At 68.5% G+C, this 113,308-nt stretch carries 105 protein-coding genes (1 of these 105 only partly in view); 55 read left to right on the top strand and 50 right to left on the bottom strand.

Annotation, left to right across the window (positions count from 1 at the left end; translation table 11 throughout):
• Positions 1–225 precede the first annotated feature (225 nt).
• From ACFV2O_RS01680 to ACFV2O_RS01645, 8 genes are all read left to right on the top strand, one after another.
• Positions 226–588, top strand: a complete 363-nt coding sequence (locus tag ACFV2O_RS01680) for a hypothetical protein (RefSeq protein WP_356963064.1) — start codon at positions 226–228, stop codon at positions 586–588.
• Between the two features lie 120 nt (positions 589–708).
• Positions 709–1,314, top strand: coding sequence for a hypothetical protein (locus ACFV2O_RS01675; RefSeq protein WP_379249421.1), 606 nt, complete (start codon positions 709–711; stop codon positions 1,312–1,314).
• A 181-nt stretch (positions 1,315–1,495) separates the two neighbouring features.
• On the top strand, positions 1,496–2,068 hold the full coding sequence (locus ACFV2O_RS01670) for a TetR/AcrR family transcriptional regulator (RefSeq protein WP_379249420.1): 573 nt from the start codon (positions 1,496–1,498) through the stop codon (positions 2,066–2,068).
• Between the two features lie 663 nt (positions 2,069–2,731).
• Entirely contained in the window at positions 2,732–3,208 is a 477-nt protein-coding gene (locus tag ACFV2O_RS01665; RefSeq protein WP_355071238.1) for a DUF1772 domain-containing protein, read from the top strand.
• A 105-nt stretch (positions 3,209–3,313) separates the two neighbouring features.
• Positions 3,314–3,712, top strand: a complete 399-nt coding sequence (locus tag ACFV2O_RS01660; RefSeq protein WP_379249418.1) for a PPOX class F420-dependent oxidoreductase — start codon at positions 3,314–3,316, stop codon at positions 3,710–3,712.
• 243 nt (positions 3,713–3,955) lie between these two features.
• Positions 3,956–4,171 (top strand): hypothetical protein, encoded by a 216-nt coding sequence (locus ACFV2O_RS01655; RefSeq protein WP_379249416.1) that lies wholly within the window; start codon positions 3,956–3,958, stop codon positions 4,169–4,171.
• A 78-nt stretch (positions 4,172–4,249) separates the two neighbouring features.
• A complete protein-coding gene (locus ACFV2O_RS01650; RefSeq protein WP_379249414.1) occupies positions 4,250–4,492 on the top strand; it encodes a hypothetical protein in 243 nt (80 codons plus the stop codon).
• Positions 4,485–5,288, top strand: a complete 804-nt coding sequence (locus ACFV2O_RS01645; RefSeq protein WP_379249412.1) for a MerR family transcriptional regulator — start codon at positions 4,485–4,487, stop codon at positions 5,286–5,288. The genes ACFV2O_RS01650 and ACFV2O_RS01645 overlap by 8 nt, the downstream gene beginning before the upstream one ends.
• Positions 5,289–5,333: 45 nt before the next feature.
• Here the strand turns inward: ACFV2O_RS01645 and ACFV2O_RS01640 are convergent, their stop codons facing one another.
• The gene (locus ACFV2O_RS01640) at positions 5,334–5,993 is read right to left on the bottom strand and encodes a GAP family protein (RefSeq protein WP_379249410.1); all 660 of its coding nucleotides are present in this window, start codon (positions 5,991–5,993) and stop codon (positions 5,334–5,336) included.
• Positions 5,994–6,264: 271 nt separating this feature from the next.
• Between ACFV2O_RS01640 and ACFV2O_RS01635 the strand changes: the two genes are divergently transcribed.
• Positions 6,265–6,672, top strand: a complete 408-nt coding sequence (locus tag ACFV2O_RS01635; RefSeq protein WP_379249408.1) for a hypothetical protein — start codon at positions 6,265–6,267, stop codon at positions 6,670–6,672.
• Positions 6,673–6,798: 126 nt separating this feature from the next.
• On the opposite strand, the gene ACFV2O_RS01630 is transcribed toward ACFV2O_RS01635, so the two are convergent.
• The 3 genes from ACFV2O_RS01630 to ACFV2O_RS01620 all read right to left on the bottom strand — a co-directional run bounded on the left by ACFV2O_RS01630 (position 6,799) and on the right by ACFV2O_RS01620 (position 8,162).
• Positions 6,799–7,344: a hypothetical protein gene (locus ACFV2O_RS01630; protein ID WP_379249406.1), complete on the bottom strand. Its 546-nt coding sequence runs from the start codon at positions 7,342–7,344 to the stop codon at positions 6,799–6,801.
• 100 nt (positions 7,345–7,444) lie between these two features.
• On the bottom strand, positions 7,445–7,681 hold the full coding sequence (locus ACFV2O_RS01625; RefSeq protein WP_379249404.1) for a hypothetical protein: 237 nt from the start codon (positions 7,679–7,681) through the stop codon (positions 7,445–7,447).
• Complete coding sequence (locus ACFV2O_RS01620; RefSeq protein ID WP_379249402.1) at positions 7,671–8,162, bottom strand: DNA-directed RNA polymerase subunit beta; 492 nt, start codon at positions 8,160–8,162, stop codon at positions 7,671–7,673. The genes ACFV2O_RS01625 and ACFV2O_RS01620 overlap by 11 nt, the downstream gene beginning before the upstream one ends.
• Before the next feature lie 300 nt (positions 8,163–8,462).
• Here ACFV2O_RS01620 and ACFV2O_RS01615 point away from each other — a divergent pair, with 300 nt between their 5' ends.
• On the top strand, positions 8,463–9,302 hold the full coding sequence (locus tag ACFV2O_RS01615) for a helix-turn-helix domain-containing protein (RefSeq protein ID WP_379249400.1): 840 nt from the start codon (positions 8,463–8,465) through the stop codon (positions 9,300–9,302).
• Entirely contained in the window at positions 9,302–9,508 is a 207-nt protein-coding gene (locus tag ACFV2O_RS01610; RefSeq protein ID WP_355071257.1) for a DUF397 domain-containing protein, read from the top strand. Before ACFV2O_RS01615 ends, ACFV2O_RS01610 begins: the two co-directional genes overlap by 1 nt.
• Positions 9,509–9,682: 174 nt before the next feature.
• On the opposite strand, the gene ACFV2O_RS01605 is transcribed toward ACFV2O_RS01610, so the two are convergent.
• On the bottom strand, positions 9,683–10,732 hold the full coding sequence (locus ACFV2O_RS01605) for a fused (3R)-hydroxyacyl-ACP dehydratase subunits HadA/HadB (protein ID WP_379249398.1): 1,050 nt from the start codon (positions 10,730–10,732) through the stop codon (positions 9,683–9,685).
• A gap of 332 nt (positions 10,733–11,064) precedes the next feature.
• On the opposite strand from ACFV2O_RS01605, the gene ACFV2O_RS01600 reads away from it, so the two are divergent.
• The 3 genes from ACFV2O_RS01600 to ACFV2O_RS01590 all read left to right on the top strand — a co-directional run bounded on the left by ACFV2O_RS01600 (position 11,065) and on the right by ACFV2O_RS01590 (position 14,754).
• Entirely contained in the window at positions 11,065–11,589 is a 525-nt protein-coding gene (locus ACFV2O_RS01600; protein ID WP_379249396.1) for a lipoprotein LpqH, read from the top strand.
• A 94-nt stretch (positions 11,590–11,683) separates the two neighbouring features.
• Entirely contained in the window at positions 11,684–12,484 is an 801-nt protein-coding gene (locus tag ACFV2O_RS01595; RefSeq protein ID WP_379249394.1) for a hypothetical protein, read from the top strand.
• A gap of 203 nt (positions 12,485–12,687) precedes the next feature.
• On the top strand, positions 12,688–14,754 hold the full coding sequence (locus ACFV2O_RS01590; RefSeq protein WP_379249392.1) for a PhoX family protein: 2,067 nt from the start codon (positions 12,688–12,690) through the stop codon (positions 14,752–14,754).
• 103 nt (positions 14,755–14,857) lie between these two features.
• Here the strand turns inward: ACFV2O_RS01590 and ACFV2O_RS01585 are convergent, their stop codons facing one another.
• Both ACFV2O_RS01585 and ACFV2O_RS01580 read right to left on the bottom strand, forming a co-directional pair.
• Positions 14,858–15,595, bottom strand: a complete 738-nt coding sequence (locus ACFV2O_RS01585) for a glycoside hydrolase family 25 protein (RefSeq protein WP_379249390.1) — start codon at positions 15,593–15,595, stop codon at positions 14,858–14,860.
• 73 nt (positions 15,596–15,668) lie between these two features.
• Complete coding sequence (locus tag ACFV2O_RS01580) at positions 15,669–17,006, bottom strand: glycogen debranching protein (protein WP_355071273.1); 1,338 nt, start codon at positions 17,004–17,006, stop codon at positions 15,669–15,671.
• A gap of 228 nt (positions 17,007–17,234) precedes the next feature.
• On the opposite strand from ACFV2O_RS01580, the gene ACFV2O_RS01575 reads away from it, so the two are divergent.
• Positions 17,235–17,924, top strand: a complete 690-nt coding sequence (locus ACFV2O_RS01575; RefSeq protein ID WP_379249388.1) for an SDR family oxidoreductase — start codon at positions 17,235–17,237, stop codon at positions 17,922–17,924.
• A 393-nt stretch (positions 17,925–18,317) separates the two neighbouring features.
• Positions 18,318–19,091: a polysaccharide deacetylase family protein gene (locus ACFV2O_RS01570; RefSeq protein WP_379250102.1), complete on the top strand. Its 774-nt coding sequence runs from the start codon at positions 18,318–18,320 to the stop codon at positions 19,089–19,091.
• Positions 19,092–19,098: 7 nt separating this feature from the next.
• On the opposite strand, the gene leuS is transcribed toward ACFV2O_RS01570, so the two are convergent.
• Positions 19,099–21,945 carry a leucine--tRNA ligase gene (gene leuS, locus ACFV2O_RS01565; RefSeq protein WP_379249386.1) on the bottom strand — a complete coding sequence of 949 codons (2,847 nt, stop codon included), beginning with the start codon at positions 21,943–21,945 and terminating at the stop codon, positions 19,099–19,101.
• Between the two features lie 164 nt (positions 21,946–22,109).
• On the opposite strand from leuS, the gene ACFV2O_RS01560 reads away from it, so the two are divergent.
• Positions 22,110–22,517 (top strand): SdpI family protein, encoded by a 408-nt coding sequence (locus ACFV2O_RS01560; RefSeq protein ID WP_379249384.1) that lies wholly within the window; start codon positions 22,110–22,112, stop codon positions 22,515–22,517.
• Between the two features lie 113 nt (positions 22,518–22,630).
• On the opposite strand, the gene ACFV2O_RS01555 is transcribed toward ACFV2O_RS01560, so the two are convergent.
• The 5 genes from ACFV2O_RS01555 to ACFV2O_RS01535 all read right to left on the bottom strand — a co-directional run bounded on the left by ACFV2O_RS01555 (position 22,631) and on the right by ACFV2O_RS01535 (position 27,620).
• Positions 22,631–23,011, bottom strand: a complete 381-nt coding sequence (locus ACFV2O_RS01555) for a hypothetical protein (RefSeq protein ID WP_355071280.1) — start codon at positions 23,009–23,011, stop codon at positions 22,631–22,633.
• A 119-nt stretch (positions 23,012–23,130) separates the two neighbouring features.
• Positions 23,131–24,186: an aminotransferase class I/II-fold pyridoxal phosphate-dependent enzyme gene (locus ACFV2O_RS01550; protein WP_379249382.1), complete on the bottom strand. Its 1,056-nt coding sequence runs from the start codon at positions 24,184–24,186 to the stop codon at positions 23,131–23,133.
• Positions 24,183–25,217: a 3-oxoacyl-[acyl-carrier-protein] synthase III C-terminal domain-containing protein gene (locus ACFV2O_RS01545; protein WP_355071284.1), complete on the bottom strand. Its 1,035-nt coding sequence runs from the start codon at positions 25,215–25,217 to the stop codon at positions 24,183–24,185. The genes ACFV2O_RS01550 and ACFV2O_RS01545 overlap by 4 nt, the downstream gene beginning before the upstream one ends.
• A 7-nt stretch (positions 25,218–25,224) precedes the next feature.
• Positions 25,225–25,884: an SRPBCC family protein gene (locus ACFV2O_RS01540; RefSeq protein WP_355071286.1), complete on the bottom strand. Its 660-nt coding sequence runs from the start codon at positions 25,882–25,884 to the stop codon at positions 25,225–25,227.
• Positions 25,885–25,931: 47 nt separating this feature from the next.
• Positions 25,932–27,620, bottom strand: a complete 1,689-nt coding sequence (locus tag ACFV2O_RS01535) for a thiamine pyrophosphate-binding protein (protein WP_379249380.1) — start codon at positions 27,618–27,620, stop codon at positions 25,932–25,934.
• A gap of 137 nt (positions 27,621–27,757) precedes the next feature.
• Between ACFV2O_RS01535 and ACFV2O_RS01530 the strand changes: the two genes are divergently transcribed.
• The 3 genes from ACFV2O_RS01530 (at position 27,758) to ACFV2O_RS01520 (ending at position 30,127) form a co-directional block, all read left to right on the top strand.
• Positions 27,758–28,288 (top strand): EXLDI protein, encoded by a 531-nt coding sequence (locus ACFV2O_RS01530; protein ID WP_379249378.1) that lies wholly within the window; start codon positions 27,758–27,760, stop codon positions 28,286–28,288.
• A 103-nt stretch (positions 28,289–28,391) separates the two neighbouring features.
• Complete coding sequence (locus ACFV2O_RS01525; protein ID WP_355071291.1) at positions 28,392–29,363, top strand: ATP-binding cassette domain-containing protein; 972 nt, start codon at positions 28,392–28,394, stop codon at positions 29,361–29,363.
• Positions 29,360–30,127, top strand: coding sequence for an ABC transporter permease (locus ACFV2O_RS01520; RefSeq protein WP_355071293.1), 768 nt, complete (start codon positions 29,360–29,362; stop codon positions 30,125–30,127). Before ACFV2O_RS01525 ends, ACFV2O_RS01520 begins: the two co-directional genes overlap by 4 nt.
• Positions 30,128–30,188: 61 nt before the next feature.
• Here ACFV2O_RS01520 and ACFV2O_RS01515 read toward each other — a convergent pair whose 3' ends face one another.
• The 3 genes from ACFV2O_RS01515 to ACFV2O_RS01505 form a co-directional block, all read right to left on the bottom strand.
• On the bottom strand, positions 30,189–30,923 hold the full coding sequence (locus ACFV2O_RS01515; protein ID WP_379249375.1) for an anti-sigma factor family protein: 735 nt from the start codon (positions 30,921–30,923) through the stop codon (positions 30,189–30,191).
• On the bottom strand, positions 30,920–31,456 hold the full coding sequence (locus ACFV2O_RS01510) for a sigma-70 family RNA polymerase sigma factor (protein WP_355071297.1): 537 nt from the start codon (positions 31,454–31,456) through the stop codon (positions 30,920–30,922). Before ACFV2O_RS01510 ends, ACFV2O_RS01515 begins: the two co-directional genes overlap by 4 nt.
• 132 nt (positions 31,457–31,588) lie before the next feature.
• On the bottom strand, positions 31,589–32,233 hold the full coding sequence (locus tag ACFV2O_RS01505; RefSeq protein ID WP_039803016.1) for a YqgE/AlgH family protein: 645 nt from the start codon (positions 32,231–32,233) through the stop codon (positions 31,589–31,591).
• Between the two features lie 137 nt (positions 32,234–32,370).
• Between ACFV2O_RS01505 and ACFV2O_RS01500 the strand changes: the two genes are divergently transcribed.
• Positions 32,371–33,132 (top strand): 1-acyl-sn-glycerol-3-phosphate acyltransferase, encoded by a 762-nt coding sequence (locus ACFV2O_RS01500; RefSeq protein ID WP_355071299.1) that lies wholly within the window; start codon positions 32,371–32,373, stop codon positions 33,130–33,132.
• On the opposite strand, the gene ACFV2O_RS01495 is transcribed toward ACFV2O_RS01500, so the two are convergent.
• Positions 33,126–33,437 carry a GNAT family N-acetyltransferase gene (locus ACFV2O_RS01495; RefSeq protein ID WP_355071301.1) on the bottom strand — a complete coding sequence of 104 codons (312 nt, stop codon included), beginning with the start codon at positions 33,435–33,437 and terminating at the stop codon, positions 33,126–33,128. The two genes, ACFV2O_RS01500 and ACFV2O_RS01495, sit on opposite strands and share 7 nt — an antisense overlap.
• 159 nt (positions 33,438–33,596) lie before the next feature.
• Between ACFV2O_RS01495 and ACFV2O_RS01490 the strand changes: the two genes are divergently transcribed.
• Together ACFV2O_RS01490 and ACFV2O_RS01485 are read left to right on the top strand one after the other, a co-directional pair.
• Positions 33,597–35,186, top strand: coding sequence for an alpha/beta hydrolase (locus ACFV2O_RS01490; protein WP_379249372.1), 1,590 nt, complete (start codon positions 33,597–33,599; stop codon positions 35,184–35,186).
• Positions 35,187–35,541: 355 nt separating this feature from the next.
• Positions 35,542–36,660 (top strand): glycerate kinase, encoded by a 1,119-nt coding sequence (locus tag ACFV2O_RS01485; RefSeq protein WP_379249370.1) that lies wholly within the window; start codon positions 35,542–35,544, stop codon positions 36,658–36,660.
• On the opposite strand, the gene ACFV2O_RS01480 is transcribed toward ACFV2O_RS01485, so the two are convergent.
• Positions 36,657–37,007, bottom strand: coding sequence for a winged helix-turn-helix transcriptional regulator (locus ACFV2O_RS01480; RefSeq protein ID WP_379249368.1), 351 nt, complete (start codon positions 37,005–37,007; stop codon positions 36,657–36,659). The two genes, ACFV2O_RS01485 and ACFV2O_RS01480, sit on opposite strands and share 4 nt — an antisense overlap.
• Positions 37,008–37,151: 144 nt before the next feature.
• Here ACFV2O_RS01480 and ACFV2O_RS01475 point away from each other — a divergent pair, with 144 nt between their 5' ends.
• From ACFV2O_RS01475 to ACFV2O_RS01465, 3 genes are all read left to right on the top strand, one after another.
• Positions 37,152–38,030, top strand: a complete 879-nt coding sequence (locus ACFV2O_RS01475; protein WP_379249366.1) for an NAD(P)-dependent oxidoreductase — start codon at positions 37,152–37,154, stop codon at positions 38,028–38,030.
• A gap of 115 nt (positions 38,031–38,145) precedes the next feature.
• Positions 38,146–38,340: an SRPBCC domain-containing protein gene (locus ACFV2O_RS01470; RefSeq protein ID WP_379250100.1), complete on the top strand. Its 195-nt coding sequence runs from the start codon at positions 38,146–38,148 to the stop codon at positions 38,338–38,340.
• Positions 38,341–38,405: 65 nt separating this feature from the next.
• The gene (locus ACFV2O_RS01465) at positions 38,406–38,852 is read left to right on the top strand and encodes a nitroreductase family deazaflavin-dependent oxidoreductase (RefSeq protein ID WP_379249364.1); all 447 of its coding nucleotides are present in this window, start codon (positions 38,406–38,408) and stop codon (positions 38,850–38,852) included.
• 2 nt (positions 38,853–38,854) lie between these two features.
• On the opposite strand, the gene aroQ is transcribed toward ACFV2O_RS01465, so the two are convergent.
• Together aroQ and ACFV2O_RS01455 are read right to left on the bottom strand one after the other, a co-directional pair.
• Positions 38,855–39,310 carry a type II 3-dehydroquinate dehydratase gene (aroQ, locus tag ACFV2O_RS01460; protein WP_379249362.1) on the bottom strand — a complete coding sequence of 152 codons (456 nt, stop codon included), beginning with the start codon at positions 39,308–39,310 and terminating at the stop codon, positions 38,855–38,857.
• Between the two features lie 50 nt (positions 39,311–39,360).
• Positions 39,361–39,960, bottom strand: coding sequence for a hypothetical protein (locus ACFV2O_RS01455; protein ID WP_379249360.1), 600 nt, complete (start codon positions 39,958–39,960; stop codon positions 39,361–39,363).
• A 419-nt stretch (positions 39,961–40,379) separates the two neighbouring features.
• Between ACFV2O_RS01455 and ACFV2O_RS01450 the strand changes: the two genes are divergently transcribed.
• Positions 40,380–42,017, top strand: coding sequence for an NTF2-like N-terminal transpeptidase domain-containing protein (locus ACFV2O_RS01450; protein ID WP_379249358.1), 1,638 nt, complete (start codon positions 40,380–40,382; stop codon positions 42,015–42,017).
• On the opposite strand, the gene ACFV2O_RS01445 is transcribed toward ACFV2O_RS01450, so the two are convergent.
• From ACFV2O_RS01445 to ACFV2O_RS01435, 3 genes are read right to left on the bottom strand one after another with little or no spacing between them, the layout of a single operon-like run.
• Positions 42,018–42,386, bottom strand: a complete 369-nt coding sequence (locus ACFV2O_RS01445; RefSeq protein WP_379249356.1) for a DUF3054 domain-containing protein — start codon at positions 42,384–42,386, stop codon at positions 42,018–42,020.
• A 37-nt stretch (positions 42,387–42,423) separates the two neighbouring features.
• Positions 42,424–43,512, bottom strand: a complete 1,089-nt coding sequence (locus tag ACFV2O_RS01440) for a YbhN family protein (protein WP_379249354.1) — start codon at positions 43,510–43,512, stop codon at positions 42,424–42,426.
• Between the two features lie 4 nt (positions 43,513–43,516).
• Entirely contained in the window at positions 43,517–45,037 is a 1,521-nt protein-coding gene (locus ACFV2O_RS01435; RefSeq protein ID WP_379250098.1) for an adenylate/guanylate cyclase domain-containing protein, read from the bottom strand.
• Positions 45,038–45,236: 199 nt separating this feature from the next.
• Between ACFV2O_RS01435 and ACFV2O_RS01430 the strand changes: the two genes are divergently transcribed.
• The 4 genes from ACFV2O_RS01430 (at position 45,237) to ACFV2O_RS01415 (ending at position 49,145) form a co-directional block, all read left to right on the top strand.
• Positions 45,237–46,526, top strand: coding sequence for an AI-2E family transporter (locus ACFV2O_RS01430; RefSeq protein ID WP_379249352.1), 1,290 nt, complete (start codon positions 45,237–45,239; stop codon positions 46,524–46,526).
• On the top strand, positions 46,486–47,679 hold the full coding sequence (macS, locus tag ACFV2O_RS01425; RefSeq protein ID WP_379249350.1) for a MacS family sensor histidine kinase: 1,194 nt from the start codon (positions 46,486–46,488) through the stop codon (positions 47,677–47,679). Before ACFV2O_RS01430 ends, macS begins: the two co-directional genes overlap by 41 nt.
• Positions 47,680–47,724: 45 nt before the next feature.
• A complete protein-coding gene (locus ACFV2O_RS01420) occupies positions 47,725–48,390 on the top strand; it encodes a response regulator (protein ID WP_379249348.1) in 666 nt (221 codons plus the stop codon).
• 119 nt (positions 48,391–48,509) lie between these two features.
• Positions 48,510–49,145 (top strand): DUF1707 domain-containing protein, encoded by a 636-nt coding sequence (locus tag ACFV2O_RS01415; protein WP_356963483.1) that lies wholly within the window; start codon positions 48,510–48,512, stop codon positions 49,143–49,145.
• Between the two features lie 8 nt (positions 49,146–49,153).
• Here the strand turns inward: ACFV2O_RS01415 and ACFV2O_RS01410 are convergent, their stop codons facing one another.
• Positions 49,154–50,266, bottom strand: a complete 1,113-nt coding sequence (locus ACFV2O_RS01410; RefSeq protein ID WP_379249346.1) for an alkene reductase — start codon at positions 50,264–50,266, stop codon at positions 49,154–49,156.
• A gap of 65 nt (positions 50,267–50,331) precedes the next feature.
• On the opposite strand from ACFV2O_RS01410, the gene ACFV2O_RS01405 reads away from it, so the two are divergent.
• Positions 50,332–50,700, top strand: a complete 369-nt coding sequence (locus ACFV2O_RS01405) for a MerR family transcriptional regulator (protein ID WP_355072089.1) — start codon at positions 50,332–50,334, stop codon at positions 50,698–50,700.
• Here ACFV2O_RS01405 and ACFV2O_RS01400 read toward each other — a convergent pair.
• Positions 50,697–51,887, bottom strand: a complete 1,191-nt coding sequence (locus tag ACFV2O_RS01400; protein WP_355071325.1) for a helix-turn-helix transcriptional regulator — start codon at positions 51,885–51,887, stop codon at positions 50,697–50,699. The genes ACFV2O_RS01405 and ACFV2O_RS01400 overlap by 4 nt on opposite strands.
• A gap of 357 nt (positions 51,888–52,244) precedes the next feature.
• Between ACFV2O_RS01400 and ACFV2O_RS01395 the strand changes: the two genes are divergently transcribed.
• Both ACFV2O_RS01395 and ACFV2O_RS01390 read left to right on the top strand, forming a co-directional pair.
• Complete coding sequence (locus ACFV2O_RS01395; RefSeq protein ID WP_355071326.1) at positions 52,245–52,712, top strand: hypothetical protein; 468 nt, start codon at positions 52,245–52,247, stop codon at positions 52,710–52,712.
• Positions 52,713–53,545: 833 nt separating this feature from the next.
• Complete coding sequence (locus ACFV2O_RS01390; protein ID WP_379249343.1) at positions 53,546–55,096, top strand: DUF2339 domain-containing protein; 1,551 nt, start codon at positions 53,546–53,548, stop codon at positions 55,094–55,096.
• Positions 55,097–55,733: 637 nt separating this feature from the next.
• Here the strand turns inward: ACFV2O_RS01390 and ACFV2O_RS01385 are convergent.
• The 4 genes from ACFV2O_RS01385 to ACFV2O_RS01370 are packed head-to-tail and all read right to left on the bottom strand — an operon-like array spanning position 55,734 to position 61,691.
• Positions 55,734–58,748, bottom strand: coding sequence for an MMPL family transporter (locus tag ACFV2O_RS01385; RefSeq protein WP_379249341.1), 3,015 nt, complete (start codon positions 58,746–58,748; stop codon positions 55,734–55,736).
• A complete protein-coding gene (locus ACFV2O_RS01380; RefSeq protein WP_195044044.1) occupies positions 58,748–59,476 on the bottom strand; it encodes an NYN domain-containing protein in 729 nt (242 codons plus the stop codon). The genes ACFV2O_RS01385 and ACFV2O_RS01380 overlap by 1 nt, the downstream gene beginning before the upstream one ends.
• On the bottom strand, positions 59,473–60,285 hold the full coding sequence (gene trmB / locus ACFV2O_RS01375) for a tRNA (guanosine(46)-N7)-methyltransferase TrmB (protein WP_379249339.1): 813 nt from the start codon (positions 60,283–60,285) through the stop codon (positions 59,473–59,475). The genes ACFV2O_RS01380 and trmB overlap by 4 nt, the downstream gene beginning before the upstream one ends.
• A gap of 59 nt (positions 60,286–60,344) precedes the next feature.
• Positions 60,345–61,691 (bottom strand): lipase family protein, encoded by a 1,347-nt coding sequence (locus tag ACFV2O_RS01370; RefSeq protein ID WP_355071331.1) that lies wholly within the window; start codon positions 61,689–61,691, stop codon positions 60,345–60,347.
• A 151-nt stretch (positions 61,692–61,842) separates the two neighbouring features.
• Here ACFV2O_RS01370 and ACFV2O_RS01365 point away from each other — a divergent pair, with 151 nt between their 5' ends.
• The 4 genes from ACFV2O_RS01365 to ACFV2O_RS01350 all read left to right on the top strand — a co-directional run bounded on the left by ACFV2O_RS01365 (position 61,843) and on the right by ACFV2O_RS01350 (position 67,446).
• Positions 61,843–62,625, top strand: coding sequence for an SDR family oxidoreductase (locus ACFV2O_RS01365; protein ID WP_355071333.1), 783 nt, complete (start codon positions 61,843–61,845; stop codon positions 62,623–62,625).
• Between the two features lie 69 nt (positions 62,626–62,694).
• Complete coding sequence (locus ACFV2O_RS01360; protein WP_379249337.1) at positions 62,695–63,828, top strand: hypothetical protein; 1,134 nt, start codon at positions 62,695–62,697, stop codon at positions 63,826–63,828.
• A 37-nt stretch (positions 63,829–63,865) separates the two neighbouring features.
• Positions 63,866–65,395 carry a hypothetical protein gene (locus ACFV2O_RS01355; RefSeq protein ID WP_379249335.1) on the top strand — a complete coding sequence of 510 codons (1,530 nt, stop codon included), beginning with the start codon at positions 63,866–63,868 and terminating at the stop codon, positions 65,393–65,395.
• Positions 65,396–65,613: 218 nt separating this feature from the next.
• Positions 65,614–67,446 carry a phosphoenolpyruvate carboxykinase (GTP) gene (locus ACFV2O_RS01350; protein ID WP_379249333.1) on the top strand — a complete coding sequence of 611 codons (1,833 nt, stop codon included), beginning with the start codon at positions 65,614–65,616 and terminating at the stop codon, positions 67,444–67,446.
• A 252-nt stretch (positions 67,447–67,698) separates the two neighbouring features.
• Here ACFV2O_RS01350 and ACFV2O_RS01345 read toward each other — a convergent pair whose 3' ends face one another.
• Together ACFV2O_RS01345 and ACFV2O_RS01340 are read right to left on the bottom strand one after the other, a co-directional pair.
• Positions 67,699–68,463 carry a hypothetical protein gene (locus ACFV2O_RS01345; protein WP_379249331.1) on the bottom strand — a complete coding sequence of 255 codons (765 nt, stop codon included), beginning with the start codon at positions 68,461–68,463 and terminating at the stop codon, positions 67,699–67,701.
• A gap of 39 nt (positions 68,464–68,502) precedes the next feature.
• Positions 68,503–69,255 carry a phosphohydrolase gene (locus ACFV2O_RS01340; RefSeq protein WP_356962981.1) on the bottom strand — a complete coding sequence of 251 codons (753 nt, stop codon included), beginning with the start codon at positions 69,253–69,255 and terminating at the stop codon, positions 68,503–68,505.
• Positions 69,256–69,358: 103 nt separating this feature from the next.
• Here ACFV2O_RS01340 and ACFV2O_RS01335 point away from each other — a divergent pair, with 103 nt between their 5' ends.
• Together ACFV2O_RS01335 and ACFV2O_RS01330 are read left to right on the top strand one after the other, a co-directional pair.
• Positions 69,359–70,315, top strand: coding sequence for a GlxA family transcriptional regulator (locus ACFV2O_RS01335; RefSeq protein ID WP_379250096.1), 957 nt, complete (start codon positions 69,359–69,361; stop codon positions 70,313–70,315).
• A gap of 343 nt (positions 70,316–70,658) precedes the next feature.
• Complete coding sequence (locus tag ACFV2O_RS01330; RefSeq protein WP_356962979.1) at positions 70,659–70,862, top strand: hypothetical protein; 204 nt, start codon at positions 70,659–70,661, stop codon at positions 70,860–70,862.
• Here ACFV2O_RS01330 and ACFV2O_RS01325 read toward each other — a convergent pair whose 3' ends face one another.
• Positions 70,863–72,308: an aldehyde dehydrogenase gene (locus ACFV2O_RS01325; RefSeq protein ID WP_379249328.1), complete on the bottom strand. Its 1,446-nt coding sequence runs from the start codon at positions 72,306–72,308 to the stop codon at positions 70,863–70,865.
• 209 nt (positions 72,309–72,517) lie between these two features.
• Between ACFV2O_RS01325 and ACFV2O_RS01320 the strand changes: the two genes are divergently transcribed.
• Positions 72,518–72,829 carry a hypothetical protein gene (locus tag ACFV2O_RS01320; RefSeq protein ID WP_355071348.1) on the top strand — a complete coding sequence of 104 codons (312 nt, stop codon included), beginning with the start codon at positions 72,518–72,520 and terminating at the stop codon, positions 72,827–72,829.
• Here the strand turns inward: ACFV2O_RS01320 and ACFV2O_RS01315 are convergent.
• Positions 72,826–73,611 carry a class I SAM-dependent methyltransferase gene (locus tag ACFV2O_RS01315; RefSeq protein ID WP_379249326.1) on the bottom strand — a complete coding sequence of 262 codons (786 nt, stop codon included), beginning with the start codon at positions 73,609–73,611 and terminating at the stop codon, positions 72,826–72,828. The genes ACFV2O_RS01320 and ACFV2O_RS01315 overlap by 4 nt on opposite strands.
• Before the next feature lie 115 nt (positions 73,612–73,726).
• Between ACFV2O_RS01315 and ACFV2O_RS01310 the strand changes: the two genes are divergently transcribed.
• The 4 genes from ACFV2O_RS01310 (at position 73,727) to ACFV2O_RS01295 (ending at position 78,329) form a co-directional block, all read left to right on the top strand.
• Positions 73,727–74,899, top strand: a complete 1,173-nt coding sequence (locus ACFV2O_RS01310) for a glycosyltransferase family 4 protein (RefSeq protein ID WP_379249324.1) — start codon at positions 73,727–73,729, stop codon at positions 74,897–74,899.
• A gap of 419 nt (positions 74,900–75,318) precedes the next feature.
• The gene (locus ACFV2O_RS01305) at positions 75,319–76,629 is read left to right on the top strand and encodes an extracellular solute-binding protein (protein ID WP_379249322.1); all 1,311 of its coding nucleotides are present in this window, start codon (positions 75,319–75,321) and stop codon (positions 76,627–76,629) included.
• Positions 76,630–76,733: 104 nt separating this feature from the next.
• Positions 76,734–77,510, top strand: a complete 777-nt coding sequence (locus ACFV2O_RS01300) for a carbohydrate ABC transporter permease (protein WP_379249320.1) — start codon at positions 76,734–76,736, stop codon at positions 77,508–77,510.
• A 48-nt stretch (positions 77,511–77,558) separates the two neighbouring features.
• Complete coding sequence (locus ACFV2O_RS01295) at positions 77,559–78,329, top strand: carbohydrate ABC transporter permease (RefSeq protein ID WP_379249318.1); 771 nt, start codon at positions 77,559–77,561, stop codon at positions 78,327–78,329.
• Positions 78,330–78,424: 95 nt separating this feature from the next.
• On the opposite strand, the gene ACFV2O_RS01290 is transcribed toward ACFV2O_RS01295, so the two are convergent.
• Entirely contained in the window at positions 78,425–80,668 is a 2,244-nt protein-coding gene (locus tag ACFV2O_RS01290) for a hypothetical protein (RefSeq protein ID WP_379249316.1), read from the bottom strand.
• A gap of 314 nt (positions 80,669–80,982) precedes the next feature.
• Between ACFV2O_RS01290 and ACFV2O_RS01285 the strand changes: the two genes are divergently transcribed.
• Complete coding sequence (locus ACFV2O_RS01285) at positions 80,983–82,218, top strand: polysaccharide biosynthesis protein (RefSeq protein WP_379249314.1); 1,236 nt, start codon at positions 80,983–80,985, stop codon at positions 82,216–82,218.
• A gap of 63 nt (positions 82,219–82,281) precedes the next feature.
• On the opposite strand, the gene ACFV2O_RS01280 is transcribed toward ACFV2O_RS01285, so the two are convergent.
• Positions 82,282–83,442, bottom strand: a complete 1,161-nt coding sequence (locus ACFV2O_RS01280; RefSeq protein WP_379249312.1) for a DUF3068 domain-containing protein — start codon at positions 83,440–83,442, stop codon at positions 82,282–82,284.
• A gap of 204 nt (positions 83,443–83,646) precedes the next feature.
• Between ACFV2O_RS01280 and ACFV2O_RS01275 the strand changes: the two genes are divergently transcribed.
• The gene (locus tag ACFV2O_RS01275; protein WP_379249310.1) at positions 83,647–84,831 is read left to right on the top strand and encodes an acyltransferase family protein; all 1,185 of its coding nucleotides are present in this window, start codon (positions 83,647–83,649) and stop codon (positions 84,829–84,831) included.
• Between the two features lie 19 nt (positions 84,832–84,850).
• On the opposite strand, the gene ACFV2O_RS01270 is transcribed toward ACFV2O_RS01275, so the two are convergent.
• The 5 genes from ACFV2O_RS01270 to ACFV2O_RS01250 form a co-directional block, all read right to left on the bottom strand.
• Positions 84,851–85,270, bottom strand: a complete 420-nt coding sequence (locus ACFV2O_RS01270) for a DinB family protein (protein WP_379250094.1) — start codon at positions 85,268–85,270, stop codon at positions 84,851–84,853.
• A gap of 198 nt (positions 85,271–85,468) precedes the next feature.
• Complete coding sequence (locus tag ACFV2O_RS01265) at positions 85,469–89,851, bottom strand: alpha-(1->3)-arabinofuranosyltransferase (protein WP_379249308.1); 4,383 nt, start codon at positions 89,849–89,851, stop codon at positions 85,469–85,471.
• Entirely contained in the window at positions 89,832–90,002 is a 171-nt protein-coding gene (locus ACFV2O_RS01260) for a DUF2613 domain-containing protein (RefSeq protein ID WP_083880942.1), read from the bottom strand. Before ACFV2O_RS01260 ends, ACFV2O_RS01265 begins: the two co-directional genes overlap by 20 nt.
• A 148-nt stretch (positions 90,003–90,150) precedes the next feature.
• The gene (locus tag ACFV2O_RS01255) at positions 90,151–91,245 is read right to left on the bottom strand and encodes an isochorismate synthase MenF (protein ID WP_379249306.1); all 1,095 of its coding nucleotides are present in this window, start codon (positions 91,243–91,245) and stop codon (positions 90,151–90,153) included.
• A 67-nt stretch (positions 91,246–91,312) separates the two neighbouring features.
• Positions 91,313–91,786, bottom strand: a complete 474-nt coding sequence (locus ACFV2O_RS01250) for a universal stress protein (RefSeq protein ID WP_364424870.1) — start codon at positions 91,784–91,786, stop codon at positions 91,313–91,315.
• A gap of 174 nt (positions 91,787–91,960) precedes the next feature.
• Between ACFV2O_RS01250 and ACFV2O_RS01245 the strand changes: the two genes are divergently transcribed.
• From ACFV2O_RS01245 to ACFV2O_RS01235, 3 genes are all read left to right on the top strand, one after another.
• Complete coding sequence (locus tag ACFV2O_RS01245) at positions 91,961–93,124, top strand: glycoside hydrolase family 3 N-terminal domain-containing protein (protein WP_355071361.1); 1,164 nt, start codon at positions 91,961–91,963, stop codon at positions 93,122–93,124.
• A 99-nt stretch (positions 93,125–93,223) separates the two neighbouring features.
• Complete coding sequence (locus ACFV2O_RS01240) at positions 93,224–93,823, top strand: TetR/AcrR family transcriptional regulator (RefSeq protein WP_040870930.1); 600 nt, start codon at positions 93,224–93,226, stop codon at positions 93,821–93,823.
• Between the two features lie 206 nt (positions 93,824–94,029).
• Entirely contained in the window at positions 94,030–95,175 is a 1,146-nt protein-coding gene (locus ACFV2O_RS01235; protein ID WP_379249303.1) for a regulator, read from the top strand.
• A gap of 116 nt (positions 95,176–95,291) precedes the next feature.
• On the opposite strand, the gene ACFV2O_RS01230 is transcribed toward ACFV2O_RS01235, so the two are convergent.
• Together ACFV2O_RS01230 and ACFV2O_RS01225 are read right to left on the bottom strand one after the other, a co-directional pair.
• On the bottom strand, positions 95,292–96,182 hold the full coding sequence (locus ACFV2O_RS01230) for a MaoC/PaaZ C-terminal domain-containing protein (RefSeq protein ID WP_355071364.1): 891 nt from the start codon (positions 96,180–96,182) through the stop codon (positions 95,292–95,294).
• Positions 96,179–97,537: a 3-oxoacyl-ACP reductase gene (locus tag ACFV2O_RS01225; RefSeq protein WP_379249301.1), complete on the bottom strand. Its 1,359-nt coding sequence runs from the start codon at positions 97,535–97,537 to the stop codon at positions 96,179–96,181. Before ACFV2O_RS01225 ends, ACFV2O_RS01230 begins: the two co-directional genes overlap by 4 nt.
• 212 nt (positions 97,538–97,749) lie before the next feature.
• Between ACFV2O_RS01225 and ACFV2O_RS01220 the strand changes: the two genes are divergently transcribed.
• Entirely contained in the window at positions 97,750–99,072 is a 1,323-nt protein-coding gene (locus ACFV2O_RS01220; RefSeq protein WP_355071367.1) for an acetyl-CoA C-acetyltransferase, read from the top strand.
• Positions 99,073–99,127: 55 nt separating this feature from the next.
• Here ACFV2O_RS01220 and gnd read toward each other — a convergent pair whose 3' ends face one another.
• A complete protein-coding gene (gnd, locus tag ACFV2O_RS01215) occupies positions 99,128–100,156 on the bottom strand; it encodes a phosphogluconate dehydrogenase (NAD(+)-dependent, decarboxylating) (protein ID WP_356962959.1) in 1,029 nt (342 codons plus the stop codon).
• Positions 100,157–100,377: 221 nt separating this feature from the next.
• Here gnd and ACFV2O_RS01210 point away from each other — a divergent pair, with 221 nt between their 5' ends.
• On the top strand, positions 100,378–102,366 hold the full coding sequence (locus tag ACFV2O_RS01210; RefSeq protein ID WP_379249299.1) for a VanW family protein: 1,989 nt from the start codon (positions 100,378–100,380) through the stop codon (positions 102,364–102,366).
• Positions 102,367–102,435: 69 nt separating this feature from the next.
• Here ACFV2O_RS01210 and ACFV2O_RS01205 read toward each other — a convergent pair whose 3' ends face one another.
• From ACFV2O_RS01205 to ACFV2O_RS01195, 3 genes are all read right to left on the bottom strand, one after another.
• On the bottom strand, positions 102,436–103,521 hold the full coding sequence (locus ACFV2O_RS01205; protein WP_379249297.1) for a DUF4185 domain-containing protein: 1,086 nt from the start codon (positions 103,519–103,521) through the stop codon (positions 102,436–102,438).
• Between the two features lie 86 nt (positions 103,522–103,607).
• Positions 103,608–104,342, bottom strand: coding sequence for a helix-turn-helix domain-containing protein (locus ACFV2O_RS01200; RefSeq protein ID WP_379249295.1), 735 nt, complete (start codon positions 104,340–104,342; stop codon positions 103,608–103,610).
• A 193-nt stretch (positions 104,343–104,535) separates the two neighbouring features.
• A complete protein-coding gene (locus tag ACFV2O_RS01195) occupies positions 104,536–106,371 on the bottom strand; it encodes an acyl-CoA dehydrogenase (protein WP_355071375.1) in 1,836 nt (611 codons plus the stop codon).
• A gap of 376 nt (positions 106,372–106,747) precedes the next feature.
• Here ACFV2O_RS01195 and ACFV2O_RS01190 point away from each other — a divergent pair, with 376 nt between their 5' ends.
• Positions 106,748–107,338, top strand: coding sequence for an alpha/beta family hydrolase (locus ACFV2O_RS01190; protein WP_355071377.1), 591 nt, complete (start codon positions 106,748–106,750; stop codon positions 107,336–107,338).
• A 3-nt stretch (positions 107,339–107,341) separates the two neighbouring features.
• On the opposite strand, the gene ACFV2O_RS01185 is transcribed toward ACFV2O_RS01190, so the two are convergent.
• From ACFV2O_RS01185 to ACFV2O_RS01170, 4 genes are all read right to left on the bottom strand, one after another.
• A complete protein-coding gene (locus ACFV2O_RS01185) occupies positions 107,342–108,016 on the bottom strand; it encodes a class I SAM-dependent methyltransferase (protein ID WP_355071379.1) in 675 nt (224 codons plus the stop codon).
• A gap of 49 nt (positions 108,017–108,065) precedes the next feature.
• On the bottom strand, positions 108,066–109,274 hold the full coding sequence (locus tag ACFV2O_RS01180; RefSeq protein ID WP_379249292.1) for an erythromycin esterase family protein: 1,209 nt from the start codon (positions 109,272–109,274) through the stop codon (positions 108,066–108,068).
• Between the two features lie 96 nt (positions 109,275–109,370).
• On the bottom strand, positions 109,371–110,477 hold the full coding sequence (locus ACFV2O_RS01175) for a DUF4185 domain-containing protein (protein WP_379249290.1): 1,107 nt from the start codon (positions 110,475–110,477) through the stop codon (positions 109,371–109,373).
• A 176-nt stretch (positions 110,478–110,653) separates the two neighbouring features.
• Positions 110,654–111,409: a crotonase/enoyl-CoA hydratase family protein gene (locus ACFV2O_RS01170; protein WP_379249288.1), complete on the bottom strand. Its 756-nt coding sequence runs from the start codon at positions 111,407–111,409 to the stop codon at positions 110,654–110,656.
• Between the two features lie 117 nt (positions 111,410–111,526).
• On the opposite strand from ACFV2O_RS01170, the gene ACFV2O_RS01165 reads away from it, so the two are divergent.
• Entirely contained in the window at positions 111,527–113,056 is a 1,530-nt protein-coding gene (locus ACFV2O_RS01165) for an acetyl-CoA acetyltransferase (protein WP_379249286.1), read from the top strand.
• On the top strand, positions 113,053–113,308 hold the beginning of the coding sequence (locus ACFV2O_RS01160; RefSeq protein WP_356962945.1) for a crotonase/enoyl-CoA hydratase family protein. The gene runs 509 nt beyond the window's last position; only the first 256 of its 765 coding nucleotides appear in the window; its start codon is at positions 113,053–113,055; the stop codon falls past the right edge of the window. The genes ACFV2O_RS01165 and ACFV2O_RS01160 overlap by 4 nt, the downstream gene beginning before the upstream one ends.

Raw genomic sequence — 113,308 nt, 5'->3', positions numbered from 1 at the left:
GATTCCTCGGCGTCGGTCGAACACGAACCGGCGCCGCAAGCAGTCGCGCTGCTACCTGTGCGGAGTACTTATCTATTCAAGGGCTCCGAGGTAAGCCGTCACCACCAGGAACGGACGTTTCGTATCGGAAGCCGAATTGTCCGCACTCACTGTCGGTTTCAGATCTGCCAGTCGTAACATTCAGCCGCTGACGGCCGAAGAGAACCCTGAACAGGAGGAGATTCTATGAAGAAAGTGTTGACTACCGCTGTACGCGTCGCGGCGGCCGGTGTTTCGGGTTTGGCATTCGTCGCAATTGTCGGTTCCGGGACCGCCCAAGCGGCGCCGCAGGATTGCGTCGTCGAGCGAGACCTTTTCGGTGCGTCGGCGACTTGCCAACCCGACGGAGGAAGCAACTACGTCTTGCACGTCGACTGCTTCGGCCTCTACGCCAGCGGGCCGTTCCCGCAGTATGGTGTCGGCTCCTACCAAGCGCTCAGCTACCCCTTCACGCCGAGCGGTCAGCGCGTCACCACGGGATGCACGGGAATGGGTCCCGGTGTGGTGGCGGTGGCGACCAACGCTTACGTCGAGATTTATCGCGGTTAGGTTCTGTCTCGAAGTGGTGTGACTTCGAACTGGGTGTGGCTTACCACACACCATGGAATCCGGGGCCTAAGGTCTGACTCGGTCCGCCCATCGGGGGCAGCTGAGTGGAGGGATTCGAAGATGAAGTTCGAGAAGATCACCGCTGCCGTTTTCCTGGCCGTCTCGGCCGTGGGTATCACCGCGGCGACCGCCCATGCGGAACCGGCCATAACGGAGCAGCCGACTGCGGGGTACACAACTTCCGGTGTGGATCAGGGAATCCCCTACCGGATAACTGTTTCGCCAGTCGACGGCGTCGTTACCACTACCGTCGAGAACGGCAGGTTCGAGATCGCGCAGAACGGTGCGGTGGTGCTCGAGTCCGGCGACGGAGCGGCCCTGACCGAGGTGCCGCAACAGTACGCCGTCGACGGGCATTCGATCGCGATCGCGCAGCGCATCGGCGCGGACGGCCGCACCCTGACCTCGACACCGACCGCAGAAGATACCGCGCAGCTGAAGGACATCAGCTCCTACGACCGGCTCAAGGAGCAGATCAACAAGAACCTGCCCGGCGTCGTCGCCGGTGCCATCGTGGGCGGGCTCCTCGGGGCGTGCGTGATCCTGGTATGGGGAGTCAGCATCCCCATCGGTGCGCTGATCGGTGGAACCATCGGCGGATACGCCATGGGCGGCCCGGAGTTCCTCGATGCCGTACAGGGGTTCGTCGCCAACCAGGGCAGGTGAGAGAGCGGCCGACTCGACACAGCCGGTCGCCCGCGGACCCGGCCGCACGGTACGAGCCCTCCCGCTGTGCACGACCGCGACGAGGACATCACTGGAAGGTTCGCAGTCTGCGACGCCCATGTTGTGCCGATGACACCAGATCTAGTGACACTAGATTGTCAAGCGATGCTATAGTCGCGCTATGGGGATCCAGACGCGACGAGAGCGTGAGCGCGCCGAGCGGCACCGGCTGATCATCGACACCGCTCGGGAGTTGGCCGAGTCGCAGGGGTGGGACGCGGTGACTGTGCGCAGGTTGGCGGAACGGATCGAATACAGCCAGCCTGTGCTGTATTCGCATTTCGCGGGTAAGGACGAGATCGTGTCGGCGGTCGCCGAGGAGGGTATCGCGGAGATGGCCGCGTGGAGCCGCGCGGCGTTGGAGTCCGCGGGCGGTGAGCCGCGCGCGGCGTTGGCGGCGGTGGCGCGGTCCTACCTCGAGTTCGCGACCGCGCGGCCCGCGCTCTACGACGCGATGTTCCTGATGAAGGTGAACCTCGCGTTCGGCGAGAATGCCTCGCAGCCGCTGCGGGACGCGTTCGCCGTCATGTTCGCCGCTTTCTCACCGTTCGCGGGCGAGCACGATCCGGAGACTTTCACCGAGGTCGGTTGGAGCGCCCTGCACGGCCTGGCGACCCTGGACCGCGGCGGACGTCTGCGACCGGCTCAGCGGGACGCCCGTGTGGCGGTGTTGATCGACCAGTGGACCCGGTAGAGCTCTGCCGTGGTGAGCGGGCCGATCCGGGAGTCGTCGTTCCTGGCCCGGCCCGCGCGTATTCGAACCGAGTCATGCCCAGAACTATTGTCCCTCGAAGACTCTGACATCCCTGATTTCGTCGCGTAGTTCCGCACACGGGTGATGACCCGATTCGCGGTTTCGGCGAGCCGCGGTTTCCGTCTCCGGTGCGCCGAATTCAGGTCGGGCCGGAAACGACCATTTTTGCTCCATCGCATCGCGCGGTATGCGGCATAGGAGTGCTCTCTGCGGGTGGCCTCGGTGTGCGGCCGTGATGCCGCCGCCTGAGCTGCGGCGGCGTCGCCGGGCAGCAGGTCGGCTCACCGGCGTCGGGGTGGGGGCGCGTCGGGTGCCGTCGATCGCCGACCCCGACGCGGTCGGGCTGGCCGCAACCCGGTCGACGAGGAGCGGGACCGTCAGGAGCCCCCAGTGGATCCCGCAGGCCGAAGACCTACCGACGTTCGGTGACCGGCTTGCCGGGCGACGGTGTCCGCTCGGTCGCAACGCGCATGTGCGGCTTGCTGATCCGAGCGGGACCCTGCGGTAGCGATCTGAAATCTAGCAAAGCTAGACAAGATAGCGAGCGAATGTTACCGTTGCTCCAGTTCCTAACAATGCTAGAATTTGGAAAGGGAGCCGAGAATGCTCATCGTCACCGGCCAGATCATCGCCGCCGCCGCCGTTGTCTCCAATGCCATCGTCTATGGCACCGATGTCTCCGTGGCCATGATCACCCGATCGGTCTACCGCAAGCTCGACGACGCGACCGTGACCATGAGCGCGGGATGGGGTCACTACTACGGCGACAGACGCATGCCGGTCGTCGGCGTGGTCGGTGTGGTCAGCGCGGTACTCACGCTGCTGATCGCGCTGTGGGCCGGGCAGATCGGCGCCGCTGTCGCGGCGGGGATCACGGTGGCGGCACTGCTCACCTGGCTGGCCTTCTACGTCCGCATCGCCAAGCCGATCAATTCCCAGCAGACCGCCGCCGCGCGAAGCGGCATCATCCCGGCCAATGCCCGTGCCCTGCAGGACAAGTGGGACAGCATTCTGAAATACCGGGTCACCCTGCAGTTCGTCGCCATTGCCGGACTGTGCGCCGCGCTGATCCTGTTCTGACCTCAGAGCACGCGGCAGGCAACAGCTTGCGCTTCCCGCGCCCGACAACTCACAGCTGATCGCCGGGCGCACATCTGATATCGAATCCACCAAGGAGTAACCGACATGACCTTCACCATCAACGAACAGCAATTCCTCGCCGAGGCCGGGATCGGTCGGCTGGCCACGGTGTCGCCCGACGGCGTCGTGCAGAACAACCCGACCAGCTATCGGGTGAATGCCGACGGCACGATCGACATCGGCGGCATGCGGATGCGCGCCAGTCGAAAGTACCGCAATGTCGAGGCGGGCAGCCGGGTCTCGTTCGTCGTCGACCAACAGGTTTCCTTGGAGCCATATGTGATTCGCGGCATCGAGGTACGCGGCACCGCCGAGGCGCTCGATGACGAGGAGCCACCGTTCCCTCCCCAGGAACGCGCGATCATCCGAATTCACCCCGAACAGGTCATCTCCTGGGGCATCGACGGCGGACCCTTCGACTTCACCAGTCGCCGCGCCGAGTAGCCAGGAGTGCCGATCGGCGTAGCGGGTGTGCGAGTGGGGCGATCGTCGCAACCTCCCGAATCGGGAGTGTTGCGACGATCGCGTGGGTCCGCCATATCCGGGCCGTAGAGCCTCGTTCCCCACTGGTCGGGCGCGCCCTCGCCGTCGGCGGCGCACCAACCGAGTGTTGTCCGAGGCAATCGCGGTGGCGGCGCCGCCTGACGGCTTGACCCTCACGCAGCGTGAGGCCGGAGGGTGGGGTGCATGAGTGATTACTACAACGCGTTCGAGATCAGTCCAGTGCCCGCTCCCGGCCCGGACGCGGTCCCGCCGGGGCCGTTTCGTGGCATTTATGGAATGCCCGCGTTCGTGACTATCCCCACGAGCGATTTGGCGGCGTCGGTGGATTTCTGGATTCGTGGGCTCGGGTTCTTCGAGCTGTTCAGCATTCCCGGCAGAGTTGTGCATCTGCGCCGGTAGGCCTTTCAGGACGTACTCCTCGTCCCGGCGGGGAGCGTTCCGGGGCAGGCGCCGGTGGTGAGCTTCAGTTTCGCGTGCGTGCTCAGCCAGATCGATTCCCTTGTTGAGAACTGTCGTGCGTTGCGCCCGAACTCGGTCGAAGGTCCACGGGATACCCCGTGGAACACCCGGGACGTGGAGGTGATCACCCCCGAGAACGCGCGGATCGTTTTCACCGCGGCGAAGCCATTCGATCCGGCCAGTCAGGAGGCGCGGAATCTCGAGGCCGTCGGGATCACCCCACCGGGTGTCGGTCGCGGCGACAATGTTGAGCATGCCTGATGCCACTGACGCCGATGGCTTGACTGTCGGTCAGGTCTCGACGCGTCTGGGCGTGACGGTCCGCGCGCTACACCACTGGGATGAGATCGGTCTGGCGCGCCCGTCGCTGCGCACCGTTGCCGGATATCGGCTCTACACCGCAGGTGATCTGGAACGCCTGCACCGCATCGTCGTCTACCGTGAGCTCGGTCTCGGCCTGGACAGGATTCGGGCCATCTTGGACGATTCGGCCGCAGACGTGCCCGGCGCATTGCGCGCGCAGCGCACCCAGATCGCCGAACGGATCGACCGCCTCCAGCAACTCGGCGCCGGACTGGATCGGATGATCGGCGCCCACGAGCGCGGCCTGCTGCTGACCGTGGAGCAGCAGGTCGCGATCTTCGGCCCCCAGTGGCAGCCGGACTGGCCCGCCCAAGCCCGTCAGCGCTACGGAGACACGACGCAATGGCAGCAGTACGCCGAACGCGCAGCCTCTCGCGGTCCGGAGGAATGGCAGGCCATCGCCGACGCCATGGCCGATATCGAGCGCGCCCTCGGGGATGCGATGGACGCCGGTGTCACGCCTGGGAGCCCGGAAGCGAATCAACTCGTCGAGCGGCACCGCCAAGTGTTCGCTTCGTACTTTCCCCTCACCAGGCAGATGCAAGTCTGTCTCGGCCGCAGGTACGAGGCCGAACCGGGATTCGCCGCCCACTACGACGGCATCCGCGCGGGCCTTGCCACCTGGTTCCGTCGAATCATCGACGCCAGCGCGCGCGCCCACAACATTGATCCCGACACCGCGACTTGGGAGTAGAGCGGGGCGGAGTCCTCCGAAACGGATGAACGATCGCACGGGTTGTCAGAGGCCGCGCAGACCCTTGCCGAGGACGACGGTGCCCATGATGAGCAGCACGATGGCCAACATGAGGTGGCTGTTGGCCTGGAGCCGATTGCGGAGGCGTTCGAGTGGGGTGCGTAGCCGGTCGGCGGCGAGGATGTAGCCGAGAATCACGGCCAGCACGCTGGAGGCGGCGAGCAGAGTGAAGACGGCGACGGCGACGATCTGGCCGCCGACGCTGGTGTTGCTGGAGCCGATGATCACGCCTGCCGACAGGCACAGCAGCAGATTCTTCGGGTTCACGGCCGACAACAAGATCCCCAGCCCGGTGGCCCTGGCGACGGTGAGTCGGTCGACCGCGCGCATCCACCCGGGTACCTCGTTATCGGTGCGCGACCGCCACTGTGCCACGGCCAGCGCGAGGAGCAGTATCCCGAGCACGATCTTGACCCATGCGCCCGCCGTCGAGGGTTGCCGATCAGCCGAACCACCCAGCGACCCGGACAGCAACGCCACAAGCGTTGTCGCCGCGAGGATGCCCACGACCCAGCCGAGCGCGAACCCGCGACCGGCTCCGCCTGCGTGGGCCGACAGGATCATCAAGATCGCCGCGATGATAGGGATCGGTGAGATCGCGACCCCTACCGCGAGAGGCAACAGATCACCCAGGACAGCGCCCATCTTCGGAACCCTAGAGCAGCCACCGCGCCGTTCAGGGGATGCGGACCTTTGTCGGCGGCCTTCGTAACCACCCTGTGCCCCTGGGCGAGGCTCCGCCGTGGCGATATCACCCCGGAGGGAGGAGGACAGATGACCCGCCTATTTCGACCGCCAGAAGGTCGGTGCCGGTGCTCCCGCCACGCAGTCGGCCCGGCAGTTCCAAGGTCGGGCCGCAAGACCGAGGGTGACCTTTCGGCCAGCTTCTGTCGAGTACCCGTTCTCGTCTGAACTCGTGCAGTCCTCGTCCGACACCGGCGATGCCGAGGCAGCATTTGTTCGGTACCAAGCGGCGGCGCCGAACCGGCACGGCCGCTATCCGGGCGTTTTCGCCCTGGTCAACGGTTTGGCGTGGTCAGGATGCCGCACCGTCGAGCAGGAGGCGTTCCGGCGACGCGAAAATGGTTGGTATCAGGAACATCTCATCGATCCCGGGCAACTCGATCTCTCGCCCTACGACCGAACCCGCCACCCTCGGGCAGAAGCATGGTTCAAGTCCTCATCCACTCGGTTCATCGCCCGTGTGGGCGGCTACCTCGCGATACTGGATACCCACGGCGTCGCATGGACTCGTCTGGAATCGGATGACCCAGGCCATGTTCTCTACGACGATCCCTACCAGGTCATCGTCACCCCTCGCTGATTCCGCCTCGGACGTATGTGGTTCGCATGGTGGGAAGACAACGAGTGGCACATGGTTGCGGCAAAGCCCGAGAAGCCCCTCCAGCATGTGCCACTCGCGGGACCTCTTCCTGTTGGCGTTGAGCGTTCATGGTCCGTCGTAGAGGCGCTCGTTCGGCAGCCGACGTAGGCCGGTCGTGTCGCCGGGGAGCACCTCGACGGAGTCGACGAACTGTCGTCGGTGCTGCTCCTGGAGGAACCATAGTGCTGATGTGAGGCAGGCGGCGAAGTCCAGGCGGTGACCGTCGATCACCACCGCCAAGCGCACGTCCGGCTGCTCCGGGTGCGGCGATACCTGCTCTCGGGTGTGGTCGAGGGCGGGTTGGCGTTTGCGCCGTACGGCAGATTCCGTGCGGGCGGCTTGCATGAACACTCCCTGACGGTGGACTTCGGGAGGAGCGACGGGCGTACCGTCACCCTCCGATTTCCTGATTCTGTACAGCGCCGCTATGTAGGTGGCGCAGGTCATGGGCGGGCAATCTTGGTGATGGTGGTAGGCCGTGCGCGCGGCCTCGTAGCTTTGCATCGGCCAGTGCGGGTTGTTGTGGTCCAACCACGAAAGCGTCCGCGCGAGGACGTTGGTGTCGTAGCACGGTCCGCTCGGGTCGGCCTCGGCATCGCCGTTGGCTGCCATCCTGTTTCGAACACCTCCCGCGAAACGGCGGCACGGAGCCGCCACGGAATTTCGGAGTTAAGTGCGTATGGCCGCCGCCCTTTAGATGGACGGGCAGCGGTTACGCCGGAATCAGCTCCGCGTGCACCCACGGCTCGCGGCGCGGCTCGGTGAGGTCACACATGTGCTGGACATCGGCGTCGGATGGGAGTGTTCGGCTCGCGGCCAGGTCCAGATAGAGCTTTTCGGCGCAGGTGACGCGGTACTCCAGGATGGCGGCGCTCACGAAGAAACAGATCGCGAGCCACGAGACGACGCCGAAGGCGATGAGCGCGGGCATCATCGCGTTACCGGCCATAGCGCGGAGCCGTAGCAGTCTGCGACCCCACGTCGGACCATGCCCGCACGGCATCGACGACAGCAAGGCCGGACGGTAGGAAGGCGTTCCGAGCCGGGACAATCCATTGCCGGATGGAGCCGTTCGGGCTAGGGGAGGGGAGTGCGATAACGGCTCCCTCTCGCGCGATGCTCACGTCCCTGCGGAACATCTCGGCGAACAGTTTGACGTCGTCGTCTTCGATGTCGGGACTGATGAGGAACGTCCAGCGACCCGAACGCGGGTGTCCGACAATAGGTCCGAGCGCGACGCCTCTGCTCTGCATGTGCGCTTTCACCGCTCGCCCCAACCTGCTGGGCATCGTCACCGCCCACACCGATCCGGCGCGCATCACGATCCGGCCGAGTTCCGGTGGGTCGATCACGGCGTTGAAACCGCAACTCCTGCGGTAAAACATGCAGCGGGACAGCGGCGTGTCCCCGAACGCATCCTGTTGGTCCATCAAAGACCTCTGCTCACATCGAATGACGGTTAGGTGTGCGCCCAGCCCCGTGCCCCTACCGATTCCGAGTGCGGAGGACTCCTCCACCCCTACTGGGCGCACTGTCCAGGACATCATGAGCAGGCCAAGATGGCATTGCCATTTCGGATTTTACGAAAAACTCTGCTAAACATGCAGGACAACAGCCATACTGGCAAAGTTGGATGTCCAAATTGGCAATGACAGAGCGCCAAACTGAACACATCTAGGGGGAACAGAATGGTAGGAAGCACGGCCCGAAAAGCTCTACCCCGTCGGGCATTGGGCCGGTACCTCCGCGAGCAACGCAACGGCCAGGGCCTCAAGCTGGCGGACGTCGCCGGGCTCATGGAGTGGAGCATCAGCAAGCTCGGCCGCATCGAGCGCGGCGAAGAAGGCAAACTGCGGAAGGCCGATGTCCAGCAGCTATGCGAGATTCTGGGCTTCAGCGAAGACCGAACCGCCGTCATGGTCGGACTCGCGCAGCAAGCGGATGTGAAGAACTGGTGGCACGCTTTTGGTGATCTCATCCCCGATGGCTTCGTGATGTACGTTGACATGGAGTCGTCTGCCCATGAGATGACGATCTACCGTCCGGACCTGGTTCCAGGCTTGTTGCAGACGGCCGGCTACGCCCGCGCACTGGATCGGATCTACTTCCCGCACGACTCCGAAGACGAGCAGGAACGGCGAATCCGACTCCGAATGGAGCGGCAGTCCATTCTTACCCGGAAGACGAAGCCGACCCGCATCGACGTAGTGCTCCACGAGTCGGTGCTGCATACGATTGTCGGCGATCCGGCGACCATGGCCGCGCTGCTGCGTCACCTGGCGGACATGAGTACTCGACCCAACGTGAGCATCCGGATCTTGCCGTACACCGCTGGCATTCCGATCGGCGTACCTATCGGACCGTTCGTGATCCTCGACTTTGCGCCAGATGTGGAGGGCGTTACCGAACCGACCGTGATCTACGTCGAGAACTTCACTGGAGACTTGTACCTTGAGCGTGAAGAAGACGTGAACAGTTACCGTGAAGCGTCTGCAACGATCCAACGTGCTGCGTTGGACGCCGTGACTAGCCGGGACATGCTCCGGCGGGTAGCAAGGGAGTTTTCGTAGTGACCGTTGATTTGTCCGGGGCGCGTTGGTTCAAGAGCAGCCGCAGCTCGGGAGGCAAGGAATGCGTCGAGGTGGCGTTTCTTGACGGTGGTCACGTCGGCGTCCGCGACTCGAAGAATCCGACCGGCCCCGCACTGGTGTTCGCACCGGGCGAGTGGGACGCGTTCACCGCTGGCGTGAACGACAGCGAGTTCGATCGGCCGTAGCAGTAGCAACAACTGCGGCCCGGTCCGCTGTCCTGGAACGGACAGGGACCGGGCCGTTTTCGTTCAGATTCACGGCGCTATGTGGCGGTGTTTCCCGCTATCAGGTGGCTGGCAATCTGGAAGGGCATGCGGCCGGTTCAGCCGTGTATGGCCAAGCGGTCGAAACTTGCGCGACTATGCGAGGCGGACATCCGCAGTGGCGAGGCCGAAGATCTTGCGCCCTGCGGATTTGGCGACGATGACGATGACGGCGGTCCTGGTGTCGGGGTCGACCGACTTCACGCGCCCGGTGAACTCGACACTTCCGGCGGAGGCGGCTTCCACGATCGTGTAGTTCGAGAGCCGGACCGCGTACCTGGTCATCGCGCCCGGGTCACCCAGCCACTCGGTGACGAAGCCTGCTCCCAGGCCCATCGTGAGCATGCCGTGCGCGATCACGTCCGGAAGGCCCGCGAGCGCCGCGATGTCGTCGTGCCAGTGGATCGGGTTGGCGTCTCCAGCGACGCCGGCGTAGTTCACCAAATCGCCCCGCGTCAGCCGCGCGACCCGTGCGGGAAGCTCGTCACCGACCGAGATGTCCTCGAAGCGGATGCCGGTGCGCGGGACTCGCGTCCGGGCGGTCGTGGACTGGTGCGGGCGGGGCTCCGAAGCCGGATGTGTCACCGTCTGCCTGTCCGCCGCCGCTGCCTGGCCTGCGTTGGCGGTTCGGGAGGGCACTTCGATACCGTGCATGACCACGCGCTCGATCGCGCCGCTGATGCCCGCGTCGACGTCCTCGCCGGTGATGCCGACGACGGTCGTGTGCATGACCTGCACAACCCGGCCTGTCTGGTCGGTGAAGGTGTTCTTGACGGTGAGCAGATCCTTGCCCGCTATACGGCGAACCGAAGCGAGCTCGACATCGCTGATCAGCCGGTCACCGGCCACCACCGGGTGGTGCATCTCGAAGACCTGATCGGTTTGCACGAACACGTCGTAGCCGGTGATGACACTCACGAAAAGCTTGCGGTTGGCGAGCATCGCGGCGATCGAGATGAATGTGGTCGGCGCGACCAGGCCCGCGTACCCGAGCTCGTCGGCAGCGTCCTCGCTCCAGTGCGCGGGGTGGAAGTCCTGCACGGCTCGCGCGTACTCGCGGATCTTCTCCCGACCCACCTCGTAATAGTCATCGACGCGATAGTGGTGCCCCACCTGCCCGGCCACATCGAATGTCGCTTCCACCAAGCCGCTCCTCGCTTCAGATTCCTACCAGCCGCCCAATCGGGTAATCGCAGAACCCGACTGCATCGAATGGACACCACTCTTTCACGACGCACGGCTAGGTCCGACAGGGCAAGTCGAGGATGCCGACCGTCGGTACTCCGAAGTGTTTCGTGCGTGACTCCACGTCGCTTCGTGATCAGCAGCGGGTAGTCGCACGTCCTCTACCTGCGTAAACGCCGAAAACCTGGGATCGGTAGGGCGCGAATCGTTCCTACCTTTTTCTCAACGGCCCGACAGGAGGCCGGAGGAACACAACCAGGGGCGCCGCCCCTCGAACGACAAGGACACAGACCATGAACACCACTTCGCTCCGCATCGCCGCCGCCGCCATCGCCGCTGCCGCCGCAGTCGGCGTGCTCACCGGATGCGGTGACAGCAAGGGCAGCTCGCCCGCCGCGCCCTCCTCGGCGCAGCCTGCGGCCCCGGCGGGCAAGTCGGTCGCTTCGGTCGACGGCAAGGCCTTCGACGCGAAGTTCGACACCACCTGCGCCAAGCAGGGCGGCACCCTGGCGCTCGCGCTGACCGACACCGCGAACTCCGCCTACGGCAACCTCTCGGTGAGCGCGACCATCACCGACGCGAACACCGTGCAGGCGGTCGCGATCGCGGGCAGCAAGGGCGGCGACAACGGCCTGCCCTACGCGGTCGGCTTCGGCAACGGCATGCCGGGCGGCTCCGCCAAGGTCGTCAAGGACGGCAACACGTTCAAGGTCACCGGCGAGGGCGTGGGCGCCCCCGACCTGACCAACCCGCTGGCCGGGCCGAAGACGTCGAAGTTCGACATCACCTTCGCCTGCTCGTCCATCGTCGGCGCCTGATCGCCGCATGCCCTCCGATCCGCCCCCGTCATCCCGGCCGACCCACCGGGATGACGGGGCGCGGTGAAATCTCGACTCTCACAAAGGAAGTGCCATGAAGAAGATCCGTTCGACCGCCCTCGCCCTCGGCGCCGCCGCGATCGGCTACTACGTCTACCACGCCGTCACCTACGTCCCCACCAGCGAATGGGAGCCCGCCGGAATGGGTTGGTTGGGCGTCGAAATGGCGCTGCCGATCATCGCGCTCACCCTGATCCCCATCGTGTTCGCGTTCACCGGCGAAGGCATCCTGAGCGCGCTGACCGGCCGTAACAGCGCGGAGTTCCGCGACGGGCTCACCGGCCTCGGCACCGTCCGATCGGTGCGGCAGACCGGCGTCACCGTCAACGACCAGCCGCAGGTCCACGTCGAATTCAGCGTGGAAGGCTCGGACGGCAAGATCTTCCATTCCTCCGCGAAGATGATCGTGCCGCTCACCGAACTGGCCCTGCTGCGCGCCGGGGTGGTGCTGCCCGTGCGTTACCTGCCCGGCCGGACCGACAAGGTCGAGGTCGACCTGTCCGGCGACGCGGCTGCCGCGCAGCACGCGATGAACGAGTCCCTGATCCGCAAGGGCATCACCACGCGGCACAAGCTCGACATCGCCGAGCGCGGCATCGCCACCCAGGCGGTGGTGCAGTCGCTGTCGGTCACCGGCAATATCCGCGATGGTCACTCCGAGGTCGAACTCGGACTGGTCGTCACCCGGCCCGATGGCTCGAGCTTCGCGACCCGGGTGACGAAGTTCCTCGCACCGGCCAGTGTCGGCCACGTGCAGGTGGGCCGGGTACTGCGGGCGCACTACCTTCCCGAGAACGAAAGCGAGGTCGTCATCGCCCTTCCGGTGAACGCCTGATGGGTGAGCCGGACGAAGCCGTCTTTCGACACCGATGCCGCGTCGATTCGAGATCATCGAATCGGCGCGGCACTCGTTTGTTCCCAGCTCTGGCGGCCCGGCAATTTGAGGGTTACCTAATTGGGCGGTTGTTCACTTTGCCGTCCCTTCCGGATTGTCCGGATGGTTTACCGTGCGGCCATCGGCCAAACCCAGGAGTCACCGTGAGTCTTCAGCCACTCGCCCTTTTCGTGAAGCACGACGGACAGTCGTCGCGCGCTGCCGTGACATGTGAGTACAAGTGCGCGAATGCGTGCTTCCACGAGGCGCCGAACACCTCCTCGGGCGCCTACTTCGGTGACATCGTCAGCTCCCTGAACCGGCGCGGACTGATCAAGGGCGGTGCGGCCGCCGTGCTCGCGGTGGGTGCGGGCAGCGTCCTCGCGGCCTGCGGCGACGACAGCGAGCCGACCACAGTGGGCTCGACCTCGCCCGCGGGCCCGCCCGGAACCGGCACCGACTTCGCCGCCGTCGCGCCGAACAAGGAAGACGCCGTGGTGATCCCGGACGGCTACGAGCAGTCCGTCGTGATCCGCTGGGGCGACCCGCTGTTCCCGGACGCGCCCGCCTTCGACTTCGACAAGCAGACCGCCGCCGCGCAGGCCGAGCAGTTCGGCTACAACAACGACTTCGCCGCCCTGCTGCCGATCGAGGGCCAGGCCAACGGCTACCTGCTGGTCGTCAATCACGAGTACACCACCAGCCCGCACATGTTCCGCGGCTACAACAAGGACGCGCCGACCGACGAGCAGATCGCGGTCACCATGGCCGCGCACGGCTTGTCCGTGGTGGAGGTGAAGGGCGAAGCCGGTTCCGGCAAGCTCGTTCCCGCCTTCGGCAAGTACAACCGCAGGATCACCGCGAGCACCGAGTTCAAGCTCACCGGTCCGGCCGCGGGCAGCGACTTCGTGAAGACTTCGGCCGATCCGACCGGCACCAAGGTGCTCGGCACCTTCGCCAACTGTTCGGGCGGCCTGACGCCGTGGGGCACCGTGCTGTCCGGCGAGGAGAACTTCCACGGCTACTTCGCCAACGCGGACAAGGTGACCGAGTCGGCCGCCGCGGCGCGGCTGAAGCGCTACGGTTTCGCCGCGGGCAAGACCACCAACCTGTGGGAGCGCGCGGACAAGCGTTTCGATCTGGCGCAGGAACCCAACGAGGCCAACCGATTCGGGTACGTCATCGAGGTGGACCCATGGGATCCGAACTCGACGCCGATCAAGCACACCGCGATGGGCCGGGTGAAGCACGAGGCCGCCACCATCTACGTCACCAAGAACGGCGACGTCGTCTCCTACACCGGTGACGACGAGAAGTTCGACTACATGTACAAGTTCGTGTCCTCGCGCAAGATCCAGCCGGGCACCGGCGCGGCGAGCATGCGGCAGAATCTGACCATCCTGGACGCGGGCACGCTGTACGTCGCCAAGCTCGCGGGCGATCACGCGGACAAGATCGACGGCACCGGCGCCAAGCCGTCCGACAAGGGCTTCACCGGCACCGGCCAGTGGATCCCGCTGCTGGAGACCGGCGCGGACGGCAAGGGCAAGTCGCTGGTCGAGGGCATGAGCGCGGAAGAGGTGGCGGTCTTCACCCGCCTGGCCGCCGACAAGGTGGGCGCGACCAAGATGGACCGCCCGGAGGACTTCGAGGCCAACCCCTACACCGGCAAGGTGTACGTGGCGCTGACCAACAACGACAACCGCGGCGCGGACGGCAAGCAGGGTCCGGACGAGGCGAACCCGCGCAAGCTGAACAAGAACGGCCAGATCCTGGAGATCGACGACAACCACACCGGCACCACGTTCTCCTGGTCGCTGCTGCTGGTCTGCGGCGATCCCGCGGCGGCCGACACCTACTTCGCCGGATACGACAAGTCCAAGGTCAGCCCGATCTCCTGCCCGGACAACCTGGCCTTCGACCCGTACGGCAACTTGTGGATCGCCACCGACGGCAACGCGTCGAAGTCGAACGACGGATTGTTCTCCGTGGTGCTCGACGGCCCGAATCGCGGCCAGACCAAGCAATTCCTCACCGTCCCGCGCGGTGCGGAGACCTGCGGTCCGGTGGTCAGCGAGGCGCGGGTCATGGTGTGCGTGCAGCATCCCGGCGAGGCCGACGACGCCACTCCGGAGAACCCGTTGTCGCACTGGCCCGACGGTGGCACGGCCCAGCCCCGCCCCTCGGTGGTGGCGGTCTGGAAGAAGGCCGGCGGCCGCATCGGGGTCTGATACCACAGCCGCGGCACCCCCGGCCCCCTGCAACCACGGCCACCCTCCGCGGCTTTCCCGCGAGTGGAGCCGCTACTCGACTGGGCGGGTAGCGGCTCCGCTCCTACCCGCTGCCGGTGCCGCTCATGTTGGCGTAACCGGCGAAACTGCCCTGGGCGCCGCTGTAGACGTTGAGGTCGACGCGGCCCGCGATGCCCGGAATGGTGCCGCTGTCGGTGGTCTGCCAGAACGTCCAGGTGGACCAGCCGCCGGGGACCTCGGGTTGGGGGTTGCCCCGGTAGTCGGCGATCCACAGCGGGTACTCGGCGAACTCGTCGGTGTCGGCCATCGCGGTACGCCAGAAGTTGGGGTAGGTGTAGACGATCGGGACGCGGCCGGTGAGCATTTCCACGGTGTTCAGATAGCGGCGGGTCCAGTCGATCAACGCCGCGGGGCCGAGACCGCCGGTGTTCTCCAGGTCCAGCACCGGCGGCAGATCGAGCGGCCCGTTCTGTCCCAGCGCCACCGCCGCGTACAGCGCGGCCTGCGGTTCGGGGGGCAGGTTGGGCCGGGCGTAGTGGTAGGTGCCCCGAGCCATTCCGGCCGCGCGCATCAGCAGGCTGTCGGGCACGAAGTACGGGTTGACGTAGCTGAGCCCCTCGGTGGCCTTGACCATGGCGAAGTCGTGGCCGGAGCGTTTGACCGCGAACCAGTCGATCACGGTTGCGTCGGTGTGCTGCCACGAGGAGACGTCCGGACCGGTCGGCGCGGCGGTCGCGGGTAGCGTGGCGGCGAAGATGCCGGACAGCGTGATCAGTGACAGCGCCGCGCCGCGGCGAGTGGTCGACCTCCAGATGTCCATGCCGCAGGACGATAGCCATTCGCTCTGGCCGTTACCAGTGTGACCGCTGGGGTGTCAGAACTGTTCTGAGCTTTCACCCCATCCAATCCAGCACCGACGCCGCCGTCCACGACTGCTGCATGCTGCCGAGCGGTTCGCCGGTGAACGGCTCGTAGTACTCGGCGAAGCTGCCGTCGCTGGCCTGGCGCAAGCCCTCGGCGCGCAGCATGAACGAGCGCTCGGCCCAGCCGCGCCGAGCGAAGACCCAGGAGAACAGCCAGCTCATCACCGGCCACACCGGCCCGCGCCAATACTCGCGGGAACGGAAGTCCTTGGACACCGGCGAGGTCGATGGCGGCAGCGCGTAACGCAGATCCGGATGGCCGCAGAAGCGCGGGCCCTCGAACAGGCGCAGCAGAGCGCGCTCGGTGTCGCGGGGGAGGCCGCCGCACAGCAGCGGCGCGAACATCGAGAGCGTCTCGGTGTTGATCCACCGCTGCAACCGCACGTCGAAATCGCGGGCCGCGCCGGTGCGGGCGTCGGCCGTCGCGACGACGCCCGCGCGGAACCGGTCGGCCCACGCGTAGAGATCGCGCACGTCGGCGTGGGGTTGCTTGTACTCCTCGCCGATATTGGCCAGCACCTCGCAGGCCAGCGCGAAGATTCCGGTGACGAACACGTCCTCGACGGCGAAGCTCATGGTCGAGGCGAGCTGATAGTCGTCATAACCCGCTCGGCGCATCTGCTCGACCAGCCACAGATAGCGGTCGTACTCGCGGTCGGTGGGGCGCTGGGTCGGATCGGAGACCACCAGCACGTCCTCACGGCGATAGGGCGGCAGATCGCCGGGGACCACGTGCTCGTAGGCGCGATCCCAGCGCGGCGAGTTGTCCATCCCGGACTCCCAGCCGTGATACAGCGTGATGCGGCCGGTCTCCTTGGGATCGCGGGCATGCGCCAGCCAGCGGTGCCAGCGCACCAGATCCGGCCAGCGCCGGTTGAGGAACTCCTCGGCCACGGACCTGGTGCTGCGGCCGTGCCTGCGGGAATGATCCAGGATCCGCTGCACCGCGATGGCGTGCACGGGCGGCTGGGTGATCCCCGACGTGTCCGGGCCGTCCGGCGCGTTGGCCGCCAGCTTGCGGCACTCCCAGCGGGCCGGGCCGGGGAAGTAACCGTCCACGCCGTTGGCGAAGACGATGTGCGGGATCATGCCGTTCTTCCACTGCGCGGACAGCAGGGTGTCCAGCTCGACCACGGCCCGCTCCACGCTCAGCGGCGCGAGCCCGACCGCGACGAACGCCGCGTCCCAGCTCCACATGTGCGGGTACAACCTGGGCGCCGCGCTGGTCATCGTGCCCAGGTCGTTGCCGCGCAGCAGGTAGGCAGCGCGGGCCGCGAGCTGAGTGGGGGTGAAGCCCGGATGTGCCATCCCCCTATTCTGCGATGTCACCCGCAGATATGCCCGCTCAGCGGTGTCCGTTTCGTCTCCATCCGATCGGCCTGTGGCCGCTTCGTGTTCGGCGGTTCTCACTTTCGCATGCCCCGTCCGTGATTCGCTGCTCGAGATTCTCGCCCCGAACCAGCCTGCATCGCTAGTCGTTTGTCCAGTGCTACGGGTTTTTACGCCTTCTTCACCCAGCCGGTTACGGTGGGGCCCATGACTTCCGCCGCGACCACGAAACCGACCGCGTTGATCACCGGCGCCAGTCGCGGCCTCGGCGCCGCGATCGCCAGGGAGCTCGCGCCGACCCACGACCTGCTGCTCGGCGCGCGGTCGGCGGAATCGCTGCGCGGCATCCTGACGGAGTTGCCCGACGCGCGGGGCTGGCCGGTCGAGTTGACCGACTACGCCGCCGTCGCCGCGGCGGTCGAGCCGATCCGGAACCTGAACGTGCTGGTGCACAACGCGGGCATCGCCGATCTCGGCACGATCGCGGAATCCACCGTCGAGCAGTGGCGAAACACGTTGGAAGCCAACGTTATCGCGGTCGCCGAACTCACGCGGCTGCTGCTGCCCGCGCTGCGGGCGGGCCAGGGTCACGTGGTGCTGATCAACTCGGGCGCGGGGCTGCGCGCCAATGCGGGCTGGGCCTCCTACGCGGCGAGCAAGTTCGGCCTGCGCGCCTTCGGCGACGCGCTGCGCCAGGAGGAGCCGCGGCTGCGGGTGACCTCGATCCATCCGGGGCGAATCGACACCGATATGCAGCGGGCGATCATCGCGGGTGAGGGGCGCGAGTACCGCGCCGAGGACTTCCTCACGCCCGAGACCGTGGCGTACACGGTGCGTTCCGCCATCGACACCCCGCGCGACGCGCACCCCACCGAGGTCGTGCTCCGGCCGTACTGATCCCGGAGTCACCCGGCGGCGCTCTTTCGGCCGAAGCGCTCGCTCGGCTGTCGGCGCGCACATCGCCGATGGCCTGTTCCGTCGGTACTGATCCCGTACGGGTCCGACGACGCTGTATCGGCCCACGCGTTCCCTCGCGACTGTCGCACGCACGTCGCCGATCGGCTTGTCGCCCGTGCGATCGACCTGCTGATCGACGGGGAGACGGGTGGCCACCGACCTGATGACGCGCTGTAGCTCACCGCCGTGCTCTCGTCCCTGTGATTTGCCCAACGGACCACGCGGGTTCAGGTTCCCGTCAAGTTCGCTCGTTAGCGTCCGGCCCCATCCCCGAGGATTCGTCGCGGGGAGGTTCGAGCGAGCAAGAGGGATCGGGTTGTGGACAGACGTCGCATGCTGGCGCTGCTGACAGCGGGCGCGGCGGTCGCGCTGACCGGATGCGCGGTGGCCGAGGGCGACCCGATCGACAGCGGTTCCGCGGGCGGCGTGCCCCGGCCGCCCGCACCGCCGTTGCTGCCGCCTCCGCCCGGCGGACCGAAGACGCCGATCCCGGCGGGCACGATCACCGCGCTGCCGGGGCCGGGCAGCAGCATGGCGCTCACCGTGGACGACGGAGCCAGTCCCGAGGTCGTCGGCGCCTACATCCGATTCGCCAAGGACACCGGCGCGCGGTTCACCTTCTTCGTGACCGCCTACTACGACTCGTGGGCGATCCACCGGGACGCCTTGCGGCCCTTGGTCGAATCCGGACAGATCCAGCTCGGCAACCACACCTGGGATCACCCGGATCTGACGAAGCTGTCCGCGTCGGCCGTCGCCGGGCAGCTGGAGCGGGCTAAGACCTACCTGCGCCAGAACTTCGGGGTGGACGGCACCCCGTACTTCCGCCCGCCGTTCGGCAGGCACAACGCCACGGTCGACCGGGTGGCCGCCGACCTCGGCTACACCGTGCCCACCATGTGGTACGGCTCACTGTCCGATTCCGGTGTGATCACCGAGGAGTATTTGATCGGATGCGCGCGGCAGTATTTCCAGCCGCAGACGATCGTCATCGGGCACGCCAACGCGCCCGCCGTCACCCACTGCTACGGACAGCTGGTCGACATCATCAAGGAGCGCAACCTGTCCATGGTCACGCTCGACGACGTGCTGCTCCCGCCGCGCTGATCCGCCGTCAGGCGACGATGTTCACCAGGCGCCCCGGCACCACGATCAGCTTGCGCGGCGCCTTCCCGTTGAGCAGCGCGTCGATCTTCTCGTCGGCCAGCGCCGCCGCCTCGATCGCCGCGTTGTCCGCGTCGGCCGCCACCTGAATCCGGCTGCGCACCTTGCCGTTCACCTGGATCGGGTATTCCACCGACTCCTCGACCAGCAGCGCCGGATCGGCGACCGGGAACGGACCGTGCGCCAGCGAGGCGGTGTGGCCCAGGCGGTCCCACAGTTCCTCGGCGATGTGCGGGGCCAGCGGCGCCAGCATCAACACCAGCGGCTCCACCACCGAGCGCGGCGCGCCGTCCGGGTAGCTCTTGGTCAGGTGGTTGGTCAGCTCGATCAGCTTGGCGCCCGCCGTGTTGTCGCGCAGCGCGGCGAAATCCTCGTCCACGCCCGCGATCGTCTTGTGCAGCAGGCGCAACGTCTCCTCGCTCGCGGCGGCGTCGGTGACCCGCACCGCGCCGGTCTCCTCGTTCACCACCAGACGCCAGGCGCGCTGCAGGAACCGGTGCGCGCCGACGACGTCCTTGGTCGCCCACGGGCGCGAGGTGTCCAGCGGACCCATCGCCATCTCGTAGAAGCGGAAGGTGTCCGCGCCGTACAGATCGCACATCTCGTCCGGGGAGATGGCGTTCTTCAGCGACTTGCCGATCTTGCCGTACTCCTGGCGCACCTCGACCTCGGCGCCGGTGGGGTCGGTCCAGTAGAACTTGCCGTCGCGCTCGACCACCTCGGCGGCGGGCACGTACGCGCCGCGCTCGTCGGTGTAGGCGTGCGCCTGGATGTAGCCCTGGTTGAACAGCCGCCGGTACGGCTCGCTCGCGGACACGTCACCCAGATCGAACAGCACCTTCTGCCAGAAGCGGGCGTACAGCAGGTGCAGAACCGCGTGCTCGACGCCGCCGACGTACAGGTCGACGCCGCCCGGGTCGTTCGGCCCGCCGACGTCGGCGCGCGGGCCCAGCCAGTACGCCTCGTTCTCCTTGGCGCAGAACGTCTCGGTGTTCGTCGGGTCGGCGTAGCGGATCTCGTACCAGGAACTGCCCGCCCACTGCGGCATGACATTGGTGTCGCGGCGGTAGCGCTTCAGCCCGTCGCCGAGATCCAGCTCGACTTCCACCCAGTCGGTGGCCTTGGCCAGCGGAGGGGAGGGTTCGGAGTTCGCGTCGTCCGGATCGAAGGTCACCGGGGCGAAATCGTCCAGCTCCGGCAGCACCACCGGCAGCATGGATTCCGGCAGCGCGTGGGGTGCGCCCTGCTCGTCGTACACGATCGGGAACGGCTCGCCCCAATAGCGCTGGCGCGCGAACAACCAGTCGCGCAGCTTGTATTGGATGGTGCCCTTGCCGTGTCCGTCGGCCTCGAGCCGGGCGATCATCGCCGCTTTGGCCTCCTCGACGGACATGCCGTCGAGGTAATCGGAGTTCACCAGCGCGCCTTCGCCCGCGTGCGCGCCCTGCTCCAGGTCGCCGCCGCTGATCACCTCGATGATCGGCAGCCCGAGGACGGACGCGAATTCCCAGTCGCGGTGGTCGTGCCCGGGAACGGCCATGATGGCGCCGGTGCCGTAGCCGCTGAGCACGTAGTCGGCGATGAAGATCGGCACGGCCGCGCCGTTGGCCGGGTTGATCGCGTGATTGCCAAGGAAGACGCCGGTCTTCTCCTTGTTCTCCTGACGCTCCAGGTCCGACTTGGCCGCGATCGACTTGCGGTAGGCCGCCACGGCTTCGGCCGGTGTGGCGGCGCCCTCGTTGGTCCACCTGGGGTCGGTGCCCGCAGGCCACGCGGCGGCGGTCAGCTTGTCGACCAGCTCGTGTTCCGGCGCGAGCACCACGTAGGTGGCGCCGAACAAGGTGTCGGGGCGGGTGGTGAAGACCTCGATCTGCTCGCCGTCGGCGTCGAACTTCACCTGCGCGCCCCGGGATCGTCCGATCCAGTTGCGCTGCATGGCCTTGACGTTCTCCGGCCAGTCCAACCGGTCCAGGTCGTCGACCAGGCGATCGGAATAGGCGGTGATGCGCATCATCCACTGCCGCAGGTGCTTACGGAACACCGGGAAGTTGCCGCGCTCGCTGCGGCCGTCGGCGGTGACCTCCTCGTTCGCCAGCACGGTACCCAGGCCAGGACACCAGTTGACCATCGAATCGGTCTGGTACACCAGGCGATACGAGTCCAGCAGCGCGCCGCGCTCGGCGGGCGGCATCGTATCCCAGGACTTGCCGTCCGGAACGGCCCGCGCGCCGGAGGCGAACTCGGCCGCCAGCTCGGCGATCGGGCGGGCCCGGTTCAGCTCCGTGTCGTACCAGGCGTTGTAGATCCGCAGGAAGATCCACTGTGTCCAGCGGTAGTACTCCGGATCGGTGGTCGCGAACGAGCGACGCCGGTCGTGGCCGAGCCCGAGGCGGTCCAGCTGACGCTGCATCGTGGCGATGTTCGACTCGGTGGTGTCGCGCGGGTGCGCGCCGGTCTGTACCGCGTACTGCTCGGCGGGCAGGCCGAACGCGTCGTAGCCGAGGGCGTGCAGCACGTTGCGCCCGTGCATGCGGTGGTAGCGGGCGAAGACGTCCGTGGCGATGTAGCCGAGCGGATGTCCGACGTGCAGGCCCGCGCCGGACGGGTACGGGAACATGTCCTGGATGAACAGCTTGTCGGCCGGTGTCGGACCGGCCAGCGGTCCCACCGGGTTCGGCGCGTGGAAGGTTCCGCGTTCGTCCCACGTCCGCTGCCACCGGCTCTCGATGCGGCCGGCAAGCTCCGCGTTGTACCGGTGCTCAGGTACATCGCTTTCGGTTGCACGTGTGTCTTGCACGGTCCTGCCTTCTTGTGGTCGCCGATCCCCGACAAACTTCGTCTATCAGGGTAGAACGTCGCATCGGCAGGACCGAAGATCGGGCTGGCCCGCGGTTGCGGCCGGGTTCGCCGGACGAGGCGCCCGTCGGCGGGCGCGCGGCACCGATGCGCTAGCCTGCATGGGTGTTCGTCGTCGCTCTCGTCCTGTTCGTGCTGGCTGTCGTGGCCGTCACAACCGGAGCACTCGGGCTGACCGGCCGGTTGCCCCGGAATCGTTTCTTCGGTGTCCACACCGAGGCCGCGCTGTCCACGGACGAGACGTTCCGCGTCGCCAACCGGGTCGCCGCTCCCACCTCGATCGCGGCCGGGGCGCTGCTGTTCGCCGGTGGTCTCGTCGGGCTGGTCGCGGGCGGCTTCGTCGCGCTGGCCGTCGCGGCCTGCGCCGCCGTCGTCGCGCTGTTCACCCTCGGCGCCGGTGCGAACGCCGCCGCGCAGGCGGCCGAAGCCATCGCCCCGCCGCCGCAGACCGGTGGTTGCGGCAACTCCTGCGGCGCCTGCTCGCTCCGCGACGCCTGCCAGCCCGCGAGCTGAGGCCGCTCACCCCGCGTCCGGGCACTCCGCGATGTCTGTCGGCCCATGAGTCGAGGCCGATGGCCCGCGTCCGCCCACTCCGCGACGCCTGCCGATCCGCGAGCTGAGGCCCATCACCCCGCGTCGGCGCACTCCGGCGGCGGGACGCTGCGGGACAACGGACTGTCGACCGGCGTGAAGTAGAGCACACACAGCAATACCGGCACCGTTCCGAGATTGCGCGCCACGTGCGGGTAGCGCGGCCCGCTCGGTTCCCGGAAGATCCGCGGGCGCCGGTAGGTGACCGGCGCGCAGTCCGCACCGGGATGATCCAGCGTCCCCCGCGCGACCAGCACGAACAATGTCCCGTCGTGGTAGTGCCACCCGCTGCTGCCACCCGGCTCGATGAGCGTCTGGCGCAGCACGACCGCCCACCGTCCCAGAGCGAACCGGAACAGGACCCTACTGGCCGTCCCATGAGCGGGCGCCGCGTTCACCTCGAAATCGGACCACACGCTTCGATCGAACCATCCCTCCTCCGCGGAGTTCCGATAGCTGCTCGGATGAGTCGTCCGTCCCCCGATCTACGACGACTGACACAGCAGCGCCGCAAACGGGCCGACGGTCGGTGAACTCAATCAAACCTTTCGCGAAGGGTGCCCTCCGCAGTGAGAGCCTGGAGTACCGCGTCGTCGGACGCCGGGTCGCCGACGGCGATGCGTGCGCTGCCGTCGGCGTAGGACTTCGCGGCTATGCCCGCGCGCCGCAGCGCCGTGTTCGCACCAGGGCCGGGTACGTACAGGAAGTTCGCGTGGCTTTCCGGTATCGCGAATCCATGAGCCAGTAGTGCGCTGCGGAGTGCGTCGCGCCTTTCGGCGATGCGCAGGGTGCGCGCGGCGAGTTCGGGTGCGGCGGCGTACGAGGCGGCGACCGCGGCCACCGCCGCCGCGCTCATCCCGAAGGGCAATTGCAGCGTGCCGATTCGCGCGATCAACTCGGTCCGGCCGAAGGCGTAGCCGATACGCAGCCCGGCCAAGCCGTACGCCTTCGAAAAGGTACGTAGCACAACAAGGTTGGGATGCTTCGCGATCAGCGCCCGTGGGTCGACGTATGCGGTGGCGCCGAGGAATTCGACGTACGCCTCGTCCAGAACGACCGGGACCCGGCTGGGAACGTCGGACAGGAATGCCTTCAGCTCGTCGGCCGGGATGACCGTTCCGGTGGGATTGTGCGGACGGCACACCACGATCAGCGCGGTGCGACGGTCGACGGCCCGCCGCATCGCCCGCAGATCCTGGTTCCCCGCCGAATCCAGCGGCACCGGCACCGCGGTGACGCCGGCCATCTCGGCCATGATCGGATACCCGTCGAACGTCGGTGCGCTGTAGACGATCTCGTCTCCCGGCGTGGTCAGGGTCTGCAAGATCTGCAGTGCCACGCCGGTCGCCCCCGACCCGACCACCACTTGGTCCGCCCCTACACCGAGGTGCTGGGCGATCAGCGTCGGCAGGCGGCGCGGCAGGAACTCCGGGTATCGATTGGCCTGAGCCAGCGTCATGTGCACGGCTCGCAACACCGAAGGCAGCGGCGGGAACGGATTCTCGCTCAGAGCGAGGTCGAAGCGGGGTGGCACCCGGTGCGTCCGGTACCGGTGCGACGGCCGGGTGCCGTCGACGACGCGCACGCTCATCGCGCGGCTCCCCAGCGGACGGCGGCCGCGCCCGCGAAGTCGCCCGCGTGCGCGAACGCCGACATCAGGACCAGCGATCCGTTGGGCAGCCGTCCCGCCCGGTTCTCCACGTCCAGGGTCACCGGAATACCTGCGGCGAAGAGGTTTCCGCAGGAATCGAAGGTGTCGGGGTGACGGTGCGGCGGGAGCTCCAGCGCGTCGTGCCAGTTGCGCAGGAACAGCCGGTTCGGCTGGTTGGTGACGAACGTGTCGACGTCGCGTCCCCGCACGCCGATCCGATCGCACACCGCCAGGGCGACTTCCGGAACGAGCCGATTGCCCCTGGCGAACACCTTGGTGATCTTGGACTCGGTGAAGCTGACGCAGCCCTGGCCCTCGCCCGGCTCCCAGTACTTGCGCTCGCCGTTGGTGGAGAAGTCCATGTCGCCGGCGAATTCGGGATAGGTCCGGCATTCGATGTCGAGAATCGGCGCGCTGTCGTCCTTGCGGAGCAGTCCGACACCGCAGCCGTCACCGGGCACCGGAGCCTGCGCCAGCTTGCGGATATCGGTCTGGGTGAACACCGGTCCCGCGCAGTTCTGGGTCGCCGCGATCAGCGCGGTGCGTGCGGGCGTGGTCTGCAGGATCATCCGGGCCATCGCCATCATGTGCACGAACGCCGCACACCCGCCGTTGTGTACGTCGTAGACGTACGAGGGACGGATGCCGAGCCGTCGCGCCACCTCGGGCCCGCAGCCGAGCACCGGATTGTCCGGCAGTTGGGTGTGCGTGATCAAGACGTCGACCTCGGCGATCGCGTCGGCGCCGTTGCGTTCGATCAGCGGTGCGACGGCGCGCTCGACCATGTCCACCGCGGTCTCGTCGCGCGCGACGTGGTGGCGGCCCTTGGGCGAGCGGAACATGACGTTCTTCGCCATCCGGTCCGAGCGCGAGAACTGGGTGAAGTACTCGGTACCGACCGGCTCGCCCGGTAGGTACGAGGCCACGTCGACGAGACTGACCTCAGGGAGATGTTGTTGCGTGGTGGTCACTCGAGCCTCACTTCATCCAGTCGGGCTTGATCGGCAGGCCGTGCGCGGCCCGGTACTCGCAGATGGCTTTGAGGTTGTCCATCTCCAGTTGATGCCCCGCCGAGAACATCTCCCAGAAGTCGCCGACCCACACCGGCCGGTTCGGGGGAGCGGACTCCGGGTACGGGTTGTCGTCGTAGAAGGGGTGCTTGCAGTTGACCCACAACACCACCGAACCCGGCTTGTGGAACACCAGTTGCGCGTCGACCACGCGCAGCAGGTAGATCATCCACAGGTGTTGTCCCTGGTCCCAGGCACAGTGGTAGTCGACGGTCATGGCGTCGGGGTTGGCGACGGTGCGGGTGAAGATCTCGGTCTCCGAGCCCAGCCGGTCATAGGCCAGCCAGAGTCCGGGTTCGTCGGTCTCCACGAACCCGCGCAGGCTGTAGGTCCACTCCTCCAGCGACCTGGTGTCGGCGAGGTATTCGTAGACCTCGCGCGGCGGCGCGTCGATGTACGCCTGCACCGGACAGTATTCGCCGAAGATCTGCTCGTGCGGATACACCGACCGCAGCATGTCCATGATGATCGGCGTGGTCGCGTCTTTGTCGGAGTTCTCGATGCGGAGCACGCCGGGCACGGCCTGTTCCGGAATATCGCTGAGGGCGGGGAGGGAACTGGTGGTCACGGTGATACTCCTTCGGGTAGGCGTCGGCGGGCGCCGCCGCGTGGGGTTCATCGAAGATCGCGGGATTGCTCCACGGCGTTAATGAAGGGCAGGAACGGAGGAATCTCGTCGGGATCGCATTCGATCGAAAGGAACGACGGTCCTTCGGTTTCCAGGCAGCGACGCAGTGTGGCGGCGAGCTCGCCGACGGTGCGCACCGAGAACGCGGGCAGGCCGGGGAACATCGCGGCGATGCCCGCGCCGAGGTCGGCCGGGCGGAATCGGTTGAAGCTGTAGCGGTCCCGGTAATACAGCTGCTCCCTGGTCACGCACATGGCATGCGCGTTGTTGTTCAACACGACGAAGGTGACCGGAAGGGCGTGCTCGATCGCGGTGTGCAACTCCATGCCGTGCATGTAGAACGAGCCGTCACCGGCGATGACCACCGTCCGCCGGACGCCGTCGGTCCGCGCGTGCCGCGCGAACGCGGACCCGATGCCCGCGCCGAAGGCGTAACCCATTCCGCCCATCCCGAGGGCGACCACGAACCGCCCGTCCCGCGGCACCCGGAGGTGGTGCACGACCGACGCGCCGGTGTTGCCCGCGTCGGCGAACACGTCGGTGCCCTCCGGCAATGCGGCATCGATCGTCTCGACCACGTCCCGGTACCGCAGACCGGGGCCCGAGGAGTCGGGCACCCGCAGCGAAGTCAGCGGTTGCGTCGCGTGCACGCGTTCGGATCCGGTACTGCCGTCGTCCAATTCGTCGGCGAGCTCGGCGAGTGTTCGCGACAGATCGGTACTGGTCGCATGGATGGCGGGCAGATACGGTGGCGCCACGCCGATGCTCGCGACCGTTCGCTCGGCGAGCGCGGCCTCCGAGCCGGCGCGGGTGGTGACCGGCAATCGGGTGCCGACCAGCAAGCACAGGGCCGAGGACCGGATGGCCGCCGCCAGTTCCGGGTGCCCCATGGTGCCCGCGACGCCGCAGAAGGCCGGATCGGCGTTGTCGTAGACGTCCTTCGCGTCCGGCGCGACGCCCACCGCGGCATCCAGGGCGGTGGCGAGGCGGGCAAGCTCGTCGCGCGCGTCGTCGCGCGCGACCTGATCACCCGCGATGATCACGATCTTCCCGGTGTGCCGGGCCGTGGCGAGCGCGGCGCGAACACTAGCGAGTCCGGCCCGGTCGGACCGATGTGTCCTGGTGGCTGGACAGAGCGGCGCGATCGGGCCCGCGTCGGCCTGCTGCACGTCTTTGGGCAGCAGCAGCACCGCCGGGCCGCCCCGGCGGGCGGCCTGCACCGCTCTATCCAGCCGATTCGCCAGGTCGGCAGCAGTTTCCACCCGTGCGCAATAGATGCTGACCGCGCCGAACAGACGGACCGCATCAATGGCGCCCGCGCGTCCGCTGGTGTCCTGGAAGGCGCCGTTGCCCTCCAGCGCGGTCGGGGGCTGCCCGACCAGGGCGAGTACCGGTACCCGCGACGCGAACGATTCGGCCAGCCCGGCGACGAGATTCATCGCGCCGCCGCCGGAGGTCGCCGCGACCACGCCCAATCCGCCTGTGCCACGGGCATATCCGTCGGCCATGGTCGCCGCGGAGAACTCGTGTTTCGCGACCACGCCGGTGACGTGGTCCGGCGCGTCGAAGATCGCGTCGTACAGGTCCTCGATATTGGCGCCGTCCACTCCGAAGATGTGGCGCACGCCCAACGCCGAAACCGCTTGCACCAGATGGTCCACGACTCGAGTCCGCATCCGCACTCCCTTCCGCTGACGAAATTTCGACTGCGTACACGAGTGATACGGACCCGGTCGCCGAACGGTTCAACGGTGGATCAGAAGATGTGCCGACCAACCTTGCGTGTACGTATACATCTACGTATAGTTGGGCCATGCCCAACAAGACGATCTACGTGGCCGATGACGACCTCCCGCTCTTCCAGCGCGCGCAGGAGTTGGTCGGCGGCAACCTCTCGGGGGCGGTGGTCACGGCGCTGCGCCGGTTCATCGAACTCGAGGAGGGGCGGCTGGAGGGCTATGACGAGATCGTGCTCAAGGTCGGTCGCGATGGTGTGCGGCAGGTCCGCTTCTCCGGAGTCCTGCTAGGGGAGTGGCACGAGGTGAACGATACGCGGATCGAGCACGTCCAGGTGTATCGCAGCCGCAAGGGCAAATTCGTGATGCACGCCCAGTATTCGAACTGGGACGAGTATCCCGCCGAGGCGGGCACGAATTGGCTCAAGGACTGGCGAGACCCGAAAAGCTGGCGGCGTTTGCTCGGCGTCGGTCAGCAGGACTGGGGTGACTTCATCTTCGTCGTGGTGGACTCCCTCGACGAGTTGAAGGACCGACTGCCCGACAAGCTCTACCGGCGGGTGGCCGACGTGGCCGAAGGGCCGAAGATCGAGGACCTGGATATCTAACCGCCGCAACCGAATCGACTGACGCCGCGCCCCAAAAGGGGAGCGGTGTGGATAACACATGCCCATATGCGCATAGTGAAATGTATGTCAGAAAGGAAAGACCATGGTGAACGGCCATCGCGTGCCCGCCGTCTCGGTGCGCGGCCTGCGGAAATCGTTTGGCGAGCAAGTCGTGCTCGACGGGATAGACCTCACCGTCCCAGAGGGAACGGTCTTCTCGCTGCTCGGGCCGAACGGCGCGGGCAAGACCACCACCGTGCAGATCCTGACCACACTGATCCCTCCCGACGCGGGCGAAATCCGGGTAGGCGGCCATGATCTCACCGCCGAGCGCAAGCAGGTGCGCGCGCAGATCGGCGTGACCGGGCAGTTCTCGGCGGTCGACGAACTGCTCACCGGCCGGGAGAACCTGCTGCTGATGGGCGATCTGCATCATCTGTCCCGGCGGGACAACCGCGGGCTGGCGGCGGATCTGCTGGAGCGCTTCGACTTGGTCGACGCGGCGGACAAGACGGCGTCCACCTATTCCGGCGGCATGACCAGGCGACTCGATCTGGCCATGACGCTGGTCGGCGATCCGCGCATCATCTTCCTCGACGAGCCGACCACCGGGCTCGATCCACGCAGCAGGCGCGCGATCTGGGACATCATCCGCGGGCTGGTCGACGATTACCGCGTCACGGTCTTCCTCACCACCCAGTATCTGGAGGAGGCCGACCAGCTCGCCGATCGCATCGCGGTGCTCGACCGGGGCAAGCTCGTCGCCGAAGGCACCGCGGCGGAGTTGAAGCGGCTGGTGCCTGGCGGCCACATCCGTCTGGAATTCGCCGATCGAGCCGCCTTGACCGCTGCGGCCGACGCGCTCGGCGCCGTGGCCCCGCCGCCGGACGACGACGAGGACCTCACCCTCGCGGTGCCCAGCGACGGCGGCGTGAAATCCCTGCGCGCCGTGCTGGACCGGCTCGACGACGAGCGAATCGAGGTCGAGGGCCTCGCCGTGCACACCCCCAACCTCGACGACGTCTTCCTCACCCTCACCGGCCACCCCACGACCGAAAAGGAACCCGTGCGATGAGCATGTCCTACGCCCTCGCCGACTCGGCGACCATGCTGCGGCGCAATCTCGTGCGTGCCAAGCGCTATCCGAGCATGACCTTCGGCGTCATCGTGATGCCGACGGTGCTGTTGCTGGTGTTCAACTTCGTCTTCGGTGGCGCGCTGGAAAAGTCGTCCGGCGGAAACTACATCGACTATCTCGCGCCGGGCATGCTGCTGATGATTCCGGCGTACATGACGGTGTCGGTCGCGGTGGCGGTCGCCACCGACACGACCAAGGGCATCGTGAACCGGTTCCGCACCATGGACATCGCGCAGTCGGCCATGCTGACCGGTCACGTGGTCGGCGCGCTGATCCAGGCGTTGATCGGCATCGCCGCGATGGCGGGCGTCGCGCTGCTCATCGGCTTCCGCCCGAACGCGAACCCGGTCGAGTGGCTCGCCGTGTTCGCGCTGCTCGCGTCGGTGATGTTCGCGCTCACCTGGCTGTCGGTGGCGCTCGGCCTGCTCGCGCCGACCCCTGAAAGCGCAAGCAACTCGCCCTTTCCGCTGGTGATGCTGCCGTTCCTCGGCAGCGGCCTGGTCGCCACCGACACCATGCCCGCCGGGTTGCGTCAGTTCGCCGAATACCAGCCCTTCACGCCGTTCACCGAGACCATCCGCGGCCTGCTGATGGGCACCGAGATCGGCGCCAACGGGATCATCTCGCTCGCCTGGTGCGTCGGGCTCGCGGCGGTCGGGTACCTGTGGTCGTCCTCGATCTTCCGGCGGCAGACGCGCTGAACCGGTCGCCGACGCAGAGATCCCCCGCGGGCAGCGCGCCTGGCGGGGGATCGCTCGTCGCTCAGACCGTGCCGGTGAGCAGAACCTTCCCGGTATTCGCCGCGCGGATCTCGACCGAGCGGACCTGGTCGGGCGGGCCCTCGATGGTCTGATCGATGGTCAGCTCGGTGCCGGGGCTCGCGGGCCACTGGCCGAGCTGCTGCTGCAGTCCGTTGATCCGGGTGGCGTACAGCACGAGATTCGGGTTGTAGGGCAATGGCTCGCCGGGGGGATAGCTGCAGGTCATCACGAGTCGTGTCTGGTCACCCGCTGGGATGAGCTTGAAGCTCGCCGAGACCGGAGTCGGCTCGACCGGCGTCATCTGACGTTCGGCGAACGCCTGCTCGCTGGTGCCCGGCCCCGGCGCGTTGTGCGTTCCGGACACCGTGACCGCGATCGGAACCGCGATCGCCACCGCGGCCGCGGCCGAGGCCAGCGCGATGCCGACCGACGCCCACCCGCTGCGGCGGCGGCGCCGCTCGGCCGCGTCGGCCAACCGCGATGGCGGCGGGAGCTCGGGCATCGGCGGCGGCGGTGGTTCCGGCGCGGCGTGCGCGGGCGGCTCGATCATCGTCGTCGCGATGTCGGCATCCACGAGGGCGAGCATGCCGGGCAAGCCCGCCAGCTCGGCCACGGAGGCCCGACAGTCGGGGCAGCTCGAGAGGTGGCTCTCGTACTGCAAACGCTCGTGGCGGGTCAGGGACCCGAGCACGTACGGGGCGTCCCACGTGCTGAAATCGTCGGTGATATCTGTCACTGGTTTGTCACCCCCATCTCCTGTAATGCCAGGCGCAATGCGCGCATGCCGTAATGCATCCGGGACTTCACCGTGCCCGCGGGTACGTCGAGTTCCTCGGCGATCTGGTGGGTCGACAGTCCCCGGTAGTAGGCCCGCACGATCACCTCGCGATGATCGGCGCTGAGCCTGCCGAGCGCGTCGGCGACCAGCCAGCCGTCCAGCGCGCGGTCGGACTGGTCCGGGGTCGCCCGCTCGGGCGGGTTGTCGGTGCGGAACTCGCGCCTGCTGCGGGCGCTGCGGTGCTCATCCACGGCGAGATTGCGCGCCACGGTGAACAACCACGCCCGCGCCGACGTGGTGGACTGATCCAAGACGTTCGGGCGTTGCCATGCTCGCAGCAACGTTTCCTGCACGATGTCCTCTGCCCGTCCCGGGTCCCGAACCAGGCCGAGCGTGTACCGCCACAACGGGGTGGCGTGTTCGCGATAGAGAGCCCGCATCAATTCGGATTGATCGTCGGGCTGTCCCGTCTCGCCACGTTTCTTGCGCACAACTGGATACCTCTCCGCTCGAGTTGCGGGGCCGGTCGGTGGGCGCACCCGATGCGTCACCCATGCTTTCGCCGGTTCAGTTGTCGTGTCTCATGCCGTGTCTCCTTCGATCCTTTCGAGGAGTACACGTGCTCAGTTGCGTTCGAGTTCAATCGGGTGTGTCGCGAGCAGGGACAGCGGGAGCGGCTGGCGGCGCAGCACGTGCGCCCACAGGTCGGGGCGGCCGGTGCTGATCGGATCGGACGGCAGGGCCGATACCACGATCCAGTCGTCGTTCTCCAACTCGCCCTCCAGCTGCCCGAAGGTCCAGCCGGCGTAACCCGCGAAGATCCGGATGCCCTCGACCAGCGGGCCGACCCGCTCGGGGTCGGCGTCCAGGTCGACCAGCACGACGCGTCCGTCGATGCGGCGCAGCCCGGGGACACCATCGATCCGGGCGCCCACCCGGACCGTGCCCAGGCACAGCGCGGCGTCCCGTTTCACCGGGCCGCCGATGAACAGCGTGCGTGGGGCCGCGACCGCGTCGGTCCAGCGCGGCAGCACCTCGTGCACGGCCGTGTCGCTCGGGCGGTTCAGCACGACGCCGAGACTGCCCGCCTCGTTGTGCTCGATGATGTAGACGACGGTGCGCCGGAAGGTCGGCTCGACCAGTTCGGTGGCCGACACCAGCAGCGTCCCGGCACGAACCACCTGCTCACCGTGCCGGAAATCGCGTCGCCTGCGGTCGCCGTGCCCGCCGCGAGTCTTCCGATCGTCCGGGTCTTCTGCGCGTGCCACTCCGACATCATCGCAGCTGTTCGCCCACAATGCGCCTTCTGCGGCCCACTTGTGTGTTCCGGATTTGCCGAACGGGTCGCGGACCGGGCGTCGGACGTCACGTTGCGCCACCGCCGCCACATCGTAGAGTCCACGTCATGGAACTGCCCGAGGTGCGCCTCGAGAACAACGACGCCGTGTACGACTTCTATCGCGAGCACCGTCAGAACCGTCTGAAGGCATGGGGCGCGTACGCCATTCTCGGCCGCCGCTACCATCCGCGCGTCACCTACGCCGAGGGCGCGCGCGAAGCGCTCCGCACGGTGATCAGGCAGAACAGGCCGCTGCTGATCGCGATCAACCACCTTTCCGAGAGCGATCCGTACACCGTGGCGGCGGCCGCGTGGCGCAGCGGACTACGCCGGGTGATCGGCCGGGTGCGCGTACTGGCCAAGGACGAACTGTTCGCCGACCCCGATCAGCGGCGCAAGATCGACATGATGGGCGGCATCCCGGTGTTCCGTGGCAAGGACCACGGCATTCGCGCGGTGAACGCCGCTGGACAACTCATGATGGACGTCTGCGCGGAGCGGATGGCCCGTGGCGACGGCATCGCGGTGTTCCCCGAGGGCACCTGCAACGACGTGGACCCCTCCCGCGTGCAGGCGGTGGGCAGCGGCATCGGGCACATCGCCTTCCGGGCGATGAAACTCGGCGCCGAGCCCGTGCTGGTGTCCATGGCGCTGAGCTACGGTCCGCGCACGGACCCGGCGGTGCAGCCGACGAAGGAGGAGGCCAAGGGAGCCAGCTTCTACTTCAATGTCCCGGTGCTCGATTTGCCGCCCCGGCCCGGCGACATCGCCCGGCTGGTGCGCACCGATCTGCAACAGGCGCTCGACGGCGCTGTCGCGGCCTACTGAGGCAGGTTCAGCCGGTCGCGCGCCCAGTGCGGCACCATCACCAGGTATTCGGGGCGGGTCTCGATGAAGTGGTGGACCGCCCGGCACATGGGCAGCGCGCCGAGCTTGTCGTCGCGGGTGCTGTCGAGCGCGGTCTCGATCAACAGCCGCGCATAGCCCTGCCCCTCGTAGCGCGGATAGATCTCGGTGTGCACGAACGCGCGCTCGGAGGCCGTGTCCTGGTATTCGGCGTAGCCGGCGATCGCACCGTCGACGTAGATCTCGAAACGTTCCAGTGCGGTGTTGTTGCTGACCTCGGTCGACATGGCTCGACGCTACTCTGTGCGCCGGTGTCCCGGTAAATCACGCTCGCGGCGGGGCGGAATCCCGCCACCGACTTGTCTGTCCGGGCGGGCCTGCGCAGAATGCTCTTGGTCGGGTCCGTCGTCGCGCGCGAGCGGGCAGGCTCGGGGAGGTACCGGAATATGTTGAGGACACCGCGCGTTTCGCGGGTCGCGGCCGCCGTCGTCGCCGTGGGCATGCTCGGTGGATCGATCGTCGCGGGCGTGGCGGACGCCGCGCCGGGCGTCGCGTTCGGCAAGTGCCCCGAGGGTGCCGTGCCCGCCGATCGGGGCGTGCAGTGCGCCGTCGTGAGCGTGCCGATGAACTACGCCGACCCGGATGGCGCGAAGATCGAGCTGACGGTCAGCCGTATCGCGGCTACCGGCGAGCGGGAAGGTGTGCTGTTCGCCAATCCCGGTGGGCCGGGAGCGGATGCGCTGGACTATTGGGCGCGCCGGTTGGACGTGTTCCCCGCCGCGCTGGCCGAGCATTACGACCGGATCGCCGTCCAGCCGCGCGGACTGCGTTGGGCGACACCGCTGCAATGCGGCACGAGCGCGAAGAACGGAGAGGGGCAGCAGGTCTCGCTCGGCGGCGGCAACCGCGACGAGATCAAGAAAGCCTGTGACGCGGCGCAGCCCGGCTACCTGGACACCATTACCACCGAGAGCACCGCGCGCGACCTCGACGCCGTGCGTTCCGCGCTCGGCTTCGAACGGATCGACTACCTCGGCACGTCCTACGGCACCTACCTCGGCGCGGTGTACGCGGCACTGTTCGGCGACCACGTGGACCGGATGATCCTGGACTCCAACGTCAATCCGGACTGGGTGTGGACCGAGGAGTTCGCCCAGCAGCAGGTCGCGGGCAAACAGCGCCTGGACGATCTGTTCGCCTGGATCGCCGACCACGACGGCGAATACCACCTCGGCGACACGGCGTTGCAGGTCTACCGCACCTGGGTCCGGTTGGCGGCAGGCCAGGGCGGCGGTTGGTACGCCAACCTGACCCCGCCGCCAGCGAGCATCGCCGACCTGCCCGGCGTGCTGCCGGAGCCGTTGGCGGAGATCGCCCGGGACGGCTACACCGGCAGCGTGGAGCAACTCGGCAAACTGCAGAATCTGTTGCGCACCTTGGTGAGTGGCGGCGTATCCGCGCAGGTTCCGTTGCTCGGCGCCACCACCGTGGCCACCTATACCCGCACCTTCTGGCCCACCTTCGCCCGCGCGATGGCCGACGCCGCTGCCGACCCGGCGAACGTGCAGCGGCTGCGGGCCATCGAGGGCGCGACTTCGACCGACCCCACTGGGCGGTTCGTGTTCAGTGCGATCACCTGCAACGAGAACGCCGTGGCGGGCAGGCCGGAACTGCTCGGCGCGGCGGCAGGCACCATCGCCTCCGGCGGCAACGCCATGGACGCGCGCGCCGACCTGGTGCGCTCGGGGATGGCCTGTGGTTCCTGGAAACCCGTGACGAAACCGGTGCCGATCACGGGCGCCGGGCTGCGCACCCCGCCCCTGGTACTGCAGAGCCGCCACGACGCGCTGACCAAGTACGACGGCGGCCCGGCCATGGCCACGGCGCTGGGCGGCGCGCTGGTCGTCGTGGACGGCGGCGACCACGGCACGTTCGGTCGCGGCAATCCGGCGGTGGACGAGGCCGTGCTCACCTACTTGCGCACCGGAAAGGTCGGCATCACACGGGCCGACGAGGCTCCGCTGCCCACACGCTGAAAGTCCGACCCCACGAAAGTGGTTCGCGACCGCTGTCCGACATCGCGAGCTGGGACTCATGGCGGCGCAAAAGCAACTCGTCATCTCGATCGGGCCGACGTTGTCCTCGCCCGCTGTCGATCCGGCCCGGGGTCGGTCGGAGCGCGGCGACCGGCGTGCAGGTCCGGATGTTCGTTCCCTGGCGACGCCGGTGCGATTCACGTCGCGCAGTTCAGCGATATCCGCCGGTCAGGACACCGTTTACCGCTTTCGTGTGCGGAGTCCACGCTTGTCCGAGGTCGGCGAAGGCCAACGACGACGGCTGTGGCGGATGTGTCGTGGTGCGACCGGTCCGGTCGCGTCCGAGAATGTGGGGATGACACCCGCTGCGCGAGTCATCCTCGCTCCGGACAAGTTCAAGGGGTCGCTCGCCGCGCCCGAGGTGGCGGCGGCGCTGGCTGACGGTTTGCGGCGGAGCGCGCCGGAGACCGAGATCCGGCAGCTGCCGGTCGCAGACGGCGGTGACGGCACGGTCGAGGCGTTCGTCGCGGCGGGTTGGGCGCGGGTGGAGGTGACCGCTCCGGGGCCGACGGGGGTTCCGCGTCGCACATCCTATGCCCGGCGCGGCGCGACCGCGGTCGTCGAACTGGCGGCCGTGGTCGGATTGTCGATGTTGCCCGAGCGTCGACTGGACCCGTTGGGCGCGAGCACATACGGGCTCGGCGTCGTGCTGGCGCATGCCATGGAGCACGGCGCGACCGATATCGTGCTCGGTCTCGGTGGCAGCGCCTCCACCGACGGCGGCGCGGGCATGGTGCAGGCGCTCGGCGTCCGCGTGCTCGATGCCGACGCACGGGAATTGCCGCGCGGCGGAGCGGTCCTCACCCGTGCCGCGCGACTCGACCGTTCCGGCTTGCACCCCGGCGTCGCGGACACGACGTTCACGCTGGCTTGCGACGTCGACAATCCGCTACTCGGCCCGACCGGCGCGGCGGCGGTGTACGGGCCGCAGAAGGGCGCAGGGCCCGCCGAGGTCGATGTCCTCGAATCCGCTCTCGGCACTTGGGCGCAACTCGTCGGCCCGGAGTTCGCGCGGCTGCCCGGCGCGGGTGCGGCGGGCGGTACCGGTTTCGGCGCGCTCGCCGTGCTGGGCGCGCGGGTCCGCAGCGGCATCGAGGTCGTGCTCGAACTGCTCGATTTCCCCGCCCTGCTCGCTACCGCCACCCTCGTGGTCACCGGTGAGGGATCGCTCGATCGGCAGAGCTTGCACGGCAAAGCGCCGGTCGGCGTGTGCGCGGCCGCGCGTAAGGCCGACGTCCCGGTGATAGCCGTTGCGGGCCGCACGCTGCTCACGCCCGACGAGATCCGGGCCGCGGGCTTCGCGGACTGCTACGCGCTCGCCGCTCTGGAACCCGACCCGGAACGGTCGATGGCCGAGGCGGCGTCGCTGCTCCGACGCGTCGGCGCGCGGATCGCCGCCGACCGGCTGGATTAGCTCGCCGACGCCAGCGTGCTCGCGGCCAGTTGGTGCTTGTGCCGTTCGCCCCATTCCTCGAGCGGGCGCAGTGCCGCGGCCAACTCCTCGCCGAGCGGCGTGAGCGAGTACTCCACCCGGGGCGGGACCTCGGGATAGACCTCGCGGTGCACCACACCGCTGGCCTCGAGCTGACGCAGGTTCTCGGCGAGCACCTTCTCACTGACTCCGTCGAGCAGCTTGCGGATCTGGCCGAAGCGCTGGGGGCCGATGCCGAGGACCCACATCAGGTGCATCTTCCACTTGCCGCCCACGACATCGATCGCGACCGTCATGCCGCACACTTCGTGATCCGCGTCACTGCTCATGCCCACCGCGCTCCTCTGACCTCGTTTCGAACCTCGAGGTAAGCAACCGCACCTCCACGTTCGGTCTTCCCGACTCTACCTGCGGGAACGACGATGAATTCCGGCGCCGACGCAAGTAACCGACGAGAACCGAAGGGACACATCATGTCCGAACAGACCACCGCCCGCGCTGTCTCCGTCGTCGGCCTCGGGCCGATGGGGCAGGCGATGGTCCGGGCCTTCCTGGCCGCGGGCGTCGAGGTGACGGTGTGGAATCGCAGCCCCGAGAAGGTCGACGCCATGGTCGAACTCGGCGCGAAGCGCGCGGCGACCGTCGCCGCCGCCCTCGATGCCAACGAGGTCACCGTGCTCAGCCTGACCCACTACGCGGCGATGTACGACGTGGTCGGTCCGGCGACCGGCCACCTCGACGGCAAGGTGATCGCGAACCTGTCCTCCGATTCGCCGGAGCAGGCGCGAAAGGGCGCGGCGTGGGTCCGCTCGCACGGCGCGCAGTTCCTCTCCGGCGGCGTCATGTCGGCGGGGGACAACATCACGCATCCGGCGTCCTACATCTTCTACAGCGGCCCGCGTGCGGTGTTCGACGCCCACGCCGAGCTGCTGCGCCCCTTGAGCCCGCAGGAGTACCTCGGCGCGGACGACGGCCTGGCCCAGATCTTCTACCAGGGGCTGCTGACCATCTTCCATCCCTGGTTGCTCGCATTCGACCAGGCCACGGCGATGATCGATCGGTCCGGTCACGACGTCGCCGCGTTCGTCCCGTTCGCGATCCGCTCGGCCGCCGCCTTCCCCTACTTCATGGAGGAGCACTCGGTCGCCAACAAGAACGGCGGCTGGGCGTCATTGGCCAGTCTGAAGATGATGGACGCGGGCGCGCAGCACGTTATCGACGCGAGCGAGGAAATCGGCGTCGACGCCGTACTCTCGCACACCGCCCAGGGGCTGTGGCGCAAGGCCATCGCCGCCAGCGAGCGGGCCGGAACCCCCATTTCCACCTACGCCCTGCTGCGCGACCCCGCCTGACGTCGCGGAGTCGGCCGGGTCCCCGCACTGTCGACGCGAGGACCCGACGGGGTCTTCCTCGTCTACACGACCTACATCAAGACCGCCGCCGAAAAGCTCTGGCAAGCGCTGACCGATCCGGCGTTCACCAACCGCTACTGGGGGCGCGAGCTTCGCCACGGGCTGGCGTCCCGGATCGGAAACGACTTGGCGCCAGCAGAACTGGAGCAGCAAGGCTCCCGAACAAGTCGTGCTGGAGGCCGAACCGTACCGCCGCTTGTCCTACACCTGGCACACCTTCGACCCGGCGCGAAGAGAGCAGTGCTCTTGACTTTGTCGCGCCCTTCGTGGAACACTTCTCTCTATAGAGAGCAGTGCTCACAACAAGGAGTAGTCATGGACCTCAACACCCGCTACGTCGGCCCCGCCGGATTCGACGCGGTCTTCAATCGGATCGCCAACCTGCTGCCCAAGCTGGGCATCAGCGTGATGGGGTCGCGGCTGCTCGCGGTGCGCGGGCGCAAGAGCGGGGAATGGCGCACGACGATGGTGAACCTGATGGTGCGCGAGGACGGCGAGCGCTTCCTCGTCGCGCCGCGCGGGCACACGCAGTGGGTGCGCAACCTGCGCGTGGCGGGCGGGGGCGAGTTGCGGCTCGGCCGCAAGGTCGAGGTGTTCACCGCCACCGAGGTGCCCGATGCCGACAAGGTGCCGCTGCTGCGCCTCTACCTGCGGGAGTGGGGCTGGGAGGTCGGCAAGTTCTTCGAGGGCGTGACCAAGGACGCCACCGATGAGGAACTCGCCGCCATCGCGCCGGGGTTCCCGGTCTTCCAGCTGAAGTGAGCTCAGCGCGAGCGGGCCAGGAATTCGATGGCGGCGGCGTAACCCTGGATGCCCATTCCCGCGACCACGGCGGTCGCGATCGGGGAGATGTAGGAGTGGTGCCGGAACTCCTCGCGTGCGTGCACATTGCTGATATGCACCTCGACGATCGGGAGTTCCGGGATCACCAGCGCGTCGCGGAGCGCCACCGAGGTGTGGGTGAGGCCGCCGGGGTTGATCACGATGCCCGACTCGGCGCCGCGCGCCTGGTGGATGCGGTCGATCAGCGCGCCTTCGGAGTTGGACTGGAAGGCTACGATCTGCCGGTCGAACTTCGCCGCGGTCCGTTCGCACAACTCCACGACGTCCTCCAGCGTCGCCGACCCGTACACCTCCGGCTGCCTGGTGCCGAGCATGTTGAGGTTCGGGCCGTTGAGAACCAGGATCGGGCCCGGTGTCGCGTCCGCGGTCACAGCCATGCACGGCAAGATACCGCGTCACACCGCGCCGCCCGACCGGGCCCGACCGGCTACAGCCCCTGCGGGCCTTCCGAACGCAGGTCGTCGACCTTGCGCATGGCTTCGCGCAATTCCTCTAGCCACGTCTCCGCGTGCTTGCCCGCCAGTTTCACCGTCCAGGCGAGCGCGTCGGCGCGGGAACGGGCGACGCCGGCGTCGACCAAGGTGTCGAGCACCTTGCGTTCCGGCTGACGCAACCGGGTCATCACGGGCACGGCCAGGTGGGTGAACAGAATCCGTTCCCCGTCCACCGAGACGCCCCAGGCCACATTGCGCCGGTAGCGGTGCTGCGCTTCGTTCGCGATCTGCATCCGGGCGGGCCGGGTGGACTCGCGGAACCGGGCGACCGCTCCCTCCTTGGTCGCGCGGGGAACGTCTTCGGTCGAGGCTTCGGAATCGTCGGCGTCCGGCTTCTTCTCCGGCTGCGGAATCGGCAGCTCACCGATGACGACGATCTCGTCCCGGTCGATCTCGATCACCGGCGGACCGGTGAACCAGTCACTTGGCAATCTTCCGGCGAACCAATCCGGTACGTCCGACGGGTCCGGCAGGTCGGCTTGCTGCCAACCGCCCGTTCGTCCGAAACCCCGGCCGCGGTGTGCGTTTCTCATGGCGGGTCACCTATCTTACTGTGGTGCGTTGCTTTCAGTGATTACAAGATTACGTCGCAAACCACGCGGGGGAGTTGCGCTCAGTGCGAACAAGGGTCCGGTTGCTTCGCTCCGCACCCGTCGGGGTATTTATTGATACGAAACGTCGAGTCGGGTAGTAACCGCGCGACTTTTCGAGAAGGCCGGTACGGTAGCGGCGCCGGTTGCCGCCAACCGGCTGGACGATGATCATGAAAGGCCCCCCGAGATGCGTCATCCCGGGGCAGAATTGGGATGCTGAGCATGGGTAACGTCCGCGCTACGGAGGCATCGCGGTCTGGTCTTTTTCGGGTACGGTGGTCTTGTTACTGGAGTGACAAGAGTGAAGAGTGGGCGACATGGACGTGTGGGGATCCCGCCGCTTTCGTGTTCGCGGCGCAATGGCACTCATGGGGGTGGCGGCGCTCGCGCTCGGGATCGGGTCGTGCGGGATACACGAGAAGCAGAATGAAGCGGAAGCGGTCGTAGAGCGCTTCACGGACCTGCTCGACGATCAGGACTACACCAAGGCGGCAGACCTGACGTCGTACCCCATCGCGGCCACAGCAACTCTGAAGCAAATGTTCGAGGGGTTGCACGGCGCCAAGGTCGACTACCGCAAGACCCAGTTCATCGGCCTGGACGCGCAGTCGGCGATCTTCAGCATGGACGTCGAGTGGAGCTTCGGCGAGCGCAAGACCTGGAATTACAGTCTCGAGGGCAACGTGCGCAAGCTCGCCATCGGCTGGCGGATCTCCTGGGAGCCCGCGGTCGTGATGCCGCAGCTGGCGCACAACCGGACGGTGCGGCTGGTGCGCACCTATCCGACGCCGGCGCCGCGGGTCAACGACATCGCCGGTGAACCGCTGATGACCGAGCAGACCATCAACGTCGTCAAGCTCGATCCCGCCAAGATGCCCGACCCGGTCGCGTCGACCGACGCGCTGGCCAAGGCCATCGAGCCGGTCGCGCCGCTGATCACCGGGCCGGCGCTGATGCAGCAGCTGGCCACCTCGCAGGGCAAGCCGATCATCGCGGTGAACTTGCGCGAGGGGGACTTCGCGATCCTGGAGCCGCGGATGGCGCCGATACCCGGCGTGGTGATGGAGAAGCAGCCACGGCTGATCTCCGCCGACCGCCGGGTCTGGTCGCCGATGCTGGACGCGCTGCGCAAGGTGCAGCAGGAGAGTCAGGAAGCGCATTCCGGTTGGGGCGTGCAGCTGTTCGAGCAGGACGGGCGGTTCATCACGCAACTCGCCGGTCAGCAGGGTCCGCCGGGACCGGACATCGCGGGCACGATGGACCAGCGCTTGCAACGTGCCGCCGAGGACGCGGTGGTCAGCGTGCCCACGCAGGCCTCGATCGTGGCGATCCAGCCGTCCACGGGGGCGGTGGTGGCGGTCGCGCAGAACAGCCAGGCCAGTGAGCACGGCTCGGTGGCGTTCACCGGACTGTATCCGGTGGGCGGCAACATGGACCTGTTCCGCGCCGTCGCGGCGTCGGCGAAGAACAAGGCGCCGCAAGATGTCTCGGTGCAGGACGCGGCCGAGGCGGCGACCGCGCTCGGCGTCGGCATCGACTTCAAGGTGCCCGGCCTCGACGAGGTGACCGGCCGCCTGGCCATCGCGGGGCGCAGCGCCGAGCAGGTGCTCCAAGGCGGTGGTTCGGACGCCGTCCTGGCCAGCCCGTACGGCATGGCCATCGCCGCGGCCGCGATCGCGCGCGGGGCCGTGCCGCCGCCGATGATCGAGGCCGGACGCCCGAGCGCCACCGACGCCCGGCTCGATCCGCTGCCGCCGCAGACCGCCGACCGGCTGCGCGGCATGCTGCGCGACGCCACGAACGCCCCGGAACTGGCGAGCGTGCGCCGCTACCGCGACGTCGCCGCGTTCGCCGCGACCGCGGGTCCGGACGGGTGGCTGATCGGGTCGATGGGCGATCTGGTCTTCGCGATCCACATCAACGACGTGGACAGCAAGGACGCGACCGCGCGGATGGCGGCCAGAATGTTGCAGGCGCTGGCGACTCCGGAGCCGTGATCACCGCACGGCTTTGTACACCGCGCGCCAGCCGAGCAGGAACACCGCGAGCACCACACCGGCGACCAGCACGAAGCTGACCGCTGTGCCCTGACCGCCGACCACGCGCAGCAGCATGCCCCCGACCAGGGTGCACGCCCAGATCACGACTCCGGCGGGCCACAGCGGGGTGATGTCGAAGCGCGCGTCGCCCGCGGCGGCGCGCCACCGGAGCGCCACGACCAGCCAGCCGACGACCAATCCCGTCGCGAACGGCCACACGGTGCGCAGCAGCCCGGCGAGCACCGCTTCGTCGTGGCTGCGCCTGCCGATCGCGCAGAAGACGACGACGAGCAGCGCATCGACCACGAAGGGCACCAGTTTCCTCACGCGGGCCAGCGTAACGGCAGCCAGGACGCGGCTTCCGTCACAGCCGCCGCTGCTCGAACTCCTTCTCGAACTCGGCGTCGTCGGCCTGCGGCCTACGGAACAGGAACAGGAACACGATCCACCCGGCGATGGCCACCAGGATGAAGCTCACCATCCGATAGACGAACGCCGCGGCCACCGCCTGCGCTGCGGACAGACCCGCGGCGGCGGTGAGGCCGTAGATCAGCGTCGCGTCGACGTAGACGATGCCGCCCGGCGCGAACGGAATGGACCCGACAGCCTTGCCCACGGCGAACGCGAGCAGCAGACCGGCGATGCGCGGATCGGCGCCGACCGCGTAACAGGCCGCGCCCAGGCAGGCCACGTCGGCGAAACGATGCACCAGCGCCCAGAGCGTGACCAAGACGCCGTCGCGCTTGCCGAGCTCGACCGACTCCAGCTGACCGAGCATGTCTTCGATCTTGGCGGCGCCGTGCTCGGGCGGGCGTTTGCGCAGCCGGTTGACCAGCGCCAGCAGGTTGCGCAGCAGCGCGTCGAGCGAACCGGGATTGCGTGAGACGTGATTGCCCGCCCACACCAGCCCGACGACGGCGGCCAGCGACAGGATCAGCTTCAGCGGGCCGATCTGCCCGCCCGCCAGCAGCGTGCCGCCGACGCCGAGCAGCGCCAGCCCCACCGCGGCCACCACGCCGGAGAACACCAGCTGCCAGGAGGCGACGACCGGACTGGCGCCCCAGCGTCTGGTCTGCCGGTAGGTGAACGTGGTGGAGAACACCTGGCCCGCGGGCAGGGTCACCGACATCGCCGTCGCACCGTAGACCACGGCGACGGACTTCCGCTGACTCACCGCGACGCCACCCGCGTTGAGCAACTGCTTCTGCACCCGGCCGAATCCACTCATCGACAGCGCCTGCAGCCAGATCGCGGCCGCCAGCCAACCCCAGTGGATCTCGGTGAGCTTGCGCCAGGACTCGTGTAGCCGCGGCCAGAGGTACACGCCCTCGGCGATCAGCAGGGCCAGCAGAGCGGCGCCGAGCACCCATTTCAACCAGCGGAATCTGCCACGGCGGGAACCCGCCGTGGGCGGCGGCGCAGGATCGTCTGCTCGTTCCCCGTCGGCCGTCACGCGGTCAGCCTAACGAACGCGCCGTTTCGACATCGGTATCGTCGGGCGCGTCGGCCCGTTCTCGTGGCCAGGCCAAAAGCGTTTTCCTGCGTCTGCCGCGCAGCTGTACCTCGTCGCCGGTTTCCCACTGGTCCTGCTCGCTCTCCTCGGCGAAATACAGCGCGCTGCCCGAGGCCAGCGTTCGGCCGGGACGTTCTTTGGCCAGCTCGGTGAGCCGGGACGCCTCGTTGACCGGATCCCCGATCACCGTGTACTCGAAGCGGTTGGCCGCGCCGATGTTCCCCGCGACGGCCAGTCCCGCCGAAACACCGATGCCGATGTCCAGGCCGGGCACTTCCCGCAGGGTCTCGCGCAATTCGCGCGCGGCGGCGAGCGCGGCGGTCGGCGCGTCCGGGCGGTCCAGCGGCGCGCCGAAGATGGCCAGCGCCGCGTCGCCGACGAATTTGTTGACGAAGCCGTGGTGGCGGTCGATCACATCGACCACGATGCGGAAGAACTCGTTGAGCAGGCTCACCACCTCGGTGGGCGGCCGCTCGGCGGCGGTGGCGGTGGACCCGACCATGTCGACGAACAGCACCGCGACGAACCGGGTCTCGCCGCCGAGTTCGGTGCCATAGTCCAGCGCCCGCTGCGCCACCTCTTCGCCGACGTGCTGACCGAACAGTTCCTGCAGCTGACGGCGCTTGGCCGCCTCCTCCATCATCCGGTTGAAGCCGACCTGCAACAGGCCGATCTCACTGCCGTCGAAGACCTCGACCTGCACGTCCCGCGCCCCGGCCTGGACCCGGTCGATGGCCTGGCTGAGCTGGCGCACCGGGTCGGAGATGCTCGAACCGGTGAGCATGGACAGCGCGAGCGCCTGCATGATCACCACGCCGCACAGCAGCAGGATGGAGATGGCCAGCGACTGGGCGGAGAACTTCACGTCCGAGGAGATCTGGGTCACGCACAGCAGCACGATGGCGATGGTGGGGGCGAAGGTGCCCATACCCCAGGTCATCCCCATCCTGGTGCCGACGCCGGGAGTGAGGGTGTGGTCGAAGGTGCCCTCGGTCAGAGCTTGGGCCGCCACCGGGCGCAGGATGCGCTCACCCAGCATGTAGGTGAAGCCGAACACGATGGTCGCGGCCATGCACTCGGTGACGATGACCGCGCCCGCCAGCGCGGGAGTGTCCCTGATGATCAGCACGGCCAGCACGGCTCCGCCGATCAGCCACAGCGCGAGGTGCAGGATCGCCTGGCGCAGCGGTGCGTGCAACGCGGCCATCTGCTCCTGGCGGCTCGGCGGTCCGCCGCGCATCTGCCAGCGCATCACCGGGCGCAGCATCAGCGCGGACGCGGCCATGCTGAGCAGGCCGCCCGCCACGAAGACGACGGCCGGAATCAGCAGGCCGGTGCTCCTGGCACCGGTTGGCTCGCCCTCGGGGACGGGTAGTCCGTACTGGATGAAGGCCCACACCAGAACCGCGCCGAAAGCGTTCGCCAGCAGCATCGATGTCAGGTACAGCGGCCAGCGCGTTCGCATGGTCTGTTTGACCGCTTCCAGAGGCGCCGACACGGGGTCCAATCTAGCGTTCCGGTCCGGTCGGGCTGTCCGCGGCGCTGACCGCCGGTGAAGGCCGGCAGGCTACGGCCGGGCCGGTTAGGCGTACCTCCGCCTTCGCTCCGGCCATGCGCGGGCGAAGGACGGACTAGGTCCGACAGCACCCATTAGGCTCACGGAGGTGACCGACCCGAAGCCAAGTCCAGAGCGGAAAATCACGCTGTCGCGGCCCGCGGCGGAGACGGTGCACCCGATCGTCCGGGTATCGGCGGAGTGGGGCTGGCGGCTGCTGGTGCTGTTCGCGCTGGGGCTCGCGGTCACGGCGATCGTGCAGAAATTGGCGACCGTGGTCATCCCGCTGGCCATCGCGCTGCTCGCGGCGGCGTTGCTCGCGCCGCTGGTGGACTGGATGCAGCGATTGGGCGTGCCGCGCTCGGTGGGTGTCTTCGTCGCGCTGGTCGGGTCGATCGGCGTGGTCGCGGGCATCATGACCTTCGTCGTGGAACAGTTCGTCGCCGGTGTGCCGCAGCTGTCGAACAAGTTCACCGACAGCATCCACCAGATCCAGGACTGGCTGATCAACGGCAGACTGCATCTGAGCAACGAGCAGATCCGCAACGTGGGCGACGCCGTCGTCAAGGCGATCCAGTCCAATCAGGACAGTCTGACCAGCGGGGCGCTCACCACCGCCACTGTGATCGGCGAATTGCTGACCGGCACCTTCCTGACGCTGTTCATCCTGATCTTCTTCCTCTACGGCGGCGATCAGATCTGGGAGTTCGTCACCAGGATCGTGCCCACCGACCATCGCGAGCGGGTCCGCACCGCCGGGCGGCTCGGGTTCGGCACGCTGGTCGGGTTCGTTCGCGCGACCGTCGTGGTCGCGGCGGTGGACGCCATCGGCATAGGCGCCGGTTTGGCCATCCTCGGTGTGCCTTTGGCGTTGCCGCTGGCCTCGCTGGTGTTCATCGGCGCGTTCATCCCGATCATCGGCGCGTTCCTGGCCGGATTCATCGCGGTGTTCATCGCGCTGGTGACCAAAGGGCTGGTCACCGCCCTGATCGTGCTCGGCATCATCATCGCCGTGATGCAGCTCGAGGGCCATGTGCTGCAACCGCTGCTGCTGGGGCGGGCGGTCAGTATCCACCCGCTGGCCGTGGTGCTGGCGATCACGGCGGGCGTGGTGATCGGCGGGATCGCGGGCGGTCTGCTGGCGGTGCCGTTCGTGGCCGTGATGAACACGGCGATCCGGTCGTTGCTGGAAGGCCCCGAGGAACTGTACGAGGAGCTGCAGACCGGCGAGGACCATCACGGGCTGTATTCGGCCGAACCGGATCGGCCCGAGCCCGGCCGGTTCGACGTGGCCGCGACGCTGATCGAGGCGACCAAGAAGCAGGCCACGGAGTCGGCGCAGCGGAAGGCGGAGTCCGATGACGGCGCGCAAGCCGGCGACGGCACGGCGAAGGGCTGAGCTGCGCTCGGCCGACGTGGCGACCACACCGCTGTGGCGGGCCGCGCAGGCGCTGCGGCTGGTCACGCTGCTGTACGCGGTCGGCCAGCAGATCGCTTCGGTGCCGTACTACACGAACCAGCGGTTGAGCTGGGTGCTCATCGCGTTGATGGCGGTGTGGTCGGGCGCTTCGGCGATCATGCTGTCGCAGTGGCATTTCCCCGAGGTGGCGCGGCTGCGCACTTGGGTGGTGATCGGCGATCACGTGGTCGTGATCGGGCTGATGGCCGCGACCCGCCTGGTCGCCGACTACGACTGGTATCACGGGCACCAGACGCTGCCCACCACGCTGTGGGCCACCAACGCCGTGATCGGCGCGGCGATCCTGCGCGGACCGTTCGCGGGCGTGCTGTCCGGAGCGTTGATCGCCGCGGTGTCGCTGACGGTGCGCGACCAGTGGGGTGAGGACGTGTGGGCGGACGCGACGGTGCCGGTGCTCGTCTCGGTGGGTCTCGCACTCGGCTTGGCCGCCAACACCGCGCGCCGCGCCCAGGACCAGCTGGAGCAGGCCGTGCGCCTGACCGCGGCGGCCGAGGAGCGCGAACGGCTGTCGCGCGAGGTGCACGACGGCGTGTTGCAGGTGCTCAGCTACATCAAGCGCCGGGGCAGCGAAATCGGCGGACCCACGGAGGAATTGGCCCTGCGCGCCGGTGAACAGGAGGTGGCGCTGCGCGTGCTGATCACCGAGCAGGCCGATCACCGGGACGCGGGCGGAGCCGAGGTCGACCTGCGGCCACTGCTGACCGCGCAGTCCACGCCGACGGTGTCGGTGTCCACGCCCGGCGATCCCGTGCGGGTCGGCCGCTGGATGGCGAACGAGATCGCCTCGGCCGTGGCCACGGCATTGTCCAATGTGGAGCTGCACGCCGGGCCGGATGCGAGAGCATATGTGTTGCTGGAGGACACCGGCGACGAAGTGGTGATCAGCGTGCGCGACGACGGCGTAGGCATCCCGCCAGGAAGGCTGGCCGAGGCGGAAGCCGAAGGGCGCATGGGAGTTTCCCGGTCCATCGTGGGGCGGATCGCGGCACTCGGCGGCAGCGCGGACCTGCTCACCGAGATCGATGGCGGGGTCGGATTCGGCACCGAATGGGAATTCCGGGTGCCCAGATGAGCGAGCGTCGGCGAGGCGCGGGCACGAGCGAAGGCGGAGGCGCTGATGGCGGACCAGACGGCCGGGTCCATTTCGGTGATGGTGGTGGACGACCACCCGATGTGGCGGGACGGTGTCTCCCGCGATCTCTCCGAAGCCGGATTCCGGGTCACGGCCACGGCCGACGGTGTCGCCGCGGCGAGCAGGCGCGCCGGGGCGGTGCGGCCGGACGTGGTGCTGATGGACATGCAGCTGGCCGACGGCAACGGGGCACAGGCGACGGCCGAGGTGCTGCGGGTGTCGCCGCAGAGCCGGGTGCTGGTGCTCTCGGCATCAGCCGAGCGTGACGACGTGCTCGACGCCATCAAGGCGGGCGCCTCGGGTTACCTGGTCAAGAGCGCGTCGGCGGCCGAGCTCATCGACGCCGTGCGCGCCACCGCGGCCGGTCAAGCGGTGTTCACACCGGGGCTGGCCGGACTCGTGCTCGGCGAGTACCGGCGGATGGCGACCACGCCGACGCGACCCGACGAGCCGCACCGGCCCGCGCTGACCGAGCGCGAGACCGAGGTGCTGCGGATGGTGGCGAAAGGGCTGTCCGCCAAGCAGATCGCGACGCGGCTGGGACTGAGTCACCGCACCGTGGAGAACCATGTGCAGGCGACGTTACGCAAACTCCAGCTGGCGAACCGGGTCGAATTGACTCGCTACGCCATCGAACAGGGGCTCGAGTAGTCCGGAGGGTGCTCTCGAATCAGGGATCGCCCTGATGCGGTCGTGGCCGTCCGCTGGGTAACCTCGATCGCATGGGTGGGCCCGAATCGGTATCGAATGCGGTCGGCTCCGGCGGCGCGGTGGGCGACCGGGAACTGCGCGTGTCGGACGCCGAGCGGGAACACGTCGGTCAGCTGCTACAGCGCGCGGTCGGCCTCGGCATGCTCTCGCTCGGTGAGTTCACCGAGCGGATGGACACCGCGCTGGCCGCCAAGACCCGCGGCGAATTGAACGCCGTCCTCATCGATCTGCCCGGCGTCCGCCTGGTGGGGCAGCCCGCCGCGCCGCCGTCGACGTTCGTGAACTCCTCGCCCGCCTTCACCAGGCAGGCGTCCGGCTCGAACGGCGCGAGCAACGTGATCCGTTCGCGGTTGTCCGGGGTGAGCCGCCGCGGCCCGTGGCAGGTGCCGCCCACCCTGTATCTGAACAACTGGCTGTCCGGGGTCACCTTGGACTTCACCGAGGCGATCATGTCGACCCAGGTGGTCGAGCTGCGGGTCGACGACTTCGCCGGTTCGATCAATCTGATCGTGCCCGCGGAGGCCACCGTCGACCTGAACGGGCTGGAGCTGATCGGTTCCAGCGTGAACAACAAGGTCCGCACCGGGCCGCCGCTGGGCGCCCTGCACCTGGTGGTGCACGGCAAGATCCGATTCGGCTCGGTCACCGCGAAGCATCCGTTCATGGCGCAGTGGCGCCGGTTGATGGGGCGCTGAGCGGCTGGTCAGCCCGCCGTGGGAGTCAGGTCGAGCGTCGGGTAGTCGGTGTAGCCTTCCGCGCCGCCCACGTACATCAGATGCGCGTCGCGCACCGGGTTGAGTGGTGCGCCGGTGCGCAGCCGCTCGACCAGATCGGGGTTGGCCAGGAAGGAACGGCCCAGCGAGATCGCGTCCGCACCGCCTGCGAGCAGGCGCTGCGCGGCTTCCCGGCCGCCGTCCTCGGGCAGGGGGACGCCCCAGCCCAGATTCGGGTTGGCGATGAGGGCCCCCGGCCACAGCGCCCGAATCCGTTGGAACAGGGGCTGATCGGAGTCGGCGAAGACGTAGTGCAGGTAGGCGAGGCCCTTGCCGGCCAGCGCCGAGACGAGTGCGGGGTAGATGTCCTCGGTGTCGCCCTCATCGATGCCGTTGACGGACACTCCGGGGGAGATCCGCACGCCGACGCGCTCGGCGCCGATCGCGTCGGCGATCGCCTCGACCACCGCCACGGTGAATCGGATGCGGTTGGCCACCGACCCGCCGTAGGAGTCGGTGCGCTGGTTGGTGTTCTGCGCCAGGAATTGGTGCAGCAGGTAACCGTTCGCGCTGTGCACCTCGACTCCGGCGAATCCCGCCGCGATCGCGTTTTCCGCCGCGGACGCGAAATCGGCGATGGTGGCCTCGATATCGGCGGTGGTCATCTCCAGCGGGACGACGGCATCCCGCGCGCCGCTGGGAGTGTGGATGGGCTCGGGCAACGGAACCGGCGAGGGCGCGACCGGGTGCAGCCCGCTGTTGTCCGGATGGCCGACCCGGCCGCCGTGCTGGAGTTGCAGGAACATTCGCCCGCCCGCCGCCGCGACGGCGCCGGTCACCGCTCGCCATCCCGCCACATGCGCGTCGGTGTAGATGCCGGGGATGTCGGCGTAGGTCTGACCCACCCGGTTCGGCGTGGTCGCCTCGGCGATGATCAGGCCGGCGCTCGCGCGCTGTGCGTAGTAGGTCGCCATGATCTGGGACGGCGTGCCGTCGGCCGCGGCGCGGTTACGGGTCATCGGCGCCATCACCAGGCGGTGCGGCAGCGCCAGGGAGCCGAGGGTCGTGGGCTGGAAGAGATCGGAAGCCGCTGCGTTCGTCATGTTGGTACGGTAAAACTTGACATCAATGTGAGATTCAAGCCCGAAGGCGAAAGGCCAGGTGACGGATGCGAATCGGGGAACTCGCCGAGCGCACCGGCGTGAGCGAACGGTCGCTGCGCTATTACGAGGAGCAGGGCATGCTGGCCTCCGACCGCACGAGCGGCGGTCACCGCGACTATCCGGAGCGCGCGGTGGACCGGGTCATCCACATCCAAGAGTTGCTCGCGGCGGGACTCACCAGCAAGAAGATCGCGCGAATCCTGCCCTGCATGCGCGACGCGGACGGCGGTCCCAACGAGTACGCCACGCCCGCGCTGGTCGACGAGCTGCACACCGAGCGCGAACGGATCACCCGCACCATCAATGATCTCCTGCGCTCGCGCGAGGTGCTGGACGAGGTGATCGAACGAGCCGGGGAACGACCGGCGGGCTAGGTGTTGACCCCGATCCGGCGGGCGAACGCGCGCAGCGGCACCTTGCGGTCGTGGTCGAGCAGTTCGGACACGATGTGGCGCGGCAGCGACTGGTATTTAAGCCAGTCCGCGCCGCCCACCCGTTCCGCGGTGAGCAAGGCGTCCAGCGCGCGCTGGTGCCGGCCGGTGCGGGTCAGCGCGACCGCCGTGTCGGCGAGGTGCCGCGCCCGGGATGCTTGCGGGAGACTGCCGTTGACCGGCATGTCCTTGGCCGCGGCCAGCGCCTCCGGGTAGCGCTCGGAGGAGATGTTGACATCGACCGTCTGCATGACGACTTGGGAAGGGCCGAAATAGGTCTCGTAGTCCTGCCGGTCCGTGCCGATCCGCAGGGCCACCTCGCTCGCAGCCTCCACCAGGGACAAGGCGTCGTGCACGTCCTGGGCCCGGCCCGCCGCGGTCGCGCCCTGCAACACCAGCGAGCCGTAGGCGGACAGATGCGTTGGCGTGACGTCGCCGGAGGGCTCCAGGGTCGCGGCCGCGTTCAGCGCCACGCCGCGTGACTCGTCGTAGCGGCCCTGCACCAGCAACTGCCAGGCCACCGAACCGCGGATGGTGGCCAACAGTAGGGGATCGTTGCCCAGCTCGGCGGCGGCGAGCGCCTGCCGGATGGCCAGGAACGCCGGATCGGTCTGGCCGAGATGCACCAGCGTGCATCCGGTTACCCAGTACATCCGGGCCAGCAACTCGTTGGCGGGTGCGACCGAACCGTTGCGCGCGGCGTGCACGGTGGCGCGCAGCTGGGTCAATCCCGGCGGAAGGATCGAGGTCAGCAGCTCGTAGCGGCCCGACCAGTAGGCGCCCCAAGCGTATTCGACCGAGCGCCGGCCGTCGTCGAGGCTGACCGCCTCCTCTTCCCTTGTCTCGCCGAGCAGGTCGTCTACCGGCGTCAGGGCGCGGCGGATGGCCACGATGCCCGCGTCCGGATTGGTGGACGGCACGCCTTGGCGCTTGCCGATCAGATCGGCGATATCCACGTCCAAGGCGCGCGCGATCTTCTGCAAGCTGGCGATGGAGGCGGTTTGGCGGCCACCCTGCTCGAGTTTGCGCACCAGATCCACGCTGACCCCCGCCTGATCGGCGAGCTGGCGCTGCGTGAGCGCCTTCCCGCGGAACTGGCGGATCCGAACTCCGATCGACGATTCGTCCATACCCAAGTCCTTTTGTTAAATCTGGGTTTCAGAGTACGACGCTATGTTATCTGGGACTACCGAAGTGGGACATTGCGTACGACTCGTTCGCTGCTGGTTGGAATACCGTTGCCTTTCTGCAACTTTGAATGCAAAGGGCGGCGGCAATGAAAACCATGCCGAAGAACACCTTGCAGGCCGGGCGCGCCGATCGCGCGTGGCGGCCTGGTGCACAGACCACGCGACCGGCGCGCCACCGCGCGATTCGACCGCTACGCCAGGTCAGCGTTCTGCCCGCGAACGCCGGAACACGGATGCGCGACCAGCGCGGGTTGCTACCCCGAAAGCCGCTCGTTTCGACCGAATTCGGCTACTGCGATGCGGAGTAAAGCGATGTTCGAGGGCTGTCACGACCCCCAGGAAGTCGCGCATCTGCTGCGGCATACCTACGGGCTTCCGGTTCAGTTGCTGGCCGGACGCCCGACGATAACCACCGGCTCCATCATGGGCGCGATCGTCATGCCGCCGGAACTGGGTCGCAAGGTGCTCGTCCAATTGGACCGCAACCACACCGCACCCGTCATCGCCGATCCGGGCGAGCGCACATGGACCTTTCTCGTCACGCCCCCGAGCCCAGCTCGGCCGGTCGAGGTCGCGGTCCGGCGCTGTCTCGCCGGTCACGGGGTCACCGTGGTCCCCGGCGGTCGCATCATCCTGCTCCCCAGCTCCGACTCGGCACTGGGCTGGCACTGGGCGGGCGAACCGGCGCCGGGCGTCCTGCGCATGCCGCCGCGCACCGCGGTGATCGAGGCCGTGCACGAGGTCGTCGGGTTGCGCACCTACTGACCACTTGGCGCGACCGGTCCTCATCCGACTGCCCCGGGTGAGGGCCGGTCGGGCGGGTAGAACCCGCCTGTCTACCAGGGGTAACTACTCATGCTCGCGCGCGTCGCGGTGACCAGCATGAAGTCATGACTACCTCCATCGATCCGGCGTTGCTCGCGCGTCTCTCCGGCGAGTTCACGACGCTGGGGACGCAGTTGGGCGTGCTCGGCCGGGATCTGCGTGTGCTACATGAGCAGGTTGTCGCGGATGCGGGTGTCCCGGTGCGTCCGGCCTCATCCGACACGCCGGGTGCGCCCGGGAACGAGGTACCGCGCGGGGCAGCGTCCGGCGAGGCGCGCGATTCCATCGCGCAACCGTCGGTATACGGCGAGACCGGCGGACAGGCGTTCGGCGATGCCTCGGAACCCGGTGCGCCCGCACGCCCGGTTGCGGGGTCGTCGAGTGGAATCGGAGGGTCTGTCAGCGGTGGGTTCGTTGGGTCGTCGCGTGCGATGGATGCCCACGCCAGCGGTGGGTTCGCTGGGTCGTCGTCGCGTGCGGCCGACACGTTTGCCGGCGGTGGGTTCGCGGGATCGGGGTACGCGGCGTCCGGTGCGATACCACCGATTACGCCGCCCTGGCCGGGACAATCGTCGGCGGCCGGTGTGCCGGTTCACCCTCCGCAGCCCGCATACGTTCCGCGTTTCGCCCCACCGCCCGGCGGTGCGTGGGGTGGCGCTCCGTGGCCGCCCAACGCGCGGGGACCGATGCCGGGGGCGGTGCCGCCTCGCCCGCCTGTCCCACCGCGCGCGGGGCCACCGGTGCCGCATACGCCGTGGTGGCAACGTGACGGGGTGATCAGCCGGCTCTTGGCGCTGGCGGGTGTGGCGGTGACGTTGATCGGCGTCGCGATGCTCCTGGTTCTGGCTGCCCAGGCGGGATTCTTCGGGCCGGTCCCGAGAGTGATTGCGGGAGCGATTTTCTCGGCTGTGCTGTTGGCTGCGGGAGTACGAGTCTTCCAGCGGACCGGAGGGCGGGTCGGCGGTATCGCACTGGCGGCCACCGGCATCGCGGGCGCCTATCTCGATGTCGTCGCGGTGACCGCCATCTACCACTGGCTGCATCCGGCACTCGGGCTCGCCGTCGCTTTCGGTGTCGCCACCGCGGGCGTCGGTTTGGCGATGCGGTGGCGCTCGCAGCCACTCGCGGTCCTGGTGGTGCTCGCCGCGGCGGCGCTGTCTCCGGTGGTGACCACGCGGGTGGTACTGCTCGCGTTCCTGATCGTGTTGCAATTGGTTTGTGTGCCGGTGCAATTGACGCGGAACTGGCCATACCTGCACGTGGCGCGCACATTGCCCGCGGCGCTGGCGACGTTCGGGTTCGTCGCGGGTGCGGTTCTCGGAACTCCCGCTGGAGAGCGCAGTTGGGTGTTCGTGGCCGCGGTGGCGGTCGCGTTGGTCGGAATCACCGGGACGATCGTCGTCGTCCGGCACCGGCCCGCCGATCTCACCGCCTCGCTGACGATGGCGGCAGCGCTCGTGCCGATGCTGCTCGCCCCGGGGATGTATTCCGAACGGCACATCGCGGTGTCGGTAGCGTCGATCGCCGCCGCGGTGCTCCTGCTCGTCGCCGCGGTGAGCATGGCGCCGAAAGTGAACGAGTTGGTACGGATCCCGGGGCACACGGCCCTCGTGGCCGCCGTCGCGGGCTCGATCGCTGCGCTCGAGGCATGCGTCGGCGCTACCGAGACGCGGACCTTGCCCACGGCTCTGCTGCTGGTGGCGTTGGTCTTCCTCGGCGTCGCGGGCCAGCGGACGTCCCGCCCGGCGGCGGGCCTCGGCGCGGCGTTCGCGGTGCTCGGCGGCTTGGCGCTGCTGAATGTCGCGAGCCCGGGAGTGCTTGCCTCGCAACATCGCTCGGAGGCGAACCTCGGCATGGCGACCGTGCTCGGCGCGACGCTGGCCCTCGCGGTGATCGCGGTGGCGATGTGGTGCGCGCGGCGATTGCCCGGACCTGCCGCGGGCAGCGCGTGGCCGTGGATCGCCGCGAGCGTCGCCGGACTCTACGCGGTGACCACGACGACGGTCTCCCTCGGCGTCGCGACCGGAACGCCGAACGGGTTCCTCCTCGGCCACAGCGCCGCGACCATCCTGTGGATGGCAGCCGCGACCAGCGCCCTCCTGTTCGGACTTCGCGCACTCGCCGACGCACCCGCGGTCGCCAAACTCGCCTTGGGTTCCGGTTTACTGGTCACGGCAGCCGCACTGGCCAAACTGTTCCTCTTCGACCTGGCCACCTTGGACGGCTTGGTCCGCGTCGCCGCCTTCCTCGTAGTCGGCATTCTGCTGCTCTTGGCAGGCACCCGCTATGCCCGCGCCTTCGCCGACGCGGGGATGGAGCGGTGACAGCTGAGGCGCGGTCGGCGACTCAGCGGCGGTATCCGGCCGACCCGGTTCGGGTTCCGACCTGGTGAACCTGTTGTTTTGAAGGTTTTCAAAAATTGATGGAACCGATCGTCGATGTGCCGCGTCCTACATAGCGACGGAGAAGGACTCGAAAGGGGAGTGTAGGTCGCTAGCCCAGGAGGATGCGTAAGGCCACGCACTCGGCATCCGTCGGGTCGGAACATCGCCTGGTCAATCGTGGGTGCGGCGTGGTGTATCTAAGAGGTCGCTGGTCGCAGCTCTACACATATAATGCGGAGGGATTCAATTGTTCGCGAAGTTTTCTCTTCTAGTCGCAGTCGCTGCATCATTACTGGGAGGAGCCGCTGGTGTGGCATCTGCGGAACGGCCGGGAATTCCCGTTAAAGGTCCTCTCGTTGACACATATGAATGTACGGTGTGGATAACTAACCACGGGAACCCGAATTCGGAATACGATTGCCGAGGTCCGGATGGCAAGGTCTACGTGATTCTCCTGACCGGATAGCAAGACGCTATGCGGCCGGCGGTCCGCGGCTCACCGCAGACCGCCGGTTCTGCATCAGGTATGAAAAAGCGCGGACACCTTACTGTTTGGGATGACTCGAGTCTTCCACGCTCACTCGCGGTCGCGGCGGCGCAGGAGTTCGTTCACGCTCACCGTGCGGCCGTCGCCGCCGTGGTGCCTGCCCTCCTCGGGGGCCCGGCCGATGTGGCGGCGGGAGGAGCGCAGTTCGGCCATCCAGCTCTCGATGCTGCTGCGGTTGGTGGTGTCCGGTCCGTTGTACGGCTCCGCGGGGATCTCGGGTTCGGGTGCGCGGTGCGCGGGGCTGTCGGAAGCGGCCGGAGCATCGGGCGGCAGGTGGCGCGCCGGACCGGGCGCGTCGGGGCGCTGTTGTGCGAGATCGACGGCGTGTTCCTGCGAGATGCCCGACAGCGGGCGTGGTTCCGGTGCGTGGGTCGGGCGCGGGGCGGGTGGCGTGATCGGTGAGACCGCGGGTCGCGGGCTGTGCTCCGGCAGGGTCACCGACGGCACACCGGCGTGCGATGCGTTCGGGTCCTGCGGCAGGCCGGTGGGCGGCGCCGGTCGCGGCGGGTGCACGGGCGGTGCCGGCGGCCGTTGCTCCGCCTGGCCGGGCGAGCGAGGATCGTTCGGAACCTGCGAAATCCGCCGCGGGCGAATCGGTTCCCCCTGCGGGGGTGTGGGATTCCGTGGTGGTTCCGTGCGTGGCCTGGCCGGATCGAGCGGCGGCGGCGCGGGGGTCGGGTGCGGTGCGGGCGACGGCGGTACCCGGTCCAGCCGCCTGGTCGGCGCCTCGGCCTCGATCTCGGCGACCGTGCGCGGCTTGCGCCTGCGCGGCACCTTGTTGGCGGCGGTGACGGCGGGGATCTGCATGGTCACCGGATCGGTGATCGGCGTGGTCTTCACCAGGTCGACGACATCGCTACCGCCGACGCGCTCGTCATCGAGGATCGGCTCACCGAGCCCGACCTTCTCCTGCACCTTCTTCATCCAGGCAGGCGCCCACCAGCAGTCGTCGCCAAGGAGCTTCATGGTGGCCGGGACCAGCAGCATGCGCAGCACGGTCGCGTCGATGAACAGCGCGGCGATCATGCCGTAGGCGATGTACTGCATCATCACCAGGTCGGAGAAGGCGAACGCACCGGTGACGACGAGCAGGATCAGCGCGGCCGCGGTGATGATCCGGCCGGTCTGCGCGGTACCGATCCGCACCGCCTCGGTGGTGCTCGCGCCTTGGGCGCGCGCCTCGACCATGCGCGACATCAGGAAGACTTCGTAGTCGGTCGACAGGCCGTAGATGATCGCGATGATGAGCACCAGCACGGGCGACATGATCGGCTGCGGAGTGAAATTCAACAGTCCCGCGCCGTGGCCGTCGATGAAGATCCAGGTGAGGATGCCGAGCGTGGATCCGAGACCGAGGGCGCTCATCAGCGCGGCCTTGATCGGCAACACCAGCGAGCCGAAGGTCAGGAACATCAGCAGCGTCGTCACGAACAAGACGAGCGCGATCATCAAAGGCATCCGGCCCAGCAGCGCGTTGATGCTGTCCTTCTGGATCGTCGGCTGACCGCCCACGAGCATGGTGACGCCGTCGGGCAACTGCAGCGAGCGGAGGTAATCGATGGTCGGATCGGCGTCCTGCGAGTTGGTCAGCGTGACGGACGTGTTGTAGATGGTCTTGTCGTTGGGAGCCGTGCTGGGCGGATAAGCGAATTCGCCGGCCAGCCCGGGCGCTTTGCTCGCCTCCTTCACCACCTTGGCTACCTGGGGAGCGAGGCTGGGATCGTCGACTACGAAAACCAGTTCGATCGGATCCGATTTGCGCAGCGGAAAGATCGTGTCGAACTCTTTCTGCGCCAAGCGGGTCGGATTGTCCGGCGGCAGATACCGCTCGTTGATACCGCCGAAGCTCAGATTCTTGACCGGGATGATCAGCAGCAGCAAGAGGATGCAGAGCGGGATCGCGATCTTGAGCGGGTGCTTCATCACCCAGCGGGTGGAGCGCCCCCAGATACCGTTCTCCACCTCATCGGCGGTCTTGGTCTGGCGGAACCGCTTGAGGCCGAGCAGGTCGACCCGCTTGCCCAGCACCGACAGCATGGCGGGCAACACGGTGATCGAGGTCAGCGCCGCGAGGGTGACCGTCGCGATGGCGCCGTAGGCCACCGACTTCAGGAAGCCCTGCGGAAACAGCAGCATGCCGCCGAGGCTGGCGACGATCATCGTGGCGGAGAACACCACGGTGCGGCCCGAGGTCATCACCGTTCGGCGGACGGCGGTCCTGGTGTCGTATCCCTCGGCGAGTTCCTCGCGGAAACGACTCACTATGAACAAGCCGTAGTCGATGGCCAGGCCCAAGCCGATCATCGAGACGACCGGCGAGACGAACGAATTCACCTCGGTGAACTCGGTGATGAACCGCACGATGCCCCATGCGCCGATCACGGTGAGACCACCGACGATCAGCGGCAATCCGGCGGCGACGATGCCGCCGAAGACGAAGAACAGCAGGACGGCCACCGCCGGAATGGCGAGGATCTCCATGCGCTTCTGGTCGTCGGCCATGGTGTCGTTCAGCGTGCCCGCCACGGCCTGCAGACCCGTCACCTGCACATCCACTCCGGGGATGAAGAAAACGTTCTTCACCTTCCGGTAGTTGCGCACCATCTCGGTGTCGTTGTCGCCCTTGATGGCGATGGAGGCGAAGGCGTACTTCTTGTCCTTGGAGCCGAAAACGGAGGCCTGGACCGGAATGTTCGCGCTGTTCCGCCAGTAGACACCGTTGATCTGGGTGATCTCGTCGGGATGCTCGCGGGGTAGACTTCCCAGATTCTCGAGGATCTTGCCGCTGAATTCCGGATCGTCGATGGTCTTGCCGTCCGGCGCCGTGTACAACACGATGACGTCGGATTTGTGATCCCGTTCGAAGGCACCGTCTTTGATTCGCGCCGCGCGCGCCGACTCCGAGGTCGGATCATCCCACCCGCTGGAGCTGAGGTGGTCCTCCAACCCGAGGCCGTAGCCACCGAGAGCCAGAAGACCGGCCACGACCACGCCGATGACGGCGAATCGCAGCCGGTATACCAGATCGCCCCAGCGTGTGAACACTAAGCGACTCCTTGGGCGGGGCGAGAGGTGAGCAGTGCCGACAGCGGCCGGAACGGCTGCAGCCAGGCACCCTCGTCGGGCAGCGAGTCGAGGCTCACCCGGGGCAGCGGTTCACGGAACACGCCCGGAATGTCCTCGAGGTCGATGAATTCGAGAGTATCGGATGTGACGGCCCAACTCGCGTGCTCGCGGAAGCCGAGCACCTGAACCGGCACTCCTTTGGCGGCGAGCGCCTCCAGCGGTTCGCGGAACGCCTGGCCGTCGGCGGAGGCGACCATGATGCCCGCCAAGCCCGCGCCGCGGCTGCGTAAGGCGATGTGCGCCAGCATGTCGGCGTCGACGTCGGAGTCCTCGTCGATCTTCGGTTTGGCGAAGACCGCGTAGCCGACGTTGCGCAGCGCCTCCACCCAGGGCCGCACGACGTCGGCGGTGCCGGGCGCGATGTTGGTGAAAACGGTGGCCTCGGGTTCCACCCGATGCACCGCGCCCACCGACAGTTCCGCGGTCCGGGCCAGCAGCCAGCGGCCGAGCGCGTCGAACCGCGGGCGGTAGGCGGCGGTCGGACGACCGCCAAGAATGGCGCCGAGGCCCATGTCGAGGTTCGGGGCGTCCCACACCAACAGGACGCGGCGCACGTCCGGCCCCGAGCTGCCCAGACCTTCCGCTCCGCCGCCGTGCACCTCCCCGGCAACATCGACCACTTCGTGGGCCATTTCACTGACGCTCATCGGTCGATCTTCCCCCATATGAGCTCCGTGATGGCGCTACCGGCGCGATGTGCCTTGCCCTCGAATTTCGTGACGGGCCGCTCGAAACCGATCGGCGCGGTGGCGCGATGCTCCGCGCTGACACCGCCCGTCGCCTCGTTGAGACCCGAGAGCAGGGGCTCCGTCATGCCGACCGCGTGGATGTGCTCTGCGTAGCCCGCGTGGTCGGTGGCGACGTGCAGCACACCGCCCGGCTTCAGGCGGTTGGCGATCAGCGCGACCGTCGCGGGTTGCAGCAGCCGCCGCTTGTGATGGCGCGCCTTCGGCCACGGGTCGGGGAAGAACACCCGGACGCCGGTCAGCGACTCCTCGGCAATCATGTTTTCCAGTACGTCGACCGCGTCGCCGCGCAGCAGGCGGATGTTCTCGATCCCTTCGCGCTCGACGCGCTGCACCAACTGCGCCAGGCCGGGCTGATACACCTCGATGCCGATCAGGTTCAGGTGCGGTTCGGCCTGCGCCATGACGGCCGTCGCGGTGCCCGTGCCACAGCCGATCTCGATGACCAGCGGAGCGTCGCGACCGAACCAGGCGGCGGCGTCCAGCGGCTCGTCGGCGACCTCGCGGCCGATCGAGGGCCACATCCGGTCCCAGGATTGCTGCTGGGTGGCGGTCAGCGCGCCCCTGCGCGACCGGAAGCTGGTGACTCGTGGGTACAGGCGGGAGCCGGTCTTGTGCCTGGGCCCGCCCTCGGCCGGAGCCGAAGCTGTGGACGGCGGGCCCGGAACTGACTCGGCAGTATGGTTCGCGGCGTCGTTCACGGCGTCCATTGTCCAGCATCCGGCGATCAGTGCGGCAAGCGGTTGTGCACGGGCCGCTGAGCAGGAGGTCAGGCGGCGCGCGCGGGCGCGATCCTCGGCTCGGTCGGCCGTTGCTGACGCAGCGGTCTTCCGAGCGCGACCTTGGCCGCGGTCACCGCCATCTCCAGCAGTCCGCGCACGCCCGAGGGTGAGGCCGCGACCGACCAGACAGTGCTGTCGCCCGCGTCGCTCACCGGTTGCCCGGCGAACCGGTCTGCCAGCCAGTCCAGGCTGATCGGCGTGGACAGCGGCAGCAGCGAGAAGTGCTCGCTGAGCCGGTCGCGAACGTAGGTCACCGCGGCGCCGCCGCGACGGTAGCGGGCCACCTGGCCGTCGATGCCCTCGATGTGGATGACCTGGTCGTGGATGGGTTGCACCACCAGCAGCGGGCAGGCCGGCGTCGTATTGCCGAGCCGCAGATCGTCGAACATCGCCCGCAGCTCCGGGGTGTCGAGCACCTCGGCGAGCGGGCGGTCGAGGAAGTCGTCCACCTTCTTGCCCGCCAGCCCGAGGATCGCGCCGACCGGCGTCGCGTTCTCGGCGCGGACGACGAACCGGTGGCCGTCCGGGCTGAGCTCGTTGTCGATCAGCGAGCTCAGCGCGGGATACAGCCTGCGCAGGGCGGCGATGACGATGGCGGGCAGACCCGCGAAGGGCGTGCCGTTGAGCCGGTCGAAGACCTGGCGCGGGTCGCCGACCGGGGCGCCGAGCACCGCGCCGACGATGTCGAGTTCGGGGGCGTAGGTCGGCGCCATCTCGACCGTCCACGAGCTGGCCATGCCGCCGCCGGAGTAGCCCCACACGGCGACGCGGGTTTCCGGGCCGAGCCCGAGGGGGTCGAAGCGCAGGGCGGCGCGGATGCCGTCGAGCGCGCGGTAGCCGGGCTCGCGCGGCGCGCCGAAGTTCCCGTGCGGTCCCTCGTGGTCGGCGATGCTCACGGCCCAGCCGCGCCGCAGCGCGTTCGCGACCAGGAGCCATTCGAACTGGGTGATCGAACCGAGCGCCCGCGAGCCGTGGCGCAGCGCGTAGGACGGCGAGCATTTCTCGGTCACCGCGTCCATCGCGGTCTGGAAGGCCAGCAGCGGGCGATCCTCGTCCGGTTCCGCGCCGATCGGAAGCAGTACGGTGGTGATCGCCGCTTCCGGCGCCCCGTGCAGATCACAGCTGCGGTAGAGTAACTGCCAGGCCGAGACCTGTTGCGGGACAATTCCGAACAGCGCGACTTCGATCTTCCTGCTGCGCAGAATGGTGCCCGGCGCCTTGGCCGCGAACCCTTTCGGCGGTCGATGGAACGGGTCCGTGCTGGGCAGCAAGGGCTTGCGGTCCGCGGGACAGGCGGGCTCCCGGTCGACAGCGCCGATGACATTCGCGGTCATCGCAACCTCCTCATCTTCGAGGTCGGTTGCCGCATGCGAAAGTTCAAGCTGCGCACCGGTTATGGTGCCGACCACTTCTGCAGGGTAAGTGACCGACCGGGCGTCTGGGAACCCCGCGATACACGGCATTCCCGGCACTAGACTCCCCGGCATGAGCAGACCGACAGTATTCATCACCGGCGCGGCGGCGGGTATCGGGCGGGCCACGGCCTTGCTTTTCGCTGCGCAGGGATACCAAGTCGGGGCTTACGACATCGATGAAGTCGGGCTGACCAGGCTTTCCGGTGATATCACAGCCAAGGGTGGCGTAGTTAACACAGGAGTGCTCGATGTGACGAACGCCACGCAGTGGGCGGAGCGGCTCGCGGAGTTCCACGCCGCGACGGGACGGCTGGACATCCTGGTCAACAACGCCGGGATCCTGCGCGCGGGGCCGTTCGAGGAGATCGACATCGCCGCCCATCGGGCGATCGTGGAGGTCAACGTGGTGGGCGTGCTCACCGGGACACACAGCGCGTTCCGCTACCTGCGCGACACGCCGGGCGCGCAGGTGGTCAACCTGTGCTCGGCTTCGGCGATCTACGGCCAGGCCGAACTCGCGAGCTATGGTGCGACCAAGTCCGCCGTCAAGAGCTTCACCGAGGCGCTCGACCTGGAATGGGAGCGCCACGACATCCGCGTGCTCGCGATCTGGCCGCTGTTCGTGGCCACGGCCATGGTGGACGGCGTGACGACCGGGACGACGAAATCGCTGGGCGTACGACTGACCGCCGACGACGTCGCGGCCGGGATCTGGGAGGCCACCCGCAAGCGCGCCCGGCTGCCGAAAGTGCACTATGAGATCGGCGCGCAGGCGAAGGTGCTCGCGACGGTGGGGAAATACGCGCCGAACTGGATGGTGCGCACCGCCAACAAATACTTCAGTGGCAGCTGAGCCCGTCGAACCTGCCCGGCGAGCCGACTTCTGACACAATTGCGCACCGTAAAAGGGGGTGTGTGCAGCATGCCGACAGCCACTGATTCCGATGGGCCGCTGCGGGAGCGTGGCGTGCCGACGTCCGCGCACGATCAGCTCGACAGGCTGCTCGCCGAGCTGCGCTTCGGCACCGGGCGGGATCCGCAGATCGGGTACGCCGCGGCGGCGGCCGTCAGCGCGTGGCGCAAGCCGCCGCGCATCCAGGTGACCGGGCGCGCGCACGCGGGGCGGACGACGGTGCTGCACGCGCTGGCGCTCATGTCTGCGGTGGAGACCGATCCGGTGGACCGGCCGGATGCGCCCGACCCCGACCTCGACGCCGACATCGTCGTCTACGTGCTGTCGGCCGCGCCGACGCCCGCCGATCGGAGGGTGCTGGCCACGCTGCCGCCGCAGCGCACGATCGCGGTGCTGAACAAAGCCGACGCGATCGGCTCTCGCTGGGGCGATGCCGTGGCCTCGGCCCAGCAGTACGGCAGTCAGCTGCGGATTCCGGTCGTTCCGGTGGTCGCCTCGCTCGCGATGCGCACCAGGGCGGGCGCGCTGACCGGCGCGGAGCTGGAGCTGCTGCGCAAACTCGCCACCGAAGCCGACCCCGCGTTGCTCCTCGCGCCGGACCTGTTCGTCGCACCGGGGCCGGGTGCCGCCGAGCGCGAGGAACTGCTGCGCCGCTGGGATCTGTACGGCGTGGCCTGCGCGTGCACGGCCCTACGGCACGATCCGGATCTCGCTCCGCAGGCGCTGCTGCAGATCTTGCACGCGGCCAGCGGCATCGACGCGCTCCACCAGTTGCTGCACCGCCGCTACGAACAAGTGTCCGCGCTGCGCGGCGGCGAGCTGCTCGACGAGCTGGCCCGGCTCGCCGCCCGCGCGGTCCCGGAGGAGGGCGGCCGGGCGCGCGACCTCCTGGAGTCCTATCTGTACGGCGACGACGCCGTCTGGCTCGGGCTCTGCGCGGGCTTGGCGGGGCCCGAAGTGGCCCACCTCGCCGCGGGGTATTCCGCGCCCGCTCCTTCCGACGCCGACGATGCGCTTGCCCGCGCCACGCGCTGGCACGCGGTCGTCACAAGCGATATGCCCCCGACCGCCCGCCGCGCCGCGTTGCGGGTGCACAACGGGTACGTCCGACTATGGGAACGGATGAGCAGTGCCGGTCTCTGAGCCGCCGGAATCGGCGTCGCCTGGGGCGGCTGCCGCGGTGGATCCGCCTTCTCACACGGCGGGCGACTCCGCCGACGGCGAAGCCGAGCGCCCCGCCGCGCTCGTCCCCGAGCTCGCGGCCGTGGTGGAGCGATGGAATCCGCAAGGTATGGCGCTGCTGCGCGCGGTGCACGACTCCGGTGGCGCTCGTACGGTCACGGTGATCGGCCCCGCCGACGTCAACACGACCTTGTTGCGCACCGAGTTGGCCCGGTTCGAACCGCCCCTCACGCTGTCGGAGCCCCGCGCCGACGCCGTATCGGAGTCCACCCCGCCCGCGGTGGCGTTGATCCTGCTCGACGCGGGCACCATCATCGGCGCGGACACGCTCGGGGTGGTCGATCGGTTGCGCGCGGACGGCGCCCGCCTGCTGCTCGCGATGAACGGCGTCCACGCCCACCGGGACTGGCACGCCGTGCGGGAGCGCGACCTGGAGTTGCTCGCCGCGTCGGGCGCGGACGATCTGGACATCGTGCCGGTCTCGGCCCGGCTCGCGGCCGCCGCACGCGCCGCGGGCGACGCCGGACTGCTCGATCGCTCCGGTGTCGGCGCGTTGCACGCGCGGCTCACCGCGGCAGCCGCCGCAGGCGGTGACCGGCCGGGCGCGGTGACCGGCCGGGTCCTCGCCGACACGCGCCGACGGGTGGCCGAACAGGTGGCGGTGCTGCGCTCCGGCGCCGATGCGGCCCGGCTGCGCGAGGAGCGCGCCCTTCTGTTGGCCGGTCGCGACGGGGGGCGCGCCACCGCGATGTCCACCCTGCGCGGGCAGTTGCACCTGGCCCGGGTGGACCTGATGACCGAGATCGGCGCGAGCATCCGGGCGCTGCACACCGCCGTGCGCGCCGAGCTGGACCGGCTGCGGCCCGCCGAGCTCGGCGGCTACCCCACTCGGCTGCAGCAGTCCGTCACCGAACTGACCGGCGCCCTCGACCACGTCATCGACCAGCGCATCGCCGAACTGAGCGCCCGGATCGAGAGCACGGATCGGGGTTCGCCCACGCGGCGGCGCGACCAGGCCCCTCGAGTCGGCCCGGACCCCGAGCCACGCCATCGGGGTGTCGAAGATCACCTTATGATCGCGCTCGGCGCGTCGGCCGGTGTCGGTCTGGGTCGCTTGCTGGTTGCTCCGTTCTCCCTGGTATCGGCCCTCGACGTCGCGAGCGTGCCGGTAACGTTGCTGCTCGGCGGCGGTGCGGCGGCGTGGGTGGTCCGAGCACGCCGCCAGCTGGCCGATCGAGCGCACATCCGGCAATGGGTCGCCGACGCGTTGGTCAACGTAAAAGCGCAGCTCGAGCAGCGCGTGGTGACCGCACTCGTGGAAGCGGAGACCACTTTGGCCGATCACGTGGTCCAGGCAAGCACCGCGCGAATGGTCGAGACGGATCGCAGGGTGGCCCGGCTGGAGGCCGAATTGCGCCGGATGGCGGCCGAGCAGCCGGGGCAGCTCGCCGCATGCGAGCGCGACGTCCGGATCCTCGATCGCTGGATCGCGCCTGTTGAAACGAACGACCAATTGGGTACACAGTGAGGAACCCGATACCGTACCGGCCGTCACATCGCGTTAACCTCTATTCAGGAACTTGGGCGTCCGCTAAGTCCTGATCTGCCGCCCTCCTGGGGTGCGCGTTCGACCGGTCGGAGCGGGCGCCTTCCCGCCAACGGTGGCGCTCGGTGCATTCGCGCTGGTCATGGGCCTAGGGCCAGGCGGCGGAGCATCGAACAGCCGCCCATCTCAGGAGAGTTTTCATGACGTCAGCGACCATTCCTGGTCTTCGTGGATCCGACGGCAAGGCGCCGACCGAGCACAGCGAACTACTCGCCTGGGTACAAGAAGTCGCCGAACTCACCCAGCCGGATCGAGTGGTGTGGGCAGACGGCTCCGACGAGGAATGGGAGCGGCTCACCGAGCAGCTCGTCGCGGCGGGGACGTTCAAGCGGCTGGACGAGAAGAAGAAGCCGAACTCCTTCCTCGCCCTCTCCGATCCCTCCGACGTGGCCCGGGTGGAGTCGCGCACCTACATCTGTTCGAAGACCGAGGCCGACGCGGGCCCGACCAACAACTGGGTCGACCCGACCGAGATGCGCGCCACGATGACCGAGCTGTACCGCGGGTCGATGAAGGGCCGCACCATGTACGTGGTGCCGTTCTGCATGGGCCCGCTGGGCGCCGAGGACCCGAAGCTGGGCGTCGAGATCACCGACTCCGAGTACGTCGTCGTGTCGATGCGCGTGATGACCCGCATGGGCGCCGCCGCCCTGGAGAAGCTGGGCGCCGACCGCCCGTTCGTGAAGGCGCTGCACTCCGTGGGCGCGCCGCTGGCCGACGGCCAGGCCGACGTGCCGTGGCCGTGCAACGACACCAAGTACATCACCCACTTCCCCGAGGATCGGGAGATCTGGAGCTACGGCTCCGGCTACGGCGGCAACGCGCTGCTCGGCAAGAAGTGCTACTCGCTGCGGATCGCCTCGGCGATGGCCCACGACGAGGGCTGGCTGGCCGAGCACATGCTGATCCTGAAGCTGATCTCGCCGGAGAACAAGGCCTACTACATCGCCGCCGCGTTCCCCAGCGCCTGCGGCAAGACCAACCTCGCGATGATCCAGCCGACGGTGCCGGGCTGGCGCGCGGAGACCTTGGGCGACGACATCGCCTGGATGCGCTTCGGCAAGGACGGCCGTCTCTACGCGGTGAACCCCGAGTTCGGCTTCTTCGGCGTCGCGCCGGGCACCAACCGCAGCTCCAACCCGAACGCCATGGCGACCGTGGAGGCGGGCAACACCGTCTACACCAACGTCGCGCTGACCGATGACGGCGATGTGTGGTGGGAGGGCCTGGAAGGCGAGCCCGATCACCTGATCGACTGGAAGGGCAACGACTGGTACCAGCGCGAGACCGAGACGCTGGCCGCGCACCCGAACTCCCGCTACTGCACGCCGATGGCGCAGTGCCCGATCCTGGCGCCCGAATGGGACGACCCGCAGGGCGTGCCGATCTCGGCGATCCTGTTCGGCGGACGCCGCAAGACCACCGTCCCGCTGGTCACCGAGTCCTTCGACTGGCAGCACGGTGTGTTCATGGGCGCGACGCTGTCCTCCGAGCAGACCGCGGCCGCCGAGGGCAAGGTCGGCACCGTCCGCCGCGACCCGATGGCCATGTTGCCGTTCCTCGGCTACCACGTCGGGGACTACCTGGGCCACTGGATCAACGTCGGCAAGAACGCCGACGCGGCCAAGCTGCCGAAGATCTTCTACGTGAACTGGTTCCGCCGCGGCGGCGACGGCCGCTTCCTGTGGCCGGGCTTCGGTGAGAACTCCCGCGTGCTGGAGTGGATCATCGGCCGTATCGAGGGTTCCGCCCAGGCGGAGGCGACCGCGATCGGCAACGTGCCGACCGCCGCGCAGCTCGACCTGGAGGGGCTGGATGTCGACCCCAAGGACGTCGACGAGGCGCTCGTCGTGAACGCCGACGAGTGGCGCAAGGAGATCCCGCTGATCGAAGAGTGGTTCGAGTTCGTCGGCGACAAGCTGCCTTCCGGCGTGCGTGACGAGTTCGAGGCGCTCAAGCAGCGTCTGGGCTGACACTCCACCCAAAGTAGCATTCGCCCGCACCATCCGGCAGATGGTGCGGGCGATTTGTTCTGCGAGACAAACGTTTCCGTGCTCAGCGCGGTCCGGAAGCACCCTTCGAGCATCGCGGTCGGCCGTGGAGCTCGCCGGACCACTCCGCGCGGTCCGCACTCCACGAACCATGGCTTGTCGTCCAGCGTGGTCGTCGCTCTACCGCGCGGAGATCGCGGATCATGGCTGCCGGAAACGGCGACACCGTGTCGGTCATAGAATCCCGAGGGCTTCGAGCTGATCCAAAATTTCCGACACTCGTGTGTGAATCGATCTCATGCAGGCGACGAGCGGCACATCGTCATCGGTATCCGGAACATTGACGACGACAGTCGCCACGAGTCGGTTGTTGTATGTGAGCTGAGATTGTGTGAACCCAGGGCGAAGCTTCAAACGGAAATGTTTGAAAACAGCTCCCGGCACGAGGTCGTGGACTGCCAGTCCTGGAATATCCACGACTTCGTAGTCATCCGATGGTGCGAAAATAAGCTCGGTCCTGAAGGAGTTGGTGACGAGCACTCGGCGGTGCGCGTCACGGTCGACGAGTTCGCGGAGAAGCCCGAGTGGGTGATGTGTCGGCTGCGGATCGTTATATGGCTGATGGCGGAGAATTATGGCTGTGGTCGTGGCGTCGAATATCTCCTGAACGCATATCTCCTCACCCCTGCTGTCCGTGCTGCTCAGCAAGATCGGGAAATGCTCCGCGTGCGGGTAGACGGCGTGGTCGAGGGCGGCCCTCGAGTTGGTGAGCGCGTCACCGGTGATCAGTCCCCACTCGTCGGGCACCTCGGATACGCTCACCGCGGCTACCTGGCAATCGATCTCGTTCTCGTATTCCAGGCTCGGGGAAAGGTCGACCCGGACTTCGACCTGGTTCGCGTTCTGGTATTCCGAGATCATGCGTTCGAGGTCATTGATGTGGTGTCCCGCGCGAGCAAGCTTGTGCCGTGCGCTTGCGATGCCGGTGACACCGTTCATAACGTTGAGCATACCGATCGGTCTGACGGGGCGGCTTGGTTATTCGGCGAACGGGGACATCCGGATCATGGCCAGGAAACCCGCCCTGTTGAGCCAATGAATCCGGCCTTTCGGCATCGCCTTCGCTTCCGCTCGGAAGGCGGCGACGACATGCCGTGCGAACTCCAGTCGCGGGTGCCGCCGCAGCAGTTCGGCGACCCACTCGCGGTCCAGTTCCGCCAGTCGCGTCCCGAGTACGTCCACCGAGGCTCCCGCGGAGACGAAGCCGCCGGGGTCGCCGAGATCGTCGGCGACCCCGGGCGTGATGTGGGCGGCGATGGCCGCGCCGATCGCTTCGGCCCGTTCCGGCGGCGCGCCCGCGCCCAGTGCGACGGCGGCCGCCCGCTCGCCGCCGACCACGGCGAAACACCTTCCGGGCGTGGGATGTTCGAGTTGCAGGTCGTGCAGTAGACAGGAGACGTAGACGAGTTCGTCGTCGTAGGCGGCGCCGTCGAGATCCGCCAGGACCCGTCCGAAGTAGTAGGTCCGCAGCGAATGGTTCAGCACATGCGGCGACAGCGACTCCCGCGCCTCGGTCTCCGCCGCGACGGCGAGCTGGGAGTCGGGTAACCGCAGGCCGGCGAACTCCAGCCGCCCGCGTCCCCGCCTGCCCAGTGCCAGCCGGAGCCGGTTGGGCGCCATGGCGGGCAGCGTGCGGGCGGTCGCGACGGCCAACGCGCGGCGTTGCTCTTTCGACAGAGCGCCCCCGGTGCGGGTCGCCCATGCCCAGTCGAGGCCCGTCGGTGCGGCCACGATTCCTCCTTCTGGTCGGAACTCGGTGTGCACTGAAGTCAAGCGTGTGTCCGGATCCGCGGCGAGTGGCGGAAATGACAGTATTGCTCGGATTCGTGCCAAACTGGGGACGATGAAGCAAGTCGTGGCGCTCGCGCTGGACGGGGTGATGGCCTTCGACCTGGCCTGTGCTGTTCAGGCGTTCCGGCACGGGCCGGGCAAGACCGGCGAGCCGTCCGGGTTCGAGATGCGGACCTGTGGGGTGCGTCCCGGGCCGGTGTGGACACCCAACGGCTTCGAATTGCGCGTGGAGCACGGGCTGGAGGCGTTGGCGGAAGCCGATGTCGTCGTCGTGCCCGGCATCGGTATCCCGACGCTGCCCACCCCACGGGAGGCGCTCGCCGCATTGCGCGGCGCGGCCGCGCGGGGCGCGACCATGGTGAGCATCTGCGTCGGTGCGTTCGTCCTGGCCGAGGCCGGGCTGCTGGACGGACGACGCGTGACTACGCACTGGGCCTATTGCGACGAGTTCGCCGAGCTGTATCCGGCGGTGCGTTTGGACCCGACGGCCCTCTACGTCGATGACGGTGACGTGCTGACGTCGGCCGGGCTGTCGGCGGGTCTCGATCTGTGCCTGCATATCGTCCGCCGCGAGCTGGGCGCGCACGCGGCGGCGGAGCTGGCCAGGTGGAACGTCACGGCCCCGCACCGGGAAGGCGGTCAGGCACAATACATTCCGGACGCACCCGCCGCGCGTACCGATGGCGGTCTCGCCGCGACGCTGGCCTGGGCGGTGGCGGAACCAGCTGCGGCGGTGGATGTTTCGGCGCTGGCCGCGCATGCGCTGATGAGCGAGCGGACTTTCATCCGCCGCTTCAAGGCGCAAGTCGGCACCACGCCGCGGCGGTGGCTGGATGCCCAGCGCACCGCACGGGCGCGCGAACTTCTGGAAACCACGCGTTTGCCAGTGGAAGTCGTCGCGGTGAAGGCCGGGTTCGGCAGCGTCACAGCGCTCCGGGCGCACCTGCGTGCGGCGACGGGCGCGACACCGGCCGCGTATCGCCGGTCGCTGGGCCGGTGAACGCAACGGGGTGAAGTGCCTGGTGCGGCGAATGACCTTGCGGGGGAGATGATTCGGTTGCGCCGACCTCGGCGCTCTGGAGTCGGGCGGTCGGATCGGTGTCCCGCGTCCACTCGAGTTCGCGAAATTCCCACGGACCGATCGGTTTAGCCGGATGGGAAAGGGGGTAATGATCTTGTCGAGAGATTTCGTGTATTCGTAACCTATGCTTGGCGTGTTCTTCCTTCCGCATCACCCAGTCGGATTACTGGCGGTTAACTGATCGACTGAACGACTTCCCTACCGATATCGGACCCGCGATGCCGCGGCGCACGGCGAGATCGACGCGAGAGGTGGATGGAGCATGGCCGATCCGGAGATGACGATGTCGGTTGCCCCGATGGTGGCCGAATTCGAGTTCGAGACCGTGAGTACCCCGCTGCGCCGGGCCGCGGGACGGCTGCGCGCGGTGCTGCCGCCCGGGTGGCGCGTCGAGATCGTCGACGCACCACCCCGGCGTTACGGCAACCGTGCTCCGCTGCTGCGTGTGGTCATGCCACCGGAGTGATCAGCCGGTCCAGCCGAGCGGCATGAGCAGCGACTTCTGCTCGCAGAACGAATCGAGACCCTCCGGGCCGTTCTCGCGGCCGAGTCCGGAGGCTTTGTAACCGCCGAACGGCGAACTCGGATCGAACGCGTACCAATTGATCGCGTAGGTGCCGGTGCGCACCCGCGCCGCGATCTCGGCGCCGTGTTCGATATCGGTCGTCCACACCGAGCCCGCGAGACCGTAGACCGAGTCGTTGGCGATGGCCACGGCCTCGTCCTCGGTCTCGTACGGGATGACCGAAAGCACCGGTCCGAAGATCTCCTCTTGGGCGATGGTCGACTTGTTGTCCACGTCGGCGAAGATCGTCGGCTCGACGAACCAGCCCCGGTCCAGCCCCTCCGGGCGACCGCCGCCGAGCACGAGTCGCGCTCCCTCGGCCTTGCCCTTGGCGATGTAGCCCTCGACCCGATCGCGCTGGCGTTCGGAGATCAGGGGACCCAGCTGCACGCTCGGGTCGTTCGGGTCGCCCACCTTCATCGTCTTCACGTGTTCGACCAGCGCGTCGAGAATCTCTTCGTACCGGCTGCGCGGGGCGAGGATGCGGGTCTGCGCGACGCAGCCCTGCCCGCTGTTCATCAGGCCGGAGAACGCGAGCACCGGGATATTGGCCGCGACGTCCATGTCGGGCAGCAGGATCGCCGCCGACTTGCCGCCGAGTTCGAGCGAGACGCTCTTGAGCTGACCGGTGGCGATGGCGCCGATCTTGCGGCCGACCGCGGTGCTTCCGGTGAAGGTCACCTTGTCCACGCCGGGGTGTGACACGAGGTACTCGGCCGCGTCGGGCTCGGCGGGCAGCACCGAGAGCACGCCTTCGGGCAGGCCCGCCTCGGTGAAGATGTCGGCGACCAGGTTCGCCGTCAGCGGAGTCAGCGGGGCGGGCTTGAGCACGATGGTGCAACCGGCCAGCAGGGCGGGCGCGAGCTTGTTGACCGCGAGGAACAGAGGGACGTTCCACGCGGTCACCGCCGCGACGACACCGCGCGGCTCGCGGGTGACCCGAGTGGTGCCGAACCCGCCCACCCGGGTCTCCGACCACGGGAAGGACTCCGCCAGGGCCGCGTAGGCGTCCAGTGCGGCGACCGCGGGCAGCTGGTTCAGCGTCATCGCGATCATTTGCGGCGCGCCGACCTCGGCGGTCAGCGCGGCGAGCAGATCGGCGGAACGCTGTTCGATCAGCCGGGCGGCGCGGGTGAGTACCTCGGCTCGCTCCTTCGGGGGCGTGGTCGGCCACGGTCCGTGATCGAAGGCGTGCCTGGCCGCGGCGACCGCGGCGTCGACATCGGCCCGGCTCACCGCGGGGACGCTGCCCACCGGCTCGACCGTGGCCGGCGAGATGACCTGGATGCGCTCGGCGGTGGCTGGCGCGGTCCAGCGGCCGCCGATGAACAAGCTGTCGTAGTGCATGAGAACACGTTACAGTTTTGCCTCCGCATTGTCTGTAACCTGTTCCAGTTTTGCGGCGCGGCGGCGCCCTGGCCGGTGTGAATTCCGACCTCTCGGTTCGCTTTTCGCAGAACGCACTATTGCGTTCTGTTGCTGGAAGGGGGATGCTGTATCGACATATCAGCTCGCTCCATTACCGAATCGTTACCGCAAACTGGGGAGTCCGAGTCATGGCGGTGCAAGTGATCGGCCGGTCGCTGATGACCAGTGATCAAACCGAGCATCAGGCTAAGAGTGTCGGCAGCGGCGGGTGGGTGGTCTCGTTCCTACCCGGACGCACCCTGACAATCGAGCAGGCGACGGCGGCTATGCAGGCCGCGGAGGCGGTCGCCGCCGTAGGGATGCTGGCCGACCTGGTCGGGCTCACCACGCTCGAGACCGTCGGGTTGGCTATGCGGGAATCGCCGTGGAGCGAGCCCGTGCACGCTCCCTGTGGGAAGCGGCACTGGCGTCGCGGATGGCTGGAGCCGTACTTCGGCTAACTTTTGGTTGCCACCACGACCAGATTGCTCACAAGTAACTCACGCACCATCGGCACCCGGATCAACCACCACGCCCAGCGGGGGTGGTAGCGCGGGAAGACCGTGTGCACCTCCGCCGGAGTACGTGCCGCCCAGCGCAATCCGTCAGCGGCCCGCACCGCGAACAGCGACGTGCCGAACCTGTTCTTGGGATCGCGCCCGTGCTTGCGCCGATACCGCCGGGCGGCGTACTCGCCACCGAGGTAGTGCCACGGCCCGGTCTCGTGGCCGCCGAACGGGCCGTGCCACACCGTGTAGGAGAGCACCATCAGCCCGCCCGGCCTGGTCACCCGCACCATCTCGTCGGCCATCACCCACGGCTTCGAGACATGTTCGGCGACGTTCGACGAGAAACAGATGTCGACCGCGTCGTCGCGGAACGGCAGCGCCATCCCGGACCCGCGGACCGCGCCCGCCACGGAAAGGCCCGCGGCGTGCATCTCCGTCGGGTCGGGCTCCACCGGAATGTAGCGAGCCCCCGTCCGGGCGAACTCGTCCGCGAAGTAGCCCGGACCGCCGCCGACGTCGAGTATCGTCGCCCCGTCGAGCGACCGGCCGGTGAGATCGGCGTAGAAGTCGGCGATCAGCGCCGCGCTGTCGGCGGCCAGACCTCCGTAGAACAGGGCCGGGTCGGTCTGCTCGAACCGGAAACTGCCGAGCAGTCGCAGCGACCGGCGCAGGGTCGCCCGGCGGGCGAACCGAGGCGAACTCCTGCGTGTCGGCGTCTTCGCGGCTTTGAGCACGGCGCCGAGTCTCGCACAACACCGATGCCGGCCTGCTCGGGCGGGTGCTCGGGATAGGGTGTAGCGCGACGTCCGACATTCCCACCGGGACCTACTGACCGAGAGAAGCTCCACCGTGCGCGAAGTCCTCCTGCTCTGCTGGCGCGACACCGGGCACCCACAGGGCGGCGGCAGCGAGCGGTACCTCGAGCAGGTCGGCGCGCAGCTCGCGGCGCGCGGGGTTCGAGTCACCCTCCGTACCGCCCGCTATCCGGGGGCGCCGCGGCGCGAACACGTCGACGGCATCACCATCAGCAGGGCGGGCGGACGCTACACGGTGTACCCGCGAGCGCTGGCCGCGCTCCTGCTCGGCAGGATCGGTCTCGGCCCGTTGCGCGGCGTGCGGCCGGACGCGGTGATCGACACCCAGAACGGCATACCGTTCTTCGCCACCGCCGTCACCGCGGCCCCGTCGGTGGTGCTGGTGCACCACGGTCACCGGGAGCAGTGGCCGGTCGCGGGCCGGCTGGTCGGCCGCGTCGGCTGGTGGATCGAGTCGTGGCTGTCGCCCCGCGTGCACCGCCGCAATCAATACCTGACCGTTTCACTGCCGTCGGCGGAAGAGCTGGCCACGCTCGGTGTGGACCGCTCCCGAATCGCGGTGGTTCGCAACGGCGCCGAACCTGTTCCAGTGGACGCACCCACCGGCGCCGCGGAAACCCGCACTCCCACACCAACTGTCGTGGTGCTGTCCCGGCTGGTGCCGCACAAGCAGATCGAGGACGCGCTCGCGGCCGCGGCCCGGCTGCGCGACCGCATCCCGGGTCTGCGCCTCGACGTGATCGGCGGCGGCTGGTGGGCGGACAACTTGCGGGACAACGCCCGCGAACTCGGTATCGCCGACGCCGTCACCTTCCATGGGCACGTGGACGAGCGCCGCAAGCACGAACTCCTCGCGCGCGCCTGGGTGCACGTGCTCCCTTCCCGGAAGGAGGGGTGGGGGCTCGCGGTGATCGAGGCGGCCCAGCACGGTGTTCCGACGGTCGGCTACCGCAGCTCGCGCGGGCTCACCGATTCCATTGTGGACGGCGCCACCGGAATCCTGGTCGACGACGTCGCCCAGTTGGCCGACGCCGTCGGCGACCTGCTGGACGATCCCGGCGCACGCACGGTCATGGGGGAGAAGGCCCGCGCCCGCGCGCGCGAATTCTCTTGGGAGCAAACCGGAAACGGAGTCTACGAAGTACTGGCGGCGGCCGCCCGCGGCGAGCACACGAGCGGGTTGATCGCGCCGCGGACGGCGGACTGAACGACGCCTCTACGGCCTCGCACATCGTTCCGCGCGCCCTTCAGTCGTTCGCAAAGCACTATTACACAGCAGTATTCGCGTCGCACCTGGTCGGGCTCGTCGTGTCCAACGGGTGACGCTGTCTACTGTGCTGATCCCGAGGTGGTCCGCCCGGCGTGAGGTATTCGACGCCTCCGCCTCGTTCGTGCGGGGATGTGCGGCTAGAGGGGCGCGTTCGTACGACGAGGTCCGGTGGTCAGCCTGCCTGCCCCGCTCCGGCGCTCATGAATTCGACGTCGCGGTACCGAAATTGCCGACGAGACATTTCATACCGTTGTTCAACGGGACGATATATGATGGTTCGTTGACTGCGTCTTCGATGGCGACGCCGTGACAGGAGGCCGATGCGGTTCAAAGTGGCTACCACGATGCTCATCGTCGTGGCGCTGGTGTTCGCTGTAGCGGGTTGCGGTAGCGACGGGTCCCGTGCGAACACGATCAGGGTGGTGTACCGGAGCTATAGCGACTTCACCGCGATGGGTCCGTTGCTGACGGCGGTCAAGACGGAGTTCGAGGCCGCGAACCCGGGCATGACGGTGCAACTCGTCCCGGTGACGGCGCTGGACGACGACTATCAGCACAAGCTCCAGTTGATGCAGCGGTCCGCGGCGACGGCGCCGGACGTGTTCTTCGAGGACAGCTACTACGTCAACTCAGACGCCGCCGCGGGCTATTTGCTTCCGCTGGACGACTATCTGGGTTCCTGGTCGGATTGGCACAGCCAGTTCATCGAATCCACGAAGCAGGCCGGCAAGTCCGTCGACGGGAAGACCTACGGCGTCCCGTTGGGTACGGACAGTCGCGGTTTGTGGTTCAACCGGAACATTCTCGCTCGAGCCGGGTTGCCTGCTGACTGGCAGCCCGCGACGTGGGACGACGTACTGGGAGCAGCCAGGAAGATCAAGCAAGTCGAGCCCGACGTCGAACCGCTGTATCTCCCGGTGGGAAAGCCTATGGCGGAGGGCACCTCCATCACGCTGCAGATGCTGCTCCACGGTACCGAGACCGCGAACTTGTACAACGCCGCGACCAAAAGGTGGGTTGCCCCGAGCCGGGGGATGCAGGATGCGCTGAACTTCGTCGCCACGGCAATGCGGGAGGGCTTGATGCAGACGGCGGCGCAGGCCGAGGACACCCAATGGTCTCGTGTCGAGCGAACCCGCCTGATCGCTCAGGAGAAGATCGCCATTGTCATGGACGGCAGCTGGTATCCCTCGTTCTGGAAACCGGGTGGTGTATCCCCCTGGCCGAACTGGTCACAGACGCTGGGTACGGCCGCGTTCCCCACCCAGCACGGTCAGGCACCCGGAAAGGTGAATCTGTCCGGTGGTTTGACCCTGGCGCTCGGCGCGCGCACCGTTCATGCGCAGGCCGCCTTCCAGTTCGTGACCATCGCTGTCAACCAGAAGAACTCGGCGGCCATGGCGCTGGCATGTTCGTGGTTGCCCGTGCGTAAAGATGTTCAGGCGGATCCGCGGCTGTCGCAGGCCGACTCGAGCGAGCCCTTCTGGGCAGGTCTGCTTCCGCTTACCCACTATCGCCCCACCTTGGCCGACTACCCGAAAGTATCGGACACGATGCAGACCGCGGGTGAGTCGGTCATCAACGGTGCCGACCCGAGTCGAGCCGCCCAGCAGTGGGCCGACGCTGTTGTTCGTCTCGTCGGGTCCGGTGAAACCGAGGCCGGATGATCTCCGTACCCATCACCGCCCGCGCGCGGATCGGCCGATGGCTTCCGTTGACCCCGGCGACCGTGCTACTCGGAATCTTCGTTGCGGGCCCGGTCCTGTGGTGTGTGTTCGCGGCTTTCACCGATACGGCGTTGACCGGGGCGGCGGCCCGGGATCCTGAATTCGTCGGTTTCCAGAACATCGAGCGGGTACTGACCGGTCCGGACATCGGCGCGTCGATGTGGTCGACCGTGGTGTTCGTCGTCGGGTCGGCGGTGATCGGGCAGAACGGCCTGGGCCTGCTGTTGGCGGTACTGATCCAGCACCGGAGTCGATTCGTGCGTCAAACCGTAAGTGCAACTGTGATATCGGCGTGGGTGCTGCCAGAAGTTGTCGCGGCCTTGGCGATTCACGAAGTCCTCAACGACCACGGACCGATGAATCAGCTGTTCCGGTTCATGGGCACCGGTCCACAGGAGTGGCTCTACACGGCGCCGATGTCAGTGGTGATCGTGGCCAACGCCTGGCACGGGGCAGCCTTTTCGCTGTTGATCTACCAGGCTGCGCTCGATGAGGTGCCGGGCGAGTTGATCGAGGCGGCACAGATTGACGGTGCCGGACCGGTACGCCGATTCCGTTACGTGGTGCTGCCGCTGATCCGGAGGACCATCGCCGCCAACCTGGTGCTGGTGACTCTGCAAAACATCGGCATGTTCAGCCTCATCTTCGTGCTGACCGGTGGCGGACCGGGTAACAAGACCGAGACGCTGCCGTTGCTGATGTACGAGCAGGCGTTCAAGTACGGCCGGATCGGGTTGGGGGCCGCGATCGCCCTGGTGCTGCTACTACTCGGCGCGGTGTTCTCATCGGCCTACGTTCGTAGCCTGAGCAGGCAGGTGTGAGCGGTGCCGCGTGCCAGAATCACGGTCGACCTCATCCTTGCCGCGGTGGTGTTGCTGTTCGCCGCCCCGATGGTGTGGCTGTTGGTGACGGGCGTCGGCGTGGACGGCATAATCGGCGGCCCGGCTCCAGTGCGGTTCACCGGTGCCAACTTCGGTGCGGTGCTGACCTGGGACGTCGCCGGTCGGCCGCTGCTCAATGGCCTGCTGATCAGTGGGGGAGCAGCGATCATCACAGTGCTGGTGGCGTTGCCCGCCGCTTATTCGCTCTCGCGTTACCAACTTCGTTTCGGTCGGATTTTTCTCTACACGGTCTTGTTCGCCACGGGACTTCCGCTCAGCGCCGTGATGGTGCCGGTGTACGGGTTGTTCGTACGCCTGCAACTGGTCGACTCGCTCGTCGGCACAACCCTTTTCCTGGCAGCCACTTCGCTGCCGATGGCCATCTGGATGACCAAGAACTTCATCGACGGCGTGCCGCTGAGCCTGGAAGAAGCCGCCCAGACCGACGGCGCCTCATCCCTGCAGCGGCTGCGGCACGTTGTTCTGCCGCTGACGTTGCCGGGCCTCACCGTCGTCGCGATCATCACTTTCATCAGCACCTGGGGCAACTTCTTCGTCCCGTTCACCCTGCTGCTGGACCCGGGCAAGCAACCGGCCTCGGTGGATATCTTCTCGTTCTTCGGCGAGCACGGCGCCATCGCCTACGGCCAACTGGCCGCATACTCGATCGTCTACACCACCCCCGTGATCGGCCTGTACCTCCTGGCATCGAAGACGCTCGGCGCGGGCTTCGCACTGACCGGCGCGATCAAGGGATAGCCGATCCGGCCAATGGTGCCTTCGGCGCTCGATATCGAGCTTCCCGCCGGTCACTGTCCTCCGACTGCCGATGAGGAGTTGCACGGCGGCGTGGGTCAGTTCCGTGCTCGTCTATGGAGTCGCGCTCGCGCGCCGAGGACGACGACGGGCCCTGCGATGAGCGACGCGCCCCAGAGCACATGGGCTGCCGCCGCGACCCAGCGTTGCGCGGTAGTCGGTGCACCACGCTCGATGACACCCGGCACGCGATACAGCGCGAGGTCGGGGTCCTCGTAGACCCGCTCCACCTGGGCGAGGGTCGAGGCCGATGCGCCGAGCGGTCCAGGGGTGGTCCGTTCGACGAGGATCCAGCCCACTCCGAGGCGTGCCAGGTCTGCGGGCGGGCCACCGTGGAGCAGCAGGTTCTCCACTTCTCGTGCGCGGGCGCCTTCACCGGAGACGGTGCGTCCGCGCACCGGCAATTCGCCCGTCTGCAAGACGTCGTTGGGCAGCATGCGCGGGGCGGGGTCGAGCACGGGAGCCGCGCCGCTGTAGCGGAACTTGCGGAACATTCCGCCCGGCAGCACCGCGACGTCGCCCGGACCGTCCATCCTTGCGGCGACCTGCTGCCAGCCGGCGGGATAGTGCACGGGACGGACGGCTCCACCGACGCCCCAGGCGAGGTCGTAGAGCGGCAACACCAGAAGCGCCACGAATACCGCTGTGACCGTTGCCGTCGTGGCCGGAGACGCCGTCGCGGGCCGGTCGGTCGTCGCGTCCGCGCGGGAAAGACGCCGAGCCGGCACCGCGCACCCCGCCGCCGCGCACAACGCGAAAGCGGGCATGGCCAAGGCCGCGTACTTCTGGGTGTCGCGCAGTAGACCCGCGCCGGGAACGTGGGCGACCAGCCATTCCAGTGCGTGCATGCCCCACGCGGTCGCGCCGAGCGTGGGGAACAGGATCGCGATCACGGCGAGCAGCAACAATGCCCGGCGGACGTGGCGGTTGTCGGGATCGGGGCCGCCGGTGGCGACGGAGCGCACGCCCAGCACGACTATCGCCAGCAGCGCCAGCGTGCCGATCGCTGCCAGCGGTATGGTGCGCGAGTCCGGTACCGCCTCGGCGTTCCAGATCCCGCCGAGACCGGCCAGGCTCCCGAGCGTGCCCAAACCGGGTTCGGCCCGCGCGGCGAAGGCCGCGATACCCGCGGGATCGGATGGCTCCGCGCCCGCGCCGGACAGCGCGGTCGCGGCCAGCCATGGCGCGGAGGCGGCCAGCCAGAGGACGAACGTCGCGGCGAGTTGACGTCGATGGACCAGGGCGAAAGCGGTCACGCCCGCCAGCAGTGCTCCGGTCGGAGTGAGTCCGGCCGCGGCGAGCGATCCGGCCAGGGCCGCCCAGGTGGATGCCGTTCGGACGGTCGCGCGCGGCGCCGCTGTGACGCTGAGCCGATTCGACCCGCCTTCGCCCGCCGTGCCGGTTGGTACGGAGTTGCGCGGATGTTCGGCTGAATCGGCCGGAGCGGTGTCGTCGGAACGATGGGAAGAGCCGGGCGCGGCTGGTTGCCAGTGGGGCTCGGCTGCCGCTACCCCGCTGGGGTGTCCGGGTGGGTGACGCGTAGCCAGTGGTGGTTCGGCTCGGCCGGTCGACCCGGTGTGCTCACGGGCCTCGGTCGGTGCGACTCGGCTCGCACGATCCGACACGTGGTGCGTAGTCGCCGGCGCTTCCGCTGGGACAGCTGTTTCGGAACGCGGGCCGTTACCGGTGGTGTCAGCAGGCGCTTCGCTGGGGTGATCGATTGTGTCCGGGGTGCCCAGCGGTTCGGCGTGCGGGGTGGGCTCGGTGGTGTCGGCCGAGGCGGGTGTGTTCGACAGGATTCGTCGGCGTCGCTTCGCAGTGGCCGTACCTCGAAGGCGGTAAGCGGCCAGCGCTGTCCACGGCAACGCCGCATAGCCCGCGAGCAGGCTCCAGTGTCCCTGGAGCAGGCGCTCGGCCACGTACGGATTCCACAACGCGACCGTCGCGGCGACCAGTTGCGGGCCGAGCGACGCGCGCAGCAATTCACGCGCGAGCGTCGCCGCTCCGTACGCCGCGGCCCACAGTGCGACGAGCAGAATCGCCTTGACCACCAGCCCGCCGTCCGCGAACGACGTCAGGGCCGCGAGCAGAGCGTCCTGCGGCACCGCCCGTGGCGCGGCGTCGCCGAGGCCGAGCGCCGCGTCGGTCGGATAGTTGCGCGGCGTGCTCACCGCGTCCCGCAACAACAGATACCCCGGCGCGAGCAACGGCCCGGCGACGAGCAGCGCACCGGCCGCGCTGTATGCCGCGACCACCGCTCGAGTCCGACTGCTCCCGCTCACGCCTGAGCACTGTACGTCCCGGCCACCACCGCCGCCGATCCAGCGGCGTCGGCGCGGAAATGTCACGGCTGAATTCGGGGGGACCGTGGGGGTGCTGGGTACCAGCGCCGTCGCAGCCGCCCGTACTCCGGTATCAGCTGGCAGGCGCACCGTCTGCTGGGGTGATGTGTTGCCGCGAGGATGACGAGGACCAGCGCGGCTGCTGTGTGGTCGCGAGCCTGTCCCAGCCGAAGACTGTCGGGACGGCGGCGAGCGCATTGCCTGTCCCATGGTCCGGCGGGGCGCGACAGGCGGCGGTCCGTGCGAGTGGGACGATGGGCGGCGTGTCTGCTGTCCGTCGGTTTCCTGTGGTGGCGGATCTGACGTGGGTGACGGCCGGTGCGATGACCGCGAACGTCGCAGGGTATCTGCTGCAATTGCTGGCCGGGCGGTGGCTTGGCGTCACCGGGTACAGCGAGTTTGCGAGTCTGCTCGCCGTCCAGCTGCTGTGCGCGGTGCCCGCGCTGGCGTTGCAGAACGTGGTGGCAAGGGAACTCGTTCGCGGCGCGGGAACGGCGGCGCTGCGCGGGCTGCAGTGGCGCTGCGCGGTGATCGTCGCCCTGGTGGCCGCGGCGCTGGTGCCGCTGGTCGCCGTCACGTTGCACGTCGGGGTGGCCGCCACCGCGGCGGCACTGGGTGCGGCGCCCGCGCTGGTGCTGTTGTCCGGCGAGCAGGGCGTGCTGCAGGGCAGCAAGCGGTTTCGAGCGCTGGGAGTCGTGCTCGGCGCCGCCGGGGTCGCTCGGGTCGCGCCCGCGCTGATAATCCTCGCGCTGGGCGGCGGTGCGACGCTCGCGCTGTGGGCCGCCGCATGCGGCATCGCGACGGCGGCAGTGTTGGCCAGGATCGTCGCCGGTGCGCCGTCCGCGCGCGCCCGAAACGAACCCGGCGAGGTCTCCACGCCCGGGGTGCTGCCGGTGCTGCGGGCCGCCCAAGTGCAGGCGGCGATGATGGCTCTCTCGTCGGCGGACCTGATCGTGGTCCGGATCGTGCTCGACGACGTGGACGCCAGCCGTTACGCCCTCGGCACCATCGCCACGAAGATCGCCTTCTGGCTGCCGCAGGCGGTCGGTGTCGTGCTCTATCCGCGAATGGCGCAGCCGACGCACTCGGCGAGCGCGATCCGGGCGGCGCTGGCGGTGCTCAGCGGCATCGGTCTCGTCGCCGTGCTCGGGGCCGCGCTGGCCGCGCCGCTCGCCCCGCTGCTCGCGGGCGAGGACTATGCCCCGATCCAGGGCCTGCTGTGGTTGTTCGCGTTGCACGGCGCGCTGCTGGCCGTGCTGCAAGGCGCGGTGCTCTCGGCCATCGCCGTCGACCGCACTTCCCTCGCACTGGTCACCTGGCTGGGCCTGGTCGTCGAAGTCACCCTGATGCTGGCGCTGGCCCGCTCGATTCCGGCGCTGATCACCACGGCGGTATCGGTCGCGGCCACCACCACCGTCGTGGTCGCCGTCATGGTCCTGCGCGCGGCCGACCACACGGCGCGCCCCGAACCGCTGCGCCCGGTCGGCTGACCGAAACGAATTCGGCTCCCCCGCCGGAGGGCCGGGGAGCCGAATTCAGGAACGCTCAGCCGGTCAGGGCTGCTTATCGATCCGAATCTGTTCGGTCGGCGCGTCGTCGGCGCCGCGGTTGACGCGCGGGGCGGGGCTGGTCGGTGCCGAGCCGCCCGGACGCTGGAACGGGGCGCCGCCCGCCCGGGCGGGCGTCGGAGCCGAGCCGCCGCGAATGCCGAGAACCACACCGACGATCAGCGCGATCACACCGAGGACGCCCAGGATGATCGGCAGGATCCGGCCGTACAGCGACAGCTTGTCGATGTTCTCCTTGGCCACCGACAGCTGCGACTCGATCGTGTTCTCGTCGAACACCAGGTGCGACTTCAGCGCGGTGACCTCCGGCTTGTCCGCGGTGCGCGAGTAGTAGAGGTGCAGCGCCTCGCCGCCCTTGACGACCGTGCCGGTCTGCGGCTCCACCCACAGGTCACGGGTGTTGGTGTAGTAGCGGGTCATGGTCACCGGGGCATCGCCGCCCTCGACGCCCCACTTGGCGGCGGGCAGGCTCAGCCGGTTGGTCGGCGCCTGCACGACGTCCCAGAGGCTGGTGGCGGGCACCGACATCTGGAAATGGTAGACCTTCGTGTTGTTGATCTCGGTCTCTTCGATGAAGTTCGCGTCGAAGGTCTTGCGGACGTTGAGATCGAAGTACGGGTAGGTCTTCTTCTCGGTGCCGATCGGGAATCGGTATTGCAGACCGGTGTGCTGCACCGGCTCCGCGAGGCTCTGGCCCTCCAGGTTCGCGGTCACCGCGATCGAGCCGTTGGGCTCGGTGCTGACGGGCTCACCGGTCACCCGGTCGATGGTCACCCGGTCGACGGTCGCGGTGAGCAGGCCGGTGTCGCCCTGTTTGTCGATGCGCCGCAGCGTCTGGCCCGCCTGCACGGTCATCTGGTGGGCGTCGGCCGGGTCCTCGACGGTGAGGAAGCGCTGCGAGACCAGCGGGACGTTGGTGTCGACCTTCGCCGAGCCTTCCGGAGCGGTCAGCGACTTGGCGTCGAGTACCAGGCTGTCCTCAGCCTGCTGGTTCGTCGCGATAGTGGTGATCTCCAAATCGAGGGGAGTTTTCGCCAGTTTGTCGACGGTGTAGGTCGGGATCATGATTGCGGCGACGATCAGCAACGCGCCGAGACCCACGAGCAGGCAGGCCACCGTCCTTCTGGTACCGGCACTCAGTGCCATGCAAACTCTCCTCGTCGTAGAACACAGGTCGCTCCGGCGAGTACTGCGGGCACGCCGCGGCACTCGTGAGCCCCGACACTAACAGTCCGATGTCGTACCATGCGGCGTCGAGGCCGGAAACGGCCGAGAAATCGCCCGAGTCTAGCGCGAAATCTGAAACGTCGGGTTATCAACTGTGGACCCGCCGAGGCAGACTGGAGCCCGATGACCGCAACCCTGCCCAGCGCCGCGCCCGCGACCGAACGGGTGCGCCCCCGCGCGTTCGTGCCTGCCTTGGAGGGCATGCGCGGTATGGCCGCCCTCGGTGTGCTGCTGACCCATGTCGCCTTCCAGACCGGCGCAGCGGGCACGCCGATCATCGGACGGGTGTGGGGCCGGTTCGATATGGCGGTGGCGGTGTTCTTCGCACTGTCCGGTTTCCTGCTCTGGCGTCCGCACGCGGCGGCGGCGCGCGGACTCGACACCGCCCCGCCCGTGGGCTACTACCTGCGGCATCGCGCCGCCCGCATCCTGCCCGCGTACTGGGTGGTGGTGTGCGCGGTACTGGTGCTGCTGCCCAGCGCCGCCGGAACTGCGGGCCTTCGGGTCTGGGTGTCGAACCTGGCGCTGTTGCAGGTATTCGTGCCGCTGACGCTCACCGACGGCCTCACGCAGATGTGGAGCCTCTCGGTGGAGGTGGCCTTCTATCTGGTGCTGCCGTTGCTGGCGTTCGCTCTGGTGCGCCTGCGCGGACCGGCGGCGCGGTGGCGGGTGCCGGTGCTGGTCGCCGTCGCCCTCATCAGTCTCGGCTGGAATTTCATTCCGGTCCCGACACCCGACGCGATCCACGCGGACAACTGGCTGCCCGGATATCTACCCTGGTTCGCCGCGGGCATGCTCCTCGCGGAACTCGCCGAACATAGCGTTCGGCTATCACGCTGGTGGAGATTCGGCGGGAATCAGCCCCTGATGTGGGCCGTCGCGGCGGTGGCATTCCTGCTCGCGGCTACCGATCTGGCCGGTCCGGCGGGTCTGACTCGGGCCGAACCATGGCAGTACGCGGTGAAGATGGGGCTGGGCGCGATCATCGGCTTCGCGCTGCTCGCGCCGCTGGTGCTGCGGGACCCGGACGCGCGCGGGCATCGCTGGCTGGAGTCGCCGGTGGCCGCGACGCTCGGACGCTGGTCCTACGGCATCTTCATCTGGCACCTCGCGGTGCTGTCGATCGTCTTCCCGGTGTTCGGCATCCTGCCGTTCCAGGGCGACTTCGGTTACGTCCTGGTTCTCACGCTCGCCATCACCCTTCCGGTCGCCGCGGCCAGCTATGCGCTGGTGGAAGAGCCGGTGCGGCGCTGGGCCCGCCGCCGGGACCGGGTGCGGCGGAACCCCGAACCCGAGACCGCGCCCTGATCGGCGGCCCCGCGCGAGGTCAGCCGTCGAGTTGCCGGTGGATGTCCATCAGGTGGTGGCGCAGCTCGTGCAGGGTATGCACCGCCAGCCAGCGCAGGGAGCGATCCGCGGGTTCGGGGTAGAGGAAGACGAGGGTGCGTTCCCAGTCGTCGTCGCCGAGTCGTTCCAGCACGTTGGCGAACAGCAGGGCGGCGTCACGGATCTGTCGGGCCACGTCGGCGGGGTTCTGCTGGGCGTAGCCGTCGTGCTCGACTCGTTCGTCCCGGCCCATCGCGGTGATGGGCGGGTTGTCCGAACGGCGGGCGGCCAGCACGCGTTCGCGCTGGGCCAGCAGCACATCCCGGACGTGACAGGCGTACTCCAGCGGCGACCACACATCGGGCTTGCCGCGCTCGCGCAACTTGACGCTGTCGGCGCCGAGCAGGTCGGCGTATTCCACGGCGTGCTCCCGCGCCAGCGACGGCACGTCGGCCGCCGAAGCCAAGTCGTAGACGAAACCGCATTCGGCACAGGTGTTCACGCGTGGTCACGTTAGCAACGGGTGCTGTTGCGGCGCACGGCGAATGGGCGTCTTGTCCAGCGGCGCCGCCGCGCGTTCACGCGGGCCGAGGTCGCCGGCCGGCGCGCGGGGCGAGGGTCAGTGCTCTCCGGTCGACGGATCGGTTTCGTCCGGCCGGATCGCGCCGGGCCGACCGGCGTGTTTCGGCCGAGGCAGCGCCGCGATGCCCACCGCGATGATCGCGAGCACCGCGGGCAGCTGCACCAGCACGGAGCCGCCCATATAACGGTCGGGCGAACGCCACGGGCCCGTGGACAGCGCGGCAGCGGACAGCATGGCGCCCATGCCCGCGACGACGACGAGCGCGCGCGGAGTGACAAACCGCGTGAAACGCGTTGCGGCCAAGGCGATCACCGTGGCGGCACCGCCCACCGGACCCGCGATCACGGTGGCCGCGCCGGTGAGCCCGATCGCGCCCATCCAGCGACGGCCCCAGGTGCCGGGCACTTCGGTGCTCGAATTCGCCTGGTCGGTAGGCATACCCGCGGCAGGCCGCGCGCGGCGGGGAACGGCCAGCACCGCGAGCGGAAGGAGCAGCAGCAATCCGCCGAAGATGGCGAGGCGGTACCACCGGTCGACCGGGAAGGTGATCGTCACCGGGCCGGTGGCATCGGCAGGCAGCAGCCAGGCTTGCTGCCAGCCGTCGACCACCACGGGTTCGAGCACGCGCCCGTCCGCGTTGGTCGCGCGCCATCCGACATTGGTGCTCAGCGGCAGCACGAGCAGGCGGTCGCCCGCGTTCGTCGGCGGTGCGGCGGCGGCTTCCGCCCCGGTTCGGTTCAGGCGCAGGCGATCCACGAAGAATAGGTCGGTCGGACCGACCGCCACGTCGGCCCGGCCTTGCGGCAGCGCGAGTTCCGGTGTGTCCGCCTCGTCCGTACACACCCGGGCGGGAACCGGCGCACCGGACCGCAATTCGCCGACGGTGGCGGTGACCGTGGTGCGCAGCGTCCGGCCGCCCGCGTCGATCGTCGGGCCGAGTGCGCACGGGACGGTGATCTCGCGGTCCAGCGCGGCGGCCTCCGGGTAGTCCGGTCCGATGACCGTCACCTCGGCCAGTCCGGGCGGCTGGGTCTGGACGAAACCCAGCGCGGTCTTGTCCAGCACCGGCCGCCAGGTCCGCATGCTCAGCTCGATGCGGTCGGTAACCGTGGGATGCAGGGAGATCCGCGTCGGCGTGCCCCGGCCGTCGTCGTCCAGCTCGCGCACCTGCGGGCCGTCGCCGAGGTTCACCGTCACCGAGGTGGGCGCGGCGGGCAGACCGCCGAGCGAGGGAGTCAGTTCGAGGCCGGTCACCAGCGTGGGCTCGGGCAACTCGAGGGTGAGCGTCGGCCTGCCTGCGGTCGGCTCGCGGACCGAGTCCTCCGGTGCGGTCCAGCTCGTGCGCGGATCGCCGTCGGTCGCGGCGAATGCGGCCCCGCGCAGGTCGCCGACGTCGGCCTTGCCCCGGGCCACCGGCCTGGCGTGGTCGGTGAGCAGCGCCTCCAGTGCCGGACCTTGCCGGGTTCGGACGGTCAGTTCCGGGGCGACCGACATCGGTTCCGGGACGGTCAGCGTGCGCTGAAACGCCCCCGGTTCCTCCGGGGCCAAGGCGAGACCTTTACTGCAACGCACCCGGTCGGGCGCGTCGAAACAGGCACTGCGGCCGGGGAATTCCTGACCGAGATCCCATCCCCGCATCGGTGCGCCCGCGGGAGCCGACGGCACCACGGTGCGATGCCTGATGTCGACGCGGACGGGCGCGTTGCGCGTCGAGTAGTCGTCCAGCGTGAGTTCGCTGATCCCGAACTGCCCTCCCGAGGAACCGTTCTCGGTGCGAATCGCGGTGATCTTCAGCCACTCGGTGCGGCCTGCGGGGAGCGAAACCGAGACCGGCGCGCCGGGTTCGGGCACCCGCACCGAAACGGTGCCGTTCGCGGTGCGCACCTCGATCCATTTGACCGGGTCGCCGATGGCGGCCGAACTGGTGGTCAGGTTCAGTTGCCCGGCCTTGATCGGGTGGTCGAGATCGAGCCGGAGCCATTGGCCGAGGGCGTGCTCGGTGCCGTTGCTGATCCACGCGGTGGACGGATCGCCGTCGACGACGGCCGCGGTGGAACTTCCCGGGGCCGCGCCGCCGAGCTGGGTGGCGTCGGCGGCCGAGCTCGACGCGGTGACGGTGGCGCCCGACCACTCGCCGCGCACCAATTCGGTGCCGGGCACCGGATAGTCGGGGACCAGGTTGAAGGTGCGGCGCGCGTCGTCGGGTGCGCGCAACGCGGAGTTGTGGTTGTCCACCCGGCCGAAATCGGCTTCGCGATCCATCGGCGTATCCGTGACCGTCACCGGGCCGAGCGGCAACCCGGCCTCGGTCGCGTCGGCGGCGAGCAAGGCGGGTGTCCGGGCGAGGCCGGGATCGCGGCGCATCCGCTCGAGCACTTCGGGGCCGCCCTGGATGACCGGGACGTCTCCGAGCGGGACGGTGTACGCGCCGGGGAACGCCTCGGGCGCGCCGGTGCCGCTGCGCACTTCCGCGGGTGTCCCGTGGCCCGGCGCGTCCACCCGGTAGATCTCGATCGCCTGGTACGGCGGGCGCAGGTCACCGTCGGCCACCAGATCGTCGGCGATCACCGCCGATTCGATGGGGTTGCCGAACTCGGCCACTTTGTGCAGCCCGGGCGACCCGTCGAGCGCCTGATGGGCCAGCATCGGCCGGGTCGAGCGGGAGGTCTCCGGATCGAGGTCGTTGCGCAGGACGACGACGCCGATCCCTTGGGCGCTCAGCGTCGCGGCCAGTCCGGCCGATGGCCTGCCGTCGGCGATGAGCCGCTGCACCGAATCCATCGCGCGGATGGTGCCGGGCGGGTTCAGCGGCACCGCGTCGCGGATCGCCCACGGCGTTCGGGCCAGCGCTTGCAGTGGTTCGTCGCGCGTGAGTCCCCAGACCTGACTGCCGAAGGGCGCGCCGGGCACCACCAGGGCGCGCGTATCGGCGGCGTTGTGCTCGAGCCAGTCGGCGGTCTGCTGCCAGTACGCGGGTACCCGGTCGTAGGCGCCGCGCGGGGCGAGTTTGCCGGTCCAGGCCAGCGAGGTGGACAGGGCCAGCGCGGTGAGGATCAGCGCCGCGATCGCGACCGCGCGGTCCCGCTCCGGGTGCGCGAAAGCGCTCCGCCAAGACTTCAGCGGTACCGAGGCGGGCAGCGGAACCCGGGCCAGCAGCTGCGCCAGCCCCAGCACGAGCGGGATGCGGATCAGCGGCTCCAGCTTGTGCACGTTGCGCAGCGGGGCGCCGCCGGAGTCCAGGAAGACGCGCACCGACTGCGCGAACGGTCCGCTCAGTTCACCGACGAACCCGGCGCTGATGCCGACCAGCCCGACACAAAGAATCAGAACGAGCCTGCCGCGATACGGCATGGACCGCAGGGCCAGCCCCGCCATGCCCGCCGCCGCGACCAGCCCGGTGGCCAGCACCGCAGCGGGCTGGGTGACCAGCACCGCGCCCGCGATGCGTTCCGGCGAGACGAACGGCGTCCAGCTGTCGGTGCCGCGCAGCACTTCGCCGAGCGAGGCCCACTGCGTGGTCACGCCCGAGGACTCGATGTAGTCCAGGAACGGCGGACTCACCTTGCCCAGCAGCAGCAACGGCACCGCCCACCAGAACGTGGCCAGCATCAGCAGCGGAACCCAGGCGGCGGTGAAACGCCACCAGCGGCGGCTGGGCCGATAGGAGCCCGATCGAACGCCGTCGGACGCAGTCCGCCCGCGGCCGATCGCCGGATAGGCAGCCGCCCACCACAGCAGCGCAGGCAAAAAGGCGGCCACGGTCGCGACCGCGTTGACCGAGCCCATCAGAGCCAGCGCCAGCGCACTGCCCGCGGCGGACTCGGCCCCGCCCCGCCGCCGCTCGCGCCCGGCGACGCCGAGCGCGGCGGGCGCGAGCAGCACCCACGGCGCCAGCATCATCGGCAGCGTCTCCGAGGAGATCGACCCGACGGTGGTCAGCACTCGCGGCGACAACGCGAAGGCGAGCGCGGCGACGACGCGTGAGCCGCGCGTGCCGATGCCGAGCGCCTCGCACAGGCGCACGATCCCCCAGAATCCGGCGAGCAGCAGCAGCGCCCACCAGATCCGCTGCGTCACCCAGGCGGGCGCGCCCAGCAGATGGCCGAGCGAGAAGAACGCGCCGTGCGGGAAGAAGTAGCCGTAGGCCTGGTTCTGCACCTGACCCATCGGCGCCTGGCTGCTCCACAGATGGCTCGCGCGTTCCAGGAAGCCGAGCGGATTCTGCGCCAGGTCGTATTTCGTGTCGGCGACCGTGAGTCCGGGAGCCTGCACGAAGGTCAACAGGAACGCCACGACGACGGTCGCGGCGAACCAACGTCTGCCCAGCGGCGCGGTGCTGTGCTGCCCCGGCGCCCCGGACGATCCGAGCGAGTCGGCGGGTGAAGCGGAGGTCAGCGGGTCAGCGGCTGCCGTACTCAACGTTGTTCAGCAGCGAGGAGTCCTTGTCGCCGCTGCGATCGATCTCCGGCCGCGAGTTCTGCTGGACCGCCATGGTGATGAGGAAGACGCTGAGCACGCCCAGCACGGCGCCCGCGACGGCACTCGCAACACCCGGGACAGCAAACTTCATCGCGGTACTCCAATACGTCGATGCAGGCACGTTCCCGGCCAACCTAGCAGGGCGTCCGGTATTTGTATGCGTTCAGGCCGCCGAATCTCCGCTGGACGCGCCCGGCCGACGCTGGAGCGCCCGACGGACTGCCCGGAAAGCGGCCGCGTCAGCGGGCCGGGAGAGCGCAGTGCAGCGCGCCGAGCAGGGTGCGCAGTTTGGCGGTGGTCTCGTCGAGTTCCGCCTGCGGGTCGGAGGCCGCGACGATGCCGCCGCCCGCGTACGCCCGCACCGCGCGACCGTCGGCCGAGAGTTCCGCGCAGCGGATCGCGACCACCCAGGCGCCGTCGCCGTCGGCGTCGCACCAGCCGACGGCGCCGCCGTAGAAGCCGCGGTCGTCCTCGAGGTGCGTGATGGTGTCCAGCGCCAGGTCGGTGGGGGTGCCGCAGACCGCGGGTGTTGGGTGCAGCAGCAGCGCCAGGTCCAATGCCGTGATCGTGCTGTCGCGCAGCCGCCCGGTGACGGGTGTCGCCAGATGCCACACCTCATGGGTGCTGATCAGTTCCGGGCTCTCCGGAATCGACAGCTCGGCGCAGACCGGCGCGAGCCGCTCGCGGATCCAGTCGATCACGAAGGCGTGCTCGTCCCGATTCTTGGTGCTCGCCAGCAGTTCCCCGGCCTGAGCGGCGTCGGCTTCCGGATCGGCTCGCCGTGGCGCGGTGCCCGCCAGTGGGCGCAGCGTCACCTTGTCGCCCTGCCGGGCGATCAGCACTTCGGGCGTCGCGCCGACCAGCGTCGCGCCGGGGCGTCCGGCGGGGGTGAGATCGACCGCGAAGACGTTCGCGTGCGGATGCCGGGTCAGCAGGTGTCCCGCGACGACTTCCGGGTCGAGCGCGGACTGCGCCTCGGCCAGCACCGACCGCGCCGCGACCACCTTGCGCAGCGGTTGCGCGGGATCGTTGAGCTGCTCGACCAGCTTGGTCACCCGCGCCACATGCTCGGCCGGGCTCGGGACCTCGGTCACCACGCGCACCGGCGGCAGCTCGGGCAACGCGGCGGGCCGCCATGGACCAGCGGTGTGCACGGCGCGCTCCGGCACGCTCAGCGCGGCAGGCTCCCGTGGATCGAAGGGCAGCGCGCCGACGACCAGCCGCGCACTGCCGTCCAGCAGCGCCGCCCGCGCTCGTCGCGCGTCGTCGAAGCAGACCCGGGTCCCGTGACCACGAACAACCCCGTCGGCCCGGGCAAGCAGGAACCCATCCATGCCCCCAACGTAACCCCGTCGCCGCGCCCCACAGCGGTGTAGCGATCCATATCTCACGCGAGTGCGATCACGAGTTCTTGCCGGGCGGGACGAGCAGGACCGGGCGGTGGCAATGCTTGAGGACGGCGTCCGCGACGCTGCTGTGCAGCAGCGCGCGGATGCCGGTGGCGCCACGGGTGCCCGCCACGATGATGTCGACGTCCAGTTCGTCGGCGCAGTCGACGATGGCGTTCCAGATGGTGGTGGCGCATTCGGCGGTGCGCGCCTCGGCGTTGAGACCCACCAGTTCGGCCAGCCGCACGCCCTCGGCGTTGATGGCGCGCGCGTCGACGTAGGCGATGTCCTCGATCTCGTCGTCCGGCACCCATTCCGGTTGCATCACTCCCGACAGCCCGGACAGGCGAGCCGCTTGCCGCACCATGGGCTCCCAGGCGGTGAGCACGATGGCCCGGTCGGCGGTGAGGAATCGCCCGGCGTATTCGACAGCGCGCTTGGCGTTCTCGGAGCCGTCGTAGGCGATGAGCATCAGATCGCAGGGCACGATGACCTCCTGGAAAGGACGCACGGCGACACCTCGAGATTACCCCTGGAGGCCCGCGTCGAGCGCTTGTTTTCGGGGGTCTACCTGCAGGTTCGCGGCCGCACCCGAGTTGCCTGCTCGGTAGGGACGTAGCGACTGCGGTCGCGCACGTCGCGGCGAGTACGGTTGACCTCTATGCGGAAGACGCCTCTGCTCGTCCTCGCCGTACTCGCCGCGGTCGCGACCGCCTGCTCGAACGGTGGCTCCACCGAGTCGGCCCCATCGAGCACAACCACCACCACGGACGCGACCACCGCCGCGGTCCCCGTCACCAGCTCGGCGCCGCCGGACTGCAACGCGGGATACCTCGCGCAGTTCACCACCCGCCAGAAGCTCGCCCAGTTGCTGACGGTCGGCGTCACCGGCGCGGCCGACGCCACGAACGTGGTGCGCAACGAGCAGATCGGCGGCATCTTCGTGGGCGGCTGGACCGACCAGGCGCTGCTCGCCTCCGGCCAGATCGAGCAGGTGAAGCAGGCTGCCAAGGTGCCGCTGATAGTGACCATCGATGAGGAGGGCGGCCGGGTCTCGCGGGTGCGCGACCTGATCGGCGCGGCGCCCTCGGCGCGGCAGACGGCGCAGACCATGAGCCCCGATGAGTTTTATAGTGCGACGCTGACCAGGGGTCGCGCGCTGAAGAATCTCGGTGTCACGGTGGATTTCGCTCCCGACGTCGACGTCAGTTCCCAGCCGGACGACTCCGTCATCGGCGACCGCTCCTTCTCCGACGACCCGGACGTGGTCACCCGCTACGCGGACGCCTACATCCGCGCCATGCGCGAGGTCGGCGTCGGCACGGTGATGAAGCACTTCCCCGGTCACGGATCCGGTTCGGGCGACTCGCACACCGGCGCGGTGCGCACTCCGCCGCTGGACCAGATGCAGAACACGGACCTGGTGCCGTTCCGCAATCTGATCGGCTCGGGCGCGGCCGTCATGGTCGGTCACCTCGACGTGCCCGGATTGACCACACCCAACGTCCCGGCCAGCATCAGCCCGGAAGCGATGCGTTTGCTGCGCGAGGGCACCGGCTACGGAGCCGCGCCGTTCCAGGGACCGATCTTCACCGACGATCTCGGTGGCATGGCCGCGATCACCAGCCGGATGTCGATCGAGGACGCCGTCGAGGCCGCATTGGTCGCCGGCGCGGACAGCGCCTTGTGGATCACCACCGACGCGGTGCCCCAGGTGCTCGACCGGCTGGAGCAGGCGGTTTCGAGTGGGCGACTGCCGATGGCCCAGGTGGACGCTTCGGTGTTGCGGTTGGCCGCGTACAAAGGTGCGTTGCCGCGCTGCTGAGGCGCGCCGCACGGTCGGGTCGGGCGACTGGTGAGCAAATCGGACCGCCGGAACTTACCTTGGAGTAATATATGAGATTCACCTGTGGTAGGAGTGTGGATGGCGGGCGGTACGAAGCGGCTTCCGCGGGCGGTACGCGAGCAGCAGATGCTCGACGCCGCCGTGGAGGTCTTCTCGCGTAAAGGCTTCCACGACACGTCGATGGACGCGATCGCCGCCGAGGCGAAGATCTCGAAGCCGATGCTGTATCTGTACTACGGCTCCAAGGACGAACTGTTCCGCGCCTGCATCCAGCGCGAGGGGCTGCGGTTCATCGAATCCGTCGCGCCCGCGGGCAACCCGCTGCTCACGCCGCACGAGCAGGTGCGCACCGCGCTGGAGGGGTTCCTCGGCTTCGTCGACCGCAACCGGCGCTCCTGGCAGGTGCTCTACCGGCAGGCCATCGGCCAGCAGGCGTTCGCCTCGGAGATCGAGAACGCGCGCGAACGCGTCATCGAGCTGACCGCAAAACTGCTGGAGTCCAGCGCCAAGCACGCCGAGCCGGGGACGAACTTCGACGTCGTCGCGGTCGCCGTGATCGGCGCGGGCGAGGCCATCGCCGACCGGCTGGCCAGCGGACGGATCGAGGTCGCCGAGGCCGTCGACCTGCTCGACGATCTGGCCTGGCGCGGTCTCGCCGGCCGGAAGAAAACCGAGTAGCCCGCCCATTGCCCGGATCGGTTGCTTCCGCGCCGCCCTCCTGCCAAAGTGCGTGAGTTCGCATAGCGCGGACCGGCTCGTCCGAAGAGCCGGGGAGAAACGGGGCGGAATTGTTCGGGTTGCTCAGGCCGTGTGCGCACGGCGCTCAGAAGTATGGAATCGATGCGGCCGAATGGCGGGCGCATCTGTGCGGTTTGTGTCTCGGCTTGCGCGACGGGCACGGTCAGCTCGCCCGCGCCACCACCAACAAGGACGCGCTGGTGCTGAGCATGCTCACCGAGGCCCAGTCCGGACCGGCGGCACGCACCACCGCCGCGCCGTGCCCGCTGCGCGGAATGCGCCGCGCGTCGGTGGTCGCCGCGGGCGCGCCCGGCGTCCAGCTCGCCACCACCGCGTCGTTGTTGTTGGCTGCGGCCAAGATTCGCGATCACGTGGACGACGGTGAGGTGGTCGCGCTCGCGCGCGGGCCGCTGGCGAAAGCCGCGACGCGATGGCACCGGGAGGCTCGCGCGGGCGCGGCCCGGATCGGTCTGGACGTCGAACCGCTCGTCGCGGCGCTCGTCGCGCAGCTGCGTTTGGAGCAGGAGGCGAAGGAGCTGGTCGCCGTGGGCGGGACGGCATTCGTGCCGGAATCCCTTGCCCAGTCCTCGCATTGGCGTTCCGCGATGTCGCCGTCGGCCGACCCGATCGACCGGTTGACCGCACCCACTCAGCTGTGCGCGTCGGAGTTCTTCGCCCACACAGCCGTCTTGGCCGACCGCACGGACAACGTCAACGCGCTGCGGGAGGCGGGATGGCAGTTCGGCCGGATCGCGCATCTAGCCGACGCCGTAACCGACTACGACGATGACGCCGCCCACGACCGCTTCAACCCTCTCGCGGTTACCGGAACCAGCGTGCCCGAGGCCTACGACCTGATGCGGCAGTCGAATTCGCGCCTGCGCGCGGCCGTCGCGGCGGCCGAACTCAGCCGGGTTCCCACCGTACGCTGGATGCTGCTCGACCCGCTGACCGCGGTGCTGCGGCGGCTCGGCGGCGGGCTCGGCGCGTTCGCCGCCCACACTTGCTCGGTGTCGCCCGAAGGGGCCGACATCCGCGCCCACGCGCACGGAACCCGCCACCGCCCGCCGACCCGCCGCCCTGGCATCGGTGAATCTCTCGCGCTCATCCTGGGCGCTTACTGCACCGGCTACGCGTGCTGCGCCGACCACACGCAACCGTGCACGGGCGAACGCAAGGACGCGTGGATCAAGAACTGCGACTGCGGAGATTGCGGAGATTGCGGCGGGTGTGATTGCAGTTGTTGCGATTGCGGGGATTGCAATTGCTGCGACTGCGGTTGCGACTGCTGATCCGCGCTGGAGCGGCGAGCCGGCCGCTCCCGTGCGAAAGGGCACGGCCGACCTCGCTGAAAAGCGCGAAGCCGCATCCTGATTCGTGGGAATCGGGATGCGGCTTCGCGGAACGTTCAGCGCAGGGTCGCCGTCAGGTGCGGGTACCCCTTCTTCGGGTGGAGCAGCGCCAGATCCCAACCGCCTTCGACCTGATCGGCATACAGGTTGACGGCGGAGGGCAGCAGGATCGGCTTGCCGAACTTGACCGAGTACGTGGTCTGCTCCGGAATGCGTCCCTCGACCGCCCCGAGAATCGTCGCCGCCGACCACATGCCGTGGGCGATCGATCGCGAGAAGCCGAACGCCTTGGCGCCCAATGCCGAAGTGTGGATCGGATTGTGGTCACCGGACGCGGCCGCGTACCGGGTGATCGTCTTCTGATCCACCCGCAGGGTGCGCAGCGGCGGCGGCGGAACCTCCTCCGGTTTGGGCTCCGGTTTCGGCCCGCCCGACAGCGAGGTGCGCTGCTGGTGCAGGAACGTGGTGACCTGGTGCCACACCTGCTCCCGGCCCACCTTCACATCGCTGATCGCGTCCACGAGCAGGCCCTTCGGGTGCTCGCGCAGGTTCTCGATGTGGGTGCGGATGTCCAGCGGCTCGCTCACCGAGATCTCGCGGGTGCGCTCGATGACGTTCTGCGCGTGCACCGCGCCCACCGCCACGAACGGGAAGTCCCGCGCCACCACCAGTTGCATCGCCAGCGGGAAGGTGAGGATGAACGGGTAGGTCAGCGGCAGCGCGTCGCCGAACCGCAGCCCGGTCGCGCGGCAGTAGGCGGCCAGATGATCCGGGTCCACCCGCAGCCCGTCGAGCCGGACGGCCCGGTCCGGCAGCGTCGGCTTGCGCGCCGACAGCAGCGGCACCGCGCCGAGCGCCGCCTTGACGAACAGGCGGTTGTTCTTCGGCGGTTCGGTGAGGGCGATCACCTGGGTCTTCTCCTTGCCTGCCGGAGCCTGGGCCATCATGCTCCGATCAGGCTCTGACCGCAGACCCGCACGACGTTGCCGGTCACCGCGCTCGACGCCGGGCTCGCGAAGTAGGCGATGGTCTCGGCGACGTCGACGGTCTGGCCGCCCTGCAGCAGCGAACTCATCAGCCGGCCCGCTTCCCTGGTGGCCAGCGGGATGGCGGCGGTCATCGCGGTCTCGATGAAACCCGGCGCGACGGCGTTGATGGTGATGTTCTTCTCCGCCAGCTTCGGCGCCTCCGCGTTCACCATGCCGATGACGCCCGCCTTGGACGCGCCGTAGTTGGTCTGCCCGCGGTTACCCGCGATGCCCGCGATCGAGGACACGTCGATCACGCGACCGCCCTCCTTCAGCGCGCCCTTGGCCACCAGCCCCTCGGTGATCCGGTGCGGAGCGGCCAGGTTGACGTTGATGACCGCGTTCCAGCGGCCCTCGTCCATGTTCGCCAGCAGCTTGTCCCGGGTGATGCCCGCGTTGTGCACGACGATATCGATGCCGCCGAAACGTTCGGTGGCGAACTCGGCCAGCTTCTCCGCCGCGTCGGGCGCGGTGACGTCGAGCGCGAGCGCGGTGCCGCCCACCTTGTTCGCGGTCTGCGACAGCGCCTCGCCCGCCGCCGGGATGTCGGCCACGATCACCTGGGCCCCGTCGCGGGCGAACACCTCGGCGATGGTGGCGCCGATGCCGCGCGCGGCGCCGGTCACCACCGCGACCTTGCCGTCCAGCGGGCGGTCCCAGTCGGCGGGCGCGCTCGCGTCGTCCTTGCCGACCCGGATGACCTGGCCGTCGACGAAGGCCGACTTGGCCGAGAGCAGGAAGCGCAGGGTCGACTCCAGGCCGGTCGCCGCCGCGGACGCCTCCGGGTGCAAATAGACCAGCTGGGCGGTCGAGCCGCGCAGCAGTTCCTTGGCCACCGAGCGGGTGAAGCCCTCCAGTGCGCGCTGCGCGATCTGCTCGTCGATGCCGGAAGCCAGCTCGGGAGTGGTGCCGATGACCACGATCCGTCCGGACGGGGTGAGGCTGCGCAGGGCGGGCTGGAAGAACTCGAACAGTTGCGAGAGATCCTCGATGGTGCCGATGCCGGTGGCGTCGAACACCAGGGCGCCGTACTTGGTGCCCTGGCTCAGCGCGTCGGCGAAGGTGTAGTCCGACAGCAGGGCGCGCACCGGCTCGGCGACGCGGCCCTTGCCGCCGATCAGCACCGGCCCGGACAGCGGCGGCTCGCCCTTGACGTAGCGGCGCAGCTTCTCCGGCTTCGGAAGGCCGAGCTTGCCGGCCAGGAACGCGCCAGGCGCGGAGTGTACGAACGATCCATAGAGGTTGGGAGCACCCTTGCTCTTGCTGGCTGCCACTATTCCTACCTTTTCTGAGTTCTGGCTCTCGGGTCTGGGGTATCGCCCCGGCGTGGTCTGCTGGCGCACTTTTGCGGGGGTATGTGTCGACATTAAACTTACTCCAGAGTAAGTTTAATGTAAACAACCGCGACGGGGCGCCGAGCAGCGCGGAGATGTCCGTGCTCCACCGGGCCGCCGGGACACCCATCCACGAGACCTTGGAGACTCGAGTGACTAGCAAAGCCCGTTCGGCGAAGAGTGCCGCCAAGACCGGTAGGACCACCCGCCCGGTCGCGATCGTCGGTGGCAACCGGATTCCGTTCGCTCGCTCCGACAAGGCGTACGCGCACGCCTCCAATCAGGACATGTTCACCGCCGCGCTGGACGGGCTGGTCAGCCGTTTCGGCCTGCAGGGCGAGCGGCTCGGCATGGTCGTCGGCGGCGCCGTGCTCAAGCGGGTCGGCGAGCACGGCCTGATCCGGGAGAGCGTGCTCGGCAGCAAGCTCAGCCCCTACACCCCGGCGCACGACCTGCAGCTGGCCTGCGGCACCGGCCTGCAGGCGATCGTCACCGTCGGCGACGCGATCGCCGCGGGCCGGATCGAAGCAGGCGTCGGCGGCGGTACCGACACCACCTCCGACGCCCCGATCGGCGTCAGCGAGGGCATGCGCGAGTGGATGCTCGACGCCAACCGCGCCAAGACCAACAAAGACCGCCTCAAGCTGGTCGGCCAACTGCGCCCGAGCATGCTCGGCATCGAGATCCCGCGCAACGCCGAGCCGCGCACCGGGCTGTCCATGGGCGAGCACGCCGCCATCACCGCCAAGGAATTCGGCATCCCGCGCGAGGCGCAGGACGAGCTGGCCTATCTGTCGCACAAGAACATGGCGGCCGCCTACGACCGCGGTTTCTTCGACGACCTGATCACGCCCTTCCTCGGCCTGACCCGCGACGACAACCTGCGGCCGAATTCCTCGATCGAGAAGCTGGCGACGCTGAAGCCGGTCTTCGGCGTCAAAGCCGGTGACGCGACCATGACCGCGGGCAACTCCACCCCGCTCACCGACGGCGCCTCCGCGGTGCTGCTGTCCAGCGAGGAGTGGGCCGCCGAGCGCAAGCTGCCCGTACTGGCGCACCTGGTGGACAGCGAGGTCGCCGCGGTCGACTACATCCACGGCCCCGACGGCCTGCTGATGGCCCCGACCTACGCGGTGCCGCGCCTGCTCGCCCGCAACGGCCTGACCCTGCAGGACTTCGACTACTACGAGATCCACGAGGCGTTCGCCTCGGTGGTGCTGGCCACCCTGACCGCGTGGGAGTCCGACGCCTACTGCAAGGAGCGCCTCGGCCTCGACGGCGCGCTGGGCTCGATCGATCGCAGCAAGCTGAACGTCAACGGATCGTCGCTGGCCGCGGGTCACCCGTTCGCCGCGACCGGCGGCCGTATCGTCGCCGCCACCGCGAAGCAGCTGGCCGAGAAGGGCTCCGGCCGCGCGCTGATCTCCATCTGCGCCGCGGGTGGCCAGGGCGTCGTGGCGATCCTCGAGCGCTGACCGATCGCACACCGCGAGGTGGTCCGAGCGGAATTCCGGTCGGACCACCTGCGCCCTACTCGCCGGGCAGCTCGAGATGCCCGCCGAACGCTTTGCGCATCGCCGAGAGCACTTTGTCCGCGTACACCGCTTCGCCCCGCGAGGAGAATCGCGCGAACAAAGCCGAAGCCAGCACAGGGACGGGCACGCCGGTGTCGATGGCGGCATCGACCGTCCAGCGACCCTCGCCGGAATCGGATACCCGGCCGCTGTAGGAATCCAGGCTCGGGTCCGCGTGCAGCGCGGCCGCGGTGAGGTCCAGCAGCCAGGACGCGACCACCGACCCCCGCCGCCACACCTCGGTGATCTCGGGGATGTCCAGGTCGTACCGGTAGTACTCGGGATGTTCCAGGGGCGTCTCCTCCGCGGAGAACTCGCCCGTGTGCTCGGCGCCGTAGTTGGCCCGGCGCAGGACGTTCAGCCCTTCGGCGTAGGCGGCCATCGCCCCGTACTCGATGCCGTTGTGCACCATCTTCACGAAGTGGCCCGCCCCCACCGGTCCGCAGTGCAGATAACCCAGCTCGGCCGTGGACGGCTCGCCGCCGCGTCCCGGCGTCCGCTCCGCCGCCCCGAGGCCAGGCGCGATGGATTTCAGCAGTGGGTCCAGGTGCTTCACCGGCTCGGATTCGCCGCCGATCATCAGGCAGAAGCCGCGAGTCCGCCCGAAAACCCCGCCCGAAGTGCCGATGTCCACGTAGTGGATGCCCTTGGGTCGCAAGCGCTCGGCGCGCACGAGGTCCTCGTGGTAGCGGCTGTTGCCGCCGTCGATGACGATGTCGCCCGGTTCGAGCAGCTCGGCGACCTGCTCGATCACCGCACCGGTGGCCCCGGCGGGGATCATCACCCACACCACGCGCGGCGTCTCCAGCATGCCGACGAACTCGGTGAGGTCGGTGCTGCCCCGGAAGCCGTCGCCGAGCTCGGCGCGCAGTTCATCGATGTGCGCGGAGCGACGTTCGTATCCGACGGCGGTGTGTCCGTCCTCGACGATGCGGCGCACGATGTTGGCGCCCATCCGGCCGAGGCCGATCATTCCCAGCTGCATGCCATCCATCTCCCTCGTGTAGCCAAGTCTTGCGGCGGGGTCGTCTCGATTCTTCCGCGTGGGATCGATCACGGTTCGGTTCGCGGGTGTAACGCCGCCCGCTACAGCCCGATAAACAGATCGGCACCGCGCAGTTGCCTGACCCCCGACCCGGCAACTGCGCGGGCCTCTTTGTGTGGTGTACCCGGTTCTTCGCGCGGAATGTGCGCTATGCCCGAGCTGTGGCGAGCACTGTCGGTGTGGACCACTATCGTTGGCAGGGACGCGCAGCGGTGCGGGTCCACAATTCAATCGAACGGGGAGGACGGTTCGTGACGAGCCAGCCGAGCACCGGAGGACGCGGCCCACAGGCTGGTGGCGAAGTCGGATGGCGCCAGCTTCTCGGGGCGGAGCGGCCCCAGGCGGCGGACCGGTCGGTCGCTTGGACCGGCGACGAACAGCTCACCCAGCCTCTGCAAACTACCCGGAGGCGGCCCGCGCCGCCCGCACCCCGCCGTGCGCCCGCGCGTCGCCCGATCTCGCCCCCGCCGCCGAAACGCCTGGACAGCGCCGTCGTGCGCCGGGTGGGTATCGCGGTGGGCGCGGTGCTGGCGGTCGCCGGTCTCGGCTACGTGGTGGACTGGGTGATGTCCTCGGGCGAGGTCGCGCGTGGCACCGTCGTCGCCGGTGTCGACGTCGGCGGCATGGACAAGGCCGCGGCCGATGCGAAGCTGCGCGCCGAACTGGATCCCAGGGCGGGCCGCGAACTGCCGCTGCGCATCGGCGACGTGCAGACCCGCATCGTGCCGAGCGCCGCCGGACTGGCCGTGGACTGGGATGCCACCTGGTCGCGGATCGGCTCCCAGCCGCTCAACCCGTTCACCCGGCTCGCCTCCTTCTTCACCACCCGCGAAGTGCCGATCGTCAGTGCGATCGACGAACCGGCCCTGGATCGCCAACTCACCGAACTGCGGGTGCACGACCGGCCGTCGGTCGAGGGCACCATCACCTTCCGCAATGCCGAACCTGTTGCGGTGCCTCCGGTTCCGGGCCGGGTGCTCGATGTCGCCGCCGCGCGTACGGAACTGGCCGAGCGGTGGGTCACCGGCGCCACAGTGGACCTTCCCGTCGTCCCCGCGCCGCTGCAGGTGCGTCCGGAGGCCGTGGACAAGGCCCTGCGCGAGATCGCCCAGCCCGCGGTGCGCTCGCCGATCGCGTTCGCGGGCAAGGGCGCCTCGGGCAGGCTCGATCCGGAGCAGATCGCGTCCGTGCTGGCCTTCGCGCCGGACGGGCAAGGCGGTCTCGCCGCGTCGGTGAATCAGGACGCCGCGATCGGTCTGCTCGGGCCGCAACTGGCCACCACGGAGGTCGAACCGAAAGACGCGACGTTCGCGGTGGCGGGTGGCAAGGCGTCCGTCGTCCCCGCCGTGATCGGCGACAAGATCAACTGGCCCAAGACCTTCGAACAGCTCACCGCGTTGCTGACCGCGCCGGGCGAGCGGACCGCGCAGGTGGTCTACGAACGGGTCGAGCCGAAGCTGACCACCGAGGCCGCACAGGGGCTCGGCGTGGTCGAACCCGTCGGATCGTTCACCACCGGCGGTTTCAGCGGGCCATCCGGGGTCAACATCCGCACCGTGGCCAAGAAGGTCGACGGCGCGATCGTGAAGCCGGGAGACACGTTCTCGCTCAACGACTTCACCGGTCCGCGCGGCACGGCGGAGGGATACGTCGAGTCCGGCATCATCGACCACGGTCGTCCCAGCACCGCCGTCGGCGGCGGCATCAGCCAGTTCGCCACCACGCTCTACAACGCGGCGTATTTCGCGGGTCTCGAGGACGCGGGTCACACCGAGCACAGCTACTACATCTCCCGCTACCCCGCCGCCCGCGAGGCCACCGTCTTCGACGGCGTGATCGACCTGAAATTCCGCAACAACACCCAGACCGGCATCTACATCGAAACCTCGGCGACCGCCACCGAGATCACCGTGCGACTGTGGGGCACGAAGACGGTCGACGTCGAGTCCATCACCGGCGAGAAGACCAAACCGACCGAACCCAACACGGTCACCTTGCCGAAGGGCAAGGACTGCATCGCCTCCGAAGGCGGCCCCGGCTTCACCATCTCCGACACCCGCGTCATCACCGACCACAAAACCGGCCGCGAAGTGTCTCGCAAGACCCGCACGGTGAAGTACGACCCGATTCCGATCGTCAAGTGCGAGTGAGGAAATAGCCCCGAGCACACGGTTCCCGAATCCGCCCCGCCACGCACCGGAGGGGCGGATTCGTCATCTTCACAACGGAGTTCGCATCAGCAACACGTTGTACTGGGTGTGCTGGGTGACCACGAAGTAGAGATCGCGGCCGGTTTGATACGGATAGATCATCGGCGCGTACGCGGTGGGAAGCGCGCGGGCGTCGATGAGGACGCGCGGTTCGCTCCACGGCCCTTCCGGCGCCGGTGCGGTGCGCAGGACGACGCTGTTGGCCGGATCCGTGGTCAACATGACGTACTGGCCCAGATAGTCGTTCCACATCACCGAGAGTTCCGCGACGCCGCCGACGATCGGAGCCGCCGTCTTGGCGTCGGCGGGCTTCCACTCTCTGCCGTCCCAGTATTCGTAGGCGTCGATATTCGCGATATCGGATTCCTTGGCGCGAGAGACGAATCCGGGATTGTTGCGCCCTGCCGGGGTGCCGTAGCGGTAGACGTAGCCATTCGCCTTCAAGAAGGCGTTCTGCTGGAAGTTCTCGTGGCCGTCGACGTTCGCGCGACGCGTGTGGGTGAGCTGGGCCCACGTGGTGCCGCCGTCACCGGAGGCGGCCAGGGTGGAGAAGTTGGTGTTCCACTTCCCGTGGTCACCCCATTCGCGCACCGACATCAAGCTCATGTACTGCACGCCGCCCACCGAGATGCCCGCGGTGGGAATCAGGCTGATCTCGATGCCGGGAATCTTGGGGCTGGGTATGGGATTCGGCACCACGTCGTCGAAGATGATGCCGTCGGCCGGATCGTGCCTGGAGCTGCGGAACAGCACATTGCTGGTCCAGGCCCAGATGCTGCCCGCGAGAAGATTCGGGATCCCGATGCCCGCGCTGTCGCCGAAGGCGGTGATCATGCGGCCGTTGCCGTCGTCCCACATGATGCCGAGATCCGTGCCGAGCACGTTGACGTTCTGGGTCCGATTCGGGCTGTCCATGCCGGTCACCTGGAACACCGCTCTGGCAGGCCCGGGCAGGTCCGGCAGGCCGTGAATGCCGTTGATCGCCGGAATCGGAATGACGTTGTTCGGGTCGGCTCCGGCGGGCGTGGCGGCGACCAGCGCCAAGACCGCGGCTAGCGCGCCGGCCCCGGTGAGTGCGGACAGCGATCGAGTCATCCGGCAATTCCCTTCCTCTGGGACGCAGTCTGCTCGGTCATTCTGCCCGTTCGCCGCCGCGATGTCGCCTACATCGGTGGGTGGACTCAGCGCGTTCGGCCGATCGTCACCAGCCGGTAAAGCCACCACGGGCGCTCGGGTAGTTCTGGGCTGTAGACCCGCATGCTCATCGATCGGACCCGTCTCGAGGCTGGATCGCGCACCTGCAATCGGCGGCGGGGGAGGTCCGCGGGACGCACTTCGGTGGTCCACATGCGATCCCAATCAGGGGAGCGGCGGCAACGTTCGGCGATCTCCTCGACGCGCTCGCGTGGCGCGAGCGGAGACAGAATACGGAAGGCGTCGACGAGCAGGTGCGCTTCCACGGCCCAGTCCACCATCACCCGGCGGGCCGCCGCGTCGAGGAACATCCACTCCAGCACGTTTCCTCGGGGGAGGGCACCTGGAAAGGCGCGTTCGTAGGCGGAATTGGCTGCCACCAGGTCCTGCGTCGGCATCCGCTGGTAGCAGGCCGGGTCGGGGAGGCTGTGCAGGTCGGCCTGGTCGTCCGGAGTGGGCATGTCGGGGCCGGGTCCGTAGGCGTCCGTGAAGAAATTCGGCAGGGACAGCACGACGATATGTTTGCGGTACCAGATCGGCACCTCCAGCGCGTCGAACAGCTGTTGCAGCAGTGGCTGATTCGGCGCCACCGCGCCTGTCTCGATCTGGTCGAGCACCGCTTCGGTGAGCTCGGCCCGCTCGGCGAGATGGGCGGGCGTCAGCCCCGCGGCGAGGCGTCGTTCGCGCAGATAGGCGCCGATGCCAGTTGCGTTGCGCGTCACCTCGGGCACCTCTGCCGACAATTCTCGTGCCGAACTGTGGGAAGCGGGAGGCTCTTGTCGCTCCCCGGGAGCACGCAATCTACCGGAGAGAATCGGCGTCGAGCGGTGATCGAACGTCACGAATCGACAAATGTAGACGACAACGGCCCGGAGAGGATCTCCGGGCCGTTGTGCCGTTGCGGTGGAACGAAGGTCAGAACGCGGCTTCGTCCAGCTCCATGATGTCGTTGTCCAGGTTGGACAGCACCGCGCGGGTGGCGGTCAGCTCCGGCAGGACGTTGCGGGCGAAGAACTGCGCGACCGCGATCTTGCCGTTGTAGAACGCCGCGTCGGCGCCGGTCGCGCCGTTGTCGAGGGCCGCGATGGCGACCTCGGCCTGACGCAGCAGCTGCCAGCCGATGAGCAGGTCACCGACCGAGAGCAGGAAGCGCACCGAACCGAGGCCGACCTTGTACAGCTCGCTCGGCTGCTCCTGGGCGCCCATCAGGTGGCCGGTGAGCGTGGCGGCCATGGCCTGCACGTCCTCCAGCGCGGTGGCCAGCAGCTTGCGCTCGCCCTTCAGGCGGCCGTTGCCCGCCTCGGCGTCGATGAACTTCTGCACCTGACCGGCCACGTGGGCCAGCGCGACGCCGCGGTCACGAGCGATCTTGCGGAAGAAGAAGTCCTGCGCCTGGATCGCGGTGGTGCCCTCGTAGAGCGAGTCGATCTTCGCGTCGCGGATGTACTGCTCGATCGGGTAGTCCTGCAGGAAGCCCGAACCGCCCAGGGTCTGCAGCGACTCGGTCAGGTACTGGTAGGCCCGCTCCGAGCCGACGCCCTTGACGATCGGAAGCAGCAGGTCGTTGACCCGCGCGGCCAGGTCGGCGTCCGCACCGGAAACGTGCTGGGCGACATCGGCGTTCTGGTGAGCGGCGGTGTACAGGTACACCGCGCGCAGGCCCTCGGCGTACGCCTTCTGGGTGGCCAGCGAGCGACGGACATCCGGGTGGTGGGTGATGGTCACGCGCGGCGCGGCCTTGTCGGTCATCTTGGTCAGGTCGGCGCCCTGGACCCGCTCCTTGGCGTAGTCCCGCGCATTCAGGTAACCGGTCGACAGGGTCGCGATGGCCTTGGTGCCCACCATCATGCGAGCGTGCTCGATGACGTCGAACATCTGCGCGATGCCGTTGTGCACCTCGCCGACCAGCCAGCCCTTGGCCGGGATGCCGTGGCCGCCGAAGGTGACCTCACAGGTGGCCGAGACCTTCAGGCCCATCTTGTGCTCGACGTTGGTGACGAACACGCCGTTGCGCTCGCCCAGCTCACCGGTCTCGTGGTCGAAGTGGAACTTCGGCACGAAGAACAGCGACAGGCCCTTGGTGCCCGGTCCCGCGCCCTCGGGGCGGGCCAGCACCAGGTGCATGATGTTCGGGAACAGGTCGTCGGAGTCGGCGGAGGTGATGAACCGCTTCACGCCCTCGATGTGCCAGGTGCCGTCTTCCTGCTTGATCGCCTTGGTGCGACCGGCGCCGACGTCGGAACCGGCGTCGGGCTCGGTCAGCACCATCGTGGCGCCCCAACCCTGCTCGGCGGCGATCTCCGCCCACTTCTTCTGCTCGTCGGTGGCGTTGTTGTAGAAGATGTTCGCGAAGCCGGGGCCCGCGGCGTACATGAAGGCGGCGGGCTGCGCGCCCAGGATCAGTTCGGCGATGGCCCAGTACGCGGCGCGCGGGATCGGCAGGCCGCCGAGCTCCTCGGCGATGCCGAGCTTGTCCCAGCCGCCGTCCTGCAGGGTGCGGTAGCTCTTCTTGAACGACTCCGGCAGCGTGACCGTGTGGTTCTCGGGGTCGAAGACCGGGGGGTTACGATCGGCGTCGGCGAACGACTCACCGAGCGGACCCTCGGCCAGGCGGCGCACCTCGTTGAGCATCTCCTTCACCGTGTCGGTGTCGAGATCGCCGTAGGCGCCGCTGTCCAGGATGGACCCGAGGCCGAGAACCTCGAAGAGGTTGAACTCCAGGTCGCGGACGTTGCTCTTGTAGTGACCCATTGTCAGTACTCACTCTCCGTTGAGTTGGTGCGGTCGGTATGGTTGCCGTTCCCGCCCGTTGTTCGCTCCACCGGGTAGTCGTGCCGGTTTTCCGCATGCTACTCGCGGGTAACTTATGAGACATATTACCGGCCGGTAATGATTGCGCAAAGAGCTGAGCAGGCAATGTGACGCGTTTTACAGTGTTTGATGGCCGCGACTTCTGGTGGCTGGCGGCTCGCCGCGGCTGACGCTGTTGACTCCGTGGCGTGTGCGGCGGGGGCGGATGTGAGCCCGGCGGCTCGCGACGGCCGCTGCTTGCTCCGATAGTCGCAGGTCGATCACGCGGGGAGCGACGGTGCGGCTTCGGGGGGGCAGGCGCGGCAGAATGAGCACAATGCTGATCGAGACGAGTGCGGGGCCGGCTGAGGTCGAGCTCGAACAGCCGCGCAGGCCCGCGTTTCTGCTGCTGCTCACGCATGGTGCGGGGGGAGGGGTGGAGGCGAAGGACCTGCTCGCGGTGCGTGACGTCGCGTTGCGGCTGGGGGGTGGGGTCGCGCGGGTGGTGCAGCCGTATCGGGTGGCTGGGCGGCGGGCACCGGGTTCGGCGGTCAAGCAGGACGAGGCCTGGCTGGAGATCGTCGCGCGGCTGCGCGGGCGCAAGCGCATCCCGGTGATCCAGGGTGGGCGCAGCAACGGGGCGCGGGTGGCTTGTCGTACCGCCGTCGCGGCACGGGTCCGTGGCGTTCTCGCGCTCTCGTTCCCGCTGCATCCGCCGGGCAAGCCGGAGAACTCGCGCCGGGATGAACTGCTCGCGCCGGGAGACATCGAGGTGGTCGTCGTCAACGGGGCGAACGACCCGTTCGGCATTCCCGACCCCGCCGACGCCGCCGAAGTGCGCGTCATCCCAGGACAGCCGCACGCCTTCCGTGCGGGCTTCGACCTGATCGCCGAGACCGTGACTCCGTGGCTGGAGCGCTGGTCCTGAGTCCTATTCGGCCGGTCGGGTGGCGATGACCAGCGCGTCGATGGCGTCGCCCGTTTCGGTGGGCCGGTAGACGCGGTCGGCGATGCGGACGCGCACCTCGCTCGCCGCCGCGAGCGGGCCGAGGTCGGCGACGATGTCGTCAGGAGTGAACAGGATGGCCGGGTCCTGCGGCCCGCCGCAGCCGTCGGTGATGTTGGTGGTGTCGTGGCCGAGTACGAGCAGGGTGCCTTCCGGAGCCAGCAGCCCGGCCGCCGTGCGCACCAACGCGCGGCGCTGCTCGGCGGGCAGGTGCAGGAAGACCATCAAGACCAGCTCGAACGGTCCGGTGATCCCCGCTTCGTCCAAATCGGTGACGTCGGCGCACTGCCAGGTGATGCGATTGCGGACCGAGCGGGACAGCCGCGACGCCACCGTGCGGCCTTTGTCGATGCCGACTTGTGAGTAGTCGACGGCGTGCACCTGCCAGCCGTGCGTGGCGAGCCACAGGGCGTTGCGGCCCTCGCCGCACGCCAGATCGAGAGCGCGCGGGAACTCCGGCGCATCGCCCTCGGGTGTGGCGGCTTGGAGGGGCGCACGGCGTTCCAACCCGTAGACGTGCTCCACCACGGTGTTGTTCGGCGGTGCGCCCCAGACCAATTCCGTTTGCGCGTAGCGCTCGTCCCAGTCGGCCGCATCCATATTTCGAGTCTATTGATCGGGCCACCCGCGCTTCGTGGGGTTGCCCGAGTCAGTCCGATACCTGCGAGAGCCAGTGCACCGGCGTGGTCTCGCGTACGTGGATCAGCACGTCGAACGCATCGGCGAGCGACGAAAGCCGGATGTTGGCCGTGGCGTCGGCGGCCGGGTCGTAGACGCCGCTGATGGTGCGCAGCTTCGCCGGGCCGGTCAGCCAATCATGGACCGGTTCCGGCGCGGCGGCGTGCAGGTCGACGTAGTAGGCGGGCAGCTCGACCTCGCCCAGCGCGGCGTCCACCAGGTCCGGTTGCGGATTGGGCGCCACGGCCGCGCCGAGGTCGCCGTGATGGAAGCCGATGCCGACGGACACGTATCGTTCGCCCAGATCAGCGCGCAAATGACTTCCGGTGCCGCGGAATTCGGCCGTACCGAAGACGATCGGAAGGCTGGTGGTGTGCGCGAGGCCGTCCCAGTAGACGATCTTCGCGCCGGTCGAGCGCTGCCATTCCAGCACCGTCTCGGCCGACGGCCGTTCGTCCCTGGCGAACCCTTGGCTCGCGACGCTCTGCCGGTGGAAGTCGCGGATCAGGCGGGCGTGGGTGAGCGCCGAGGCGCGCTCGCCGGTATCCGGCAATGCTGTGAGCAGCTCGAGGGCGTCTTCGGCGTGCTCGGCGAACGGGCGGCCGGGGTGGGTGCCTTGATGGCGCTGGACATGTTCGTCGACTTGATGCGCGGTGCGGATCGGCGCGAGATGCGCCTCGATCGCGGCGAGCCGGTCGGGAGCCGCGCGGCGCACGTAGTCGAGTACCGCGTCGTAGTCGCTCGGTTCGGCACGGGGCGGTTCGACGCCGAAGATCCGCACCGGGTCGTCCGGGTGCGCCAGGTTGTACGCGCGGATCCAGCGCAGCGTGGCCACCGATTCCTCGGTACGCCACGGACGCCAGGCGCCGGCGAGCACCGATTCGGGGTCGCCCGCGCCCGCGGTGACGAACCGGTCCCACCGTTCGCCGGAACGCGCGCTGTCCTGGATGGCCAGTGCGCGGAAGCCGTGTCGTTCGACGAGCCCGCGCAGCAGCCGCTCGCGCACACCGAAAGTCTGGCGGGAGAACCGCGTCGACTCGCCGAGCCCGACCACCGTGGCGGTGGCGAGCCGCGTGATCAGGCCGTCGAGTTCGGTACCGGGCGAGTCCGGATCGGTGCTGTCGATCGCGATGGCGTTTTCGCGCAACCAGGCGCGGATGTCGACGGTGGTGCTGAGCATGGTGCCTCCCGGAAACGCGAACGATCCAACGCGATGCAGCCTCGTACATGAACCTTTGTTGAGGTCAAGCGCCGCGTCGGATCGCCGGGTTCCCGGTCACAGCGTCGTGCGCATCAGCAGGACGTTGTACTGGCTGTGCACGGTCGTGAGGAAGTACAGATCGCGCCCGGTCTGGTACGGAAAGATGGAAGGCGCGTAGGCGGTGGGCAATTCGCGGGTGTCGATCAGTACTTCGGGATCGCTCCACGGTCCGACCGGATCGGGGGCGCGCCGCATCACCACGGAATTGAATCGATCGGTGGTCAGCGAAATGTATTGCCCCAGATAGGCGTTGTACATCACTGACAGTTCGCCGACGCCGAACATGATGGGCGCGGCGGCGTTCACGTCGTTCTTCCGCCAAGCGTGGCCGTCCCAGTATTCGTATTCGGCGAGATTTCCGATGTCGTGCGCGCGCACGCGGGCGACGTGCGCGGTGTGATTGCGTCCGGACCGCGTGCCGTATTCGTAGATGTACCCGCCGTCGGCGAGGAAGGCGTTCATCTGGAAGTTGGCGTCGCCGCCCTCGTTGTTCCGTCGTGTTTCCGGCAGTTCGGCCCAGGTCTCGCCGTTGTCCCCGGAGACGGCGAGACCGGAGAAGTTGGTGCTCCACTGGCCGACGTCGTCCCAGGTCCGCACGGACATCAGGCTCATGTACTGCACGCCGTCGACGGCGATGCCCGCGGTCGGGATGCGGCTGATCTCCAGGAACGGGATCTTCGGGCTGGCGATCAGATCGCGCGCCTGCCCGAACACGTCGCGCACCACGCTGTCGAAATAGACGCCCTCGGCCGGATCGGTGGTGTGGCTGCGCAGCAGGATATTGCTGCGCCAGGCCCACATGCTGCCCGCGAGCAGATTCGGAAAACCGACGCCTGCGGTGTCGCCGAACGCCGTGAGCATTTCGCCGTGCCCGTTGTCCCACATGATGCCGAGATCGGTGCCGAGGACGTTGTAGGTCTGGGTGTTGTTCGGGCTGGCCATACCGGTCACCTGGAAGACCGCCTTGGTGCGGCCGAGCAGATTCGGCAATCCGGTCGTGCCGTTGAGCACCGGGATCGGATTGATGGCGTTCGGGTTCGCGATGGCGGGTGTGGTCGCCGTGAAGAGCAGGGCCGAGGCGCCCGCCAGCGCCGAGAGCAGGAAGGATGCGGTCTTGATCACGATCTGTGAGCCCTCCGGTTTCTTCCCGAGAGCGGTGCGAAACACGGACGTCCCGCGATACACAGACCCTTCGCAGTGTGCCGCGCACCACTAGTCGACTGGCTGGCAAATCGTGCAAATGGTAGCAGCGGAACCAGTCGCGGGGAGGGTTCTCCAGCAGACTAGCGAATTTGTAGCTAATCCCGGGTAGGACGGCTGCGCGCCTTGCGGAGAATCAAAGGAAGTTGGGTCGCGCGCTCGACGGCCAGGGTTCGCCGGGTGGATGCTCGCCACGACTTATCGAAGAGTCGTTTGGCGGCGGCGACCGCGTGCGGCGACCGCGTCGCGAGGCGGTCGGCGAGTTTCTCCGCCTCCGCCACGGGGTCCGGCGTCAGCTCGGTGACCAAGCCGATCCGCGCGGCGTAGTCCGCGTCCACTACGTCCGCGGTCATCGTGAGCAAGAGGGCTTTGTCGATGCCGATCAGCCTGGATAGTGTTGCAGCGCCGGTCATATCCGGGATCAGCCCGTGTTTGGCTTCCATGACGGAGAACTCCGCGTCGGGGGTGGCGAAACGGACGTCGGCGGCGAGCGCGAGCTGGAGCCCGCCGCCGTAGCAGCGCCCGTGCACGGCGGCTATCACCGGCACCGGCAGGCGGCGCCAAGCCCAGCACGCCTCCTGGAAGGCATTGGTGCCGCGCCAGGGTAGCGGCACGAAATTCCGAACGATTGCCAATGGATCGCTGATTGCCGCGGAGATATCCAGACCGCTGCTGAAGCTGGGTCCGTTGCCGGACAGAATGACCGCACGCACATCGCTGCGGCGGGCCACCAGCTTCGCGCTGGCAACCAGCTCGTGGAGCATGTCGATGGTCAGGCCGTTGTGCTTGTCCGGCCGGTCCAGCGTGACGTACGCCCGGTGGTCGTCGAACCGCACTGCGATGTTGGTGCCCATGCTCGGATCTTACTCGCGAGTCAGTTGTCTGGTGCGCACTGTTGCCGCGGCGCCGGGGCTCTGTTCTAATCGGACTCGAGTTACCGTCAACGTTGACGGTTATGGAGCGGAGGTCGCATGCTGCCAGCCGGAATGGACCCGAGGACGCCGGTGCTCGTCGGCGCCGGGCAGGTCGTACACCGACCGGGTGAGCCGGGTCTGCCCGGCCCGGTCGAACTCGCCGCCGAATCCTTGCGCCGCGCAGGCGCCGATAGCGGCGTCGGCGACCGATTGCTGCGTTCGGCCGATGTGATCGCCGCCGTCGCCCCGGTCAGCCGCCCCTACGGTGACCTGGGCGCGCTCGTCGCGGCTGAACTGGGCGTCAGCCCGAGGAGGACCGTGCAGTCGGTGCGTTTCGGCGGTGACGCGCCGCAGCGGCTGCTCAACGTCGTGGCGCAGGCCATCGCCGACGGCCGCTCGGAGGTCGCCCTGCTCACCGGAGCCGAAGCGGTGTACTCCGGGAACACGGCCGCCCGCTCCGGCGCGGCGGTGGACTGGCCGGAGCAGCCGGACGACGTAACCCCGGACGAGATCGTCGGCTCCGATCGTGGTCCGAACTCGGACATGGAAACCGCCGCGGGGCTGTGGGGCCCGGTGTACTTCTACGCGCTCATGGAGACGGCCCTGCGCCGCAGGTTGGGGTCGAGCGAAGCCGCGCACCGCGAGCGGATCGGCGGACTGTGGTCGCGGCTGTCGGAGGTCGCGGCACGCAATCCGTACGCGTGGCAGCCCGCCGCGCAGGCTGCCGCCGAACTGGCGACGCCGGCGCCCGCCAACCGGATGGTGTCGACGCCGTATCCGAAGCTGCTGATCGCCAACCTCACCGTGGACCTGGGCGCCGGGCTCATCCTGTGCAGCGCGGCGGCGGCCGACGCCGCCGGTGTGCCACGGGACCGATGGGTGTTCCCGCATGCAGGTGCCACCGCGACCGACGAATGGTTCGTCTCCGAACGAGCGGACATGTCTCGATCGCCCGCGATCGCCGCGGCGGGGAAAGCGGCGCTCGGCGCCGCGGGAATCGCGATAGACGATGTGGCCCACGTCGACCTGTACTCCTGCTTCCCGGTGGCGGTGCAGGTCGCCGCCGAGGAACTCGGCCTGCCGATCGACGATCCGGCCCGGCCGCTTTCGGTCACCGGCGGTCTCACCTTCGCGGGCGGCCCTGGCAACAACTACACGACGCATTCGATCGCGACGCTGTCCGGCGTCCTCCGCGCGGACCCCGGCGCATACGGCCTGGCGACGGCGCTCGGTTGGTACAGCACCAAGCACGGCGTCGGGGTGTACTCGGCGAAGCCGCCCGAGCGGCTGTTCCGTGCCATCGAGGCGGATGTGCCTGCGGCGCGGCGGGAACCCGCGCCCGGGTACACCGGTCCGGCCACGGTCGAGGCGTACACCGTCGCCTACCGCAAGGGTCCCGCGCCCGACCGTGCCGACGAGCCGGAAGCCGTTGTGGTGAGCGCACTGACACCCGCGGGGACCCGCATACTGGTCCGGGCGTCGGATGCCGACACCCTCGCGGCGTTCACCGCGGGCGACCCGCTCGGCGCGGACGCCGAGATCGCCGCGGACACGTTCACCCTGCTCACCGAGAGGAGCGCCCGATGAACGACTCGGTCCTGATCGAGCGGCGCGACGCGATCACCGTGCTCACGGTCAACCGTCCCGAGGCGCGCAACGCGATCAACCTGGCCACCGCGCAGGCCATCGAGGCCGCTGTCGACGAGTTCGAAGCCGATTCCGCCGCGCGCGTGCTCGTGCTCACCGGTGCGGGCGGGACCTTCAGCGCCGGAATGGATCTCGTGGCCGCGTCGAAAGGCGAGATGCCGATGACGCAGCGCCGCGGCCCGCTCGGTATCA

This window comes from Nocardia sp. NPDC059691 (assembly GCF_042733915.1).
Lineage (GTDB): Bacteria > Actinomycetota > Actinomycetes > Mycobacteriales > Mycobacteriaceae > Nocardia > Nocardia sichangensis.
The sequence above is the reverse complement of the archived record's forward strand: the minus strand, read 5'-3'. Positions and strand labels throughout refer to the sequence as shown.

Coding starts and splice junctions, on each gene's coding strand:
- ACFV2O_RS01680 (WP_356963064.1), top strand. CDS start 226: ATGAAGAAAGTGTTGACTACCGCTGTACGCGTCGCGGCGGCCGGTGTT.
- ACFV2O_RS01675 (WP_379249421.1), top strand. CDS start 709: ATGAAGTTCGAGAAGATCACCGCTGCCGTTTTCCTGGCCGTCTCGGCC.
- ACFV2O_RS01670 (WP_379249420.1), top strand. CDS start 1,496: ATGGGGATCCAGACGCGACGAGAGCGTGAGCGCGCCGAGCGGCACCGG.
- ACFV2O_RS01665 (WP_355071238.1), top strand. CDS start 2,732: ATGCTCATCGTCACCGGCCAGATCATCGCCGCCGCCGCCGTTGTCTCC.
- ACFV2O_RS01660 (WP_379249418.1), top strand. CDS start 3,314: ATGACCTTCACCATCAACGAACAGCAATTCCTCGCCGAGGCCGGGATC.
- ACFV2O_RS01655 (WP_379249416.1), top strand. CDS start 3,956: ATGAGTGATTACTACAACGCGTTCGAGATCAGTCCAGTGCCCGCTCCC.
- ACFV2O_RS01645 (WP_379249412.1), top strand. CDS start 4,485: ATGCCTGATGCCACTGACGCCGATGGCTTGACTGTCGGTCAGGTCTCG.
- ACFV2O_RS01640 (WP_379249410.1), bottom strand. CDS start 5,993: ATGGGCGCTGTCCTGGGTGATCTGTTGCCTCTCGCGGTAGGGGTCGCG.
- ACFV2O_RS01630 (WP_379249406.1), bottom strand. CDS start 7,344: ATGGCAGCCAACGGCGATGCCGAGGCCGACCCGAGCGGACCGTGCTAC.
- ACFV2O_RS01625 (WP_379249404.1), bottom strand. CDS start 7,681: ATGGCCGGTAACGCGATGATGCCCGCGCTCATCGCCTTCGGCGTCGTC.
- ACFV2O_RS01620 (WP_379249402.1), bottom strand. CDS start 8,162: ATGGACCAACAGGATGCGTTCGGGGACACGCCGCTGTCCCGCTGCATG.
- ACFV2O_RS01600 (WP_379249396.1), top strand. CDS start 11,065: ATGAACACCACTTCGCTCCGCATCGCCGCCGCCGCCATCGCCGCTGCC.
- ACFV2O_RS01595 (WP_379249394.1), top strand. CDS start 11,684: ATGAAGAAGATCCGTTCGACCGCCCTCGCCCTCGGCGCCGCCGCGATC.
- ACFV2O_RS01585 (WP_379249390.1), bottom strand. CDS start 15,595: ATGGACATCTGGAGGTCGACCACTCGCCGCGGCGCGGCGCTGTCACTG.
- ACFV2O_RS01580 (WP_355071273.1), bottom strand. CDS start 17,006: ATGGCACATCCGGGCTTCACCCCCACTCAGCTCGCGGCCCGCGCTGCC.
- ACFV2O_RS01575 (WP_379249388.1), top strand. CDS start 17,235: ATGACTTCCGCCGCGACCACGAAACCGACCGCGTTGATCACCGGCGCC.
- ACFV2O_RS01570 (WP_379250102.1), top strand. CDS start 18,318: ATGCTGGCGCTGCTGACAGCGGGCGCGGCGGTCGCGCTGACCGGATGC.
- ACFV2O_RS01550 (WP_379249382.1), bottom strand. CDS start 24,186: ATGAGCGTGCGCGTCGTCGACGGCACCCGGCCGTCGCACCGGTACCGG.
- ACFV2O_RS01535 (WP_379249380.1), bottom strand. CDS start 27,620: ATGCGGACTCGAGTCGTGGACCATCTGGTGCAAGCGGTTTCGGCGTTG.
- ACFV2O_RS01530 (WP_379249378.1), top strand. CDS start 27,758: ATGCCCAACAAGACGATCTACGTGGCCGATGACGACCTCCCGCTCTTC.
- ACFV2O_RS01525 (WP_355071291.1), top strand. CDS start 28,392: ATGGTGAACGGCCATCGCGTGCCCGCCGTCTCGGTGCGCGGCCTGCGG.
- ACFV2O_RS01520 (WP_355071293.1), top strand. CDS start 29,360: ATGAGCATGTCCTACGCCCTCGCCGACTCGGCGACCATGCTGCGGCGC.
- ACFV2O_RS01500 (WP_355071299.1), top strand. CDS start 32,371: ATGGAACTGCCCGAGGTGCGCCTCGAGAACAACGACGCCGTGTACGAC.
- ACFV2O_RS01495 (WP_355071301.1), bottom strand. CDS start 33,437: ATGTCGACCGAGGTCAGCAACAACACCGCACTGGAACGTTTCGAGATC.
- ACFV2O_RS01490 (WP_379249372.1), top strand. CDS start 33,597: ATGTTGAGGACACCGCGCGTTTCGCGGGTCGCGGCCGCCGTCGTCGCC.
- ACFV2O_RS01485 (WP_379249370.1), top strand. CDS start 35,542: ATGACACCCGCTGCGCGAGTCATCCTCGCTCCGGACAAGTTCAAGGGG.
- ACFV2O_RS01480 (WP_379249368.1), bottom strand. CDS start 37,007: ATGAGCAGTGACGCGGATCACGAAGTGTGCGGCATGACGGTCGCGATC.
- ACFV2O_RS01475 (WP_379249366.1), top strand. CDS start 37,152: ATGTCCGAACAGACCACCGCCCGCGCTGTCTCCGTCGTCGGCCTCGGG.
- ACFV2O_RS01465 (WP_379249364.1), top strand. CDS start 38,406: ATGGACCTCAACACCCGCTACGTCGGCCCCGCCGGATTCGACGCGGTC.
- aroQ (WP_379249362.1), bottom strand. CDS start 39,310: ATGGCTGTGACCGCGGACGCGACACCGGGCCCGATCCTGGTTCTCAAC.
- ACFV2O_RS01455 (WP_379249360.1), bottom strand. CDS start 39,960: ATGAGAAACGCACACCGCGGCCGGGGTTTCGGACGAACGGGCGGTTGG.
- ACFV2O_RS01450 (WP_379249358.1), top strand. CDS start 40,380: ATGGCACTCATGGGGGTGGCGGCGCTCGCGCTCGGGATCGGGTCGTGC.
- ACFV2O_RS01435 (WP_379250098.1), bottom strand. CDS start 45,037: ATGCGAACGCGCTGGCCGCTGTACCTGACATCGATGCTGCTGGCGAAC.
- macS (WP_379249350.1), top strand. CDS start 46,486: ATGACGGCGCGCAAGCCGGCGACGGCACGGCGAAGGGCTGAGCTGCGC.
- ACFV2O_RS01420 (WP_379249348.1), top strand. CDS start 47,725: ATGGCGGACCAGACGGCCGGGTCCATTTCGGTGATGGTGGTGGACGAC.
- ACFV2O_RS01410 (WP_379249346.1), bottom strand. CDS start 50,266: ATGACGAACGCAGCGGCTTCCGATCTCTTCCAGCCCACGACCCTCGGC.
- ACFV2O_RS01405 (WP_355072089.1), top strand. CDS start 50,332: ATGCGAATCGGGGAACTCGCCGAGCGCACCGGCGTGAGCGAACGGTCG.
- ACFV2O_RS01400 (WP_355071325.1), bottom strand. CDS start 51,887: ATGGACGAATCGTCGATCGGAGTTCGGATCCGCCAGTTCCGCGGGAAG.
- ACFV2O_RS01395 (WP_355071326.1), top strand. CDS start 52,245: ATGCGGAGTAAAGCGATGTTCGAGGGCTGTCACGACCCCCAGGAAGTC.
- ACFV2O_RS01380 (WP_195044044.1), bottom strand. CDS start 59,476: ATGAGCGTCAGTGAAATGGCCCACGAAGTGGTCGATGTTGCCGGGGAG.
- trmB (WP_379249339.1), bottom strand. CDS start 60,285: ATGGACGCCGTGAACGACGCCGCGAACCATACTGCCGAGTCAGTTCCG.
- ACFV2O_RS01370 (WP_355071331.1), bottom strand. CDS start 61,691: ATGACCGCGAATGTCATCGGCGCTGTCGACCGGGAGCCCGCCTGTCCC.
- ACFV2O_RS01365 (WP_355071333.1), top strand. CDS start 61,843: ATGAGCAGACCGACAGTATTCATCACCGGCGCGGCGGCGGGTATCGGG.
- ACFV2O_RS01360 (WP_379249337.1), top strand. CDS start 62,695: ATGCCGACAGCCACTGATTCCGATGGGCCGCTGCGGGAGCGTGGCGTG.
- ACFV2O_RS01350 (WP_379249333.1), top strand. CDS start 65,614: ATGACGTCAGCGACCATTCCTGGTCTTCGTGGATCCGACGGCAAGGCG.
- ACFV2O_RS01345 (WP_379249331.1), bottom strand. CDS start 68,463: ATGAACGGTGTCACCGGCATCGCAAGCGCACGGCACAAGCTTGCTCGC.
- ACFV2O_RS01330 (WP_356962979.1), top strand. CDS start 70,659: ATGGCCGATCCGGAGATGACGATGTCGGTTGCCCCGATGGTGGCCGAA.
- ACFV2O_RS01325 (WP_379249328.1), bottom strand. CDS start 72,308: ATGCACTACGACAGCTTGTTCATCGGCGGCCGCTGGACCGCGCCAGCC.
- ACFV2O_RS01320 (WP_355071348.1), top strand. CDS start 72,518: ATGGCGGTGCAAGTGATCGGCCGGTCGCTGATGACCAGTGATCAAACC.
- ACFV2O_RS01285 (WP_379249314.1), top strand. CDS start 80,983: ATGGGCGGCGTGTCTGCTGTCCGTCGGTTTCCTGTGGTGGCGGATCTG.
- ACFV2O_RS01280 (WP_379249312.1), bottom strand. CDS start 83,442: ATGGCACTGAGTGCCGGTACCAGAAGGACGGTGGCCTGCCTGCTCGTG.
- ACFV2O_RS01275 (WP_379249310.1), top strand. CDS start 83,647: ATGACCGCAACCCTGCCCAGCGCCGCGCCCGCGACCGAACGGGTGCGC.
- ACFV2O_RS01260 (WP_083880942.1), bottom strand. CDS start 90,002: ATGAAGTTTGCTGTCCCGGGTGTTGCGAGTGCCGTCGCGGGCGCCGTG.
- ACFV2O_RS01255 (WP_379249306.1), bottom strand. CDS start 91,245: ATGGATGGGTTCCTGCTTGCCCGGGCCGACGGGGTTGTTCGTGGTCAC.
- ACFV2O_RS01245 (WP_355071361.1), top strand. CDS start 91,961: ATGCGGAAGACGCCTCTGCTCGTCCTCGCCGTACTCGCCGCGGTCGCG.
- ACFV2O_RS01240 (WP_040870930.1), top strand. CDS start 93,224: ATGGCGGGCGGTACGAAGCGGCTTCCGCGGGCGGTACGCGAGCAGCAG.
- ACFV2O_RS01230 (WP_355071364.1), bottom strand. CDS start 96,182: ATGATGGCCCAGGCTCCGGCAGGCAAGGAGAAGACCCAGGTGATCGCC.
- gnd (WP_356962959.1), bottom strand. CDS start 100,156: ATGCAGCTGGGAATGATCGGCCTCGGCCGGATGGGCGCCAACATCGTG.
- ACFV2O_RS01205 (WP_379249297.1), bottom strand. CDS start 103,521: ATGACTCGATCGCTGTCCGCACTCACCGGGGCCGGCGCGCTAGCCGCG.
- ACFV2O_RS01195 (WP_355071375.1), bottom strand. CDS start 106,371: ATGGGTCACTACAAGAGCAACGTCCGCGACCTGGAGTTCAACCTCTTC.
- ACFV2O_RS01190 (WP_355071377.1), top strand. CDS start 106,748: ATGCTGATCGAGACGAGTGCGGGGCCGGCTGAGGTCGAGCTCGAACAG.
- ACFV2O_RS01185 (WP_355071379.1), bottom strand. CDS start 108,016: ATGGATGCGGCCGACTGGGACGAGCGCTACGCGCAAACGGAATTGGTC.
- ACFV2O_RS01180 (WP_379249292.1), bottom strand. CDS start 109,274: ATGCTCAGCACCACCGTCGACATCCGCGCCTGGTTGCGCGAAAACGCC.
- ACFV2O_RS01170 (WP_379249288.1), bottom strand. CDS start 111,409: ATGGGCACCAACATCGCAGTGCGGTTCGACGACCACCGGGCGTACGTC.
- ACFV2O_RS01165 (WP_379249286.1), top strand. CDS start 111,527: ATGCTGCCAGCCGGAATGGACCCGAGGACGCCGGTGCTCGTCGGCGCC.